Origin of the sequence: Burkholderia puraquae, assembly GCF_002099195.1 — a bacterium.
In the GTDB taxonomy this organism is placed as follows: Bacteria; Pseudomonadota; Gammaproteobacteria; order Burkholderiales; family Burkholderiaceae; genus Burkholderia; species Burkholderia puraquae.
This window is the reverse complement of the sequence record NZ_NBYX01000017.1, coordinates 1-112,593: the sequence shown is the minus strand read 5'-3', so window position 1 is coordinate 112,593 and position 112,593 is coordinate 1. Positions and strand designations below refer to the sequence as shown.

Sequence of the window (112,593 nt, the reverse complement as noted above, 5' to 3'; positions counted from 1 at the left end):
CAGTCGTACGGAATTTGCAGAGTGATGGTGGCGATAACGCCGCCGTTCGGCAAATTGGGCGGGATGACGATTTTCCCTCCCGGGTTGAATCCATAGAACGTGCTGAAGAGGTCACGGCTGTTGAACCGGCAGGACTGTGCGTGAGCAACGCCGAAACCGAATGCCGTCGGCATCATCCAGACGATGAGCAATCCGAGAAGATGTTTGGCCAATCTGCGTGGGATGAAGGTCATGAAAATCTCACCGTTGAATTGAGTGTGCTAAGGAGGCGGCTTATGGCCGGGCCTTGATCAACGAGTAGTCGCATTTCGCGTCCACCCGTTCGTACGCGGCATGCTTGCTGCGCTCGGTCGGCAAACGGTAGGAGAGCGAACAGGATTGATTGGCGCGGCGGCCCCATTTCGCCGTCAACACGCCCGAGTCGTTCAGGCCGCGCGTGAATACCGTGCCGCCCTGGCCCGCCATGCCGACCGAGTTACCTGCTTCGTCCACCACGGTGCTGCCGAACGGCACCGGCGTGCCGTCCGGTTGATGGATCCCGAGCAGTACCGCCCGCCCGCTGGCGGTGCCGAACTTCAGCCTCACGACCGAATTCGCACGCGGCGCGACCTGCTGGCTCGTCGTCAACATCTCCACGTCCAGCGGGATGCCCTTCGGATCGAGTTCGACGGTATTCATCTTGTACGGCGTCAGATACGGCAGCACTGCATAGCCGCGCCGGCCGATCCTGACGTCCGTACCGTTGGTGACGCGTGCGCCGATGGCATCCTTGGCCTCGATGATCGCGACCGTGTCCCCGAGGTCGTTGGCCAGCGTGACGCCGCCCGCATGACCGACGATGCCGCCCGATACGCCGACCGATACGCTCGAGTAGCCGCTGCCGCCGGTCGCGCTGCCCGAGAAGGTCGCGAACGGGCTGCGATACTGCGCATTGCCGCCGCCCGATGTCGAGCCGCCGCCGGTGTTGGTGTTCAGCCCGTAGGTGAATGCATTGGATTCGCCGAGCGAACCCGTCAGCGACGTCTGACTGGTGGTGCCGCCCTGATTGTCGCGCGCGACACTCGCATTCAGCGTCGGCGCATGCGAGCGCCGGCCGAGCGGGATGGTCACGTTCGCGTAGACCTGATTGTTCAGGTTGCCCGAATAGCCGTCGCGCTGCCGCGACACTGACAGGTTGTAGCTCAGGTTGAGGCCGGCGATCCGCAGGCTGTTGTTGTAGCCGACCTGGAATTGCGTGGTCGTGCCTTGACGATTCCAGTAGCTGGCCGACGAGCCGATCGCGAACAGCGTGCCGCGCCCTTCGCCGAGCGTCTGGTTCAGCGTCAGCTGCACCTGGTTACGTTGCCGATAGAGGTCGTTCGGATCGCGGCCCGCCGCCGCCTGCTCGCGGGCAGACATCGCATCGCGCATGCCCCAGTACCCGCGCGACGAGTAGCGATACGCGGCGACCGCGATGTTCGTGCCGGTCGCTTCGACGGACTTGCTGTAGCTGACGCGCACGCTCTGGCCGCTCGTGGCCGTTACGCCCGGGATGCGGGCGCTCGCCTGTGTGACATCGACCGCGAGTGCGCCGACTGGCGTGTTGAACGCGGCGCCGACCAGCCCGGCGAGATAGTTTTCCGCGACAATTGCGCCGACGTAGCCGGTCAGCAGGTTGCTGATGCCGCGCTGATACGTAGCCTGTGCGAAATACGGGTGACGCTCGAGCTGCGATTCGCGCAACTGGCCGACCGCGATTCCCAATCGCGAGATACCGGGGCGCAGCGCCTGCACGACGGCCGCATACGGCACCGTGAAGCTGTGCTTCCGGCCGTCTGCCTCGGTGACCGTGACGAGCAGGTTGCCGCCGTAACCGGTCGCGTACAGGTCGTTGATTTCGAAGGGACCCGGCGCGACGTTGGTTTCGTACAGCAGCGAGCCGTTCTGTGACACCTCGACGTGCGCGTTGCTCGTGGCTACGCCGCGAATCATCGGTGCATAGCCGCGCATCGAATCGGGGAGCATCCGGTCGTCCGTTTCGAGCGTCGCGCCGCGCATGCCGACACTGTCGAACAGCGTACCGTCGGTATAGGTCTCGCCGACCTTCAACTGGCTGCGCCATGCCGGCAGGTCGCGCTGCACGTAGGTGTTGAGGCTCCGGTAGCGGTTCGGCCCGCGGGATTGCGCGCTATAGGATCCGTTGTGCCGGAAATGCCAGTTGCCGACGTTGGCGCCTGCGTTCAACCCGACATAGGCCTGCGTGCTGTCATAGCCCGACGACATGTTCCGGAACACGTTCGCGTCGTACTTGAGCGTCGCGCTCGGCACGCCGCCGTCCCACAGTTCCGGGCTCACATAGCCGCGCGGATTGCGCAGTAGCGACGCCTGCGGAATGCTGACATTCAGGCGCAATTCCGACATGTCGAATTCGACCGCTGCGTCGGCCACCAGCTTGTCGATGTCCGTGCACTCGCCGGCCTGCACGCGGAGCAGCTCGGCGCGCGCCGAGTCGGTCAGCGCCTGGTCGTCGAGGCCGAGCCGGCTCACGAGGGCGCGATCGAAGCACGGCGCCGCGTTGACCGCGCCTGCCGCTGCGTTGAAGCGCACCGTCGAGCGGCCGGTCCAGGTTTCGTTCACGTAGAGGTCGACAAGATAATCGCCGGCCGGGACCGGATTGCCTTTCGCGAAGCGATCGAGGTCGAGCCGCTGGCCGCGCGGCTTCATCATCAGCGTGTCGTTGAACTGAACCTGCGCGACCTGGAAGCCTCCCGCCGATGCAGCCAGCGTTTCGTCGGCGCACGCGCCGGCAGCCCAGCTGCCCAGCGCCGCCATGACGAACAGATAGCCCGGTTTAAGCGCGAAACGCGCGGGGGCCTCCGGGGTGTGAATAAGATGATTCGCTCGCATTAATTCAATGTATTGATGCCGCATCGTCATATTGCGAGCGACGGTCTGCCAGCGCCGGTACGATTGCCGTACCGTCGATCAGAGACGGGTTAAGTCGGGAACGGTCGAGGCGTCAGTGCGATTTCTTCGGTGCGTAGCGGCCTTCGATGCCCGCCCCGTAGTCGTTGAGGAATGTGTAATCGACCTCGATGGGCGCGCCGGGCGCCGACTGCACGTTGCCTACGTCGAATTGTTCGGTGGCCCCCGGCTTGACCATGCCACCCTTGTCGTTGGTCCATGTGGCGCCGCCTGACTTGACGGTCAGCTTGGTGAACGTCACGTGATAGGGCGTCGGGTTTTTCGCTTGCAGCGCATAACCGCCGCCGGCCTTCGGTGCGAAGTTCCAGGTGACTTTTTCCGCGGATTCGTCGGCGTCACCCTGTAGCGCGGCTGGCCGGAAGAACAGCTTGATGCGCGAGCGGAACGCGAGCTGCAGCAGGTTCGGCGAGTTTGAATCGTCGGCTGCCTGAGGCGGGACGTCGAGCACGTTGAGCCAGTACAGCGTTTCCTTGTCCTGGGCGAGCGGTTCCTGCGTATAGATCAGGCGCAGGCTCTGGCCTTTCTTCGGATCGAGGCGGAACAGCGGCGGCGTCAGCATGAACGGTACCTTCGACTCGTCGGGCAGCGCGTTTGCATGACCGTCGTCGATCCATGCCTGCACCAGCGACGGCCTGTCGCCCTCGTTGGTCAGCTTGACCGTTACCTCGCGTTCCTTTTCCGGATAGACCACGCGCGTTCCGCCGATCACGACGCTTGCGTCCGCGGTACCCATGCCGGAAAGCGAGGCGACCAGCGCTGCGGCGCCCACGCTCGAGCGCCAGTTCATTGGCATCCTCATCGCCGATTTCTCCCTGTAGATGATCAACTCGCTGTCGGTCGGCCCGCGCGCCGCTCATGCTTTGCGCGCGCGGGCCGCCGGTCGGAAAACCCGGTTATTGGTACGAGACCGAGTACATGACCGACGTACCGACCTTGCCTGCCGTGGCCGCACCGCCGGTTGCAACGTATTGCGCGTAGTAGTTGAGCTCTGCCGAGCCGCCTGCGATCGCCACGGTCTGCGAGTTCTGCTGCGCTTGCGCTGCGCCGAGCTTGATGTTCGAACCGTCCTTGTTCAGCAGGCCGACCTCGACGTTCTTCGCGTCACCCGTCGTGTTGAACAACTGGCCCGTCTGCGCGTTGACCGTCGTGCCCGGCTCGAAGTACACCGATGCGTTGCCCGAATTCGGCGAACAGTTCGACAGGTTGATGCGGAACGGCTTGCGGCCGGCGGTCGAACCCGCCGCAGCGAGGGCCGACGTCGACACATTGGGCAGCGTGACGGTGAAATCCTTGCCGCCGCCGTCACCGGAGATGTTGCAGGTCTGGGCGGTGATTTCACCGGTGATCGTGATCGTGCCGTCGGCTGCCTGTGCCGACGAGGCCGCGGCGAGGAGACCTGCCGTCGCCATCAGAATGGGAAGTGCTTTTTTGGACATTTAAGTACCTGTTAGTAAGGGCCTCGCGTCGAAAGACGACGCACGGACGTTTCCATCGCGCTGTCGCGCGTCGCTGCCACGGAGCGGCAGCAGTGGCAGGAAACAGGTGACATTCTTCCAAAGTAAGGCGAGCGAAAGAATGGGACGAGTTCTAAGTCGCGACCGTATATGCCGAGTCGCGTACTAAATTTCTTTTAAGAATTGTCATGGTCCCCGGCAATCGCATGAAACGTCACGAGGGGGGGGCGTTCGCGGATCGAGCGATTGGCGACGATCCGACGAGCTTCGCCGGATAGCAGTCGTTGGTACATGCCAACATGCGCCGGTTTTTCAATCCGGCTTTTGTCGTGCGGTCCTGGCGTAGCAGGTTCAGCGCGATTTTTCGCAGGACAGCGAAGTTCCGTGCAGCGTGGTTCACCCGCACGCGGCACGGGTCTTCACCGAATGTCATATCAAGCGTCCAATGCATGCCGTTCTCGATGGCCCAGTGCAAGCGCACGGCATCTGCGATACGTGCAGCGTCTGGCGGCAAGCTGGAGACGTAATAACGCCGCCCGGTGGCAACCGCATTGCCAATTTCCCGATTCGACTCGACCATCGCGACTGTTTTCAGGCCTGGCGGCGGTTCATTCAGGCGATTGTATATTCAGGATGGCGAATTAATATGGGCCGTGCATCGGATGCGACGCACGGCCCCGAGTCAGGCTGTCAATATAGCTGGCTGCGGGGCAGGCAAGGTTGCGCCGGGCGTCCCGACGACCATGGAATGGGCGCTTGCACGTCGGTGATGCCATGACGCGGTTCCGCTGGATGAAAGCGCACCCGAGGCGCTTCCGTCGTCGCCTCGCGCTTTATCGCAGGATTAATTGCAAATGCGCATCGGCCTGCTCGGCGGGCGGCTTCTGGAACCCGCCCTTCGCGAAGCGGTGCCACCGGCCGATCACGTAGCTGACGAGCAGGCTCGCGCGCGCGGCGGGATCGTAGTCGGGCGGCAGTTCGAACGGCGCCGCGCCGTCGGGCGCATCCGCCTCCGTGCGCGCCACCCGCAGGCATTGCTTGACGGTCGCCTCGATCCGGTCGAGCAGCTGGTTCACGCGTTCGGTGAGGCGCTCGTCCTCGCCGACCAGCGCCTCGCCGGTCAGCACGCGCGTCATGCCCGGATTCTTCGCGGCGAAATTGAGCATCGTCAGCGCGATCGTGCGCGCCTGCAGTACGCCGTTCGGCTCCTTCGCGACGATCTGGTTGACGAGGCCGAACAGCGCCTGCTCGATGAATTCGATCAGCCCTTCGTACATCTTCGCCTTGCTGGCGAAATGCCGGTAGAGCGCCGCTTCCGACACGTCGAGCCGGGCCGCGAGCGCGGCGGTCGTGATTTTTTCGGCTTTGGGTGCCTCGAGCATCGCGGCGAGCGTCTGCAGGATCATCACGCGCCGCTCGCCCGGCTTCGGGCGCGGGCGGGACGGTGTGGCCTGGTCTTTCGTTACGGCTTGGTCCTGCGGGTAAGTCGGCTGCATTTCTGTCGCCCCGATCGTGTGCCCAGTCGGAGCGATTTTAACGAACGAATGCGTTGGTCGACATAATGCGGACGGCCGATGTTCGGCAGATGGCCCGGCAGGTGGCCGGTGATCCATACGGTGCCGATGCCGAGGCGCTTGTAGCGCTTCAGGTGGCTGCGGGTGTCTTCGACGAGGATTGCGTCGGCCATGCGCGCGTTCGCGGCACGCAGCGTCCTGCGCAGCATCGTGTGATCGGGCTTCGCGCGCCACGTGCGGCGGTCGCGCATGTGCTCGATCGCGATCACGCGCTCGAACAACCGCTCGATGCGCAGTTCGCGCAGCACCGCGCGTGCGTAGTTCTCCGGCGCGTTGGTCAGCACGAACTTGCGGCCTGGCAGCGAGGCAATGATGCGCGCGAGCCCGCGCTCGGTACGCACCATTGCGGGCAGGTCGGTGAAAGTGTGAACCGCGCGCAGGAAGTCGTGCGGATCGATCGGATGATGGCGCGTGAGGCCGAGAAGCGCCGCGCCGTAGCGTTCCGTATAACCGTTGCGCAGGCGATCGGCTTCAGCACGCTCGACGTGGAGCGTGTCGATGATGTACTGCGTCATCGCGCGGTTGATCTCCGGAAAGATCGCGTGCGATGCGTGGTGCAGCGTGTTGTCGAGATCGAACAGCCAGACGGGTGTGCCGGCGCGCGGCCGGCTGCGGGAGATGCGCCGGCGTCGCAGCGACGCCGGCAGGTCGGGGCTGGAGGGCGGGCGGCGCGCGCTCAATGCGAGCGGATCATCGTGCCGAACGGTTGCTCGGTCAGGATTTCCAGCAGCACCGAGTGCTCGATCCGGCCGTCGACGATGTGCACCGACTTTACGCCGCTCTTCGCGGCGTCGAGTGCCGACGAGATCTTCGGCAGCATGCCGCCCGAGATCGTGCCGTCCTCGAACAGCGCATCGATCTCGCGCGCGGAGAGATCAGTCAGCAGGTTGCCGTCCTTGTCCATCACGCCGGGGATGTTGGTCATCATCAGCAGCTTCTCGGCGTTCAGCACGGTGGCGAGCTTGCCCGCGACGAGGTCGGCGTTGATGTTGTACGACAGGCCATCCTCGCCGAAACCGATCGGCGAGATCACCGGGATGAACGCGTCGTCCTGCAGCGCCTTCACGACTGCCGGGTTGATCGCCTCGACTTCGCCGACCTGGCCGATGTCGATGTACTGGCCCGGGTTGTCGCGATCCGGCATCAGCAGCTTGCGTGCGTGGATCAGGCCGCCGTCCTTGCCGGTCAGGCCTACCGCATGGCCGCCGAAGTGGTTGATCAGCGTCACGATGTCCTGCTGCACTTCGCCGCCCAGCACCCATTCGACGACTTCCATCGTCTCTTCGTCGGTGACGCGCATGCCCTGGATGAAGGTGCCGGCCTTGCCGATCTTCTTCAGTGCCTGATCGATCTGCGGACCGCCGCCGTGGACGATCACCGGATTGATGCCGACCAGTTTCAGCAGGATCACGTCGCGCGCGAAGCCCTGCTTGAGCCGCTCTTCCGTCATCGCGTTGCCGCCGTATTTGATCACCACGGTCTTGCCGTGGTAGCGGCGGATGTACGGCAGCGCCTCGGCGAGAATTTCTGCCTTCAGCGTGGGGGCGATCTGCGAGAGGTCGATGGGCTCGGACATGGCGGCGGCTCTGGCTGGGAACGGTTGAAACAGGGCGAATTGTACAGGAGTGGCGCAGCGCAGCATCGGGTTTTTGGGCTGCCCGGAACACCGGCGGCGGCGCCCGGGCACCACACGCGGGGGCCCGCCGGCTATGGCGCGGCGCGATGCTGGCAGCGGCGTGGGCAGCGGTGCGCGGGCGGTGGAGGCGGGGCGGTTCGCGGGCGTTCGCGACGGCGATCGGCCGAATGGCCGGCGTGCAAAATCCGTTCGCCGCGCTATGCTTGTCGCGTAGGGCGGCTTCCCGCCCGCTTTCGCGCCTCCGCCATGACCGATTTCGCCGCCGACGCCCGTTCCGCCCCGCGCCGCGCGCGCTGCCCGCACTGCGGGCGCAGTTTCGACTGCGGCGCTCGCACCCAGCCGTTCGAATGCTGGTGCGTGTCGATGCCGGTATTGCCCGGCGGCACGCCGCCCGCCGCCGGTGCACGCTGCCGGTGCCCCGAGTGCCTGGCCGACGAGATCGCGCAGCGGATGGCCGGCGCGGCAGGCTGACGGCGCCGGCCGCGTACGCCGGGCGTCCCGTTCACGGCACGCCGATCCGGCCCCGCTAGAGGCGCCGCCCGCTAAACGGGTAAACTGCTCGGATGCAACGAATCACCACCACCGGGCGCGTCAACCTCAGTCACCTGTTCTGGCTTCGCAATCTCGCGATCATCGGCCAGCTCGTGACGATCGGCGTCGTGCAGACCTATTTCGGCGTGCATCTGCCGTTGCCTGCGATGCTGATGGTCATCGCGCTCGAAATCGTTTTCAATGCGCTGACCTGGGTGCGCGTGCTGCGCGCGCGGCCCGAGACCAATTTCGAGCTGCTCGGCCAGCTGTGGGTCGATCTCGGCGCGTTGTCCGCGTTGCTGTTCCTGTCGGGCGGCACGACCAATCCGTTCGTGTCGCTGTACCTGCCTTCGCTCGCGATTGCAGCGGCCGTGCTGCCTTGGCACCTGATGATCTGGCTCGCGGCGTTCGCGGTCGCGTGCTACGCGGCGCTCGGCTTCGATTCGGTGCCGCTCAACATGGACAATCCCGCGAACCTGTTCGACTACTACCGTACCGGGATGTGGGCGAACTTCATGGTCAGCGTCGGGCTGATCGCGTGGTTCGTCGCGCGCATGTCGAATGCGCTGCGCCAGCGCGACGCGGCGCTCGGCGAAGCGCAGCAGCACCTGCTGCGCGACGAGCGGGCGGTTGCGCTCGGCGTGCAGGCTGCTACCGTCGCGCACGAGATGGGCACGCCGCTGTCGACGATCGCGATGCTCGCCGAAGAGCTGCGCGACGCGGCGCGCGCCGATCCGGGGCTGGCCCGCTACGAGGCCGACCTGAAGGTGCTGGAAGAACAGATGTCGCTCTGCACGTCGGCGCTCGCGCGCCTGCGCAGCCGCGCGAGCGCGCCGGCGAGCCGCCAGCCGGTGGACGACTGGCTCGATACCTTTGTCGAGCACTGGCGCCTGCGGCATCCGCACGTGCAGTTCGAGCTGCTCGGCGCGCGCCCGGCGGGCGTCGCGCTCGACGATACCGTCGCGGCCGGCCAGATCCTGACGATCCTGCTCGACAATGCCGCGCGTGCGAGCCCGCGGCGCGTGACGCTGGCCGCAAAGGTCGCGCACGCCCGCGCGGCCGACGAGATCGAATTCGAGGTATGCGACGACGGGCCCGGCATCCCGGCCGCGCTGCGCGAATCGCTCGGCGCGATGCCGGTCGACAGCACGCAGGGCGGGCACGGGGTCGGCCTGTATCTCGCGTTCAGTGCGGCCGCGCGGCTCGGCGGCGAGATTGAACTGTCCGATGTCGTGCCGCGCGCGGCGGGCGGCAACGGGCGGGCCGGCGGTGCGGCGAATGGCCACGCCGCCGCCGCATCGGGCCAACGCGCGGGTCAGCGCGCGACCGAAACCGCGGCCGAACGGCCGGCCGGTACGCCGGACAGCCGCCCGGCCGGCGCAACCGCCGCCGCGCGCGGCACGCGGGCCGTGCTGCGCCTGCCGGCCGTGCGCATCGCGGCGTCGGCCGCCTCAACCAACACGTAGACGGAGAAACCACATGAGCGAGAACAATTTCCTGGTGATCGACGACAACGAGGTGTTCGCGGGCACGCTCGCGCGTGGCCTCGAGCGCCGCGGTTACGCAGTCCAGCAGGCGCACGACAAGGAGGCGGCGCTGCGGCTCGCCGCGGGCGGCAAGTTCCAGTTCATCACCGTCGACCTGCATCTCGGCGAGGATTCGGGCCTGAGCCTGATCGCGCCGCTGTGCGACCTGCAGCCCGATGCGCGGATTCTGGTGCTGACCGGCTATGCGAGCATCGCGACCGCCGTGCAGGCGGTGAAGGAAGGCGCCGACAACTATCTCGCGAAGCCCGCGAACGTCGAGTCGATCCTGGCTGCGCTGCAGACCAACGCGACCGAAGTGCAGGCCGACGAGGCGCTCGAGAATCCGGTCGTGCTGTCGGTCGACCGGCTCGAATGGGAGCACATCCAGCGCGTGCTGGCCGAGAACAACAACAACATCTCGGCGACCGCGCGCGCGCTGAACATGCACCGCCGCACGCTGCAGCGCAAGCTCGCGAAGAAGCCGGTGCGGCAGTAAGCGTGGCGTCGCACGCCGTGGTCGTCACGGCGGGGGCGATTCCGCCCGACGCGTGCCGCGGAATACGGTGCGCGATCGCGCAGGCGGACAGGCGGCGCATGGCTGGCGGTCGCCCGACGCACCAACGAAAACGGGCGGCCCACCGGGCCGCCCGTCTCGCATCCCGCGCCGCGCGCGTTACAGCACGTAGCGCGACAGGTCTTCGTCCTGCGACACTTCGCCGAGCGCGCGATCGACATACTTCGCGTCGATCGTCACGCGCTCGCCCGCATGGTTGCCGGCCGAGAACGACACTTCCTCGAGCAGCTTCTCGATCACCGTGTACAGCCGGCGCGCACCGATGTTCTCGGTCTTCTCGTTGACCGCATAGGCAATTTCCGCGAGGCGGCGGATGCCGTCCTCGGCGAATTCGAGCTGCACGTCTTCGGTCGCGAGCAGCGCCTGGTACTGCTTGACGAGGCTTGCATCGGTCGCGACGAGGATCGCTTCGAAATCGTTCACCGACAGCGAGTCGAGCTCGACGCGGATCGGGAAGCGGCCTTGCAGCTCGGGAATCAGGTCGCTCGGCTTCGCGAGGTGGAACGCGCCGCTCGCGATGAACAGGATGTGATCGGTCTTCACCATCCCGTACTTCGTGTTGACCGTCGTGCCTTCGACGAGCGGCAGCAGATCGCGCTGCACGCCCTGGCGCGACACTTCGCCGCCGCTGCCTTCGTTGTTGCGCGACGTGATCTTGTCGATCTCGTCGAGGAACACGATGCCGTTCTGCTCGACGTTCTGCACGGCCTTCGTCTTCACTTCCTCTTCGTTGAGCATCTTCGCCGCTTCCTCGTCGGTCAGCAGCTTCAGCGCTTCCTTGATCTTCACCTTGCGGCGCTGCTTCTTGCCGCTGCCGAGGTTCGAGAACATCGAGCGGATCTGCTCGGTCATCTCTTCCATCCCCGGCGGTGCCATGATGTCCATGCCGGCCGACGGCTGCTCGAGGTCGAGCTCGACTTCCTTGTCGTCGAGCTGGCCTTCGCGCAGGCGCTTGCGGAACGTCTGGCGCGTCGCGTTGTTGTCGTCGTTCGCGTGGTCGGCATTGCCGCCGAAGCCCACCGCGCGCGGCTGCGGCAGCAGGATGTCGAGGATGCGGTCTTCCGCCTGGTCGGTTGCCTTGCTGCGCACCTTGCGCATCTCGGTTTCGCGGGTCTGCTTGACCGAGATTTCGATCAGGTCGCGCACGATGCTGTCGACGTCGCGGCCGACGTAGCCGACCTCGGTGAACTTGGTCGCCTCGATCTTGATGAACGGCGCATCGGCGAGCTTCGCGAGGCGGCGCGCGATTTCGGTCTTGCCGACGCCCGTCGGCCCGATCATCAGGATGTTCTTCGGCGTGATTTCCTGGCGCAGCGGGTCGGTGACCTGCTGGCGGCGCCAGCGGTTGCGCAGCGCGACCGCGACGGCCTTTTTCGCCTTCGCCTGGCCGATGATGTGCTTGTCGAGTTCCGAGACGATCTCGGCAGGGGTCATGGTGCTCATGGTGCTGTCCTTACTCGATCGTTTCGATGATGCGGTTGTGGTTCGTGTAGATGCACATGTCACCGGCGATCCCGAGCGACTTCTCGACGATCTCGCGCGGCGACAGCTCGGTGTTCTCCGCGAGCGCGCGGGCCGCAGCCTGCGCATATGCACCGCCCGAGCCGATCGCGCAGATGCCGCCTTCGGGGTCGAGCACGTCGCCGTTGCCGGTGATCACGAGCGTGGTGGTGGCGTCGGCCGTGATCAGCATCGCCTCGAGGCGGCGCAGCATCCGGTCGGTGCGCCAGTCCTTCGCGAGCTCGACGGCCGCGCGGGTCAGGTTGCCCTGGTGCTTCTCGAGCTTCGCCTCGAAGCGGTCGAGCAGCGAGAACGCATCGGCGGTGCCGCCCGCGAACCCGACCAGCACCTGGTTGTTGTAGATCCGCCGCACTTTCCGCGCGCCACCCTTCATGACGATGTTGCCGAGGGTTACCTGGCCGTCGCCGCCGAGCGCGACCTTGTCGCCGCGCCGGACCGAAACGATGGTCGTGCCGTGAAATTGCTCCATCTGCGTTCCTTGAGAAAAACGGGGGAAGGCGGGGGCGTGGGGCGCCGCCGCGTAAATCGCAGTGCGCCGGGAAGCGGCCCGGCGCGCGTCCGATTCATTTTAGGGCGGGCGGCGGGATATCAAGAGGCGGGGAGGCAAATCGGCGGCCGGGCGCCGATGCGGGAAGCGACGCCGGAAAAACAAAAAGCGCGCGGCAGGCCGCGCGCTTTCGGGAAGCAGCGTGTCTGAGCGGAACGCCGCTCGATCAGTCGCCGAACAGCTTCTGGCGCAACTCGCGGCGCTCCTGCGCTTCGAGCGACAGCGTGGCGGTCGGACGCGCGAGCAGGCGCGGAATGCCGATCGGCTCGCCGGTTTCCTCACACCAGCCGTAATCGCCGGAATCGATGCGGGCGAGCGACTGCTGAACCTTCTTGAGGAGCTTGCGTTCGCGATCGCGCGTGCGCAGCTCGAGCGCGTGCTCTTCCTCGATCGTCGCGCGATCGGCGGGATCGGGCACGATCACCGTCTCGCGCAGGTTCTCGGTCGTCTGGCCTGCATTCTTGAGGATGTCCGCCTGCAACTGTTCGAGCCGATTTTTGAAGAAGGCGAGCTGATCCTCATTCATGTAATCCTTGTCGCTCATCTTCAGGATTTCGGCTTCGGTCAAGAGTTTCTTCGTCATCTGCTTGCTTCTTCAATGTGCGGCAAATCGACAGATATTGCCTGCACTTTGGGATTACCCGCAACCGCGTTTGCATTCATTTGCGATTTGCCGCCGCGGGGCCGAAAGCCTCTGGAAAACCGGTTCTCAAATACCAGGATAGGCCTGGCGCGGAGTTGCGCGCGCTGCGAACCGGTGTGCTGCGCGGCACATCGCATCGGCCGCGGCCGGGAGGCGGATTGGCGATCCGGCGCGGTTGCGATGCCCGGAAAACTGGTTCAGCAAGAACCGGGCCTGTTTGTTGCCGTACTCCAGCGGGCACGTATTGTAACTGAATCGCAAGCGGGCGCCGTATCGGGTCGATCCCCGTCGGCTGCGCCAATATCTAGAAAATATAACGCGCAAATCGCGAAAAAGCGATGACGGCGAAACCCTGCCCGAAAAGGGCGCTCCGCGGCCGCCGCAGCCGCCTGCGCGGCGGGCGCGCGGCGGCATGTGCGGCGGTTGCCCGCGGGCGTCAGGCGAGGCAGGCGTCGAGGCCGTCGGTGATCAGGTCCTGCGGCAGATCGACGCCGATGAACACCATCTTGTTCGTCTTCTTCTCGACCGGCAGCCACTTCGAGGCGAGGTCGCTGCCCATCATCTGGTGCACACCCTGGAACACGACCTTGCGGTCGACGCCCTTCATGTACAGCACGCCCTTGTAGCGCAGCATCCGTTCGCCGTAGATCTGCAGGATGCCGCCGAGGAAGTCTTCCAGCTTGTTCGGATCGAACGGGCGGTCGTTGCGGTACACGAACGACTTGATCTTGTCGTCGTGGTGCGCGTGGTGGTGGTGGCCATGGTCGTGATCGTGCGCGCATTGACCGTGATCGTGGTCGCAACTGGCGTGATCGTGATCATGGTCGTGATCGTGGTGATGGTGCGCGTGATCGTCTTCGGCGAGGAAGTCGGGGTCGATCTCGAGCTTCGCGTTCAGATTGAAGCCACGCAGGTCGAAGATTTCCTTGATGTCGGCTTCACCGAAGTTCACGACCTTGATCGCGGCCTTCGGGTTCATGTGCATCAGGCGGTGCTTGAGGCCGGCGACGGTCTGGTCGTCCACGAGGTCCGACTTCGTGATGAACAGGCGGTCGGCGAAACCGACCTGGCGCTGCACGACTTCGTGTTCGTCGAGCTGTGCGTTCGCGTGCTTCGCGTCGACGAGCGTGATGACCGCGTCGAGCAGGAAGTCGTCGGCGATTTCGCTGTCGATGAAGAAGGTTTGCGCGACCGGGCCCGGGTTCGCGAGGCCGGTGGTTTCGATCACGATGCGGTCGAAGTCGAGCTTGCCTTCGCGCTTCTTCGCGGCCAGATCGCCGAGCGTGCGTGCGAGGTCGCCGCGGATCGTGCAGCAGATGCAGCCGTTGCTCATCTGGATGATCTGCTCGTTCGAATCCTGGATGAGGATTTCGTTGTCGATGTTCTCTTCGCCGAACTCGTTCTCGATCACGGCGATCTTCATGCCGTGCTGTTCGTTCAGGATGCGCTTGAGCAGCGTCGTCTTGCCGCTGCCGAGAAAGCCGGTAAGGATGGTGACGGGAGTGGCCATGTCGGTCGCCTGTGGTTCGTGAATCGGGGTCAAAACCAGGATGTGCGTCGCGCCCGGGGCTTTGCCAGCCGGGGCGCACAACCATCCATTGAAACATACCTGTCAAGCCCTCGCCCGTCGTCCGAACGACAGGCGAAAGCGCTGATCCGCCGGGCGCCAAGCCGCGGCCGACGGACGGTTACGCGCGTAGATCGGGGCGATCAGACGATTTGCAACAGCAGGCCCTTCAGATATTCGCCTTCCGGGAACGCGGCGAGCAGCGGGTGATCGACGCCCGCGCCGAGCCGCTTCAGGATGCGCGCGTCGACCTTCGCGTCGGCGGCCGCGCCTGCGACGATCTTCTGGAACAGGTCCATGTCGATCGCGCCCGAGCACGAGTACGTGAACAGCAGGCCGCCCGGGCGCAGCAGCTTGAAGCCGCTCAGGTTGATGTCCTTGTACGCGCGCGCCGCGCGGTCGACGCTGTCGCGGGTCGGCGCGAACTTCGGCGGATCGAGCACGATCAGGTCGAAACGCTCGCCTTCGTCGACGAGGCGGCGCAGCGTCTTGAACGCATCCGCGTCGAGCCAGGTCGCGCGTTCGGCGTCGAAACCGTTGGCGACGACGTTCTGCTGCGCGAGCGCGAGCGCATCGCCCGACGAGTCGATCGACACGACACGCTTCGCGCCGCCCTTGAGCGCCGCGAGCGAGAAGCCGCCCGTGTAGCAGAAACAGTTCAGCACGTCGCGGTCGGCCGCGTACTGCGCGACCAGCGCGCGGTTGTCGCGCTGGTCGACGTAGAAGCCCGTCTTGTGGCCGTTCGGCACGTCGACGTGATAGCGCACGCCGTTTTCGTTGGAAATCAGCGTGGCGGGCGGCGCATCGCCGGCCAGCACGCCGGTGGTCTGTTCGAGCCCTTCCTTGTCGCGGATCGACACGTCCGAGCGCTCGTACACGTTCGGGCAGTCCGTGGCGCCGACGAGTGCCTTTACGATCGCGTCCTTCCATGCCTCGACACCGGCGGCCATGAACTGGCAGACGAGCTGGCCGCGCGGCGCCGCGCCGGCTTCGGCGGTGTCCGCGACGTAGTAGTCGACGATCAGCCCCGGCAGCCCGTCGGCTTCGCCGAACACGAGCCGCACGGCGCCCGTGCCCGACACCATCGTCGTGCGGTGCGCGACCGCGCGCTGCACGCGGCGCTTGAAGAACGCGTGATCGATCGGCTCGTTCTCGTCGAAGCTCCACACGCGCACGCGGATCTGCGATTGCGGGCTGTACGCGCCGCGCGCGAGGAAGCGGCCGTCGTGCGCACGCACGATCACGGTCGCGCCGGGCGCGGGCTTGCCGTCGACGCGGTCGATCGCATTGGCGTAGATCCACGGATGGCGGCGCAGCAGCGATTTTTCCTTGGACGGCTTGAGGGTGACGGTTTGCATGATGAGATCGAAATGGGCCGTGCGCGAAGCCGACCGTGGCCGGTCGCCGCGCGCGGCGGGTAACACGGGACGCGCGTCAGTCGCGCTTCTTCGCGCGCGGATGCGCGCTGTCGTAAATTTTCGCGAGATGCTGGAAGTCGAGCGACGTATAGACCTGCGTCGCGGAGACGCTCGCGTGGCCGAGCAGTTCCTGCACGGCGCGCAGGTCGCCGCTCGACTGCAGCACGTGCGTCGCGAACGAGTGGCGCAGCACGTGCGGATGGACGTTGGCGGGAATGCCCGCGGTGAGCGCCGCGCGCTTCACGCGCTCGCGCACGACGCCCGGCGACATCCGGTTGCCGCGCACGGACACGAACAGCGGATGCGGATCGTGCTTCACGAATTCGCCGCGCACCGCGAGCCATGCGTTCAGTGCATCGATCGCCTTGCGGCCGACCGGCACCTTGCGCTCCTTGTTACCCTTGCCGCGTACGGTGACTTCGGCTTCGGCGAGGTCGAGCCAGCCGGCCGAGCGGTAACCGTCGGCCTGCGTGTACATCACGTCGAGCCCGATCAGCTCGGCGAGGCGCAGCCCCGACGAATAGAACAGCTCGAGGATCGCGTGATCGCGGATGCCTTCGGTCGTGCCGGCGAGCGGCGCGTCCATCAGCGCCGATGCATCGTCGACCGACAGCGCCTTCGGCAAGGTCTTCGCGCGTTTCGGCGCGCGCACCGCGGCGACCGGGTTCGCGGGCATCTCGATGCGCTGCGCGAGCCAGCGGTAGAACGCGCGCCACGCGGACAGCCGGTGCGAGATCGACCGGGCGGACAGCCCGCCCGAATGCGCGCGCGCGACCGCGCCGCGCATGTCGGCGGCCGTCAGCGCTTCGAGCGGCCGGCCGTTCGCGAGCTTCTTCAACTCGTCGAGTTCGTGCGTGTACGCGCGCAGCGTGTGTTCCGACAACTGCCTGACGTGCTTCAGGTTCGACAGGTAGGCGGCAATCGGATCGTCTGTCATCGCGTGCGGAAGGATCAGTGCGGCAGCAGGCGCGTGAGCGCGGCGCTCGCGAGCGTCGCGATCTGCGCGAGGAAGTCGGTGGCCATCCCGTCGTGGAAGCGGCGCGGGTCGGGTGAGCCGAGCACGAGCAGGCCGAACGCGGGCGCATCGGTGCCCGCGAGCGGCGCACGCAGCGCAAGCAGCGCGACCGATGCGGCCGAACCGTCGCCGGCAGGCGGCGCGGCTTCCGCGCCTTCCGCCGCATTCGCGGCCTGGGCGGCGAGCGCGGGCGCGAGCCACTGCGCGGCTTCGAAGCCCGTGTTCGCGCCGCAGTACGGCGTCGACAGCCCATTCGTGAACAGGCGCACTTCCTCGCCGACCTGGCGCGCGAAATCGGCCTGCGAGTAGGTGTCGGCGACGTCCCACACGCGCAGCGCCGTTTGTGGCACGTCGAATACTTCGGCGATGCCGTCGGCGATCGTGCGCGGCAGCGCGTACGGATCGCGTTCCGCGATCACGCGCGCGGTCCAGCGGCTGAACTTCGCGGACAGGCTGTCGTTCTCGTGGCCGTAGCGCACGAGTTCGGCGAGCCGGCGCTCGAGATGCTTGTTCTTGTCGCGCAGCATCTCCATCTGCCGCTCCTGCAGCGAGATCGCGGCCTTGCCGTGCGGGTTCGCGAGACGGATCGTCGCGAGCAGTTCGGCGTGCTGCGCGAAGAATTCGGGATTGGCGAGCAGGTAGTCGGCGACTTCGCGATCGTTCATGTGGCTGGCGCGTTCAGTTATCAAGGACGTTGCAGGGTCAGGCGGGCAGGTCGATCTCGCCTTCGAACACGGTCGTGGCGGGGCCGGCCATCATCAGCGCGGCGGCTTCGTCGCGCGCGCCGTCCCAGCTGATCGTCAGCATGCCGCCGTGCGTGTGCACGGTCACGGGCGAATCGAGCAGGCCGCGCCGGATGCCGGCCGCGACCGCGGCGCACGCGCCGGTGCCGCACGCGAGCGTCTCGCCCGCCGCGCGTTCGTACACGCGCAGCTTCACTTCGCTGCGCGACACGATCTGCATGAAGCCGGCGTTCACGCGCTCCGGGAAGCGCGCGTGGTGCTCGATCAGCGGGCCTTCTTCGAGCACCGGATAGGCCTCGGTGTCGTCGACGACCTGCACCGCGTGCGGGTTGCCCATCGTCACCGTCGAAATCCAGCGCGTTGCGCCGCCGACGTCGAGCGGCCACAGCGTGTCGCGACCCTCGGTGCGGCCGTCGAGGCCCGCTGCATCGAACGGCACCTGCGCCGGCGTGAACACGGGCGCGCCCATGTCGACGACGACTTCGCCGTTGTCCTGCATCGTCAGCGTGATCAGGCCCTTCATCACCTGCACGCGCACGCTGCGCTTGTCGGTCAGGCCGCGGTCGCTGACGAACTTCACGAAGCAGCGCGCGCCGTTGCCGCAGTGTTCGACCTCGCCGCCGTCGCAATTGAAGATCCGGTACTTGAAATCCACGCCGTCGACGGTCGGTTTTTCGACGAGCAGAAGCTGGTCGGCGCCGACGCCGAAGTGGCGGTTGGCGAGCGCGCGCACCTGCGCTTCGGTGAGCGGCGGCAATGCGCGCGAATAGCCGTCGAGCACGACGAAGTCGTTGCCCGCGCCGTGCATCTTGGTGAACGAGAGTTTCACTGGGTCCGGATTTCCATGGCGAACAAGGCGATCAGCGCGGCTCGCGCGACGCCGCGCCATGCCGGGCGGCCTCGTTCGTCGTGCTGATCTCAACCGCAAATGATACATGCAGCCGACAGGGGTGTCCTGCGCGGGCAGGGGCGGGCGGCGGTGTAGCGGTCAACGACCGGTCAACGGGTGGTGCAGGGGGCGGCAGTGCGGATCCGTGGCTCGTACGCCAGGAGGTCGACAGTCTTCGGCGGTCGCGTCGAAGGGGGAGCGTGCAGGCGCACACACGAAGGCGCGCCCGCGGGTTTTGCTCGAGAGGCTCAGTACAGGCTCGGCTCGCCAGCCGGGCGCGTCTTGAAGCGCTTGTGCACCCAGTAGTACTGCTCGGGCATCAGCGGGATCTGTTCCTCGAGGAATTCGTTCATCCGCCGCGCGTCGAGATCGTCGTCACCGGTCGGGTAGTGATCCCACGGCTTGAATACCTTCAGCCGGTAACCCTTGTAGTTCGGCAGCACCTCGCCGATGAACGGCACGACCTGCGCGTGGCCCGCCTTCGCGAGCCGGCCGACGGCCGTCAGCGTGCAGGCCGGCACGCCGAAGAAGGGCACGAACGTCGAGTTGCGCAGCCCGTAGTCCATGTCGGCGCCGAGCATCACCGGCTTGCGGTCGCGCAGCCAGCGCAGCACGACGCGCGCGCTGTCCGCGCGGCCGACCATCTCGGCGTCGAAACGCCCGCGCGCCTTCTTCGCCTCTTCCTCGAGCACCGCGTTCGAGAACGGCTGGTAGAGCGACCCGCAGCGGCGGTGCAGCGAACGATTCAGCCAGATCGAGCCGGCCTCGATGCCGACGAAATGCAGGCCGAGGAACAGCGTCGGCGGCAGGTCCGGATCGTCGAGGTCGACCGCGCTGTCGACCTGGATCAGCTTCGCGAGCTTTTTCTCCGAGCCGAACCACTGCACGCTGCGTTCGACGTAGCTGCGGATCGCGTGGCGGAAATGCTGCCCTGCGACTTCCTCGCGCCGCGCTTCGCTCCAATCCGGGAAGCAGAGTTTCAGGTTGGTGTGTACGATGCGTTTTCGCCGGCTGGGGATCTTGTAGAGCAGCCAGCCGAGACCATCGCCGAACCGTGCGGTCAGGCCGTACGGCAGCAGGGCGAGCAGTTTCAGCAAGCCAATGGCGAGGTGCGTGGCTAGACGACCTAGCATGCGAAACCTCCGTGGGACCGGCTGGCCGGCGCGTTGCGAACAGGTAGGTGAGACAGCGGAAGATGCAGCACGGGCGGCGCTCTGTGACAATTCAGGAAAGCCGCTATAATACGGGCTTCGCCGAGTTAACTGACAACTTGCGGGGCGAAGCCGGTTAGCGTCATACGCGCTGCCCGGTCCTGGTAATCCGCTAAAGCGTCGCCGCTTCAGGCCCAACGAAGCTGGCTACGTGAAACCAACCGTAACCACACAGGAGCCTGAAAAAGTGGCAAACGATTATCTCTTTACGTCCGAATCCGTCTCCGAAGGCCATCCGGACAAGGTCGCGGACCAAATCTCGGACGCGATCCTCGACGCCATCCTCGAGCAAGACAAGTATTCCCGCGTCGCGGCGGAAACGCTGTGCAACACGGGTCTCGTCGTGCTGGCCGGTGAAATCACCACGACGGCCAACATCGACTACATCCAGATCGCGCGCGACACGATCAAGCGCATCGGCTACGACAACACCGACTACGGCATCGACTACAAGGGTTGCGCGGTGCTCGTCGCGTACGACAAGCAGTCGCCGGACATCGCGCAGGGCGTCGATCGTGCGCACGACGACAACCTCGATCAAGGCGCGGGCGACCAGGGTCTGATGTTCGGTTACGCGTGCGATGAAACGCCGGAACTGATGCCGCTGCCGATCTACCTGTCGCACCGTCTCGTCGAGCGCCAGGCCAGCCTGCGCCGCGACGGCCGCCTGCAATGGCTGCGCCCGGACGCGAAGTCGCAGGTGACGGTCCGCTACGTCGACGGCAAGCCGCATTCGATCGACACCGTCGTGCTGTCGACGCAGCACGCACCGGACATCGAGCTTCCCGCGCTGCGCGAAGCCGTGATCGAGGAAATCATCAAGCCGACGCTGCCGGCCGACCTGATCAAGGGCGACATCAAGTTCCTGGTGAACCCGACCGGCCGGTTCGTCATCGGCGGCCCGCAGGGCGACTGTGGCCTGACCGGCCGCAAGATCATCGTCGATACCTACGGCGGTGCCGCACCGCACGGCGGCGGCGCGTTCTCGGGCAAGGATCCGTCGAAGGTCGACCGTTCGGCTGCGTACGCAGGCCGTTACGTCGCGAAGAACATCGTCGCCGCCGGCCTCGCGTCGCGCGCGCTGATCCAGGTGTCGTACGCGATCGGCGTCGCCGAGCCGACTTCGGTGATGGTCAACACGTTCGGCACGGGCCGCGTGTCGGATGCAGTGATCACGAAGCTCGTGCGCGAGCATTTCGACCTGCGTCCGAAGGGCATCATCAAGATGCTCGACCTGCTGCGCCCGATCTACGAGAAGACGGCTGCTTACGGCCACTTCGGCCGCGAAGAGCCGGAATTCTCGTGGGAAGCGACCGACAAGGCGCTCGCACTGGCTGAAGCGGCTGGCGTCGAGCCGACGGCACGCGTCGCGTAAGCGCCGTTCGCCCGAAATGAAAAACCCCGGCAAAGCCGGGGTTTTTTTATGGGTTCCGATCGCCGGGGCGATCGGATAACAGCACGGGCAATCGCGCGACGGAGATCGTCGCGTGCGGTGCCCGCCGGCGTGGGCTCAGCGCGCGCCGAACCCGAACCAGCCGTTGCTGGCCGCGAGGCGGCGCGGGCGGTTGATGCGGCGCTGCGGGCCGAGCGTGCGGCGCAGCGCGAGCGCGCGCAGCGACGACGGTTTCTGCAGCAGCGAGCGCAGGCCGGCACGGCGCGAGAACGCCTGTGCGCTCATCATCGAGAAAAATGCGTGGAACCACGCACGGATGCCGTCCAGCCGGCTATGTGCGGGCGTGCGCTCGGCCAGCGCCTGCGTGCGGGCGCGGTGATGGCGCAGCGAGCGGGCAGGAGCGGGCGGCACGACGCGCTTCGCAGCGCGGCTGAGACGGGAAGTCAGACGGAATGGCATGTGAACGATGCTTCGCTTATATGGATGGCGCCCTTGGGAGCGCACTGGTATGAACGGCCTCGGATGGCGCAACGGATCTTACCGAAACTCGCTGCGCGCCGCGCCCGCCAGAATTGACAGGCCGCGACAGGCTACAGGGGATTCATGACGGGCAAAAGTCGCGATAAACCCTTGTGCCACAAGGTGTGTGCCGCATACCGCCTGTCGGTGAGGCCAGTGCCGCGCCGCACAGTTCCCTTGAGCCGGATCAAATCTTCGATTGGCATGCCCCTGCGCATGACAATGGTGCTGTTCGGGGCATCCGGCGCCGATTTACAATCGTCACATTCACACAATAAGCGTCTGGCATCCCATGTCGTCTCCATTGCAGTCGGAATCGATCCGCGCGCAAGTCGCGGAATTGCGCGAGCGCGGCTTCGTCGTCGCGCGTGGCCTCGTCGGCGACGAGCAGTGTGCGGCGCTCAGGCAGGTGGCGGAGCGCCAGTTGCGGGAGGCGGCCGAGCCGATCGAGTTCGAGGCGGACCTGCGTTACCCGGGCGCGCCCGAATCCAAGCATGCGCCGGGCGGGCATACGGTGCGGCGGCTGCTCGATGCGTACTCGCGCGATCCGGCCTTCGCCGAGCGCGCGATCGCACCCGAAATCGGCGCGTGGATGCGCGCGTATTTTGGTGAAGAACCCGTGCTGTCGCGCGCGCATCACAACTGCATGATGACGAAGCATCCCGCGTACGGGAGCCTGACCGGCTGGCATCGCGATTTCCGCTACTGGTCGTTCGAGCGCCCGGACATGGTGTCGGTGTGGCTCGCGCTCGGGCCGGAAACGAACGAGAACGGCGCACTGTGGCTCGTGCCTGGGTCGCATACGGCCGAATTCGGGCCCGAAGCGTTCGACGATGCGAAGTTCTTCCGCAGCGACCTTCCGGAGAACCGGAAGATGATCGATGCGGCCACGTGCCCGTCGCTGCAGACGGGCGACGTCGTGTTCTTCCACAGCAACACGCTGCATTCGGCCGGGCAGAACCGCTCCGACCAGGTGAAGTTCTCGCTCGTGTACACGTACCACGGCGCGAGCAACCGGCCGGTGCCCGGTACGCGCTCGGCGTCGAAGCCGGAAGTGCAGTTCTAGGTTCGGATTGGCCGGGCGGCGACACCGCCGCGGACCTGCGATGCGGCGCATCGCGGGCGAATGAAGCAACGGGCGGCCTGGCCGCCCGTTTCGTCTGGCGCGGCCCGATCGTCTGATGCGGGCCGTTCGTGCATCGCGCGGCTGCGCGCTCAGCGCTTGCCGCCCGGCATCGCGAGGCCGATCAGGCCGATGAACGATGCGACGGCGCCGCCCACGATCAGCAGGATCGTCTTCGTTGCGGGCGAGCCGGTGAAGAAGCGCGACACGTTGTCGTTGATCGAATGGAACGACTGTCCGCCGAAATACAGCAGCACGACGCCGCCGACGAGCAGTGCAACCGAGATGACCCGGGACATACCAACCTCGCTGAAACGGTGATTCGAGACGCCGCAGTGTAGGCGACGGCCGCGGCGGCGTCCATCGCCTCGCCCGCCGTGCGCGCACCGGCCGCTTTCGTTACCATAGTCGTCGTATGACTCCTTCGCCGTCGCCGCGCCGTGTGCGCGGCCGGCGCGCGTCCCTTTCCCCGATGTCCTGACGGAACCGACTCATGGCCTACGAAGCAGCTTCCGAACGTTATGCCGACATGCAATACCGCACCTGCGGCAAATCCGGGCTCAAACTGCCCGCGCTGTCGCTTGGCCTGTGGCACAACTTCGGCGACTCGACGCCGATCTCGACGCAGCGCGATATCCTGCGCACCGCGTTCGACCTCGGCATCAACCACTTCGATCTCGCGAACAACTACGGGCCGCCGTACGGCAGCGCCGAAACCAACTTCGGCCGGCTGCTGAAGGAGGATTTCCGGCCGTATCGCGACGAGTTGCTGATCTCGACGAAGGCCGGCTGGGACATGTGGCCGGGGCCGTACGGCAGCGGCGGCGGCTCGCGCAAGTACGTGCTCGCGAGCCTCGACCAGAGCCTGCAGCGGATGGGGCTCGACTACGTCGACATCTTCTATTCGCACCGCTTCGATGCGCACACGCCGCTCGAGGAAACGGCGGGCGCGCTCGCGTCGGCCGTACAGCAGGGCAAGGCGCTCTACATCGGCATTTCGTCGTATTCGGCGGCGAAGACGCGCGAGATGGCCGAGCTGCTCGCGCAGTACAAGGTGCCGCTGCTGATCCACCAGCCGTCGTACAACCTGCTGAACCGCTGGGTCGAAACGGAACTGCTCGACACGCTCGACGAGATCGGCACGGGCAGCATTGCATTTACGCCGCTCGCGCAGGGGCTGCTCACGTCGAAGTACCTGAACGGCGTGCCGGCCGACGCGCGCGTGAACAAGCCGGGCGGCGGTTCGCTGAAGCAGGATCACCTGAGCGCGGACAACCTCGAGCATGTGCGCAAGCTCAACGCGATCGCCGAACGGCGCGGGCAGAGCCTCGCGCAGATGGCGCTCGCATGGGTATTGCGCAACGGCCGCGTGACGTCCGCGCTGATCGGCGCGAGCCGTGCGGAGCAGGTGCGTGAAAACGTCGGCGCGCTGAAGAATCTCGAATTCTCGGCGGAGGAGCTCGCGGAGATCGATCGTCACGCGACGGAAGGCGGCATCAATCTGTGGGAAAAGCCGTCCACCGATCAGGCGATCTGACCGGCAGTCGATACGGCATGCGAAACATCGCGTGCCGTATCAATGGCCTGCGCGCAGCACATCGCATCGCTGCAATTCAATGCAGCGATGCACGTCACGCACGGGTGGTGCGCCGCTAGATCAGCGCAGGCAGGCCTTCGACGAGCAATACCGCAACGCCGACGCCAAGGATGACGCCCAGCACGCGCAGCAGGTTGTGGCGGAATTCGGTTGCGCACGGCACCGCGCCGAGAAATAGCGCTCCGGCCAGCGCCATCGGAATCAACAGGATGAAGTCGCCGATCGTGAAGTAGGTCGTCATGCGTGTCTCCAGTGTCGGCCGGAGCGGGCGCTTCAGCGCTTGCTTCGGCCCCATGCCGGGTGTTTCTAGTATTGGTCCGACCCGATTGCGAGCGGGGCGGTCAATTCGAGTATAGGCAACCGGCAGCGCTTTTCGCTATCCGAACCATTAAAAATCAGCGGAAAGCCCGACGAATCGCACATTTTTGCCGCAAGTCGGACGAACACCTTGCACGTATCTTTCTCGCGCCTTTCGATTTTTGCGGAATCGTCGTATGTGTCCGATGCGTGCCGCCGCACCCGCGGGCGCGGCGGCACGCCCGCTCATGCGCGGTCGGGTTGCACGTGGGCGGCCGGCGCGCGGAACACGAGCGCGAGCCCCGCGATGATCGCCCCCATGCCGGCGAGCGCGAGCGGCTCGGGCCGGTTGCCGAGCCACACGGCATCCATCAGCATGGTGACGACGGGCACGAGATAGAACAGGCTCGTCACGTTGACGAGATCGCCGCGCTGCATCAACCGGTAGAACAGCAGCTGCGCGATCACCGAAATCACGATGCCGAGCCACAGCAGCGGGACCACGAACGCCCAGCTCATGTCGAACGACACCGGCCGGAACGGCACGATCGCCACGCACAGCGCAAGGCCGATCGTATTCTGTAGCGGCAGCACGTCGGCGGGTGCCGCGCGTACGCGCTTTTGCAGCAGCGAGCCGGCGGTCAGCGCGACGAGCGCGGTGAGCGCGCACGCGATGCCCGCGAGCGACAGGCCGCCGTCCCCTACGCCGCGGAACACGACGAGCGCGAGGCCGGCCAGCGACAGCGCGAGCCCTGCGAGGCGAACGGGCTGCCAGCGCCGCTCAAGGATCGCGAGCGTGAGGATCGGCTGCACGCCGAGGATCGTCGCGAGTACGCCCGGCGCGATCCCGCGTTCGAGCGCGAGCAGGTAGAAGATCGAATAGCCGCCCATCATCAGCAAGCCGGTCAGCGCAGCCATGCGCCGCTCGCCGCGCGGCGGCAGCCAGCGTTTGCGCATGAAGGCGAGCCCGAGCAGCACGAGCGATGCCAGTGCGAAACGTGCGGTGAGAAAGACGAACGCGGACGCGTGACGCAGACCGAGTTCAGCGAAGATCGCGCCGCTGCTCCACAGCAGCACGAAGAGCGACGTCGCTCCATGCGCGGCGAGCGCGCGTTTGAACGAAACCATGTGAATCCACCTGTCGAACGGATCGGAACGTTCCATCCGCGCGCGCAGCAACACGCGGTGCGTCACGACGCACGAATGCAAGCCTGCGGGCGAATGGAGGACGAAACGGAAGCCGGCTGGTCAGCCGGCGCGTGCCGCCGGAGGGGGCGGCGCGGCGCCGACGAGCGGCGGTGCGACAGGAGGAGGAAGAACCGACGGATGCGCGCATGCCTGCGGCCGCGAGTCGAACTGCGGCCGGGATTTGGCAAGGGCGGGCGTGAGCGGATGCATCGTGTCGGAATGCGCTTGAACGCGAATGAGCATCAAAGGTACCGCAAGGCCGGCAACGGACGCAACACCTGTCGGTGGCATCGCATGACGAAGGACGGGGCGGTGGTGCGGGCGCGACCGTCGTTGCACGGGGCGCGTTCAGCGCAGGGGGAAGGCGATGGCGACGCAGCATGGTTCGGCAACCGCAGCGGCGCGAAATTTCCCGGCGACCCGGCACCGGACTCGCGATGCGCGCGTGGTGTGCATCACGTGCGCGCCGCGGTGCCGGGACGGATTCGGCGGGCAGTCACATTCGACAGGGTATGATGGGGGTAACCGGGCGGGCAAGTGCCTGCGCGGCGCAGTGGTTGATTGGAGACATTCGACGAATTCGCGGCGCTTCGCCTGCTTCTTCTTCTTTTCGCGCTTCGATAAACCGTGAACAATGGGATTACGCGCAACGCTCCGACGAGAGCGCGCGGATCGTGCATTTGCCGGCTCGACTGCGAGCCGGGTTTCAAGATTCAAGAGTGGGGAACCATCATGCATGTCGGGTCGATTGTCTGCACTACCCATATCGCGGTGCCGAAGGGCGCACGCGGCATCGTCCAGCGCATCCTGGGCGACATGGCCATGGTGACCTGGTACGCGGGCGTACCGGGCGAGTCGAAGGAACTCAACACCGAGCCGTTCTTTCTCGAGGATCTGATCGACACCGGCGAATCCGTGCTGCCGGCCGGCGCGGCGCTTCACTAACCGCACCGGGCGCTCGTCTTTCGGCCCGTCTGGCGGCACAATGCGGGGCATGAAAGACGTCACTTCCGCTCCCGCTTCTCCCGCCGGCCCGCCGTTCGCCGGGCTCACGCCCGAGTGCGTGCTCGACGCGCTCGACAGCGTGCTGATACCGGCCGGCCTGCGCACCGACGGGCGCCTGCTCGCGCTCAACAGCTACGAAAACCGCGTGTATCAGGTCGGCATCGAAGACGGCCCGCCGGTCGTCGCGAAGTTCTACCGTCCGGCACGCTGGTCGGACGAAGCGATCCTCGAAGAGCACGCGTTCGTCGCCGAACTCGCCGCGCGCGAGATTCCGGCGGTGCCTGCGCGCACATTCGACGGCCGCACGCTGCACGCGTTCGACGGTTTCCGCTTCTCGATCTTCGAGCGCCGCGGCGGCCGCGCGCCCGATCTCGATCGCAGCGACACGCTCGAATGGCTCGGCCGCTTCATCGGCCGGATCCATGCGGTCGGCGCGACGCAGCCGTATGTCGCGCGTCCCGTGCTCGACATCAATACGTTCGGCTACGAGCCGCGCGACTACCTGCTCGCGCACGATTTCATTCCGGACGATGTGCGGCCCGCGTATGAGACGGCCGTCATGCTCGCGCTCGAAGGCGTCGAGGCCGCGTTCGAGCGGGCGGGCGAGATCCGCCTGCTGCGCACGCACGGCGACTGTCATCCGAGCAACGTGCTGTGGACCGATGGCGGCCCGCACTTCGTCGACTTCGACGACAGCCGGATGGCGCCCGCGGTCCAGGATCTGTGGCTGCTGCTGCCGGGCGATCGCGAAGGCGCGTCGCGTGCGCTGGCGGACCTGCTGGCCGGCTACGAGGATTTCTGCGAATTCGAGCCGCGCGAGCTGCATCTCGTCGAAGCGCTGCGCACGTTGCGGCTGATCCATTACGCGGCATGGCTCGCGCGGCGCTGGGACGATCCCGCGTTTCCGGCTGCGTTCCCGTGGTTCAACACGCATCGTTACTGGGAAGCGCGCGTGCTCGAGTTGCGCGAGCAGATCGGCGCGATGCAGGAAGGGCCGCTCTGGCCCGTGTGACGGCGCACGCGGCACCCGCGCCGCGCGGCAGGCTTGAGCGGGCCGCGGCGCGATGCCCGCGGCCTGTTTCGCTCAGAACTTCAGCATCAGCTTGATCAGCGCGGCGAAGCGCTTGCCGTACGGCGGCGCGAGCAGGTTGCGTGCGTTCAGGCGCGCCTGCGTGAGCACCGGCTTCATCTTCGAGAACGTCACGAAGCCGTCGTAGCCGTGATACGCGCCCATGCCGCTGGCCCCGACACCGCCGAACGGCAAACTGCCGCACGCGATGTGCATCAGCGTTTCGTTGACCGACACGCCGCCCGAGATCGTTTCGCGCATCACGCGGTCGATCGTGCCGCCGTCCTCGTCGAACAGGTAGAGCGCAAGCGGACGCGGGCGCGCATTCACGTACGCGATCGCTTCGTCGAGTCGTTCATATGGCACGAGCGGCAGCAGCGGCCCGAAGATTTCCTCCTGCATCAGTTGCGACGCGGCCGGCACCTGCGTGACCGCGCACGGCACGAAGCGGCGCGATGCGGGATCGGACTGCGCGTCGGACAGCGGATGCAGCTGCGCGCCGGCCGCCTGCGCGTCGCTCGCGAGTTGCTGCAGCCGCGCATAGTGGCGCGGCGACACGATCGTCGTGTAGTCGCCGTTGGCCGACAGGTCGGGGTACATCCTCGCGAACCGTGCGCGCGCGCGCTCGATGAACGCCGCTTCCATCCCGCGCGGCAGCAGCACGTAGTCGGGCGCGATGCAGGTCTGGCCCGCGTTCAGCGTCTTGCCCGCGACGATCGCGTCGACGGCCGCATCGAAGCGCGCGTTCGGGCCGACGATCGCCGGCGACTTGCCGCCGAGTTCGAGCGTGACGGGCGTGAGGTTGTCGGCGGCCGCGCGCATCACGTGGCGGCCGACGTGTGTCGAGCCGGTGAACAGCAGATGATCGAACGGCAGCCTGCTGAACGCGGCGCCCACTTCCGCATCGCCGTTCACGACCGCGACGTGGTCGCGCGTGAAGGTCTTGGCAATCAGCTGCTCGAACAGCGCCGACGTGCGTGGCGTCAGTTCGGACATCTTGATGATCGCGCGGTTGCCGGCGGCGAGCGCGCAGATCAGCGGGCCGGCCGCGAGCAGCACCGGGTAGTTCCACGGCGCGACGATGCCGACCACGCCGAGCGGCTGCGGAATCACCTTCGCGCGCGCCGGGCGCAGCCACTTGTTCATCGGCTTGCGGATCGGTTTCATCCAGCGCTTGCCGTGCTTGAGCGCGTCGTCGATCTCTTCCTTCGCCATCCAGATTTCCGACAGCAGCACTTCCTGCTTCGCGCGATGACCGAAATCGGCACTGATCGCTTCGGCGAGCGCATCCGTATGGTCGATCAGCATCGTGCGCAGCGCGCGCAGGTGCTGCACGCGCGTTTCCCATGCCGGGTACGGCGCGCGCAGGTAGGCCGCGCGCTGGTCGCGCAGCAGCGCGGTCAGTGCATCGACCGACGGCAGTGCTTGCGGGGCCAGTTCGGGCAGCTCGTTCTTCATGTCGTCTCCTCCAGTTGGGCCTGGCTGGTCGGCCGGCCGTCACGCCGCACGCGCACGCTCGGCGAGCGCAGCGACGCGGATCGGGGTGGTGCGTGTCGCGCGGCGCGGGGCCGGATGCGACGTGTGCTCGAAAACCGGTTGAAGCGTGCAGCGGGCGTCGCATCCACGCGACGGTGTGCGCATCCGGGAACTGCTCTGCGGCGCATGCGCGTGCAGCGCGATGTGGCCGCCGACAGGCACGCGTCGCTGTACCGCGAGCGCTTGCGGGCGCACCGAAGCAGAGCGGCGCGACGTGTACGCCAGATCGTGCCGCGGCGCATCCTGCCGTTGCAGCGACAAACCGTCCAAACGGTCGGCGACGACACGCGCCGTTCGATTTCGATCGACTGTGCGCATGACGCCAAGCATCTCCTCGCGGGCAGCCGTTTGAAATGAAATGCGGGCTGCGCGCATCGCATCCGGACAACCTGGTCGACACGCGGCCTGCAGAACCTGGCGCTGCATCGTCGTTTCTCCCGTTTCGCGACGGATCGGCTTCTCGTGGCCGGCGCGTCGCGCAAAGCGAATCGGTACATCTTAAATTTAGTTCACGCGGGCGTTTAGAGGAATCGCTCTTGAATCCGCGCGCCGCGCGCGCGACGGCCATTCCTACAATGCCCGAACACGAGGGGACGCGGTCGCGCGGCGGTGCCGGGCGCCTTCCATGACACGACGGAGACGCGACATGCAATACGACTACATCATCGTCGGCGGCGGTTCAGGCGGGTCGAGCCTGGCAGGCCGGCTCGCCGATGCCTGCCCCGATGCAACGATCGCGCTGATCGAGGCCGGCTCCCACACGGAGCGCAACCTGCTCGTCAACATGCCGGTCGGCATCGCGGCGCTGGTGCCGTTCAAGCTCGGCACGAACTACGGTTACGAAACGGTGCCGCAGCCGGGCCTCGGCGGGCGGCGCGGCTACCAGCCGCGCGGGCGCGGGATGGGCGGCTCGAGCGCGATCAACGCGATGATCTACACGCGCGGCCATCCGGGCGACTACGACGAATGGGCGCAGCTCGGCGCGACCGGCTGGGGCTGGCAGGACGTGCTGCCGTATTTCCGCCGCGCGGAGGGCAATGCGCGCGGCGCGGATGCGTGGCACGGCGCGGATGGCCCGCTCACCGTGTCGGATCTGCGCTTTCGCAATCCGTTCTCCGAACGATTCATCCAGGCCGCGCATGCGGCCGGCTATCCGCTGAACGACGACTTCAACGGCGCGACGCAGGAAGGTGTCGGCTTCTATCAGGTCACGCACCGCGACGGCTCGCGCTGCAGCGTCGCACGTGCGTATATCTACGGCCGCAACCGGCCGAACCTGCACGTGATCACCGATGCGACGGTGCTGCGCGTCACGTTCGACGGCAAGCGTGCGGCCGGCGTCGCGGTCGCGCGCAACGGGCGCGTCGAGACGCTCGACGCGCGCGCGGAAGTGATCCTGTCGGCCGGCGCGTTCAATTCGCCGCAACTGCTGATGTGTTCGGGGATCGGCCCGGCGGAGCAGCTTCGCCGGCACGGGATCGCCGTCGTGCAGGATGCGCCGGACGTCGGCACGAACCTGATCGACCATATCGATTTCATCATCAATACGCGCGTGAATTCGTCGGAACTGGTCGGCGTGTGCCTGCGCGGAATCGCGAAGATGACGCCCGCGCTCGCGCGCTATTTCTCGAGCCGCACCGGGATGATGACGAGCAACGTCGCGGAGGCCGGCGGCTTCATCAAGAGCGATCCGTCGCTCGAACGCCCCGACCTGCAACTGCATTTTTGCACGGCGCTCGTGGACGACCACAACCGCAAGATGCACTGGGGCTTCGGCTATTCGCTGCACGTGTGCGCGCTACGGCCGTTCAGCCGCGGCACGGTGGCGCTCGCGAGCGGCGACGCGCGCGACGCACCGCTGATCGATCCGCGCTTCTTCAGCGATTCGCGCGATCTCGACCTGCTCGTGCGCGGCACGCAGGCGATGCGCAAGATCCTGTCGCAGGCGCCGCTCGCGTCGCAGGGCGGACGCGAGCTGTACACGCGGGCGGACCAGAGCGAAACGGAGCTGCGCAAGACGATCGTCGAGCATGCCGACACGATCTATCACCCGGTCGGCACCTGCCGGATGGGTTCGGATGCGCGCGCGGTCGTCGATCCGCAGCTGCGCGTGCGCGGCGTCGAAGGGTTGCGCGTGGTGGATGCGTCGGTGATGCCGACGCTGGTCGGCGGAAACACGAATGCGCCGTCGGTGATGATCGGCGAACGCGCGGCGGACTTCATCGTCGCCACGCGCAAGGGCACGGCGCCGCGCGGCGAGGCAGCCGCTGCGGTGCACGGCCGCTGAGCGGCGTGCACCGGGTCATGCTCAGGCAAACGTATCGACGAGGCCGGCGCGGCTCACGCTCGCGGCGGCCGGTGCGGATTGCGCAGCGTCGACCGGTGCATCGACGGCTGACGATCCGCCGCTCCCGCGCCGCGCCGACTGGCCGTGGGCGAAGGTCTGTTGCGGGTTCTGCTGCTGCGAAGCGAAGCCGCCGTCGCTGACGGTCGCGCTGCCGAGCCCGAGCCCGCCCGTTTCCATCGCCTCGCGCAACTTCGGCAGCGCGGCTTCGACCGCGTCGCGCACCTGCGCGTGCTGCGACACGAACAGCGCGTGCGCGTGGTTGTCCGCGACACGCAGCACGACCTGCAGCGGCCCGAGATCGGGCGGGTTGAGCGTGAGCTCGGCGCTCTGCTGGTGCGCATTCGACAGGAACACGACCTTCTGGCTCAGCGCGTCCGTCCAGTCCGGGGTGCCGACGTGCGGCGCGAGCACGTGCGCGTTCGCCGCGGCGATCGCCCCCGCCGCCGGCGACAACTGCAGGTTCGCCTGTGCCGCGGCCGCAGCCGATGCACCGGCCGCGAGCGTCGCGCTGGCGGCCGGATCCGTCGCGTCGCTGGCTGCCGCAAGCGCGTGCTGCTCGCCCGACTGCGCGTTCGCGTTGGCCTGCAGCGCCTGCGCGGTGGCTTGCGCCGGCGTTTGCTGGGTGGCGAGCGCGCCCTTCGCGTCGGCGAGCGTGCGGTCGAAGGTCGGCACCTTCGGTGTCAGTGGTGCGGCGGCGCCGGTCGATGCGGTCGATGCCGGTGCGGACGCCGTCGTGCCGGTCGCGGGCATTGCGATCGCTCCCGCGCCGCCCGTCAGCCGGTCGAGCGCGGTTTGCAGCGCATCGCGGCCCGACGCCGGCGTGGCCGGCTGGGTGGCCGCGGCCGCGTCCTTGGTCGCGTGATCCGCCAGCGTGGCCGTGGCATCGGGCTGGCCGGACACGGCCGTCTTTTGCGCATCGGCCGGCGTCGCGTTGTCCGTGCGCGCCTGCAGCTGCGCCTGCACGGCCGCGGCGGCCGCGAGCGCGGCGGCGTCGGGATTGGTGGCGGCGTTCGTGGTCGTATCGTCGGTCGCGTCGTCGTCATCCGTGGCAGACGGCTTCGTGCCGGCGGCCGGCTTCGACGAAGCCTGTTTCGTCGACGCATCCGGCACGCCGGAATTCGACGCATCGCGACGCGTGATGACGCTTTGCTTCAGCGTCTGCGCGAACGGCACGGCGCTCGTCGCGGTCGCCGCATCGTTGCTGGCGGCGCTGGACGAACCCGGGCCGCGGGCGGCCTTGAGTGCGGTGCCGGCGGTGTCGAGCAGCGCGCCGAGCAGGGGCAGGGGAGGCATGACGTTCTCTCGTTCGAATGCGGTGGTCGGTTACGACGAACGGGCCGCGTCGGCCCGCATGCGCAGGATCTTCGCGGCGTGTTCGTCGGCGTCGCGCTGTTCGCGCCGGGCGTCGCGCTTCGCTTCCTGCGCCACGCCGCGCGCCTGCAGGATTTCAAACGAACCGACGGTGCGTTTCTTCTGTTGCCAGTTCGGGCGTGCTTCGTCGATGCGGACTTCGGCTGCGGCCAGCACGCTGCGCTGCTGCGCGATCGCGGCGTCGAGCGTGTCGATGAATGCCTGGAAATTGCGCCAGTTGCCGGCCGGCATCCCGTGCTGCGCGGATTGCGAGAAGCGCGCGTGGTATTCGTCGCGGTAGCGCAGCAGCGCGTCGAGCTGTTCGACGGCCGCGGTGCGGTCGCGCTGCGCAGTGCCGAGCTGCTTCGCGGCCGAGTCGAGATCGTCCTGTGCACGATCGAGCAGCAACTGAAGGGGAAAGCCGTGGGCCATCGGGATCAGCCTCCGTAAGCGTCGAACAGTGCATCGAGCCCGGCAAGGCTCGACGCGAACGGCGCGCATTCGCGAAAGCCCTGCTGCAGGAACGCCTCGATGCGCGGATAGAGTGCGATCGCGCGGTCGAGCTGCGCGTCGCGGCCGGGCGCGTATGCGCCGACCGCGATCAGGTCGCGATTGCGCTGGTAGCGCGACAGCATCTGCTTGAACTGCCGGACATGATCGAGATGCGTTTCGTCGATCAGCGCGGTCATCGCGCGGCTGATCGACGCCTCGATGTCGATCGCCGGATAGTGGCCGGCCTCGGCGAGCGTGCGCGACAGCACGATGTGGCCGTCGAGGATCGCGCGTGCGGAATCGGCGATCGGGTCCTGCTGGTCGTCGCCTTCGGTCAGCACCGTGTAGAACGCGGTGATCGAGCCGCCGCCTTCCGGTCCGTTGCCGGTGCGCTCGACGAGCGCGGGCAGCTTCGCGAACACCGACGGCGGGTAGCCCTTGGTCGCGGGCGGCTCGCCGATCGCCAGCGCGATCTCGCGCTGGGCCATCGCGTAGCGGGTCAGCGAATCCATCAGCAGCAGCACGTGCTTGCCCTGGTCGCGGAAATACTCGGCGAGCGACGTCGCGTAGGCCGCACCCTGCATCCGCAGCAGCGGCGACACGTCGGCCGGCGCCGCGACGACGACCGAGCGCGCGAGCCCGTCCTCGCCGAGGATCTGTTCGATGAATTCCTTCACTTCGCGGCCGCGTTCGCCGATCAGCCCGATCACGATGACTTCCGCGCTCGTGTAGCGCGCCATCGTGCCGAGCAGCACCGACTTGCCGACGCCGGAGCCCGCGAACAGGCCCATCCGCTGCCCGCGGCCGACGGTGAGCAGCGCGTTGATCGCGCGCACGCCGACGTCGAGCACGTGATGGATCGGTTCGCGCTCGAGCGGGTTGATCGACGGCGCCGACAGCGGCGCGTCGACCTTCGACGCGAGCGGGCCGAGGCCGTCGAGCGGGCGGCCCGACGCGTCGACGACACGCCCGAGCATCTCCCAGCCGACCGGCAGCCGCTTCGCGCCCGCGAGGGGATCGGCGACGGGGGCGCTTTCGCGCGGCCACACGCGCGCGCCGGGCAACACGCCGGCGACATCGGTGGTCGGCATCAGGAACAGGCGGTCACCGGCGAAGCCGACGACTTCGGCTTCCGCGTGCGGCAGCGTGCTGCCGGGCGGGAGTTCGATCGTGCATTCGGCGCCGACCGACAGCCGCAGCCCGATCGCCTCGAGCACGAGGCCGGCCGCGCGCGTCAGTCGCCCGCACGGCCGCAGCGGCAGCGCGCGCTGGCTGCGCGCGGCGAGCTCGTTCAGGTGGGTGCGCCAGTGCGCGAGATGCGGGTTGTGCGGTGCGCGCAGTGTGGCGCCGGAGGCGTTGGCCGCTGCAGCGGCGCCATGCGGGTTTACGTCTTGTGCGGGGTCGTGCGCGGCGTCGGGGCCGAACGATGCGAGCGCGAGTTCGCGCTCGAGCGGCGTCATGCCGTCGTACAGGATCGATTCGGGTGTGGGCGTCACCACGCGCTCACCTTGCCGATCGCAGCGGCGACGCGCTGCCAGCGCGTGGGCAGCGTCGCGTCGACCTCGCCGGTCGCGGCGTGCGCGCGGCAGCCGCCGCGCTCGATCGACGCGTCGGTGTGCACGTTCCAGCCGAGCGTGTCGAGATCGTCCTGGAGATAGGCTTCGACGACGGGCAGGTCGGCCGGATTCACCGCAAGATGCGGCGCACCGGACAGCGCGGGTTCGGCCGCGAGCACGTCGCGCACGGCGGCAACCAGCGCGGCCGGGTCGTGCTTCACGTGCTGGCGCACGACCTGCTGCGCGATGTCGAGCGCGAGCTGCGCGAGGTCGGATGCAAGATCGTGCTCGACGGTCGACACGGCCTCGCGGAACGACGCGGCCAGCGCCGCGAGCTGCGCGGCCTGTTCGCGCGCGTCGGCCTGGCCGGCCTCGAAACCCTGTTCGCGGCCCTGCTCGAAACCGGCCTGGTAGCCAAGCGCCTGGCCTTCGACGTGGCCGGCCGCATGGCCTTCGGCGTGCGCGGCGTCGCGCACGCGCTGCAGTTCCGCGGCGAGCGCGGCGGCCGCCGCTGCCGCGTCGTCGGGCGGCGGCGGGGGCGGCGGCGGGTCGAACGACGCCATCTCCCACCGCTGGTAGGCGGTGAGGGTGCCCGCGCGATCGCTCGCCGAATCAGACATACGCGTCTTCCGCCTTGCCGCCGATCGCGATCGCGCCGCTCTCGGCCAGGTTGCGCACGATCTGCAGGATGCGGCGCTGCTGCGTCTCGACTTCGGACACGCGCACCGGGCCGCGCGCGTCGAGATCCTCGGCGAGCAGTTCGGCCGCGCGCTGCGACATGTTCGCGAGGAACTTCTGGCGCAGCGCGGGCGGCGCGCCCTTCAGCGCGATGATCAGCGTTTCCGACTCGACTTCCTTGAGCACCATCTGGATCGCGCGATCCTCGAGGTCGAGCAGGTTCTCGAACACGAACATCTGGTCGACGATCTTCTGCGCGAGTTCGGCGTCGTACTGGCGCACGCTTTCGAGCACGCCTTCCTCATGCACGCTGGTCATGAAGTTCAGGATCTCGGCCGCGGTGCGGATGCCGCCCATCGGGCTGCGCTTCAGGTTGTCGCTGCCGGACAGCAGGCCCGTCAGCACGTCGTCGAGTTCACGCAGTGCGGCCGGCTGGATGCCGTCGAGCGTCGCGATCCGCAGTATCACGTCGTTGCGCAGCCGCTCGGTGAAGCACGACGCGATCTCGGACGCCTGGTCGCGGTCGAGGTGCACGAGGATCGTCGCGATGATCTGCGGATGCTCGTTCTTGATCAGTTCGGCCACCGCGCCCGAGTCCATCCACTTCAGGCCCTCGATGCCGCTCGTGTCGCTGCCCTGAAGGATCCGGTCGATCAGCACGCCGGCCTTGTCCTCGCCGAGTGCCTTGGTCAGCACCGAGCGGATGTATTCGCTCGAATCGAGCGACAGCGCGGTGTGCTGCTCCGCTTCCTTCGTGAATTCCTGCAGCACGTCCTCGACCTGCTCGCGCGTGACGTTCTTCAGCGCGGCCATCGCGGCGCCGATCTTCTGGACCTCGCGCGGCGCGAGGAACTTGAATACCTGCGCGGCCTCTTCCTCGCCGATCGACATCAGCAGGAGCGCGCTCTTGGTCAAGCCTTCAGCGTTCATCGGACACCCAGTTCTTCACGACGGTGGCGACGATCTTCGGATCCTGGCGGGCGATCGTGCGCGCGTAGTCGAGGTTGCGTTCGTAACGGTTCTTTTCGCTCTCGAAGCCGAGCAGCAGCGAGTCGGGTTCCTCGGCCTTCTCCGGCGCCGGCAGGCCGTCGAGCGCGACCGGATCTTCCGGTGCCGCGAGCGCCGGCGCGACCGGCTCGGGCGGCGGGAACGCGCGGCGCATCGCCGGGCGCACGAACATGAAGTAGAGCGCCGCCGCGGCCGCCGCGATACCGAGCCACTTCGCGGCTTCCTTCGCCATCGCGATCATGTCGGGCTGGCGCCACCACGGCAGGTCGGCGTACGGGTCGCTCGCGGTCGAGAACGCGCTGTTCACGACGTTCACCGAATCGCCGCGCTTCTCGTCGTAGCCCATCGCGTCCTTCACGAGCTGTTCGACCTGCGCGAGTTTCGCGGGCGGCAGCGGCTGCATCGTCACGTGGCCCTTCGCGTCGGCGACCGGCTGGTAGTTGACGACGACCGCGACCGACAGCCGCTTCACGCTGCCCATCGGCTGTTCGAGGTGGCGGATCGTCTTGTCGACTTCGTAGTTGGTCGTCTGGTCCTTGCGGTCGCTCACCGGCGTCGTCTGCGGCCCGTTCTGGCCGTTGCCGGCGACGATCGGCGCGGAGGCCGGCTGCGGCGGCGTGTTCGACAGCGCGCCCGGCACGCCCGACGCGCCGCCCTGCGCGAGCTCGGTCGCGCTGCTGGTTTGCTGGCTGCGGATCGCGGCCTGCTGCGGCGTGCCGTTCGGGGCGTAGCTTTCCGACGTCTGCTCGAGCTTCGAGAAATCGAGGTCCGCGCTGACCTGCGAGCGCGCGTTGCCCGCGCCGAAGATCGGCGCGAGGATCGCATCGATGCGCTTCTGCGTGTTGTGCTCGACCTGCTGCACGTACTTGAGCTGGCTGGCGTCGAGGCCGGATGCCGATGCGGTCTGGGTCAGCAGGTTGCCGTCCTGGTCGACGATCGTCACGTTCTTCGCGGGCATGTCGGGCACGCCCGACGACACCATCCGCGTGATCGCCTGCACCTGGCCCTCGTCGAGCACGCGGCCCGGGTAGAGGTCGACGAACACCGACGCGCTCGGCGCTTCCTTGTCGCGCACGAACACCGACGGCTTCGGGATCGCGAGATGCACGCGCGCGCCGCGCACGGCGTTGATCGATTCGATGGTGCGCTGCAGCTCGCCTTCGAGCGCGCGCTGGTAATTGATCTGTTCGGCGAACTGGCTGATGCCGAATTTCTGGTTGTCCATCAGCTCGAAGCCGACCGAGCCGCCCTTCGGCAGGCCCATCGCGGCGAGCTTCAGGCGCGTTTCATGCACCTGGTTCGACGGCACCAGGATCGCGCCGCCGGCATCGGCGAACTTGTAGGGAACGTTTGCCTGCTGGAGCGCGGCAATGATCGCGCCGCCGTCGCGATCCGACAGGTTGCTGTACAGCACGCGGTAGTCGGGCGTGCGGCTCCACAGCACGAGCGCGGTGATCACGGCGACCGCGAACGCGACGGCGATCAGGAACGGCAGCTTCGGGTTGCCCTTCATCCGCGAGATGCCGGGAATGCGTTCCGCGAAGCCGCCAAGCCCGAAGTCCGCGCCTGCGCCACCCGCGCCCGGCAACGCGGCGGCCGCGGCGGCGCCGGGCGCCGGGCTGGCGAGGCCCGCGCGGGCGTCTGGGTTGATCAGCGAGTTGGCCTGCGAATCCATGCGTCGAGTTTCTCCGGAGCGGGACGACTGAGCTCGCTCGGACGAGCGGGCGGACAATGACACGATGCGATTATCGTGATCCGGGCCGTACTCCGATCGACCGAAAAGAGCGGGGTTTCCCCCGTACTTTCTCGGCTTTGACGCGCGCCGCGCTGCTATCCTTTTTCGCGATCCGGCATGGTGCGCGTGGTGCGGCGCCGGCGGAAACCCCGGTGCGTCCGGGTCTCTTCTCTCAGTTTTGGGGACAGCATGACTGCGAACGTCAGCGGAATCGGGTCGGTGTTGCAACAGATGCAGTCGATGGCCGCGCAGGCGTCCGGCGGCGTCGCGAGCCCGACGGCGGCGCTGGCCGGCTCGGGTGCGGCGACAGCCGGCACCTTCGCGAGCGCGATGAAGGCGTCGCTCGACAAGATCAGCGGCGACCAGCAGCACGCGCTCGGCGAGGCGCAGGCGTTCGAGGTCGGTGCGCCGAACGTGTCGCTGAACGACGTGATGGTCGACATGCAGAAAGCCAACATCGGCTTCCAGTTCGGGCTCCAGGTCCGCAACAAGCTAGTGAGCGCTTACAACGACATCATGCAGATGTCGGTGTGACAGGACGGCTATCCGGGGACGGCTATCCGGGGAAGGTTGCCGGGGACGGCCTCCGGGCTGGCCGGCGGGCCGGCCCTTCAGCGCCTGGCGGTAGGTTCGGCTTGCCTAAAGCTTTCCAAATCCCTTCCGATAACTCCGGTGAAGGCCGCGCCGCGCGATGCACGGCGGCGGCTCCCGTATAGCCAAGGCATAACAAGGAGAAGCGCATGTTTTCCCCAGGACACGCTGGAGCCAGTGCATACGCGCGTGTCGGCGTCGAGACGGGGGTGATGGGCGCCTCCCCGCACCGGTTGATCGCGATGCTGTACCAGGGCGCGCGACAGGCGGTTGCGCTGGCGCGCATGCATTTGCAGCAGGGCAATGTGTCCGCGCGCGGCGACGCGATCGGCAAGGCGATCCGGATCGTCGACAGCGGGCTGAAGGCGTCGCTGAATCGCGACGCGGGCGGCGAGATCGCGGAGCGGCTGGACGCGCTGTATGCGTATATCAGCCGGCGTCTGCTCGAAGCGAATGCGCAGGCGAGCGACGCGATGCTGGTCGAGGTCGACGGGCTGCTCGCGACGCTCGAGGAAGCATGGACGGGGATCGCCCCGGAAGTCGCGCGGATGGCCGCGCAACAGGCAGTGGAAGCATCAAGATGAATCGCAAGGCCGAATACTTCGAACGTTACGAGGCGCTCGCCACCGTGTCGGGCCGGATGCTGTGCGCTGCGCGCAGCGCCGACTGGAGCGCGTTGCCGGGGTTGCAGGCCGAATTCATGCAGCTTGTCGACGGGCTGAAGGAGGCCGATCCGGGCGTCGTGCTCGACGAATCGGATCTCGGCCGCAAGCTCGACCTGATCCGCCGCATCCTGGCCGACGACGCCGCGATCCGCGATCTCGCGAGCCCGGACGTCGCGCGGCTGTCCGCGCTGTTCGAAGCGCGGCGCTCGACCAAGGTATTGACCGATCTCTACCGCGCGCGCGGGTAGGGCCCGTTTCCGGGGAAACGGGCGCGGGGCGCACGAGCCCGTTGCGGCAGGCGCGCGGTTCCCGCGGGCGGCACCGGCGTGCCGTTCCCGGATTCGCAACGAGGTGGCTGAGGTGAGCAGGCTCCGATCATGACCGGTATCGACTCCGTTGCGGCCGCGCTGCTGGCGAGCCGCCTCGACAGCCTGCTGTCCGGCACCGTATCGGCGCCCGCCGGCGGTGCCGCGACCTCGCAGGTCGGCACGCCGGGCACCGGCGCGTCGTCCACGCCTTCGGCAGGCAGCCCGCCCGCCGCACCGCCAGCCTCCACCCAGACCGCACTGTCCGATGTCGGGCGCGTGCTCGACGCGATCTCGCGCGCCGGCGGCGACTCGACGCCGGCCATTGCCGGGCGCGCGCCGTTGCTGGCCGATCCCACCGTGCTGCTGACCGGCACGGCCGTGCCGGCCCGCGCGCCGGCCGCCTCCGATCCGGCGGCCCCTTCCACGCCTGCTTCCGCCGCGGCGTCGTCCGCTGCGGCGGCGCGCGAAGCGGCCGCGGCCCTGCCGGTCGCGGCGTTGCGCGCTGCGCTCGCGCAGGCCGTGAGCGAAAGCGGCCTGTTCTACGAATCCCATCTCGCGCAGTGGCTGGCCGGCCAGCGTCCGCTCGCGGCGCTGATGCGCGAGCCGCAGGCGCGCCTCGCGGCCACGCTCGCGCCAGCCGACCCGGATGCCGCGCAGCACGGCTCGACCGACGTGCTCGACGAGTTGCTCGCGCAGCGGCCGCCGTTGCCTGCGACTGCGCGGGCAACGGTGCCGCCGGGCATGCCGGCGCAGGGCAGCGCGCCGGCTCGCGATCCCGCGCAGGCGTTGCCGGCAGGTGCGCGGCATGGCGCGTCGCTGCCGCCCGATACGGCCGATCTGCTCGGCGAGCGTCCCGATGCGCGCTGGACGCCCGCGCGGGCCGATCTGGCTACCGCATCGTCCGATGCGCAGGCGCAGACACTTGCGCCCGTGCATCCGGCCGCCGTGCCGCTCGTCAGGCAGCAGCTCGACGCGCTCGCGACCGACCAGTTTCGCTGGACGGGCGAGGCGTGGCCGGGTGCGCGACTTGACTGGACGATCGAGCCCGACGATCCGGGCAGCCGCACGCCGCGCAGCGACGACGGCACGGGTGACGGCATCGCCTGGCGCACGCGCCTGACGCTGACGTTGCCGTCGCTCGGCACGGTCGACGCGGAGCTGGTGCTGAACGGCACGCAGCTCGTCGCGCGGCTGCGTGCGAACCAGACGGGTGCTGACCGTCTCACGCGGCACGAGGCTGCACTGCGGCAGCGGCTCGAAGTGTCGGGGCTGCGGGTGGGCGGGCTGTCGATCCGTGCGGTCGACGACGGCCCGGACGGCTTCGACCTGTTTGCGGCCCAGGCGGCAGCCGCCGCGTATGCACGCGGTTCGGCCGGCGGCTCGGCGACGCGTGCGCCGGATACCGACGACGAGGCGCTGCAATGAGCATGGGGGCCCGCAAGCGCGCGGCCGCGCTCGTCTACGATCCGAAGGGCGGCGATGCGGCGCCGCGCGTGGTCGCGAAGGGCTATGGCGTGCTCGCCGAGATGATCGTTGCGCGCGCGCACGATGCGGGGTTGTACGTGCATACGGCACCGGAGATGGTGTCGCTGCTGATGCAGGTCGACCTCGACGACCGGATTCCGCCGCAGCTCTACCAGGCGGTTGCGGATCTGCTCGCGTGGCTGTATTCGCTCGACCGCACCGAGCCCGCGCCGGACGAGGCTGCACCGCGCTTTCCGCTGCCGCCGCTGCGCTGAACGGCCCGAAATCGCGCGATTTCTTACGGAATGCTGTCCGGGCCTTGCAAGATCAATCTGTCGGCATTTTTTGTCGATTGACCGGCATTGTGGCGTAACGTGCGCGCTTCATCCGTATTCCGCGCTCATCGGGCCTGCTGCTACGTACCCGGGCGGATTGAGCCGGCAATCGATTTGTGTAATGATATCCATTCTCATTTTCATGCTGCCTGGGCGGCGCGCACTTTCTGCGCGCCGCCCGTTGTTTTGAACGAATGGAAACTTTCGCGTGAACGCGCCCGAAACGATCAATCCGCCCAAGACGGGTACTTCCCGCGCGGGTGTCACCGTGCTGCACCCGGCGGCCCGCCCGCTGAGCGACGACGAACTGGCCGCGCGCCGCCAGCGTTCGCGCCGCGCGACCTTCATCAAGTGGCTGCGCAAGGTGCACGGCTGGGTCGGATTGTGGGGCGCGGTGCTCGGGCTGCTGTTCGGCGTGACGGGCGTGCTGCTCAACCACCGCGCGCCGCCGCTGAAGATTTCGACCGGCGAGCCGCAGGTCGAGGAGATGCAGATCGCGCTGCCGGATCCGGCGCCGAAGACGCCCGCCGCGATGACGAAGTGGCTGCAGCACGAACTGCATTTCGACGGCAAGCCGGGCCGCATGCGCAAGGAGCCGGCGCAGCCCGTGGCGTGGGGCGACAAACGCGTGATGCAGCCGGAGCACTGGCAGATGGGCCTGTTCGGCCCGCACCAGAACCTGCAGGCCGAATACTGGGTCGGCAACGGCTACGTCGCGGTGAAGCGCACGGGCAACACGTTCCTGACGACGCTGAACAACCTGCATCGCGGCGTCGGGATGAATCTCGGCTGGGTGCTGCTGATGGACACGATCGCGGGCTCGCTGATCCTGCTGTCGCTGACCGGTGTGCTGCTGTGGACCGAGTTGAACAAGCGCCGCACGGTCGGCGTCGTGCTGGTGGTCGGTTCGGTCGCCGCAGCGCTCGCCGCCGGCCTGACCTGATCGGCGATCGCGCGCCGGCCTGCCGCCGGCGCGTGCCCTTTCGTCGGATTTGTCCGCTTCGCGCGTCGCGGCCGCGTACCCGGCGCGTCAGCGCACCGACACCGATCAGAGGCCGCAGGCCGCGCCGCTGTTCGCCGCGATCTCGCGCGCGGCCTTCGCGCCCTCGACCTGCAGGATCGTCGGCAGCGACACGTTGTTCTTCGCGGCGGTGATCTCGGCGAGGATCGAGATCGCGATTTCCGGCGGCGTCCGGCTGCCGATGTAGATGCCGGCCGGCCCGTGCAGCCGGCCCAGTTCCGCTTCGCTCAGGTCGAATTCGCGCAACCGCTCGCGCCGTGCCGCGTTATTGCGCCTCGAGCCGAGCGCGCCCACGTAGAACGCGGGCGTCTTCAGCGCTTCCATTAGCGCGAGATCGTCGAGCTTCGGATCGTGCGTGAGCGCGATCACGGCCGAACGCGCATCGAGGTTCATGTCGAGCACCGTATCGTCGGGCATCGTATGCACGACGCGCGTGCCCGGCACGTCCCACGCATCCGTGTATTCCTCGCGCGGATCGCACACCGTCACCTGGTAGTCGAGCCCGACCGCGATCTGGCACAGGTACCGCGACAACTGGCCGGCGCCGATCACGAGCATCCGGTAGCGCGGCCCGTGGATCGTCACGAGCCGCTCGCCGTCGAACGCGAGCCCGTCGGCCGCCTGCGCCGGCGACAGCGATGCGCGGCCCGTCGCGAGCGTCATCGTGCGCGTGACGAGGCGGCCGGCCTCGACTTCCGCGCACAGCGCGGCAATTCCGCTGTCGCGCGTGAGCGGCTCGAGCACGAGCTGGATCGTGCCGCCGCACGGCAGCCCGAAGCGGTGCGCTTCCTCGGCCGTCACGCCGTACTTGAGCGCTTCCGGGCGCGCGTCGGCCGCGATCCCGCTTGCGTGCACGCGGGCGATCAGGTCGTCCTCGATACACCCGCCGGACACGGAGCCGACCACGAGCCCGTCCTCGCGCACCGCGAGCATCGCGCCTTCGGGGCGGGGCGACGAGCCCCACGTCTTCACGACCGTCACGAGCAGCACGCGGCGCCCTTCTTCGAGCCAGCGCGCGCTGGATTTCAATACATCGAGATCGACGCTTTCCATCATCTTCTTCCTGTTGCCGGGCGACACCGCCGTTGCGGGCCGCCGTTCGATGGCGCGATTATGAACCGGCCACGGCAAGCGTGCAGGCGGCAGGGAACACGCAAATGGGGAAGGGAGCGGCGGGGCAGGCGAACAGGGCGGCCCGTGCCGGGCCGGATGGCAGGTTGCCGGGCGGATGCATCCGCCCGGCGAGGCGCTATGTCAGAGCGAGCCCAGGTACTGCGTCAGATTGCGGATGTTGTTGTCGTACGCGTTCGGCGAGCCAAGCTCGACGCCGCCGCTGCGCACGTAGTACTCGAACGGCACGGAGCGGGTGCCGAAGAACGGCAGGAAATTGTCCGGCTGCAGCGTCGTGCCGTTCAGGCCGATCGCCCAGTTCCTCGACTTGTAGAGCTCGAGCTCGCGGATCGTTGCCTGGACCTGGTTCGTCTCCGACGCGCGAATCGCAGCGATGCGCTGCGTCAGCGTCTCGATGTTTGCCTGGTATGCGCTCGGCTCACCGACCGAGACGCCGCGCGCGCGGACGTAGTAGCTGAACGGCAGGTTGCGCTCGGTGAAGAACGTCAGGAAACCGTCCGGCGCCAGCGTATCCCCGTTCAGCCCGATCGCCCAGTTCTTGCTTTGATAATCCCTGAGCCCCGCGATCGTCTGGTTGGCCGCGCTGATTTCGACCTTCGCCGTGACGTTGACCAATGTATTGCTCATGACAGACCTCTCTGGTTCTTGTTGAACTTCGGACAGGTGCAGCGACATGCCTCCGGATGGAGGCAATACAATACCGGCGACCGGATTATCCGGTTTTAATTATTTTTAATTAAAAAGATGCTGAAAATTGGTTTGTGAATGTGCGATGAATTTATATTTAATGGAAAAGCACTTCGAAGAAATCGATTGCATCGCGCCGTGCTCCTGCTGCGGCGCAAGAACCGTCTGCTCTGGGCTGGGCGGGTGCGTGCGGTCAGCCGACCTGAATACTAGTTTGACGGATGCAAGAGTTCAATGCCGGCCGCGAGATTATTTTATGCTATTCATATTCAATTCAATCGCATTGCATTTTTAATGGATTGATGTGCTGATCCGAATCGAATATGCCGGTATTCGAAAAATGGCCAATAAGAACGGGAATTGACGCGCGGATCGTTGCAGGAAAAGCAACGTGGCGGCGTGACGAGCGAAGGAAGGGCGGGGAGGGGGCGGGGCCGGCATCCGGCCCCGCGGGTGCGCACCGTGCCGCGTGCGGCACGGCGGCGCTCAGTGCGCGTCGTGGTGACCGTGCGCGAGCTTCGAGTGGTGACGCGAGTACAGGAAGTAGATCACGAGGCCGATCACGAGCCAGATACCGAACGCGGCCCACGTGATGGGCTGCAGGTTCAGCATCAGGAACAGGCACGATGCGACCGCGAGGATCGGCACCACGGGCACGCCGGGGCAGCGGAACGCGCGCGGCAGGTCGGGGTGCGTGCGGCGCAGCACGAGCACCGCGATCGATACCATCGAGAACGCCGCAAGCGTGCCGATGTTGATCAGCTCGGCGAGCACGTTGAGCGGCACGAGCGCGGCGATCAGCCCGAAGAACAGGCCGACGAGCCAGGTCGTCAGGAACGGCGTCGCGTAGCGCGGGTGCACGCGCGACAGCATCGCCGGCAGCAGCCCGTCGCGCGACATCGCGAAGATCACGCGCGTCTGGCCGTAGCTCATCACGAGGATCACGGTCAGCATGCCGAGCACGGCGCCGAGATCGATGAAGCCCGCGACCCACGTCTCGCCGGCAACCTGCAGCGCGTACGAGATCGGGTGCGAGATGTTCGCGTACTGGGCTGCCGGCACGATGCCGGTCGCGACCGCGGCGACCGTCACGTACAGCACCGCGCACACCGCGAGCGACGCGATGATGCCGATGGGCAGGTCGCGTTTCGGGTTCTTCACTTCCTCGGCCGCCGACGACACCGCGTCGAAGCCGATGAACGCGAAGAACATCACCGCCGCCGCGCCGAACACGCCGTTCCAGCCGTGCGGCATGAACGGTTTCCAGTTCGCGGGCGTCACGTGGAACAGGCCGACCGCGATCACGAGCAGCACGACCGACACCTTGATGAATACCATGATGTTGTTGATGCGGGTCGACTCGCGGATGCCGATCGACAGCAGCGTCGTGATCACGATCATCACGAGGAACGCGGGCAGGTTGAACCACGTGACGACGCCCGGCACCGCACCGGGCGCGGCCGTCAGCACGGTGGGCAGCGTCAGCCCGAAGCCTTGCAGCAGCGACTGCAGGTAGCCCGACCAGCCGACCGACACGGCCGACGACGCGAGGCCGTATTCGAGCATCAGGTCCCAGCCGATGATCCACGCGACGAGTTCGCCGAGCGTCGCATACGAATACGTGTAGATCGAGCCGGCGACGGGGATCGTCGACGCGAATTCCGCGTACGACAGCGCGGCGAGGCCGCACGCGATCGCGGCGATCACGAACGACAGCATCAGCGCGGGGCCGGCCTGCACGGCGCCGGTACCGGTCAGCACGAAGATGCCGGTGCCGATGATCGCGCCGATGCCGAGGAAGGTGAGGTCGATCGCGCCGAGCGCTTTCTTGAGCCCGGCGGCATGTGCGCCGGCGATCATGCGATCGACGTTTTTCTTGCGGAAGAGAGACATTGCGGATGAATCGCCAGCGCGCGCGGGCGCGGTAGCGCTGACTGAGTGAAAACCCGCAATTTTAGCCGATTTGGCGCGCAAGACCCGCTGCGGCGCAGCGGTGCGTCGAGAAATCGTCCGATAAAACAAGCGCTTGCGCACCAAATGGGCAGCAGCGGCCGGCGGCGCGGCATGTGCCGCGTCGCTGGGTCGGACGAATCGGGTGGGGCGGGGCAGTCAGGCGCCGGCCGTGGGCGCCATGTCGACGAGCCGGTTGCTCATCACGTAGAACGTCAGTTCCGCGTTGTTCGACAGCCGCATCTTCTCGAGCAGCCGCGACCGGTACACGCTCACCGTCTTCACGGACAGCGACAGCGTATTCGCGATGTCGGTGAGCCGCTTGCCTGACGCGAGCATGCAGAGCGTCTGGTACTCGCGGTCGGACAGCTTTTCGTGCGGCAGCGCCTCGTTCTCGAACGACACGTATTCGGCAAGCGCCTCGGCCATCGCCGGGCTCACGTACTTGCGGCCGGCCGCGACCTGCTGGATCGCGCCGATCATCTGCGCGGCGTTGACCGTCTTCGACAGGTAGCCGGCGGCGCCGGCCTTCAGCGCACGGACCGCGTACTGATCCTCGCGGTACATCGAGAACATCAGCACCGGCGTGCGCGGCAGCTTGCGCTTGAGGCGCTTGAGCACCTCGATGCCGTTCGTGTCCGGCAGCGAGATGTCGAGCAGGATCACGTCGAATTCCCGTTTGTCGACGGCGGCCATGGCGTCTCCGCCGTTCTCGGCCTCGGTGACGTCGCGCGCGACGCCGCGGTCGATCAGCAGCTGGCGGATCCCTTGCCGGACGATCGCGTGATCGTCCACGAGCAGGATGTTCAGGCTCATGACGACCTCACGAAAGCGACGCGCGGCGGGCCGCGACGGGCACCGCGAGCAGCGAATCCCAAGCGAAGCGCGCGGTGACGCGCGTGCCGTGGCCGGTTGCCGGCGTGGCCGTCTCGAAGCTGCCGCCGAACGCCTCGCAACGGGCGCGCATGCCGGCGAGACCGTAGCCGGTGCGGCGGCTTCGCGAGAAACCGGTCCCATCGTCGGAGACAATCAGTGACAGATGCGTGCCGTCGGTGGCGATCCGCACGTCGACCGACGTCGCGCGTGCGTGCTTCGCGACGTTCGACAACGCTTCCTGCGCGACGCGGAACACCGCGAGCGCGCTGGCGCCGGCGATCTGCGTCAGGCGCGCGTCGGCCGCGCACACGAAGCTGGTGCGCAGGCCCGTGCGTGCCGCATGGGTGTCGGCCCACGAAGACAGCGCGCCGACCACGCCTGCGTCGAGTGCCGGCGTGTCGCGCTCGTCGATCAGCCGGCGATTCGCGTCGGCCGCGGCGTCGAGCGCCTGCTGCGCAAGCGCCAGCGCGCGCAGGCAACCGTCCGGCGCGTCGGCCGGCAGCCACGTTTGAACGTTTGCGAGCGCGAAACGCGCAGCGGTGAGTTCGGCGCCGAGCCCGTCGTGCAACTCGCCAGCCAGGTGGCGGCGGGCGGCTTCGTCGGCGGCGAGCAGTTGAGCAGACAGCGCTGCGATCCGCGCGGCGGAGGCGCCGCGTTTCGGCGCGGCGTCGGCAATGGGCGGAGTCGCGGCGCAGCCCGGCACGAGCTGTTGCGACGGGAACGGGGCGTGGGCGCTCAAAGGCGCGTTAAGCGACGTATCCATGACTCTCCCTGCTGTCAGAAAGCGGTTCAGACACCGGCTGGCTGCGTGGATCGGCTGCCGTTTCGATGACGGTTGCCGCCAGAGAATCGCCCCCTGCCGAGGTAACAAAAGTTACGTTTTGTAACACTTGCATCCGACCCTTCCACTCCCATCCGAACGGCAACCACGCGCGGCGAATAATATCTCAAAATTTCCGAAAAGGTCATGTCGGGCGGACATTTAAGGGTAAATGTGAATAATCGGAATGAACGTGTTGTAGGAAAAACACTGACATCCGAGCACCGGGCGATGACGTATCCAAATGTAACTATTTGAGATGGGATGATCCCAATTTGTTACGAATTCGCCAAGTAGGGACGAAAAAAAACCGGAGCTTTCGCTCCGGTTCTTGATGATGCGCAAATTTGGGGATCGATCAATCCACGAAGGCGCGCTCGATCACGTAGTGGCCCGGCGCGCTGTTCTTGCCTTCGACGAGGCCGGCCTGCTTCAGCAGGTCGGTCGTGTCCTTCAGCATCGCGGTGCTGCCGCACAGCATCACGCGGTCGTTTTCCGGCGAGAACGGCGGGACGTCGAGATCCGTGAACAGCTTGCCCGTTGCGATCAGGTCGGTGATCCGGCCTTCGTTGTCGAACGCTTCGCGCGTGACCGTCGGGTAGTAGACGAGCTTTTCCTTGATGATGTCGCCCAGGTACTCGTGGCCCGGCAGGTCGTGCTTGATGAAGTCCATGTACGCGAGCTCGCCCTTCAGGCGACACGTGTGCGTCAGGATCACCTTGTCGAAACGGTCGTAGATGTCCGGATCGCGGATGATCGACATGAACGGCGCGAGGCCCGTGCCCGTCGACAGCATCCACAGCGTCTTGCCCGGCAGCAGGTTGTCGGCGACCAGCGTGCCCGTCGGCTTCTTGCCGATCAGCACCGTGTCGCCCACCTTCAGGTGCTGCAGGCGCGACGTCAGTGGGCCGTTCTGCACCTTGATGCTGAAGAATTCGAGATGCTCTTCGTAGTTCGGGCTGACGATCGAGTAGGCGCGCGCGAGCGGCTTGCCGTCGACCTCGAGGCCGACCATCGTGAATTCGCCGTTGTTGAAGCGCAGGCTCGCCTCACGGGTGCAGGTGAAGCTGAACAGCGTGTCGGTCCAGTGATGGACGGATTGGACGGTGGCGGTGTCGTATTTGCTCATGGCTTTGAAAACGGACGCGCGTAGCGAACGCGAGTAACGGGCCCAAAAACGGGCAAAAAAACCGAGTGCGACGGCCCGATCGCGGATCGGCCGGCCGGCGCGTCGGACACGCGCCTTCTCGATGACAGACGATTGAGGAACTCGTTATTTTACCCTGTTGACGCGGATCGCGGGCTTGACCCCCGCGGCTGCGCGGATTTGGCGCAACGAATTATTTCAATCCGCTTTCAGTTTTCGACGCTCGGCCGCGAGTTTCGCGCCGAGGCCGACGAGCGCCACGCCGCACAGCGCGTCGAGGGGGCGCCGCACGCGCCGGTAGCCGCGCTGCGCACGCGGGCTCGCGAACAGGTACGCGACGCACGAGTACCCGCCGGCCGACAGCACGCCGATCGTCACCAGCACCGCGCCGTTGAACCACAGCGGCACGTGTGCGGGCAGCATTGCCGCGAACAAGCTGGTCCAGAACGCGCACGATTTCGGGTTCGTCAGGCAGGTGAACAGGCCGCTGCGATACGCACACAGGTAGTCACGCGCCTTCGGCTGCGCGCAATCCGGCTGATATCGGAAACGTTATTGCGGATCGAGGCGCAGGCGCGCGATGTACGGCAGGTGATCCGACAGCCACGCGGCCTCGCCGGACGGTGCGCGCCATTCGAGCGGCGTCAGCCCGCGCACGAACATCTTGTCGAGCGCGAGCGCCGGCGAGAACGCGGGGAACGTGCGGCCCGATTCGCCGAGCAGCGTCGCGACCTCGGACAGCCCGATCTCGCCGAACAGCGCGACCGAATCGTTGCGCCAGTCGTTAAAGTCGCCGGCGAGCATCAGCGGGCCGTCGCCTGCGTTGCGCACGATCCAGTGCGCGATCCAGTGCATCTGGCGCAGCCGCGCGGCGCGCGTGAGCGCGAGGTGCGCGCACAGCAGCGTGACCGGGCGCGCGCCCGCGAGCGTCGCGCGCGCGACCAGCAGCCCGCGCCGCTCGAAGCGATGCGCCGAGATGTCCCAGCGGCCGCCGAGGTCGAGCGGATGCGGCGACAGGATCGCATTGCCGTGCCGCCACGACGGCTTGAACACGTTCGGCCCGAGCGCGATCTGCCAGTCGAGGGCATGCGCGATCTCGGTGGCCTGGCAGTGCCATATGTCGTCGACCGCGTCGTCCATCGGCGCGCCGAAGCCGGGCGCGAGCACGGGGCGCGGCATGCGGCGCGCCATCGCTTCCTGCAGGAAATACACGTCGGCGTGCGTCGACTGCATCCAGTTGCGCATCGCGTTCCACGCGGTGAAGCCGAGCGGCGAGCGGCCCTTGTGCAGGTTCCAGCTCACCGCGGTGATTTCGTCGGGCGCGGCGTGCGGTTCGGCGAACGGCAGGGACAGGGCGTCGGCGGACATGACGCTCAATCCTTCGCGACGTGCGCGCGCACGCGGTACACGAGGTGCGGATGTTGCTCGACGAGCGTCCAGTCGGTCCACGCATCGCCGCCGACCGTCAGGCCGGGGTGGCTCGCGACGATTTGCCGCGGCGACGCGGGCACGCACGGATCGCTGCGCGTCGCGTTTTCATCGTCGAGCGTTTCCTGCACGTCGAGCGCAAGCGACACCGTGTTCGCGCCGGTGTCGACGGTAAGCGGCGCGACCGTCACCGAGCGCGAGCGCTCGGTCGGCACGACGCGTGCGGCATTGCCGCAGCCGACCGGAACGGAGGACGGATAGCGATGGGTATCGGTACGGGTCTGACCCACCGTGGTGCGCTGCTGGAACGTGTCGATGGTCTGACCGTCGCGCACCACCTGGATCTCCCACGCGACGGAGGCCGGCGCGGGGCTCTGCGCATGGGCGGCGAGCGTGACGCTCGCGAGCAGGACGGCCAGGCCGTGTTTCAGCATGAAACGTCTCCGGAAACGCGGAATAGCGGGGAACGGACGCACATCTTACGCCCGATCGATTTCGATCGCGATGTGGCAGGACGCGCCGCGGCAGGTTCGCCGCACGATGCGGTCCTGTTCGAAAGGTAGGGCCGCGCCATGCGTTTTCAAGCGAAAAAACGCGTGAACTCGGCGACGGGCGCGCGCTCGGTGACGAGGCGGTTCTCGATCGCGCCGGGGTCTGCATGGCCGAGCGACATGCCGCAGACCAGCTGTTCGTTGGCGGGAATACCGAGGTGTTCGGAGATGATCCGGTGAAACGGCACGAACGCGGCCTGCGGACAGGTGTCGAGCCCGCGTGCGCGTGCAGCCGTCATCACGCCCTGCAGGAACATCCCGCAGTCGAGCCATGCACCGTAGGTCATCACGCGGTCGAGCGTGAAGAACAGTGCGACGGGTGCATCGAAGAAGCGGAAGTTGCGGGCGTGCTGCGCATGCATGCGCGCCTTCTCGTCGCGGCCGATGTTCAACAGGCCGTACAGGTCCCAGCCGACCTTGCGGCGCCGGTCGATGTACGGCGACACCCATTCGCGCGGGTAGTAGTCGTACTCGGCGACGTATTTCTCGTCGCGCGCGGGATCGTCGTGGGCCGCGGTGAGCGCGGCGGCGAGCGCATCGCGCGTGGCGCCCGTCGCGACGTACACGCGCCATGGCTGGATGTTGGTGCCTGACGGCGCGCGGCTCGCGGCTTCGAGGATCGCCTCGAGCGTGTCGCGCGGCACGGGCGTCGGCAGGAACGCGCGGATCGCGCGGCGCGACGTGAGTGCCGCGTCGACGGCACCGGTCGCATCGGCATCGACGCGCGGGAAAGCAGTGGGGACGGACATCGGCATACCTTCGGGACGGGCCGACGCGCCGCGCGGGCGCTGTCGGCAAGGCCGGTGCGGCGGGTGGCTGAACCGACGATCATACGCCGCGGCGCGCCGGCGTGCAGCGCGCGCGGGTGTTAGCAGCAGACGCGCGCGGCTGCTTGCTTGCGCGGGGATGCGGGATCGCTACACTGAAATCGTAAGGGTCTGATGGTCATGTGACAGCAAGCGGCAGCGAGGTTGGTATGACGACGGCGATGGTGAAACAGGAACTGGCGGTGGCGTCCTTCAGCACGGTGTACGACCTCGAGCAGGTCGAGACGGCGCTGAGTGACCTGAACGAGAGCGCGAGCGACGCACTGCGCGCCACCTACGAGAGGATGCTCAAGACGGGCAACCTGCGCTTCTGCGTGAAGCCGAACCGGATGCCGTCGTTCGACGCGCTCGGCGAGACATTGCCCAATTTCGCCGAGCCGCTCGCCGACGTGCGCAAGCAGGTCGCGCTGTGCCTTGAAACGGACGACCGGCTCGAACTGATGCCGATCCTGCTGCTCGGGTCCCCGGGCATCGGCAAGACGCACTTTGCGAAGGCGCTCGCGCAACTGCTCGGCACCGCGTACCACTACGTGCCGATGAGTTCGCTGACGGCCGGCTGGATCCTGTCGGGCGCGTCGTCGCAATGGAAGAACGCGAAGCCCGGCAAGGTGTTCGATGCGCTCGTGAACGGCAGCTACGCGAACCCGGTGATCGCGGTCGACGAGATCGACAAGGCCGGCAGCGACGCGCAATACGATCCGCTCGGCGCGCTGTACGCGTTGCTCGAGCACGACACTGCACGCGCGTTCATCGACGAATTCGCGGAAGTGCCGATCGATGCGGGCAACGTGATCTGGATCGCAACCGCGAACGATGCACACGCGATTCCGGAGCCGCTGCTCAACCGGATGAACGTGTACGAGATCGAGCCGCCCGATGCGGCCGGCGCGCGCCGGATCGCGCAGACGATTTACGACGAGATCCGCACGTCGCACGCGTGGGGGCGGCGCTTCCCGGATACCCTCGGCGACGACGCGCTCGACGTGCTGGCCGCGACATCGCCGCGCACGATGCGCCGCGCGCTGCTGCACGCATTCGGCGCCGCGCGGCTCGACGGCCGCGATGCGATCGGGCCGCGCGACATCCGGGCCGACGAGGGTGCCGCGAAGCGCCGGCCGATCGGCTTCTGAAGCGGCGGCGCGCGTACGGCGGCGGCATGCGCGCGCCGTGCCGCGCTGCGTCGAGCAGTGCGCCGTGCGTCATGCGCGGCGTCGCAGCGATGCGCTGCGCGACCTTCGGCAAGCAGGTGAACCGGGACGTACAATTCTCTTCTCTCCCCTCGACGCGCTAGCGGCGCGAAACGTCATGGAGCAGATGGATTGTGTCGTGATCGGCGCAGGTGTCGTCGGTCTTGCGATTGCGCGCGAACTGGCCGCGCGCGGGCGTGAAACGCTCGTGCTCGAGGCCGCCGATGCGATCGGCACGGGCACGAGTTCGCGCAACAGCGAAGTGATCCATGCGGGGCTCTACTATCCGCGCGGGTCGCTGAAGGCGATGTCGTGCGTGCACGGGCGCGACCTGTTGTATGAATTCTGCGAGACGCATCGCGTGCCGCACCGGCGCGCCGGCAAGCTGCTCGTTGCCACGAGCGCCGCGCAGGTGAAGCAGCTGAAGGCGATCGCCGCGCGCGCGACCGAAAACGGCGTGCTCGACCTGATGCCGCTCACGCGCGCCGAGGCGCAGACGCTCGAGCCCGCGCTCGAATGCGTCGAGGCGCTGTTCTCGCCGTCCACCGGCATCGTCGACAGCCACCAGCTGATGCTCGCCCTGCTCGGCGACGCGGAGCGCGACGGCGCCGTGTGCGCGCTGAAATCCCCGGTCGAATCGATCGACGTGCTGCGCGGCAGGCGCTTCGTCGTGCGCACGGGCGGCGACGCGCCGACCGAGATCGAGGCCGCCTGCGTGATCAACAGTGCGGGCCTCGGCGCCCAGGCGCTGGCGCGCCGCACGCGCGGCCTCGACCCGCGCTGGGTGCCGCCGCTCTATCTCGCGCGCGGCAACTACTTCAGCCTGTCGGGCCGTGCGCCGTTCTCGCACCTGATCTACCCGTTGCCCGACCGCGCGGGGCTCGGCGTGCACCTGACGCTCGATCTCGGCGGCCAGGCGCGCTTCGGCCCGGACGTCGAATGGATCGATGCGCTGCGCTACGAAGTCGATCCCGCGCGCGCAACCGCGTTCTACGCGTCGATCCGCGCATTCTGGCCGGGCTTGCCCGACGGCGCACTGCAGCCGGCGTACGCGGGCATCCGGCCGAAGGTCGCGGGGCCCGGCGAGCCGCCGGCCGATTTCGTCGTACAGGGCGCCGCGCAGCATGGCGTGCGCGGGCTCGTGAACCTGTTCGGGATCGAATCGCCGGGGCTCACCGCGTCGCTCGCGCTCGCGCAGCGCGTGGGCGACATGGCGGCTTACCGCTGACGCGGCGCGTGCCCGCCCGGTGTGTCGAATTTCTTATCTATGACATTTCGACGCGCACAACTATTTGCTTGAGCGTTATTCTGTCGAACGGCTGTCGCCAGAACAGCTTTCAAACCGATAACGTTGGAGCGAGTCCCCCATGAAAACATCCCGTCGGAGTTTCCTGATTACGAGCATTGGTGCCGTGTCCGCGCTGGCGCTGTCGCGCGAAGCGCTGGCTGATGCGCCGATGCTGTCGGAAACCGATCCGACCGCAGTGGCGCTCGGCTACAAGGCCGACGCCACCAAGGTCGACAAGACGAAGTACCCGAAATACGCAGCGGGCCAGGATTGTGCGGCCTGCATGCTGTACCAGGGCAAGAAGGGCTCGGCTTCGGGCCCGTGCGGCGCCTTCCCCGGCAAGCAGGTGTCGGCGAAGGGCTGGTGCAGCGCCTTCTCGAAGATGGGTTGAGGCCCGTGCGGCATCGTGCGATGCCGCATTGTGGCGAAAACCCCGAAACGCCCGCCATCGAACGATGGCGGGCGTTTTTTATTGCTTGAAATCGGTTCCGTCGCTTTCTACACTCGCTGCAAACCAGCGAGCCGCGGGCCCCCCGCGCGCCGCGCCGCCCGACACGGCGAACTGACGAGGACGAGGCACGCATGGCGACGATTGCGAATTCAACGAAAACGATCCGGCCCGAGCGTGCACTGAACCGGCGCGCGGTCGCGGCCGCCGTGATCGGCAACGCGCTCGAGTGGTACGACTTCACGGTGTTCGGCTTCATGACGGTCGTGATCGCCGAGCTGTTCTTCCCGACCTCCAGCGAATATTCGTCGCTGCTGCTGACCACCGCGACGTTCGGCGTCGCGTTCTTCATGCGCCCGATCGGCGGCATCGTGTTCGGGTTGTACGCGGATCGCGCCGGCCGTAAGGCCGCGCTGTCGCTCGTGATCCTGCTGATGACGGCCGGCATCTTCCTGCTCGCGGTCGCGCCGCCCTATGCGGCGATCGGCATCGGCGGCCCGCTCCTGATCGTGCTCGGCCGGCTGCTGCAGGGCTTCTCCGCGGGCGGCGAATTCGGCAGCGCGACGGCGCTGCTGATCGAGGCCGCGCCGTTCTCGAAACGCGGCTTCTACGGCAGCTGGCAGATGGCGAGCCAGGCAGCCGCGCTGCTGATCGGCGCGCTCGTCGGCGCGGCCGTCACGCGCGGGCTGTCGCACGATGCGCTGCGCAGCTGGGGCTGGCGCGTGCCGTTCATCCTCGGGCTCGTGATCGGCCCGATCGGCTTCTACATCCGCCGCCATCTCGCCGATTCCGAAGCGTTCCTGCATGCGCAGCAGAACGCGCGCCGCGCGACGCTTCGCGACGTGTTCACGCGCCACCCGCGCGAAGTGGTGTGCGGGCTCGGCTCGGTAATCGCGCTGACGGTGACGATCTACGTGCTGATCAGCTATCTGCCGACCTTCGCGGTGAAGCAGCTGAAGCTGCCGTACGCGGAATCGTTCTACGCGGTGATCGTCGGCAACCTGCTGCTGATGGTGCTGTCGCCGGTCGCGGGCGCGTGGTCGGATCGCATCGGCCGCAAGGGGCTGTCGCTGTGGTCGCTGGCACTGACGCTCGTGCTGATGTATCCGCTGTTCGCATGGCTCGACGCGGCGCCGAGCATCGCGCGGCTGATTGCGGTGCAGGCCGTGCTGTCGGTCACGCTCGCGGGCTACTACGGGCCGTTCGGCGCGATGATCGCCGAGCTGTTCCCGGCCAACGTGCGCTCGACCGGGCTGTCGATCGCGTACAACGTCGCGGTGATGCTGTTCGGCGGCTTCGGGCAGTTCATCGTCACGTGGCTGATCAAGGTCACGGGCACGCCGCTCGCGCCGACCTACTACGTGATGGCCGGGATCGCGCTGTCGATCGTCGCGGTCGCGTTCGTGCCCGCGCGCAGCGCCGACCTCGACGCGCCGGCGTGACGACATGGCCACGTGACCACATGACGATTTGAAGGCGGTCATCGGATCGTTTCGTAAAACGCAACGATGTGCTGCAGAACACGGTGAAACGGTGCGTCGAGGTTTCGTGTTCGCGCCCGAATTGTTTAGTTGTCGAACGAAACTCGCGCGAGATGAACGGAATTGCCGCTCGCGCGCGTTTTCGCATTTTTTACCCACACTAAACATCGGCAAAAACCCGGCGGGGCATCTAGAAGAGTTTTTTCTCCAGCTTGTTGCCACATCGTTAGCTCAAGTAATATCCGCGTACGCCGGCCCCTGGCGGGCCGGTTCCGATCTGGAGACCTGGAGGAAACATGGAATACAACCGTCTGTTGCACACCCTGCGTGTTACCGCCATTGCAGGCGTGGCAGCGGCATCGCTCGGCGTCGCGGGCTCTGCATTCGCACAGATTCCGAACAAAACGCTCGTCTACTGCTCAGAAGGCAGCCCGGCGGGTTTCGATTCCGCGCAATTTACGACCGGCGTCGATTTCACCGCCGCCACGTTCACCGTCTACAACCGCCTCGTCGAATTCGAGCGCGGCGGCACGAAGGTCGAGCCGGGCCTCGCCGAGAAGTGGGACGTGTCGTCCGACGGCAAGGTGTACACGTTCCACCTGCGCCACGGCGTGAAGTTCCACACGACCGACTTCTTCAAGCCGACGCGTGAATTCAACGCGGACGACGTGCTGTTCTCGTTCCAGCGCATGCTCGACCCGAACCAGGCGTTCCGCAAGGCGTACCCGGTGTCGTTCCCGTACTTCACCGACATGGGCCTCGACAAGCTGATCACGAAGGTCGAGAAGGTCGATCCGTACACCGTGAAGTTCACGCTCGCCGAGCCGAATGCGCCGTTCATCCAGAACATGGCAATGGAATTCGCGTCGATCCTGTCGGCCGAATACGGCGACCAGCTGATGAAGGCCGGCAAGGCCGCCGACATCAACCAGAAGCCGGTCGGCACGGGCCCGTTCATCTTCCGCAGCTACACGAAGGACGCGACGATCCGTTTCGACGGGAATCCTGATTACTGGAAGAAGGGCGAAGTGAAGCTGTCGAAGCTGATCTTCTCGATCACGCCCGACCCGGGCGTGCGCGTGCAGAAGATCAAGCGCAACGAATGCCAGGTGATGAGCTATCCGCGTCCGGCCGACATCGCGACGCTGAAGGCCGATGCGGGCGTCGACATGCCGTCTCAGGCCGGCTTCAACCTCGGCTATCTCGCGTACAACGTCGAGCACAAGCCGGTCGACAAGCTCGAAGTGCGTCAGGCACTCGACATGGCGATCAACAAGAAGGCGATCCTCGAGTCCGTCTACCAGGGTGCCGGCCAGGCTGCTACCGCGCCGATGCCGCCGACCCAATGGTCGTACGACAAGAACCTGAAGATGGCCGCGTACGACACCGCGAAGGCGAAGGCGCTGCTCGCGAAGGCAGGCTTCCCGAACGGTTTCGAGATCACGCTGTGGGCGATGCCCGTGCAGCGCGCGTACAACCCGAACGCCCGCCTGATGGCCGAGATGATCCAGGCCGACTGGGCGAAGATCGGCGTGAAGGCGAAGATCGTCACGTACGAGTGGGGCGAGTACATCAAGCGCGCGCACAGCGGCGAGCAGGACACGATGCTGATCGGCTGGACGGGCGACAACGGCGACCCGGACAACTGGCTCGGCACGCTGCTCGGCTGCGAAGCGATCAAGGGCAACAACTTCTCGCACTGGTGCTACAAGCCGTTCGACGAGCTGGTCCAGAAGGGCCGCACGACGACGGGCCAGGACGCGCGCACGAAGCTCTACACGCAGGCTCAGCAGATCTTCGCGCAACAGCTGCCGTTCTCGCCGATCGCGAACTCGACGGTCTACCAGCCGGTGCGCAAGACCGTGGTCGACATGCGTATCGAGCCGCTCGGCTATGCCCGCTTCGACGGTGTTAGCGTGAAGTAACGCGCCCGGCGTAAGCTGTCTACGAAGACCGAGACCGGCTAATTCATCCGGCGGCGGGAGGCCAAAAGCTTCCCGTCGCCGGTCGCACATTTCCCACAAGAAAATACGAGACGCATCATGTTCACATTCGTGTTGCGCCGCGTGGGCATGGTGATCCCGACTTTCATCGGCATCACCATCCTGGCGTTTGCGCTGATTCACCTGATACCGGGCGACCCCATCGAAGTGATGATGGGCGAGCGCGGCGTCGATCCCGCGATGCATGCAGAGGCGATGAAACGCCTCGGGCTCGACCAGCCGCTGCCCATGCAGTACCTCCACTACATCGGCCGGGCGCTGCATGGCGACCTCGGCATGTCGATCATCACCAACACGAGCGTGGCGGGCGAATTCTTCGCGCGCTTTCCGGCGACCGTCGAGCTGTCGCTGTGCGCGCTCGTGTTCGCGCTCGCGGTCGGGCTGCCGGCCGGCGTGATCGCCGCGCTGCGGCGCGGCTCGGTCGTCGACCATGGCGTGATGGGCACCGCGCTCACCGGCTACTCGATGCCGATCTTCTGGTGGGGGCTGATCCTCATCATGGTGTTTTCGTCGTATCTCGGCTGGACGCCCGTGTCGGGGCGCATCGCCGTCGAATACGACTTCCCGCACCCGACGGGCTTCATGCTGATCGACGCGCTGCTCGCGCCGGATGAAGGCTCGTTCAAGTCGGCGGTCAGCCACCTGATCCTGCCCGCGATCGTGCTCGGCACGATCCCGCTCGCGGTGATCGCGCGGATGACGCGCTCGTCGATGCTCGAAGTGCTGCGCGAGGACTACATCCGCACCGCCCGCGCGAAGGGGCTGTCGCCCGCGCGCGTGGTCGTCGTGCATGCGCTGCGCAATGCGCTGATCCCGGTCGTCACCGTGATCGGCCTGCAGATCGGCACGTTGCTCGCGGGCGCTGTGCTGACCGAGACGCTCTTTTCGTGGCCCGGTGTCGGCAAGTGGCTGATCGATGCGATCGGCCGTCGCGACTATCCGGTCGTCCAGGGCGGCATCCTGCTGATCGCGACGCTCGTGATCGTCGTGAACCTGGTCGTCGACCTGCTGTACGGCGTGCTGAATCCGCGCATCCGCCACACGAGGTAATCCCATGAGCAATCTGCAAAACACCTTGCCGACCGAATCCGCGCCGGCCGGCGGCCGTGCGCTCGCGCTGCGCGAATTCTGGGCCAACTTCTCGCGCAACCGCGGCGCCGTCGGCGCCGGCGTCGTCGTGATCGTGCTGATCCTGGTCGCGCTGTTCGCCCCGCTGCTCGCGCCGCACAGCCCGGTCGAGCAATACCGCGACTTCGTGAAGATCCCGCCCGCGTGGCTCGATGGCGGCAACTGGAAATTCATCCTCGGCACCGACGAAGCGGGCCGCGACATTCTTTCGCGCCTGATGTTCGGCGCGCGGATGTCGTTCTGGATCGGCTTCGTGTCGGTCGTGCTCGCACTGATTCCCGGCATCGTGCTCGGGCTCGTCGCCGCATTCTTCCAGAAGTGGGCCGACACGCCCGTGATGCGCATCATGGACGTGCTGCTCGCGCTGCCGTCGCTGCTGCTCGCGGTCGCGGTCGTCGCAATCATCGGCCCGGGCCTCACCAACACGATGTTCGCGATCGCGATCGTCGCGCTGCCGGCCTATGTGCGCCTGACGCGCGCCTCGGCGCTCGGCGAGCTGCAGAAGGAGTACGTGACGGCGTCGCGCGTGGCCGGTGCCGGCACGCTGCGCCTGATGTTCTCGCAGGTGCTGCCGAACTGCACGGCGCCGCTGATCGTGCAGGCGACGCTCGGCTTCTCGTCGGCGATCCTCGACGCGGCCGCGCTCGGCTTCCTCGGCCTCGGCGTGCAACCGCCGACCGCCGAGTGGGGCGCGATGCTGGCCTCCGCGCGCGACTACATCGACAACGCATGGTGGATCGTGACGATGCCTGGCCTGTCGATCCTGATTTCGGTGCTCGCGATCAACCTGCTCGGCGACGGGCTGCGCGACGCGCTCGATCCCAAACTGAAACGGATGGCGTGACCATGAGCCAAGATCTTCTGACCATCCGCAATCTCGCGGTGAACTTCAACGGCCTGCCCGCTGTCGACCGGATCAACCTGTCGATCGCGCCGGGCGAGGTGGTGGGCGTCGTCGGCGAATCGGGCTCGGGCAAGAGCGTGACGATGATGGCGCTGATGGGCCTGATCGATGCGCCGGGCAAGGTGACGGCAGATGAAGTCACGTTCAACGGTGTCGACCTGCTGAAGGCGTCGCCGAAGGCGCGCCGCAAGATCGTCGGCAAGGACATCGCGATGGTGTTCCAGGACGCATTGACGAGCCTGAACCCGAGCTACACGGTCGGCTACCAGATCAAGGAGGTGCTGAAGCTGCACGAGGGCTTGCGCGGCGACGCGCTGCACCGGCGCGCGCTCGAGCTGCTCGACCAGGTCGGTATTCCCGATGCGAAGAACCGCATCGCGTCGTTCCCGCACCAGATGTCGGGCGGGATGAACCAGCGCGTGATGATCGCGATGGCGGTGGCGTGCAACCCGAAGCTCCTGATCGCCGACGAGCCGACCACCGCGCTCGACGTGACGATCCAGGCGCAGATCATGGACCTGCTCGTGAAGCTGCAGAAGGAGCGCGGGATGGCGCTCGTGCTGATCTCGCACGACCTGGCCGTGGTGTCGGAAGTCGCGCAGCGCGTCGCGGTGATGTACGCGGGCGAGGTGATCGAGACCAACCGCGTGCCCGACATCTTCCGCGCGCCGCATCATCCGTACACCGAAGCGCTGCTCGCGGCGATTCCCGAGCACAATAAGGGGGCGCGTCGCCTTGCCGCATTGCCCGGCATGGTGCCGGGCCGCGATGATCGCCCGTCCGGGTGCCTGTTCGCGCCGCGCTGCAAGTACGTCGTCGACGACTGCCGCAAGGCGCGGCCGGCGCTCGACACGCTGGTGTCCGGCAACGATGCGATGCGCGCACGCTGCATCAAGCCGCTCAACGTTTCCAACCTCGACCTGACGGGAGGTGCACGATGAATGCAGTCAATCAAACGCGTGCCACGCCGCCCGACGACGAAGCCGTGCTGGTGGCCGACGGCCTCGCGAAGCACTATTCGGTGAAGCGCGGGATGTTCGGGCAGGGCACGGTGAAGGCGCTGAACGGCGTGTCGTTCACGCTGAAGCGCGGCAAGACGCTCGCCGTCGTCGGCGAATCGGGCTGCGGGAAGTCGACGCTCGCGCGTCAGCTCACGATGATCGAGACGCCGACGTCGGGCAGCCTGACGATCGACGGCAAGAACGTTGCCGGTGCAAGCCGCGACACGGTCGCCGACCTGCGCCGCCGCGTGCAGATGGTGTTCCAGAACCCGTTCGCATCGCTCAACCCGCGCAAGACCGTCGAGCAGACGCTATCCGAGCCGCTCGAGATCAACGCGAACCTGACGGCCGCCGAACGCGCGGCGCGCATCGCGCAGATCATGCGCACGGTCGGCCTGCGGCCCGAGCACGCGAAACGCTATCCGCACATGTTCTCGGGCGGCCAGCGCCAGCGTGTCGCGATCGCGCGCGCGATGATCCTCGATCCGCGGATCGTCGTCGCCGACGAGCCGGTGTCCGCGCTCGACGTGTCGATCCAGGCGCAGATCCTGAACCTGTTCATGGATCTGCAGGAGCAGTTCAAGACGAGCTACGTGTTCATCTCGCACAACCTGGCGGTGGTCGAGCACGTCGCGGACGACGTGATGGTGATGTACTTCGGCAGCGTCGCCGAGCTCGGCGACAAGGCGACGATCTACGCCCGGCCGCGCCATCCGTACACGCGCGCGCTGATGTCGGCGACGCCGGCGATCTTCGAGGAAGACCGCCGCGTGCAGATCAAGCTGCAGGGCGAACTGCCGTCGCCGCTCAATCCGCCGTCGGGCTGCGCGTTCCACCAGCGCTGCCCGTATGCGGTCGAGCGCTGCCGTGCCGAGGAGCCGCAGCTGCGCGAGGTCGACGGCCGGCGCGTGGCCTGCCATCGGGCCGAGGAGGTCGGGGAGGCGAATGCCTGAAGCGTTGGCGGCGCGCGCATCCGGCGTGCGCCGTGCGGGGGCAGGCGGCGCGCGCGTGATGCGCGCGTACCGCTACGCGCGGCGCTGGAGCGTGCGTACCGTCACGGGCGCGGCGCTGGCCGGCGCGTGCGTGGCGGCCAGCCTCGTGGTTCCCGTCGAATCCGCGCGCGCCGAAGGGCGCGCGCCGGCCACTTCACCGATCCATCCGTCGCAAGTCCCGCCGCCCGGCATGAGCCTGCCGGGCTTCCACGCGCCCGCCGTGTCGGACGGCACGGTGTCGCGCGGCACCGTGCGCGTGCAGCCCGCGCGCATGCCGTTCTACGTTGCAACCAAGGGCAAGGTCACGCTCTACGTGCTCGGCACGCTGCACACGGGCGACCCGTCCGATTACCCGAGCGCGCAGCCGTTCCGCCCGCGCATCCTCGCGGCGCTCGCCGCGTCGCCCACACTGGCGCTCGAGCTGTCGCCCGACGACCTGCTCGAATCGCAGGACGACGTGTCGAAGTACGGCGTATGCCGCTACCCGTGCCTGCAGCGCCTGCTGCCGGAGCCGCTGTGGCAGCGGCTCGCGGCGCGGTTGCGCGGCAACCCGGCCGCGCTCGCCGAGATCCGCAAGATGCGGCCGTGGCTCGCGGCACTCGTCGTCGAGACCTACGATTCGCTGTCGGCCGGCCTGCAGACCGAGTACGGCACCGAGGCGCAACTGCAGAACGTGTTCCTGAAGAAGAAGGGCGGCCGCGTGATCGGGCTCGAGACGCTCGCCGAGCAGATGCGCGCGTTCACCGGGCTGACGCTGGCCGAGCAGCGCGAGATGCTCGCGCAGGACATGGTGCAGACGCCCGCGCAGAACGCCGACGACATCAAGGCGCTGCACCGACTGTGGCGAATTGGCGACGCCGATGCGATCTCGGCATGGGCAGTCGCGAAGAGCGAACGGCTCGCGCGTTCGAAGGCGTTGTCGGCGTCGATCGACAACAAGATCGTGTACGAGCGCAACCGGCGCTTCGTTGCACGGATGACGGCAATCGCCGCACCGAACCGGCCGCTGTTCGTCGCGATCGGCGCGCTGCATCTGGGCGGCCCGCGCGGCGTGCTCGAATTGTTGCGCCAGCAAGGATACCGGGTCGACGCGAACTGATCGCGCCCGACGGCCCGCACCGATCTTCCCCTGTTTGATTGACCTCGGGCGCATGCGGCGAGACGCCTGCGCGTGGGCGGCAATCGATAAGGAAAACCCTTGAATCGTCGGAAAATAGCGTTTAAAACGATTGACATCCCGTTCTGCCAATATCTATTCTTCACCCCACAAGTTGAAAAAATGAAAAGAATAGATAAGTTCTACGGGGTAGCAGAAATAAGCGCGGGGTTAGCGTTGCCGGCACGTGAAGCACGTGCCGGCCGCGGAGTGTCTGCATGTACGGCGGGGCCAATCATCGTCGGACAACACATGCATGCAGGCCGACTTGCGGATAAGCAACGTTCCGTCGTCTGACCGGGGAATGCAGTGATCGGGCGGCGGCGGACGTTTTTTAATCCGGAATATTTTTCCGGTCACCGTCGCAGGACGGTTTCGGGGGGCGAATCGACAGACGGCGAAGCCGCAGCGATTGCGCCAACGGAAAAGCGCCACGAGGGCGCTTTTTTCTTTGGTGCGACGGATCGCGCTGCCGGCCGAGTCAGGCGCGTTCGTCGGCCTGCAGCATGCCGGGCGCGACCACGTCGACACCCACCGCCTCGAGCGCGGCGCGGATCCGTTTCGCGAACGCCAGCGCATGCGGCCCGTCGCCGTGCAGGCAGACGGTCTGCGCATTGAGCATCACCCATTCGCCGCCGATCGCGCGTACCTGCCGGCTGCGCACCATGTCCAGCGTGCGCGTGATCATCGTGTCCTCGTCATCGATCAGCGCGCCGGGCTGGTTGCGCGGCACGAGCGAGCCGTCCGCGCGGTAGCCGCGATCGGCGAACACTTCCTCCACCGCGGCAAGCCCCGCGTGCCGCGCCGCCGCGACGAACACGCTGTTCGCGAGCCCGAACACCGCGAGCGACGGATCGAAATCGCGAACTGCGGACACCACCGCATCGGCAATCATCGGGTCGCGCGCGGCCTGGTTGTACAGCGCGCCGTGCGGCTTCACGTGCGCGATGCGCCCGCCCTCGGCCTGCGCGATCGCCGACAGCGCGCCGAGCTGGTACAGCACGCCCGCATAGATGTCGCCGGCCGGCAGCTGCATTTCCTTGCGGCCGAAATTCTCCGGATCGTGAAAGCTCGGATGCGCGCCGATCGCCACGCCTTTCTGCACGGCCCAGCGCACGCAGTCGCGCATCGCATTCGCACCGCCCGCATGCCACCCGCATGCGATGTTCGCGGACGTCACGAGGTCGAGCAGCGCCTCGTCCGAACCGCATCCTTCGCCGAGATCGGCATTCAGATCGATTTCCATGATGTTCCTCGTCCACTGATTGCGTGGCCCGTCTCCGCTACTGCTCCTGCCTTCGGTACCGCTACCGCGATTGTCACGCCGCTTGCGACTGGGCGCGGCGGCGCGCTTCCTCGCGCATGTCGATCGCCACGTCGATCTGCCGCAGATAGGCACGTTCTGCGGTCAGGGCGGCGCGCGCGGCGTCGGGTGTCGTGCGCACGAAGCGGATCGGCAGGTTGAGCCGCGCCTGCGCGAGTTTCCACAGATCGGCGCGGATCACCGTGCCGATCTTCGGGTAGCCGCCGGTGGTCTGCGCGTCATGCATCAGCACGATCGGCTGGCCGTTCGGCGGCACCTGGATCGTGCCGGGCAGCACCGCGTGCGATAGCAGCTCGGCCGGCCGCTCGCGCACGAGTTCGACGCCGGCGAGCCGATAGCCCATGCGGTTGCTGTTCGCCGTGACGAGCCATTCTTCATCCCAGAACGCCTGCTGCGAATCGGCGGCGAACGACGCGTAGTCGGGGCCCGGCAGCACGCGCACGGGCATCGCCCACGGCGCATGCGTGGGGCGGTGGCGGCGCGGCGGCTCGTCGACGCGCGCGAACGCGCACCACGCCGGCGCCTTTACGCCGAATTCGGGCGCATCGGCCGCCAGGCATCCGATGCCGGCCGGCAGCACACCGACCGGGAGGCGATCGCCGTCGCGCAGCGCGCGGCCGCCCAGGCCGCCGAAGCGCGATGCGAGATCGGTGCTGCGCGAGCCGAGCATCGGCAGCACGTCGATGCCGCCGGCGATGCACAGGTAGCCGCGCATTCCGCGTTTGGCGGCCGGCAGCACGAGCGTCTGCCCGGCCTCGACCGGCAGGCTCCACCATGAATATACGCGCTGGCCGTCGAGCGTTGCACCGAACTCGGTGCCGGTGATCGCGATGCGGGTCGCGCGCGTGAAGCGGAAGGCGGCCGGGCCGATCGTGATCTCGACGCCTGCCGCGTCGGGGCGGTTGCCGACCAGCCGGTTGCCGACCTCGAGCGCGAGGCCGTCGAGCGCGCCGCCCTGCGCGACGCCGAGATGGCGCGTGCCGCGGCGCCCGAGATCCTGCACGGTGGTCAGCGGGCCGGCCCGCACCACCTCGATGGTGCCCGGTGCGTTGTTCTGGGTCATCGTGCGTCGACTCCCGCAATGGTGAAGCGCACGCGGTCGCCGGGCAGCAGCAGCGTCGGCTGCGGCCGCGCCGGATCGAACAGCACGAGCGACGTGCGGCCGATCAGTTGCCAGCCGCCTGGCGACATGGCCGGGTAGATGCCCGTCTGCGCACCGCCGATGCCGACCGAGCCGGCCGGCACTTCGAGGCGCGGCGCCGCACGGCGCGGCGTATGCAGCGCGGTGTCGAGCCCGCCAAGATAGGCGAAACCCGGCTGGAAGCCGACGAAGAACACGACGTATGCGCCGGCTGCGTGGCGCGCGACGACCTCGTCGACCGACAGGCCGGTATGCGCGGCGACGGCCGGCAGGTCGGGGCCGGCTGCGCCGCCGTACTCGACCGGGATCTCGACCTCGCGGCCGTCCGCATGCTCGACGTCGGCGGTTTCCCATGCGTCGCGCAGTGCCGGCGTGAGCGACTCGGCCGTCGTGGCGAGCGCGTCGAATACGATCGTCAGGTTGTTCATGCCGGGCACGACGTCGACCACGTCGGGCCACGCGCGCGCGGCCTCGGCAACGGCCCAGACGCGGCGCTGGCAATCGAGCGTGGCGGGCGGCGGCACCTCGCAGACGAGGGCGGCATCGCCGAGCGGATAAAAGCGGGGTTGCGTCATCGGACTGGCACGGTTCGGACGGCAATGTTAGCGCACATTGTCAATAAAATATCGACAACTTCCCAATAAGCGTTTTCGCCTAGCCCGTATGCCGGGGCTTCTGGCGTACACTCGGCACACCCTGTCATCCGGCTTGCGCCGCCTTTCCATGAAGCGTCCTGCGACCAAGATCGTGTCATCCGAACACCTCGTTTCCGATTCGAGTGCGGAGCTGTCGGAGCTCGAATACGGACTCATCATGGCGGGCAACGCGTTCAACCGGTGGATGGTGCGCTGCATGTCGGCGGCAGGCGCGAAGGACATGACGGCGGTCGAGGTGTCGCTGCTGCATCACGTCAGCCATCGCGAACGCAAGAAGAAGCTCGCCGACATCTGCTTCGTGCTCAATATCGAGGATACGCACGTCGCGACCTATGCGCTCAAAAAACTGATCGCCCGCGGCTATGTGAAGAGCGAGAAGAACGGCAAGGAAGTGTTCTTCTTCGCGACCGACGCGGGCCGCGACCTGTGCCTGAAGTACCGCGAGGTGCGCGAGCACTGCCTGATCGAGACGCTGAAGGACAGCGGGCTCACCAACGAGCAGATCGGCGACGCGGCGCAGTTGCTGCGCAACGCATCGGGCCTGTACGACACGGCCGCGCGCGCGGCGGCGTCGCTGTAAACGGTTGCGCTGACGGGCGTGCGACGTCGGATGCGGCGCCGCCCGCCGCATCACCCGGCGGCCGGGTACAGCGCGCCGTCGGTCACGACCCAGCGTAGCGCGAGATCGTGCGCTTCGGCCGGCAGCGCGTCGACGCGGCACGCTTCATAGGCGATGCCGACCGTCACGGGCGGCTGGCTGCCCGGCCATGCGGCGAGCGTGCGGTCGTAGTAGCCGCCGCCGTAGCCGAGCCGGTAGCGCTGCAGATCGAATCCCACGCAGGGAATCAGCAGCAGGTCGGGCACGACGACGATGCCCGACGCCGGTTCCGGGATCCGGTGATGACCCTCGCGCATCGGCGTGTGCGTGTCCCACGCATGGAACTCGAGCGGTGTGTGCCGCTCATCGATCACGGGCAGCGCGGCGCGCCGGCCGGCACCGGCCGCGCACCAGGCGAGCACTGCGTCGCGTGCATCGAATTCGCCCGGCAGCGGCCAGTAGAACCCGACCGTGCGCGGCGCGAGCCGTTCGAGCAGCGTGCGCAGCCGCGCGTCGAGCGCGGCGTTCGCGGCGGGTTGCGACGCGGCGTCGCGACGCGCGCCGGACAGCGCTTTGCGTAGCGCAACCTTCGGGTTCGGCACAGGGTTGCGTGCTATGCTTTCGCTCACTTCGTGCTCCATTCATAACGATGTCGAACAGCCTTTTCCGAGTATATCGCGCGGTCGCGCTGACGCTTTCGGCCGCCGCGCTCGTCGCGGGCACGGCCGCGTGCGCCGCACCGAACGACGATACGGTCTCCGGGGACGACCAGACCTTCGTGCAGCTTCGTGAAGCCGCGCGCCGCAACGACGCCGCGAAAGCCGCGCAGCTCGCGTCGATGATCCCGAACTATCCGGTACCGTCCTACGTCGAGTATTTCCAGATCAAGCCGCAGCTGTTCGATTCGACGGGCCGCGCGCGCGTGGACGCGCCGGACGCGCCCGTGCAGTCGTTCCTGCAGCGCTACGACGGCCAGGCGATCGCCGACCGCCTGCGCAACGACTACCTGCTCGTGCTCGGTGCGCGCCACGACTGGCGCAGCTTCGACGATCAATACAAGCGCTTCGTGCTCGACGACGACACGCAGGTCAGGTGCTATGCGCTCGAATCGCGCGCGGCGCGCGGTGAGAACGTCGCCGATGCGGCGCGTGCGCTGCTCGTCGAGCCGAAGAACTACGGCGATGCGTGCGTCGACCTGATCACCGCGCTGACGGTCAACCAGCAGTTCACGAGCGACGACGTGTGGCAGCAGGCGCGCCTCGCGTACGAGCAGAACTACACGACGCTCGGCGGCAAGATCGTCGATGCGCTCGGCCCGCGCCCGGTCAGCTTCGACCAGGCGACGAGCGCGCCGCCGCTGTACCTCGCGCGCGGCATCGGCCCCGACGCGACGTCGCACCAGCTCGCGCTGATCGCGCTCGGCCGCATGGCGCGCAACGATCCGGACGCGGCAGCCGGGATGCTGACGTCGGTCGCCGCCTCGCTGACCAAGCAGGAACAGGCGATCGCGTGGGGCGCGATCGGCTACCAGGGCGCGATCAAGCGCTCGCCGCTCGCGTCGGTCTGGTACGCGAAATCGACGAATGCGCCGCTGTCGAACCCGGGCTACGAATGGCGCACGCGCGCCGCGCTGCTCGCCGGCAACTGGCCGATGGTGCGCTGGTCGATCGAGCAGATGCCGCCATCGCTGCGCGACGATCCGGCCTGGATCTACTGGCATGCGCGCGCGCTCAAGCAGAGCGGCGACACGCTGCAGGCGAACCAGGAATTCGAGCAGGTCGCGGGCCAGTTCAACTTCTACGGGCAGCTCGCCGGTGAAGAGCTCGGCCAGCGCACGACGATCCCGCCGCGCACGAAGGTGAGCGACGCCGAGATCGACGCGATGGGCAAGATTCCGGGCTTTGCGCTTGCGCAGCGTTTCTACGCGCTGAACCTGCGCCTCGAAGGCAACCGCGAATGGAACTGGCCGCTGCGCGGGATGACCGATCGCCAGCTGCTGGCCGCGGCCGAGTACGGCAAGCGCGTCGACCTGCTCGACCGCACGGTCAACACGGCCGACCGCACGAAGGCCGAGCACGACTTCACGCTGCGCTACCCGTCGCCATACCGCAACATCGTCGAGCGCTACGCGCAGTCGACGGGCCTCGACACCGAATGGGCGTACGGGCTGATCCGCCAGGAGTCGCGCTTCATCACGAGCGCGCGTTCGTCGGTGGGCGCGGGCGGCCTGATGCAGCTGATGCCGGCCACCGCGCAGATGGTCGCGAAGAAGCTCGGCCTGGGCACGATCTCGCGCACGCAGATGCACGACATCGATACCAACATCCAGCTCGGCACCTGGTATCTGGCGGACATCTACAACAACTTCGACAGCTCGCCGGTGCTCGCCACGGCCGGTTACAACGCGGGCCCCGGCCGGCCGCGCCAGTGGCGCCAGGTGTTGACGCAGCCGGTCGAAGGCGCGATCTTCGCAGAAACGATTCCGTTCAACGAGACGCGCGACTACGTGAAGAACGTGCTGTCGAACACCGTCTATTACGCGGCGCTCTTCGAGGGCAAACCGCAGTCGTTGAAGAAACGTCTAGGCATGATCTCGCCCTGATCCGCAATCTTCACACTGCCGCGCGAGACGCGGCAGTGTTCTTTTGAGGCTTCGAACCATGGATCGCCAGACTGTCGCGCTGCTGGGCGGCACCGGCTTCATCGGCAGCCGGCTCGTCAATGCGCTGATCGACGCCGGCAAGCAGGTACGGATCGGCACGCGGCGGCGCGACCACGCGCGCCACCTGCAGATGCTGCCGGTCGAAATCGTCGAACTCGAAGCGCTCGACACGCGCACGCTCGCGCGCTTCGTCGCCGGTGCGCATGCGGCGATCAACCTCGTCGGCGTGCTGCACGGCGGCCGTGGCACGCCATACGGGCCCGGCTTCGAGCGTGCGCACGTCACGCTGCCGGCCGCGCTTGCCACCGCCTGCACCGAGGTGGGCGTGCAGCGCGTGCTGCACATGAGCGCGCTCGGCGCCGATTCGCACGGCGCGAGCATGTACCAGCGCTCGAAGGGCGACGGCGAGGCCGCGCTGCATGCGATCGCGGCAACCGATTCGCTCGCGCTGACGATCTTCCGCCCGTCGGTCGTGTTCGGCCCCGGCGATGCGTTCCTCAACACGTTCGCGAACCTGCAGCGCACGGTGCCCGTGCTGCCGCTGGCGATGCCCGACGCGCGCTTCCAGCCGGTGTTCGTCGGCGATGTCGTGCGCGCGTTCGTCAACACGCTCGATCTCGCGGCCGCAAACGGCAAGACCTACGAGCTCGGCGGCCCGACCGTCTACACGCTCGAGCAGCTGGTGCGCTATTGCGGCAAGCTGGTCGGCCGGCAGGCACGCATCGTGCGGCTGCCCGACGCGCTCGCGCGGCTGCAGGCGAGCGTGTTCGAATGCCTGCCCGGCGAGCCCGTGCTCACGCGCGACAATCTCGCGACGATGTCGGTGCCGAACGTGCTGTCGGGGCCGCTCGCGCCCGAGCTCGGGATCTCGCCCGCGAGTCTCGAAAGCATCGCGCCCGCGTATCTCGGCCATGCCGCGCAGCGCTCCCGGTTCGACTGGTTCCGCTCGCGCCGCTAGGCCGGCAGCGTCTTCCTTTTCACCTTCGCGTTTTCCGGAACACCGCCATGAAACTCGTCATTGGAGACAAGAACTACTCGTCGTGGTCGATGCGCCCGTGGCTGCTGCTCGCGCATTTCGGCATCCCGTTCGACGAGATCGCGATCGAGCTGCGCCGCGACGACACGGCCGCACGCATCCTCGAGTATTCGCCGTCCGGCAAGGTGCCGTGCCTGGTGGACGACCACGGCGTCGCGATCTGGGATTCGCTCGCGATCGCCGAGACGCTCGCCGAGCGCTACCCGCAGTTTCCGATGTGGCCGGCCGATCCGCTCGAGCGCGCACATGCACGCTGCGTCGCGGCCGAGATGCATTCGGGCTTCGCGGCGCTGCGCACGCAGATGGGCATGAACGTGCGTGCGTCGATGCCGGGGCGCGGCGCGACGCCCGAGGCGCTCGCCGATGTCGCACGCATCGATGCGCTGTGGAGCGCGTGTCTCGAGGCGTCGGGCGGGCCGTTCCTGTTCGGCGAATTCGGGATCGCCGATGCGATGTACGCGCCCGTCGTGATGCGCTTCAACACGTATGCGCCGGGCCTGTCGCCTGACGCGGACGGCTATGCGGCCCGTGTGACCGCGCTGCCGGCCGTCCAGCGGTGGATCGACGCCGCGCGCCGCGAAACGAACGTGATCGCCGAATACGAGCCCCGTCCATGAACATCTACGCAGTAGGCGGCGCCATCCGCGACGAATTGCTCGGCGTGCCCGTGCAGGACCGCGACTACGTGGTCGTCGGCGCGACGCCCGAGCAGATGGCCGCGCAGGGTTTCCGGCCGGTCGGCAAGGATTTCCCGGTCTTCCTGCATCCGCGGACCCAGGAGGAGTACGCGCTCGCGCGCACCGAGCGCAAGACGGCGGCCGGCTATCATGGCTTCCAGTTCCATTACGCGCCGGACGTGACGCTCGACGAGGATCTCGCGCGGCGCGACCTGACGATCAACGCGATGGCGCGCGAGGTGAGCCCGGAGGGCGAACTGGTCGGGCCGGTGATCGATCCGTTCGACGGGCAGGCCGACCTGCGTGCGCGCGTGTTCCGGCATGTGAGCGATGCGTTCGTCGAGGATCCGGTGCGGATCCTGCGCATCGCGCGCTTCGCCGCGCGGTTCGCGGATTTCACGGTCGCGGACGAAACGCTCGCGCTGATGCGGCGGATGGTCGACGCGGGCGAGGTCGACGCGCTCGTGCCCGAACGCGTGTGGCAGGAAATCGCGCGGGGGCTGATGGAAGTGAAGCCGTCGCGGATGTTCGCGGTGCTGCGCGAGTGCGGCGCGCTCGCGCGCATCCTGCCCGAAGTCGATGCGCTATGGGGCGTGCCGCAGCGCGCCGACTACCACCCGGAGGTCGACACGGGCGTGCACGTGATGATGGTGGTCGACTATGCGGCGAAGCAGGGCTATTCGCTGCCGGTGCGCTTCGCGGCGCTCACGCACGATCTCGGCAAGGCGACGACGCCGGCCGACGTGCTGCCGCGCCACGTCGGCCATGAGGGGCGCAGCGTCGACCTGCTCAAGCCGTTGTGCGAGCGGCTGCGCGTGCCGAACGAATGCCGCGATCTCGCGCTCGTGGTCGCGCGCGAGCACGGCAACCTGCACCGCGTGATGGAGATGGGGGCGGCCGCGCTGGTGCGGCTGTTCGAGCGCAGCGACGCGCTGCGCAAGCCGGCGCGTTTCGCCGAAATGCTGCAGGCGTGCGAATCGGATGCGCGCGGGCGGCTCGGGCTCGAAGCGCAGCCGTATCCGCAGGCCGAGCGGCTGCGCGTCGCGCTCGCGGCCGCGCGCAGCGTCGATGCCGGCGCAATCGCGCGCGGCATCGGCAACGACACGGAGAAGATCAGGGAAGCCGTGCATCGCGCACGGATCGAGGCCGTCGCGCAGGCGCTCGAGATCGGCGAATAGGGGCGCGAAGGGCGCGCGTCGCGCGCCTGCCAGCCGTTACGGCTTCTTCTTGCGCGCCGGCGTGGCCGCCGCCGGGCGTTTGCCGGCGGATGCGCGCGGCTTGGCCGCAACCTTCCTTGCTTTTTCTGCCGCGCCGGCAGGACGTACCGCGTCGGTGTCGCGATCGCGATCCGCCCGTTTGGGCGCCGGCCCGCGGCGGCCCGCGCGCGGCTCAGCCGCGCTCGCGCGCACGGCGGGCGCCGGTTTCCCGATGTCCATCGTCGCGGACACGAACCCGGTGCCACGATCGTCGAACAGCGGCAGCGTGCCGACTGCGATCACCTCGGCCGGCCCGTCGCCCACGTTGGCGACCCGATGCCGCTTGCTCGCGTCGAAGTGCAGCGAGTCGCCGGGAGACAGCGGGTAATTCTTCTTGCCGACCGTGTAGCAGATCCGGCCGGCCAGCACGTACACGAATTCATCGCCGCCGTGCGCCACCCATTCGGAGCGGTAGCCCGCCATCATCTGCACCTTGAGCGCGTTGATCTGGCTGCCGTCGAACGTGGTGGAGAGGCGCTCGTACCACTGCGACCTGGCGTCGAGCGCGTACGGCTTGCGGCGGCCTTCGTGCGAATCGGGCTGCGTCTGGCGCGGCTGGTCGATCAGCGCGCCGAGCGGCACGTTGAGCGCCTTCGCGACGTTGACGAGCGACGACAGCGAGATGCCCGTGAGATGGCGCTCGACCTGGGACAGGAACCCGACCGACAGTTTCGCTTCGGTCGCGACTTCCAGCAGCGTCTTCTTCGCTTCCCGGCGCAGGCGGCGGATGCGCTGGCCGATGCGCATGATGTCTGAATCCATGAATCTCTTTCGTGGCAACGAGTCGGGAGGCAAGCGGACGAGCGGTGCAGTCGCCGGACGGTGATTTCCGCGCATTGCACGAAGCACGGCCGTCGGGACGGCGATGCCGGCGCATTGTACCGCGCGGTGTCGCCGGACGAATTCACGTTGTGCCGGAATGCGCAAGCGCCGCGCCGATTTTAGCCCTACGAAAATCTTAGCTTGACCTCAATTTCGACGTGCTCTAGATTCTGTCGCGCGCATCAAAAAAAGTTAAGTGGGACGAAAATTTTTAAAGGCCTGCTGCCGGAGCGGCACTGCAGCCCGGCACTGCGCCGGGCCGGGCGCCCGCCGTGCAGCGGCGCCGTGCCGCGTCAGGCCTGCCTCGGGCCTGCCCCCCGCCGCGTCACCGCCGGCCGCCGACAACAATGCATAACGGGCTTCCGATGATCGATCGACTGAAATACAGCTTCTCCGGCCTTCCCCCGTACGACGCGTCCGTCGTCGACACGCAGGCGGGCCTGTCGCGCCTGCTCGATGCCGCGCGGCTCGACGCGGTGCTGGTCACGTCGCAGGACGAATACGTGACCGAGTACCTGCCGCTCGGCAACAACCCGCGCTACGCGCTGTCGGGCTTCGACGGCTCGGCCGGCTGCGGGATCTTCCTGAGCGCGGCGACCGCGCAGGCGCTCGACCTGCCGCCGTTCGTGCTGTTCGTCGACGGCCGTTATCACCTGCAGGCCGAGCAGCAGTGCGATCCGGCGCGCGTGCGCATCGAGAAGCTCGGGATGAACGTGACGATCTGGCAGGCGATGGCCGACTGGCTGGTCGCGCACGGCAGCCGCCTCGCACGGGTCGGCTACGACGCGCTGCGGATCAGCGTCGCGCAGCGCGATCGTCTGTTCGAACAGACCCAGGCCGCGTCGCTCGACTGGACGAGTTTCGCCGAGCGCGAGATCGATCGCGCGATCGCGTTGCCGGGCTGGGTCGTCGAGCGGCCGATCTTCGAGCTGCCGGAATCGATGACCGGCCTGAGCGTCGCGCAGAACCTCGACACGCTGAACCGCAAGCTCGCCGCACATACCGGCGCGCCGGACGGCAGGACCGCATTCTTCACCTGCGCGTCGGACGACCTCGCGTACCTGCTGAACAGCCGCGGCTATCACATCCCGAATGCGTCGTCGCACCTCGGCTTCCTGTTCGCGGTCGGCGAGCAGGTGGCGTTGTTCCTGCCGGAAGGCTGCGACCGCTGCGAGGTCATGCTCGAGTCGTATCCGGCGCTGCAGGTGATCCGGCGCGATGTCGCGGCGCTCGAGCGCTTTCTCGCGACGTTCGCGGTCGAGCACGTGTGCTACGGCTTCGAATCGGTGAACTGCGCGCTCGTCGACGCGGTGAAGCGGGTGTGGCCGCAGGCGCGGCATGCCGACTTCAACCCGGTCGAGGCGATGCGGGCCGGCAAGACGCCGGCAGTGCTCGAGCGGTTCCGCGACGCGTTCACGCGCAGTTCCGCGGCGATCGCCGAGACGATGCGCTGGGCGAAGGCCGGCGAGCCGGGTGTGCGCCACACCGAATACGACCTGGCGCGGGCGATCAACGACGCTTACGGCGCGCGCTCGGCGGTTGCGCTGACGTTTCCGTCGATCGCGGCAAACGGCGCGAACAGCGCGTTCGCGCATTACACGGCGGCGAGCGCCGATGTCGAGCTGACGGAGGGCGAACTCGTGCTGCTCGACAGCGGCGCCTATTACGAAGCGGGCTTCGCGACGGACTGCACGCGCGTGGTGCTGCGCCGGACCGACCCGGATACGGTCGCGCAGCCGTGGCAGCGCGAGATCTACACGGTCGCGCTGAAGGCCTGCATCAAGGGGCTCGTCACGCGTTTCCCGAGCACCGCAAAGGGCGGCGACGTCGATGCGGTCGTGCGGCAGGTGTGCCGCGACCACGGCCACGATTTCGGCCACGGCACCGGGCACGGCGTCGGGATTCACGTGCACGAGGGCGGCGTGCGGTTCGCGCCGGGCGCGCAGTACGGGCTCGTGCCGAATGCGGTGATTTCGGTCGAGCCGGGCATCTACGTGCCGGGCAAGGGCGGCGTGCGGATCGAGAACATCGTGATCATCCACCAGGACGACGCGCAGCCGGATACCGTCAGGTTCGAGAACATCGTGACGGTCGGCTACGACTGGGACCTGATCGATCTCGACCTGCTGGACGACGACGAGCGCGCGTACCTGCGCGACTACGAGCGGCTGTGCGTGGAGCGCGGCACGCAGGTCACCGCGTGCCCGCTGCTGTAAGCACCGCCGCCCGCGCCGGTCAGTTCAGCAGGCGCGCGCGCACGAACGGCGCGATCCGCTCGGCGAGCCACGCATGCGTGCGCGTCGTCGGGTGCAGCGTGTCCCAGAACACGAAGCGCGCCGGGTCGCGGCAGTCCGCGCGCGGCGTCTGCGCGCTCAGGTAGGTGAGCGACGACGGCTTCGGGATGTCGAGGCACGCACGCTTCGCGTCGTCGAAGCCGTATTGGGCCGGATGGCTCAGCAGGTCGTCGAACAGGGCGTACGCATCGAATACCTCGAGCCGCAGCGTCGCGCCGTAGCGGGCGCGCAGCGCGGCGGCCGCGTCGGCGAGGCGCTGGTTGTAGTCCTTGACCTGCGCGGCGACGCTCGCGGTGTCGGTGCGGGTCGCGAACACCGGCGCGCGCGACACGTCCGTCAGCGTGACGAGCATGATCCGCGTCGCGCCGGCCGCGGCGAGCCGCTCGAGGCTGTCGCGCACCGCATTCGCCGCCTGCTCGGGCGAGCGCCCGTAGTTCACGAGATCGTTGCCGCCTGCGAACACCGCGAACAGCGTGTTGGCCGGCCGGTAATCCGGCGCGCGATCCATGTATTCGCGCCACGAGTCGATCTGCTGCACGAGGCCCGGCACGACGAGGTATTGGTCGGTCGCCGCACCGCCGATCGCCCAGTTGTAGAACGGCAGCCGCAGCGCGTTCGCGAGATATTCGGCCCATACCGGGCCGTTGCTGAAGCGCCCCGCCTGCCAGCTCGTGCCGTTCGGCAGCTTCCACTGGCTGGCGTTGAACATGTTCTGCGTGTCGGACAGGCTGTCGCCGAACACGATCAGCTTGTTGACGCGCGCGTCCTGCTGCGCGGCGTCGATGGTCCACACCGTGTAGTTGAACGACAGCGCGTTGTTGGCCGCGACCGCCTGCACGAGGTCGGACTTGATGCCTTTCGCGGCCAGCGTCTTGCGGCACACGTCGGCGAGCGTGTCCTGCGTCGTCGTGCTGTAGAACGTGTTCTTCCACTGCGTGACGCCGTCCGCCCACCAGTAGCCGGACACGCGATACCAGTCGCCGCCGGCGGGGTCGCGCGCCCATTCGTAGGTCGCGGCCGGCTTCAGCGGATCCGCGTCGATCCGGTACCAGCAGCGCAGGTACGTGTAGGTGTCGGATCCGCGGCGCGAGGCGCGCAGTGTCGCGCCAGGCGGGCTCGATGCGGCCGGCGGCGCGACGTCGGGGCCGGACGGCGACAGCGTCATGTCGCCCGTCGGCGTGGGCAACGGCGCGGGGCCGGCGGCCTGTGCGGCGGTGAGCGTCAATGCGGCACCCAGCGCCGCGACGGCGGAAACGGCGGCGGTGCGGGATGAAAACGGAATGCGGAAATATGGCATGCGGCCCTCTTCTGATTGTTGTGACGGGACGGCGGCGCGGCTGCGCGGCCGTGTATCGGAAGGGACCGTGGGTGCCGGGTTCGGGCCCGGTCTGTCGAAACCTGAGATGCCGCGAACGGCGGCGAGAGGCGGAAAGTACGGTGGCGGCGGCGCCTGTCAGTCAGTGCTTCAGCGCGTGAGTGCCGACACGCGCCCGTCGGGGCCGTAGACGCCGGCCGGCGCGGGCGCCGAGCGCAGCACCGCGAGCGCGCGCTCGTTGTAGTCCATCCGGATCCGGATCAGCATCCCGTTGTTCGCGTTGGCCTGGCGTGCGCGTTCGGCGGCCTGTTGCAGCAGTTGCCAGCGGCCGGCGAGGCGCGCATCGCGCTCGGCGGCCTGGTCCATGCCTTTCTTGCCGGACGGAAAGCCAAGTGCGGAAAGCTGCGTGTCGCGCGTGCGTTCGAGCTGCGCGAGCCGGTCGATCAGCGCGCTTTTCTTTTCGACGATCCCGGGCAGCATCTCGAGCGGCTCGGCCGTCGTCAGCGCCTTTTCTTCGTAGGCGAGCAGCGACGCGAACGCCTCGACCGTCGCGTGTTCGTCGTTGACCGTGGCCAGCAGCTCTTCTCTCATCGCGTCATGCTCGTCGCGCCGGCGCGGGTAGGCGCGCCGGCAAACCGGGGGACCGGCCGCGAGGCCGGCTTCAGCTGCCCTGCGGACGCTGCTGCTGCAGCAGCTCGCGGGCGGTATTCAATACGCCGTCGGCGATCTTGTTCGCATCGATCGTCAGCGTGCCGTTGTTCAGCGCGTCCTTGATCGACTGGACCAGGCCCGTGTCGATATCGCCGTTGCCGGACGCGGATACCGAACGCAACTGCCCGGACAGGCCCGACAGGTTCACGGTCGTGTCGCCGCCGGTCGACCCTGCGTCGGCCGCCTGCGCGGACGAAGACGAGGCCGTGCCGGATGGCGCACGGGTCGCGCCGTTGCCGGTCGGCGCCAGGGGGCTCGGGTTCGGAGTGGAATCGATCTTCACGATGGGTTTCCTGTTCGGTTTGACCCAGATAACGGCCGGGTCGGCCCGAACTTTAGCATCGCGAGCCCGAAATGCTCCGAATAAACAATTCTTTACATTCTTGCCGCGCTATCCGTCCCTATAGCGGAATTTCCACGGTGCCGGCGTCCTTGACGATCGCCGTGACGATCTGGCCGGCCGCCATCCGCACCCGCACCGACTGGCCGGGCGCCGCATTCGCGAGCGCGCTGCCCTCGGCCGAAATCGTGAAACCGGGCCCGGCCGCGACGACCCGCACCGTCTGGCCGGCCGACACCGACGCCGCGCTCTTCAGCATGTCCTGCCGCAGCGGCAGCCCGGCCGAGATGCGCGCGAGCGCGGTCGCACCGATTGCCTGCGCCGGATCGGTGATCACCGCGAGCGGCAGCACCGTCAGGTCGCCGTCGCGGGCGACCAGGTCGGCCGCGGAGAGCGGCTCGCCGGGCGCGATCTGGCGCGCGGCGACGTAATAGGTGGCCTGCACGGTGACTTTCGCCTGCAGGTAGACGGTCCACGGCCGCTCGCCCGCGCAGCGCACGCCGACCGTCGTGCGGCCCCACAGGCGTGCGCCGGTCGGCAGGAACGGTTCGAGCGTCGTGCACGCGGCGAGCCCGCGCGGAAATGCGGTCGTGACCGTCGCGGTGGTCTTGCCGGGCAGGCCCGCGATCTGCTGCTGCAGGAACGCGAGGGCCGCGCGGCGGATCGACTCGGGATCCTGCTGGCCGGGCGGCGTTGCGGGCTGGGCCGCGCTGGCGGCATTGGCCGCCGGGGCCTGGCTGGCGGAAGACGGTGCAATGCGCGGTGCCGGCGCGGCCGACGCGGCGCGGGCGGCCGCCATGCGTGCGGCGATGGCCGGTTGCGGGGCCGGCCGTGCGGGATTCGCCGCGGGCTCGGCCGTGCCGGCGACGACCGTCGCGATCGCGTTCGGATCGGCGGCGCGCGGCGCGCCATAACCGGCGCCGGCGTTCGCTCGGGCGGCTGCATAGACGGGGCGGGGCGCCGGGGCCGGCGCGGGAGCCGGCGGCGGGACGGTCGTCACGACCATCGTGCCGGCCGGTTGCGATGCGTAGCCGGTGCCGGGCGCACCGGCGGCGGCGCTCGTGCTGCCCGCCGCGCGGCCCGCGTCCGGCGCCGGGCCCGAACCCGGCGCCATCGCCGCATTCCCGCCGAACGGCCCGCCGCTTGCCGCATTGGCGTGCGCGAGCGCCGTTTCGGCGGTCTCGCCGCGCCCCGGAATCACGATCATCGCGTCGTCCGCGTGCGCGGCCGGGGCGGCGATCCACAGCGCCGCGGCGAGCGCAAACGCACGCCGGACGTGCGTGCGCTGCCCGTTCCTGCCGCGAAGTGCGCTGCCAGTCATCGCCGTATCCCCGATCCGTTGCTCCGCTTCGCATTCTAGGGAGCGGGGCCGTCGCGCAAACGATGAATAGAGGGGGCCTTTGCCGCGTTATTCGCCCGATTGCCGGTTGCGTCCGGCGCCTACCATCGCTGTCATGGAAAAAAGCCTCTCGGGTCGCCATCCGGCGCGAGAGGCGTGCAGCGCTTCATACGGAGAGACGCACACATGCTGGACAAACTCGATGCGGAATTCGCGTTCGGCCGACAGGCGCTCGACGTGCGCGCCTACCGGCAGGAACTGCTGTCGTCGAACATCGCGAACTCCGACACGCCGGGCTACCAGGCTCGCGACGTCGATTTCGCGTCGACGCTCGCGCGCTCGCTGAAGCAGGCGGGCGGCGGCCTGGCGCCGAGCAACGCCGCGCAACTGCCGATGACGCAGCCGGCCGGCGTGACGAGCGGCATGTCGATGGTGTCGACCGCGGCGGGCCACATGGCCGGTACCGCGAAGCTGATCCCGACGGGCGGCCCGTCGGACGACTACGGCCGTGCGCAATACCGGATGCCGCTGCAGCCGTCGCTCGACGGCAACACGGTCGATCTCGACGTCGAGCGCGTGCAGTTCGCGAACAACGCGCTGCACTACCAGACCGGGATGACCGTGATGACCCAGCAGATCAAGGCGATGATCGCCGCGATCTCGACGAACCAGTGACGGCGCGCACCGCCTCCGAATCCGAGCAAAAGGAGCTTCCATGCCTTCGTTGATGAACATCTTCGGCGTCGCCGGCTCGGCGCTGTCCGCGCAGTCGCAGCGCCTGAACGTCACCGCGTCGAACCTCGCGAACGCCGACAGCGCGACCGGCCCCGACGGCAAGCCGTACAAGGCCAAGCAGGTCGTGTTCGCGACCGACCCGATCGGCGGCGCGCGCACCGCGTCCGGCCAGGGCGTGGGCGGCGTGCGCGTGACCAAGGTGATGGACGACCCGTCGCCGATGAAGTCGACCTACGACCCGTCGAACCCGGCCGCCGACGCGAACGGCTACGTGCAGATGCCGAACGTCGATCCGGTGCAGGAGATGGTGAACATGATCTCGGCGTCGCGCTCGTACCAGGCCAACGTCGAGACGCTGAACACCGCGAAGACGCTGATGCTCAAGACGCTGACGATCGGCTCGTAAGCCGCGCGCCGACCGACCTTACAGACCCGACAGAAGGCCACCCAGCATGACTTCCTCCAACACGACGATCGGCGGCAACGGCACCAGCGTGTCGAAGCTGCCGACCGACACGATGAACACCAACAACGTGTCGTCGACTAACGGCACGTCGGCGAGCGACCTGCAGGCGACGTTCCTGAAGCTGCTCGTCACGCAGCTGCAGAACCAGGATCCGACCAGCCCGGTCGACAGCTCGCAGATGACGTCGCAGCTCGCGCAGATCAACACGGTGAGCGGCATCGCGCAGCTGAACACGTCGCTCACGTCGCTGTCGACGCAGCTCACGGCCGGCCAGCAGACGCAGGCCGCGCTGCTGATCGGCACGAACGTGCTCGCGCCGGGCAACGCGGTCGCGGTGAAGAGCGGCGCGGCGTCGCCGTTCGGCGTGTCGCTGTCGAGCGCGGTGTCGAACCTGACGATTACCGTGAAGAACGCGGCGGGCACCGTGGTGAACACGATCAACGCGGGCGCGCAGTCGGCCGGCACCGTGCCGTTCAACTGGACGCCGACCGACGCGGCGGGCAACGCACTGCCGGACGGCAAGTACACGGTCAGCGCGTCGTACACCGACAGCAACGGCACGCCGCAGCCGGCCACGACGCTCGCGGCGTCGACGGTGCAGAGCGTGATCAAGCAGGCGGACGGCACGGCGGGGCTCGTGCTGTCGAACGGCACGACGGTGGGGCTGACCCAGGTTGCGTCGATTTTCCCGAACGCCACGTCGTCCTCGTCCGGCGGCACCACCTCCAACTGATACTGATCGAGCAATCTCGAAACGGAGACCGAAATGGGTTATCAACAGGGTCTGAGCGGCCTCTCGGGTGCATCGAACGCGCTCGACGTGATCGGCAACAACATCGCGAACGCGAACACGGTCGGCTTCAAGTCGAGCACCGCGCAGTTCGCCGACATGTATGCGAACTCGGTCGCGACGTCGACCAACACGCAGATCGGCATCGGCACGGCGCTGAACGCGGTGGAGCAGAATTTCGGCCAGGGCACGATCAACACGACGAACTCGTCGCTCGACGTCGCGATCAACGGCAACGGCTTCTTCCAGATGTCGAACAACGGCGTGACGACGTACTCGCGCGACGGCACGTTCCAGCGCGACAAGAACGGCTACATCGTCGACTCGCAAGGCCGCAACCTGATGGGCTACGCAGCGAACACGGGCGGCGTGATCAACACCGCGCAGACCGTGCCGCTGCAGGCGCCGACGACCAACATCGCGCCGACCGCGACGACCAAGATCTCGGCCCAGTTCAACCTGAACTCGCAGGACACGGTGCCGGCCAAGACGCCGTTCAGCGCGACCGACAACACGACCTACAACTACTCGACGTCGATCCAGGTGTACGACTCGCTCGGCGGCTCGCAGGCGGTCAACATGTACTTCGTGAAGTCGGCGGCCGGCACGTGGGAAGCGTACGCAGGCGTGCAGGGCGGCACCACGACCGATCTCGGCACGGTCAACTTCAATTCGTCGGGCGCGATCCAGAGCACGACGACGGGCACGCCGCCCACGCCGACCACGTCGGTCGGCCAGTTCCAGTTCACCGTGCCGAACACCGACGGCTCGGCGACGCCGCAGAGCCTCACGCTCGACCTGACCGGCACGACGCAGTACGGCGGCAAGGACGGCGTGAACAACCTCGCGCAGGACGGCTACGCGAGCGGCACGCTGACGACCTACACGATCGGCGCCGACGGCAAGCTGACCGGCAACTACTCGAACGGCCAGACCGCCGTGCTCGGCCAGATCGCGCTCGCGAACTTCAACAACCCGAACGGGCTGGTGAACCTCGGCGGCAACCAGTATGCGGAAAGCGCCGCATCGGGCGTGCCGCAGGTGTCGGCGCCGGGCAGCACGAACCACGGCACGCTGCAGGGCAGCGCGCTCGAGAACTCGAACGTCGACCTCACGTCGCAGCTCGTCAACCTGATCACCGCGCAGCGCAACTACCAGGCGAACGCGCAGACGATCAAGACGCAGCAGACCGTCGACCAGACGCTCATCAACCTGTAAGCGCGGATAACGAGCAGCCATGGACCGACTGATCTACACGGCGATGACGGGTGCGTCGCAGTCGCTCGACCAGCAGGCGATCGTCGCGAACAACCTCGCGAACGCGTCGACGACGGGCTTTCGCGCGCAGCTCGCGACGTATCGCGCGGTGCCGATGAATTTCGGCGACGGCAGCACGATCGACCCGACGACGACGCGCACCTACGTGCTCGCGTCGACGCCCGGCGCCGACTACGCGCCGGGTCCGATCACGCGCACCGGCAACCCGCTCGACGTCGCGGTGCAGGGCGCCGGCTGGCTGTCGGTACAGGCGGCCGACGGCAGCGAGGCGTACACGCGCGCCGGCAACCTGCACGTCGACGAGAACGGCCAGCTCGTCAACGCGAGCAACCTGCCGGTGGTCGGCAACGGCGGCCCGATCTCGGTGCCGCCGAACGCGGAAGTGACGATCGGCAAGGACGGCACGATTTCCGCGCTGATGCCGGGCGACCCGCCGACGGCGGTTGCGATCGTCGACCAGATGAAGCTCGTCAATCCCGATCCGGCCACGCTCACGCGCGGCAACGACGGGTTGTTCCGCACCGCCGACGGCAATCCGGCCGATGCCGACCCGAACGTGGTCGTCGCGCCGAATTCGCTCGAAGGCAGCAACGTCAACCCGGTGACCGCGATGGTCGCGATGATCGACAACGCGCGCGCGTTCCAGCTTCAGTCGAAGCTGATCCAGACGGCCGACCAGAACGAGCAGACGGCGAACCAGCTGCTCAATTTCAGCTGAGCGCCCGCGCCAGCCCACGCAGGAGACCTGACAAGTGAACCGTTCGCTCTACATCGCCGCCACCGGCATGAATGCGCAGCAAGCGCAGATGGACGTGATTTCGAACAACCTCGCGAACACCAGCACGAACGGCTTCAAGGCGTCGCGCGCGGTGTTCGAGGATCTGCTGTACCAGACCATCCGCCAGCCCGGCGCGAACTCGACGCAGCAGACCGAGCTGCCGTCGGGCCTGCAGCTCGGCACCGGCGTGCAGCAGGTCGCGACCGAGCGCCTGTACACGCAGGGCGGCCTCACGCAGACCGGCAACTCGAAGGACGTCGCGATCAACGGCGCGGGCTTCTTCCAGGTGCTGATGCCGGACGGCACGAACGCGTACACGCGCGACGGCTCGTTCCAGACCAACGCGCAGGGCCAGCTCGTCACGTCGAGCGGCTACCAGATCCTGCCGGCGATCACGATCCCGCAGAACGCGACGTCGCTGACGATCGGCAAGGACGGTGTCGTGACGATCACGCAGGCGGGCTCGACCAATGCGGTGCAGATCGGCTCGCTGCAGGTCGCCACCTTCATCAACCCGGCCGGCCTCGAGGCGCGCGGCGAGAACCTGTTCTCCGAGACCACGTCGTCGGGCGCGCCGAACGTGTCGCAGCCGGGCCTGAACGGCGCGGGCACGCTCAGCCAGAACTATGTCGAGGCGTCGAACGTGAACGTCGTGCAGGAGCTCGTCAACATGATCCAGACGCAGCGTGCCTACGAGATCAACAGCAAGGCCGTGACGACGTCCGACCAGATGCTGCAGACCGTCACGCAGATGAAGAGCTAACCGGAACACCCGTCGTCGCCATGAAGCAGGTTCGCCTCCTCCCGTCAGCCACCGTCCGCGCCGCATGCGCGGTCGCGGTGGCGGCGCTCGCCGCCGGCTGCGCGCAGATTCCGCGCGATCCGATCATCCAGCAGCCGATGACGGCGCAGCCGCCGATGCCGATGTCGATGCAGGCGCCCGGCTCGATCTACAACCCCGGCTACGCGGGGCGGCCGCTGTTCGAGGATCAGCGGCCGCGCAACGTCGGCGACATCCTGACGATCATGATCGCGGAGAACATCAACGCGACCAAGTCGTCGGGCGCGAACACCAACCGGCAGGGCAACACCGACTTCAACGTGCCGACGGCCGGCTTCCTCGGCGGGCTGTTCGCGAAGGCGAACCTGTCGGCCACCGGCGCCAACAAGTTCGCGGCGACCGGCGGCGCGAGCGCGGCGAACACGTTCAACGGCACGATCACGGTGACCGTCACCGGCGTGCTGCCGAACGGCAACCTCGTGGTCAGCGGCGAGAAGCAGATGCTGATCAACCAGGGCAACGAATTCGTGCGCTTCTCGGGCGTCGTCAACCCGAACACGATCTCGGGCGCGAACTCCGTCTACTCGACGCAGGTTGCCGACGCGAAGATCGAATACTCGTCGAAGGGCTACATCAACGAAGCCGAGACGATGGGCTGGCTGCAGCGCTTCTTCCTCAACATCGCGCCGTGGTGATGACGATGCAGAAGACCCTGTTCAACCGCCTGTCGGCCCGCGCGCATGCCGCCGCACGGCTCGCCGTCGCGTTCGCGGCCGTAGCCGCGGCCTGCGTGTTCGGCGCGGCGCCCGCGCACGCGGAACGCCTGAAGGATCTCGCGCAGATCCAGGGCGTGCGCGACAACCCGCTGATCGGCTATGGCCTCGTCGTCGGCCTCGACGGCACGGGCGACCAGACGATGCAGACGCCGTTCACGACGCAGACGCTCGCGAACATGCTCGCGAACCTCGGCATCTCGATCAACAACGGTTCGGCCAACGGCGGCGCGTCGCAGCTGAGCAACATGCAGCTGAAGAACGTCGCGGCCGTGATGGTGACCGCCACGCTGCCGCCGTTCGCGCGGCCGGGCGAGGCGCTCGACGTCACCGTGTCGTCGCTCGGCAATGCGAAGAGCCTGCGCGGCGGCACGCTGCTGCTGACGCCGCTGAAAGGCGCGGACGGCCAGGTCTATGCGCTCGCGCAGGGCAACATGGCGGTCGGCGGTGCCGGCGCCAGCGCGAACGGCAGCCGCGTGCAGGTGAACCAGCTCGCGGCCGGCCGGATCGTCGGCGGCGCGATCGTCGAGCGTTCGGTGCCGAACGCGATCGCGCAGATGAACGGCGTGCTGCAGCTGCAGCTGAACGACATGGACTACGGCACCGCGCAGCGGATCGTGTCCGCGGTCAATTCGAGTTTCGGCCCGGGCACCGCGACGGCACTCGACGGCCGTACGATCCAGCTCGCCGCGCCGGCCGATTCGGCGCAGCAGGTCGCGTTCATGGCGCGGCTGCAGAACCTCGACGTCAGCCCGGACAAGGCCGCGGCGAAGGTGATCCTGAACGCGCGCACCGGCTCGATCGTGATGAACCAGATGGTCACGCTGCAGAGCTGCGCGGTCGCGCACGGCAACCTGTCGGTCGTCGTCAACACGCAGCCGGTCGTGTCGCAGCCGGGGCCGTTCTCGAACGGGCAGACGGTGGTCGCGCAGCAGTCGCAGATCCAGCTCAAGCAGGACAACGGTGCACTGAAGATGGTGACGGCCGGCGCGAATCTCGCCGACGTCGTGAAGGCGCTGAACACGCTCGGCGCGACGCCCGCGGACCTGATGTCGATCCTGCAGGCGATGAAGGCCGCCGGCGCGCTGCGCGCCGACCTGGAGATCATCTAAATGGCAGCCACTCTCCCGAACGCGAACGACCTCACGCAGCGCTTTGCGCTCGACGTGCAGGGTTTCGACGCGCTGCGCGCGCAGGCGAAGCAGTCGCCGCAGGCCGGCGCGAAGGCGGTCGCCGGCCAGTTCGACGCGATGTTCACGCAAATGATGCTCAAGAGCATGCGCGACGCGTCGCCGGACGGCGGGCTGCTCGATTCGCACACGTCGAAGATGTACACGTCGATGCTCGACCAGCAGCTCGCGCAGCAGATGTCGACGCGCGGGATCGGCGTCGCCGACGCGCTGATGAAGCAGCTGCTGCGCAACGCGGGGCAGGGCGCGGGCAGCGACACGGCGGCCGACGTCGGCGCGGGCGGGATGGGCGCGGGCGGCCTCGGCACGTCCGGTAACGAAGGCGGCCTCGCCGCGATGAACGCGATGGCGAAGGCCTATGCGAACGCGGCGAACAACGGCGGGCTCGCCGGCACGCGCGGCTACTCGGCCGGCAGCGCGCTGACGCCGCCGCTGAAGGGCGCGAGCGGCGTGCAGGACGCCGACGCGTTCGTCGACCGGCTCGCGGCCCCCGCGCAGGCGGCCAGCGCGTCGACCGGCATCCCGGCACGCTTCATCGTCGGCCAGGCCGCGCTCGAATCGGGCTGGGGCAAGCGCGAGATCCGCGCGACCGACGGCTCGACGAGCTACAACGTGTTCGGCATCAAGGCGACCAAGGGCTGGACCGGCCGCACGGTGTCGGCGCTGACGACGGAATACGTGAACGGCACGCCGCGCCGCGTGGTCGCGAAATTCCGCGCGTACGATTCGTACGAGCACGCGATGACCGATTACGCGAACCTGCTGAAGAACAATCCGCGCTACTCGGGCGTGCTGAGCGCGAGCCGCAGCGTCGAAGGCTTCGCGCACGGGATGCAGAAGGCCGGCTACGCGACCGACCCGAACTACGCGAAGAAGCTGATCTCGATCATGCAGCAGATCGGCTGACGGGCCCGTCGGCTACCGCTGTTGCTCCCCTCTGGACCGCGCCCGGCAGCCCGCCGCGCGCGGTTTCAACGTTTGCGCGAAAAAAATCCCCAATTCGATCTAAACTTTCGGTCAGCACTGCCGCTAAGTGTGAGAGACCTGCGACCGGGCCCCCGTTCTGGCCCGGTTTTATTGCGCACCGGTTGCCCGGGCGCCCATGACAAGAAAGACCGGCTAGCCATGAATATCGAAACGTCGACGGACCCCAGCCTGGATGCAGGCCACTCCGGGCCCGACTATGCCCGCCGCAATCCGCTGGAAATCGGCGTGCAGCTGCGCAACCTCGTCAACCGGGGCGATTTCCTGACCGTCCAGTATCCGGGCGGCCAGCTCGTCACGCGCCTGCTCGAGGTGGATGTCGGCGCGCGGACGTTTACGTTCGACTGGGGTGCGCTGTCCGAGCAGAACGCCGGCATCCTGGGCGCGTCGCGCTGCACGTTCGCGGCCGCGCCGGAGGGCGTGCGCGTCGAATTCTCCACGGGCACGCCGCGCGAGACGCGCTACGAAGGGCTGCCTGCGTTCGTCGCCGATTTCCCCGACGTGCTGATGTGCATCCAGCGCCGCGAATATTTCCGCGTCGACGCGCCGATCGTCGATCCGTTCCTGTGCCGCGGCAAGCTGCCGGACGGCGAGAGCTTCCTGTTCGAGGTGCACAACCTGTCGCTCGGCGGCGTGGGGCTGCGCACGGCCGACGAACGCGTCGAGGCGCTCGAAGTCGGCACGCTGCTGCCCGACGTCGAGCTCGAGCTGACCGGCCACGGCAAGCTGTCGCTCGACCTGCAGCTCGTGTCGCAGCGTTCGACGCAGATGCCGAACGGGTCGCGGCGCTACCAGCTCGGCTTCCGCTACATGTCGCTGCCGGGCAGCGCGGAGAACACGCTGCAGCGGCTGATCACGCAGCTCGAAATGAAGCGCCGCTCGCTCGCGCGGGCCTGACGCGCAAGCGGCGGCCGGCCCCGCCCGGGCCGCCTGCACAGCGTGTGCGGCACCGCTGGCCGCACGCTTTGACCGGCGACGCGCGAGTGCGCGTCGCGCGTGCATTTTTTCCTCAATTTTTTCGATCCGCGGCCGTTATACCGGGAGTCACGCAACCCGGCGGCCGCAGCGCGGCCGGCTCATCAGGATCGCGCATGTCCAACACACTCATGAACCTCGGCGTCAGCGGCCTGAATGCCGCACTCTGGGGCCTCACGACGACCGGCCAGAACATCAGCAACGCGGCGACGCCGGGTTATTCGGTCGAACGCCCCGTCTATGCCGAGGCGAGCGGCCAGTACACGAGCAGCGGCTACATGCCGCAGGGCGTGAACACCGTCACCGTGCAGCGGCAGTACAGCCAGTACCTGAGCGACCAGCTGAACGGCGCGCAGACGCAGGGCGGTGCGCTGTCGACGTGGTACTCGCTCGTCACGCAGCTGAACAACTACATCGGCAGCCCGACGTCCGGCATCTCGACCGCGATCACGAACTACTTCACCGGGATGCAGAACGTCGCGAACAGCGCGTCCGACTCGTCGGTGCGGCAGACCGCGATGAGCAATGCGCAGACGCTCGCGAACCAGATCACGGCGGCCGGCCAGCAGTACGACGCGCTGCGCCAGAGCGTGAACACGCAGCTGACGAACACCGTCACGCAGATCAACGCGTACACCGCGCAGATCGCGCAACTGAACCAGCAGATCGCGGCCGCGAGCAGCCAGGGCCAGCCGCCGAACCAGCTGATGGACCAGCGCGATCTCGCGGTGTCGAACCTGTCGAACCTCGCGGGCGTGCAGGTCGCGCGCAACAGCGACGGCTACAGCGTGTTTCTCGCGGGCGGCACGCCGCTCGTCGTCGCGGACAAGAGCTACCAGCTCGCAACCGTCACGTCGCCGTCCGATCCGAGCGAGCTGACCGTCGTGTCGCAGGGCATCGCCGGCGCGAACCCGCAGGGGCCGAACCAGTACCTGTCCGACGCGTCGCTGTCGGGCGGCACGCTCGGCGGCCTGCTCGCGTTCCGCAGCCAGACGCTCGACCCGGCCCAAGCGCAACTCGGCGCGATCGCGACCAGCTTCGCCGCGCAGGTCAACGCGCAGAACGCGCTCGGCATCGACCTGTCGGGCAATGTCGGCGGCAACCTGTTCACGACCGGCACGCCGATCACGTACGCGAACCAGGGCAATACGGGCAACGCGGCGCTGTCCGTGTCGTTCGCGAACGCGTCGCAGCCGACCGCGAGCGACTACACGCTGTCGTACGACGGCACGAAGTACACGCTGACCGACCGCGCGAGCGGCACGGTGGTCGGCCAGTCGAACTCGATGCCGGCGTCGATCGGCGGGCTGAACTTCTCGTTCTCGTCCGGCTCGATGAGCGCCGGCGACAAGTTCACCGTGCAGCCGACGCGCGGCGCGCTGAACGGCTTCGGCCTCGCGACGTCGAACGGCTCCGCGATCGCGGCGGCGTCGCCGTACGTGCCGTCGGCGACCAAGACGAACACGGGCACCGGCACGATCGGCGGGCTGACGGTCACCAGCACGACGGCCGCGGCCAACCCGCACAACTACACGATCACGATGGGCGGCACGACCGCCAGCCCGACCTACACGGTCACCGACAACACGGCCGTGCCTCCGACGACCACCGCCGCGCAGCCGTACCAGGCCGGTTCTCCGATCACGCTGACGGCCGGGGTCACGGTCACGGTGTCGGGCGCGCCCACGGCCGGCGATACGTTCACGGTCGCGCCGAACACGGGCGGCACGAACGACGGCAGCAACGCGCTCGCGCTGTCGAAGCTCGTCAACTCGAAATCGTTCGGCAACGGCTCGACCACGCTGACGGGCGCGTACGCGAACTACGTGAACGGCATCGGCAACACGACGAGCCAGCTGAAGTCGTCGAGCGCCGCGCAGACCGCGCTGGTCGGCCAGATCACGCAAGCGCAGCAGTCGGTGTCGGGCGTGAACCAGAACGAGGAAGCGGCCAACCTGATGCAGTACCAGCAGCTTTACCAGGCGAACGCGAAGGTGATCCAGACCGCGTCGACGCTGTTCCAGACCGTGCTCGGCCTGTTCAACTGATTTCGGGGATCGAAGCGATGCGGATTTCCACCACCCAGTTCTACCAGATGAACGTCGCTCAGATGAGCGACCAGCAGGCGCAGCTGTCGCAGCTGTACCAGCAGATCTCGAGCGGCGTGAGCCTGTCGACGCCGGGCGACAACCCGCTCGGCGCCGCGCAGGCGGTGCAGCTGTCGATGACGTCGGCGACGCTGTCGCAGTATTCGTCGAACCAGAACGCCGCGCTGTCGTCGCTGCAGAAGGAAGACCAGACGCTCATCAGCGTCAACAACCTGCTGAACAACATCCATACGGTCGTGATCCAGGCCGGCGACGGCTCGATGTCCGACAGCGACCGCGCGGCGCTGTCGACGCAGCTGCAGGGCTATCGCGACCAGTTGCTGACGCTCGCGAACTCGACGGACGGCTCGGGCAACTACCTGTTCTCGGGCTTCCAGTCGACCACGGCGCCGTTCTCGAACGCGCCGGGCGGCGGCGTGACCTACAGCGGCGACTCGGGCACGCGGCAGGTGCAGATCGCCGATACGCGCGCGATCTCGCAAGGCGACAACGGCGCGAGCGTGTTCATGTCGGTACCGATGCTCGGCAGCCAGCCGGTGCCGCTCGCGGGTGCGAGCAACACGGGCACGGGCACGATCGGCGCGGTATCGATCACGAGCCCGTCGGCCGCGACCAATACGCACCAGTTCACGATCGCGTTCGGCGGCACGGCCGCCGCGCCGACCTATACGGTCACCGACAACTCCGTCGTGCCGCCGACCACGACCGCTGCGCAGCCGTATTCGGCCGGCGCCGGGATCGCGCTCGGCAATGGCCTGTCGGTGCCCGTGTCGGGCAACCCGGCGCCCGGCGATTCGTTCACGGTCACGCCTGCGCCGAAGGCCGGCACCGACGTGTTCGCGGCGCTCGACACGATGATCGCCGCGCTGAAGGTGCCGATCAGCAGCAACACGACTGCCGCGGCCGCGCTCGCGAACGCGATGACCACCGGCACGACGAAGCTGAACAACATGATGACGAACGTCCTCACCGTGCAGGCGTCGGTCGGCGGCCGCGAGCAGGAAATCAAGGCGATGCAGACGGTGAACCAGACCAACACGCTGCAGGTCAGCAGCAACCTGGCCGACCTGACGAGCACCAACATGGTGTCGACGATCAGCCAGTTCCTGCAGATGCAGAACGCGCTGACGGGCTCGCAGAAGGCTTACGCCCAGTTGCAGAACCTGTCGCTGTTCCAGTACATCAATCCCTGAGGCACGCTGCGCCAGCCGCGATGTGAGCACACGCTTGCGTCGCGGCCGGCGCCAACGGCCGCCCGCGTATTGCCGCGCGCAGACGGCCGCCTTACCGGGCAGCGCGATCGTGCCCCGGTTCCCCCCGCCGCAAGCCGCGCTTCGCGCTCGCCGGCCCGCGTGTCAGTCCGCTTGCCAGCCCCATTTCCGCTCCGTAAACTCGCGCCAGATTCCAGACCGGCGCATCCTCCGCAGCCGGCGACCGACAGGAGCCCTTTTCCCCATGTCCGATTCCTACTTCCCGCGCTGGCGGGTGCAATCGACCGGCGCGGCATCGCGCGTGGTCGGCCCCGACGAGCGCCTGGCGTGGCCGCAGATGGTCGCGATGGGCGTGCAGCACGTCGTCGCGATGTTCGGCTCGACCGTGCTCGCGCCGCTGCTGATGGGCTTCGACCCGAACCTGTGCATCTTCATGTCGGGCATCGGCACGCTGCTGTTCTTCGTGCTGGTCGGCGGCCGCGTGCCGAGCTACCTCGGCTCGAGCTTCGCGTTCATCGGCCTCGTGATCGCGGTGACCGGCTACGGCGGCAGCGGCCCGAACCCGAACATCCCGGTCGCGCTCGGCGGGATCGTCGCGTGCGGCGTCGTGTACGTCGCGCTCGGTGCGCTCGTGCAGGCGATCGGCACGCGCTGGATCGAGACACTGATGCCGCCCGTCGTGACCGGCGCGGTGGTCGCGGTGATCGGGCTGAACCTGGCGCCGATCGCGGTCAAGGGCGTGTCCGCGTCGACCTTCGAATCGGTGATGGCGCTCGTCACGGTGCTGTGCGTCGGCGGCGTCGCGGTGTTCTCGCGCGGCATGGTGCAGCGCCTGCTGATCCTCGTCGGGCTGGTGATCGCCTACGCGATCTACGCGGTCGCGACCAACGGGATGGGGCTCGGCAAGCCGATCGATTTCTCGATCGTCGGGCATGCGGCCTGGTTCGGCGTGCCGAGCTTCCGCGCGCCGGTGTTCGATCCGCACGCGATGCTGATGCTCGCGCCGATCGCGGTGATCCTGGTTGCCGAGAACCTCGGCCACATCAAGGCCGTCAGCGCGATGACGGGCACCAGCCTCGATCGCTACGTCGGTCGTGCGTTCATCGGCGACGGGCTCGCCACGATCGTGTCGGGCAGCGTCGGCGGCACGGGCGTGACGACCTACGCGGAGAACATCGGCGTGATGGCCGTCACGCGGATCTACTCGACGCTCGTGTTCGCGGTCGCCGCGCTGATCGCGATCGTGCTCGGCTTCTCGCCGAAGTTCGGTGCGGTGATCCAGACGATTCCGGGCCCCGTGCTCGGCGGCGTGTCGATCGTCGTGTTCGGGCTGATCGCGGTGACGGGCGCGCGGATCTGGGTCGTCAACAAGGTCGACTTCTCCGACAACCGCAACCTGATCGTCGCGGCCGTCACGCTCGTGCTCGGCGCCGGCGACTTCTCGCTGAAGATCGGCGGCTTCGGCCTCGGCGGGATCGGCACCGCGACGTTCGGCGCGATCATCCTGTATGCGATCCTGCGCAAGGAAAAGGAACCGGGCCCGGTGGTCTGAGCCGCGGCGGGATCGGGGCCGCCGGCGCCGGCGTGCCGGGCGTCACGGGTTCGGATGGACCGAAAACGTGAGCGGCCAGGCCACGGATCCGTCCTTCGCTTTCGGCGCGAACACGAACCGGTAGGTCAGCGTAAACGTCGTGTTCAGCGCCGTATAGGGCACGGCGATCGTACCGCCCGTCCCCGGCAGCACGACCTTGCCGCCCAAGCCGCTGATCTCGATCGAACTGAACTGCGACTGGTTGGCGGCGGCAACCTGCACGAGCACCGTGTACCCGGCCCGGTCGTTGGTCTGGATCGCGAGCGTCGTCCCGGACGGGTTGCTGGCGTTCGGCACGGCCAGGTAGCCGGTGCTCGTGTCCTTGTTCGCGATCACGAGCTTCGCCGGATTGGTCGCGTTCAGCCGCGCATACGCCTGGACCGTCGTGCCGACCTGCACCGACCGGCTGGCCTGCTTCGCATCGGTATGGCCGGGCGCGGCGCCGAGCAGCGCGATCGATAGCGCTGCCGTCGCGGCAAGCAGCGTGCGTGTGCGGCCGTCGGCCCGTCGAGGCGCAACCGGCCGCGCGCGGGTCCATGCGCGCCGGGCGCACCGCGATGCGGCGGCGCTCGCTGTCTCGGTTCGATTCATGTCTGCCCCCGTTGTCCGAGTCCGTGATGGCGATCGATGGCGGCATGCGCAACGCATGCGCCGCCAGCGCGCCTAGTAGTTGAACAGGATCGTGATGTTGTGATCCGCGTAGCTGCCCGGCACGACGTTCTGGCCGCCGCGGATCAGCCCGTACACGGTGGCGTTGAAGGTACCGGCGCCCGAAATCTTGCCCCACGAAATCGCCGACGTGCCGCTCGTGCCGTCGCCCCAGATCGACGTGTGCGCGCTGTCGAGATACAGGTTGTAGCCGAGCGTCTGCGTGTTGCCGGTTCGCGTCATCAGGCGGTTCGCGAAGGTGCCGCCGCCCGCGCTCGCGGTGACCGTCGGCGTGGCGTTGCCGCTGCCGCTGCAGGTGACCGAGATCGTGACGGCGGAAGTGGCGGCATTGATCGTGTCGTACGTGCCGAATGCCATCGACGACGGCGCATTCATCGTGCAGGTCATTGCCGCGCGCGCGGGCAGTGCAACCAGCACGGCAGCGCCGGCCGCGAGCGCGGCGATTGCCGCGCGAAGGCGTGCGAGCCGGGCCGGCCGCCCGGCATGCTTGCGATGTCTCATGGTGTGACTCCCTTGCAAAGATGGGTGCCCAGGTCCGGCAGCGGTTCGTCGCCGGCGGGAAAGCGCACGGTCACGTCGCACTGCCGGTCGCGCCACGCCGCATGCAGGTGGTTCTGCTCGGACAATCCGGTGACGTAGACGACGCCGTCGCGACCGACCGGAAATGCGTCCTTCTGTCCGTCGATCGTGACGGTCGCACCGGGCGGCAGGTGTGCGCCGTTTTCCAGATCGAGCGTCAGCACCGCGCCGCGCGAGCGCGTAATCGGGAACACGAGTGCCATGCCGCTGCGGAAGTAGGGCACCGCGTCGAGCTTCAGCGTGCCGATCGTCGCGTCGAACGGCAGGTCGGCCTGCTCGATCGAGATCGGGTTGCTTTCGTACGCGCGCAGCCGCGGCAGCAGCGCGACGCCGCCGGCGTCGGTGTGCGCGACGAGCTGGTTGTCCGCGAGGATGCCGACGTTGGCGAAGCCCGGCACCTTGACCAGTGCGAAGCTGTCCGTGATCTGTCGCGACAGGCGTGCGGTGCCGTCGACGAACGCGATGCCGCCCGCGGCGTTGGCGCGCACGCCGGCGCGGCCGCGATACGAAGCCGCTTCGACGCTGTAGGTGCCGGTGCGCGTCTGCAGCGTCGCGCTGGCATCCTGCGTGTCGTTGCCCGCCTGCAGCGAGTAGCCGAATCCTTCGCCGACCGGCAGGCTGCGCTGCAGTTGCGCGAGCATTTCGGTGGCGCCCTGCTGGTGCGTCAGCGTGACGGATGCGCTCGTCCGGTTGTCGACGGGGATCGTCCATGCGACGCCGACGATCGTCGCGCCCGAGCCGCCCAGCGGCTTGCTGACGCTGACGTTCGCGAAGCCGAAGCGCCCCAGCTGCGCGCTGTAGCTGAGCGACAGCAACTGGGTCTTGTAGCCGTTGCGATTGTCGAGGAACACGTGTGCGAGCCCGAGCGAGCCAAAGCGGCCCAACCCGACGCCGACGTTGACGCTCGTGAGCAGCTTCGGCGCCAGCGTGCCCGGCTCGAGCCCGATCTGCGTGAAATGCGGCGTCGCCCATTGCGCGTGTGCGCCGATCTCGACGAGGCCGGCCTGGCTTTCGGCGCCGATCGTTGCCAGCGCGCCCGGGCCATCGGCGCTGCGGCTCGCCGCCGCCGACGCGTTGACGACGCCAAGCGGCCCGGCCAGCACCACGCCGCCGACGCCGAGGTTCTGCCGGGATCCCTCGGCTTCCGCGTGGATCTCGCCGGTGAACCGGTCGGTCAAGCCGATCCGGTGGGTCGCACTGGCGAACCAGCGCCCGTAGTCGTTGCTCGCCAGGCCGAAGTCCCGCCGTTCCTTGCCGATCTCGTACGAGTAATCCTGCATGCCCTGCTTGAGCAGATTCGCGCTCGCATAGAACGATTGGGTGATCACCTGCTCGCGGCCCATGACGTCGCGCACCACCACCCGCACGTCGCCCTGGCCGGTTACCACCGGCACGTTGTTGATCGCGAACGGACCGGGCGCGACTTCGCGCGTCGACGTCAGCGCGTTGTTGACGTAGACGTCGACGGTCGAAGGCAGCACGGCCTGCCCGCTCACACCCTGCAGCGGAATCGTGACGAGTCCGGGCTGCGTCGCGAAATTGGTCGCGTACTGGATGCCGCCGAAGCGGATCGCGCGGCCCGACATGCCGGGACGGCTGATCGCGTCGCCGATGCGCAGGCTGGCGAGGTGGCCGGGCCGATCGGTCGTCCACGTGGTTTCGAGGCGGGTCAGGCGCCGGGTCGGGCCCGATTCGTCGGCGAGGAACGTGCCGACGCCGACGCCGAAGCGGTTGAAGAAGCCGAGCTCGAACAGCCCGGAGCCGTGCGTCTGACCCGCAGCCTGCTCGGCGAGCAGATCGTAGTTGAAGAAGCCGCCGATGCCCGGCTCGGCCGCGGGCGCGCGGTGCCTGTCGGTCTCGTCGAAGGTCGCGCCGACGAAGGCCTGCGCGGGGACGCTGATCGCCATCGTCAGGCTCCGCTCGTCGACGGTGTACGTGAGCCCCGCGATCGCCTTCAGCGGATAGAACGGCGTGTCGTTGCCGGCCAGCGGCGCGGCGTCCGGGCGCCTGAGTCGCCAGCGCGTCAGGTCGTCGGCCGACACGTAGAACTCGCCGTCGGCCGCCTTGATCAGCAACGCGGTTTCGTCGAGCCCCTGGCGGTTGATGTCGACCTGATACAGCAGCTCGGCCGGGCCGCCCGCTGCGCCATGCGACGCTTGCGCGGCCGGTGCCGCGACAAGTCGCTCTTCCGCGAAAGTGGTCTGCGCGCTCATGACAATCGCGATCAGCAGCGCCGCGTTAGCGCGCGTTCGGCGCGACCGTCGAATCGATATCGCCCGCATCGGAGTAGCCGACCAGGTGCATTCCGGAAGCAGCGGCCGGCGCGGCTCCGGCGCCGGGCTTGAACATCAGTTCGCGGGACTGGCCCGGCAAGACGTACGCGAATTCCGCATGCGTGGCGACGGGGCGATCGCTGCCCGGCGCGAGCAGCGCGAGGTTCGCCACCTGCGCATGCGCGGTGCCGTCGTTGGTCACGCGCAGCGCGAGCATGCCGGTGCCGCCCGATCGCGGCTCCGCGCTCCAGCGCAGCCGCGGGGCGGTGTCGGCGGCCGGCTTCACGAAGATCGGCAGGCTCATTTCCAGTGCGATCTGCACGCCGGCGAAGCCCGGTTTCGGCGCGGGCGGAATCTCCTGCAGATAGAGCCGGTAGCTGGTTTCCCGGTCCGCGCCCGGCGCGTGCCGCAGGCCGATGCGCACGACCTGCGAACTGCCGGGCGCGATCGTGAAAATGGGCGGAGCGGCAATCAGGTCGCCGGTCGATGCATAGACGTCGTCGCCCGCGTTCTGCGACCACGCTGCAGTGCGCAGCTGGACGACGACGGGCTGGTCGGGCGACTCGTTCCTCACCGTGAGCGCGACGCTCCGTTGCGCGGCGGAGAGCTCGACGCGAACGGGAGACACGGTGAAGTCGGTGGCTTGACTGTCGACGCATGCGGCGGCGAGTGTCACGGCCGCGATCCAGGTCGCGAGTTTGCACACGTTTGGTTTCATCACAGATCCACCTCCAGGGGATTCGCTTCGGCGCGCTTGACGTGTTCCGCTCGGGAGGGGCGCGCGCATCCGCGATGCGGCGCACCCTCCGCGCGGCACTAAAACGTCACGGTGACCGTGACCGTATCGGCGTAGCTGCCGGGCACCGCGTTGGGCTGGTCGGGCACCTTGCCGTAGACGGTCCGGGTGAGCGCCTGGGCCATTGCCATTCCCTGGCCGGTGCCGTTGACGGTATCGGTCGGCGGCGTGTTGCCCCAGACGACCGTGCGGTTCGAATCCTGGTACAGCGAGTAGTTGAGCTGATTCGAGCCGCTCGTCATGATGCGGTTGGTCACCGTGGCGCCGGACGTCGTGCCCGCATTCAGGCCGATGTTGAAGTTCGTGCCGTTCGTGCAGCGGACCGTGATCGCCGACTGCGCGGATTGATCGCCGGTGCCCGGCGTGTAGGCGGGGAAGGTCAACGCGCCGGCCGAGTCGATCAGGCAGGTTGCGTTGACGGTGGCGGACACGCCGAACGTCGAACTGGTTTGTCCGGCCGATACCGCGACGGCCACGCAAGCGAGCGATGCGGCAAGTGCCGCCTTGGTCAGTAAGGATTGCTTCATGATGCATTTCTCCCTTGAGAGCTGGAATGTGCGACCGGTGCGACGAGCGTGTCGTTCGGGACGGAATCTCGATCGTCCGGATGCGCGATGAGTCTTCTGGTTGCTTCGCAATCGGATCACTTGCTGGGCGGGCACCTCCTTTGTGTCGTGATGCGGAGTCGGGCCGGCGCGGTGCCCGGGCACACTGGCGGGACGGCGGCGCATACGACGTCAGTCGCGCTGTCACCGCCCGCATGCGTGGCGGTATGCGGGCGAGTGCGGGCAGTCATGCCCGCGCGAACGGCACGGCTCGTCGTGGCGCGCATGCGCCCGGCAGTGAGTTCCCGGGTTTCGCCTATCGGATCGAGGCGCCGTGAGGCCGGATGACGGCGGGGGCCGTGTTCGTGCATCGGACGGCGACGGCGCGAAGTCGCGCCGCCGGCATCGGCGGATGCGTAACAGGGGTGGTAATGAGGGACAGCAGCCGTGTGACGGCCGATAGGAGTCTGGACATGATTTCCCCGAACTGCTCGATGATTGTTTGTCGCCTGCATCGAGCCGTTGGCCCGTGCAGTGTCGTTGTCTGCAAGGCTGCATCAGCAAGCAGCGGGCCAGCACGTGGACTACCGCGCAAACAGGGGCTGAGCGGTTCCGGCGTGCCGTCGGTGCACGTGGTGGATGCCGAAGTGTTTCAGCCGTGAAACGTGAGGCGGCGGGCTGGTCGGCCGCTCGACAAGGCGGGTGCGCGGTGGCTGGAGCGAAGGGGGAAAGGCAGGGGCCGCGCGACGGCAATTCCGCAGGAGAATCGCATGCGTTGCGGGCGGATCGGTTTCATTCCCGCAACGTGCGCGGAGACGGAGGGCGGCGCATCGCGGCCGTTTCGAGCGGGTGTCGAGCGCGCGACGTGTCAGGCGTCCACGTTCGACTGCGCCTGCAGCCACGCGCAGAACTGCGCGACGAGCGGATCGTCCGCCGGCGGGCGCGGCGCGATCCACCAGTAGCTGCGCGTCGCGATGCGCGGCCCCTCCAGCGGCATCACCAGCCGGCCGCTCGCGAGCTCGTCGTCGATCAGCGGCAACGGGCCGAGCGCGACGCCCAGCCCGTCGACGGCCGCCTGCAGCGCCAGGTAGAAATGGTCGAACGACTGCCGCTTGCGCCCCTTCATCGCCACGCCGGCCGCCGCGAACCAGTCGCGCCAGCCTTCCGGCCGCGTATCCGAATGCAGCAGCACGTGGCGCGCGAGATCGTCCGCGCGCACGATCGGCGCGCGCTTGAGCAGCGCCGGGCTGCAGACGGGAATCACGCTTTCGTCGAGGAAGTGGCCGCTCGTGCAGTTCGGCCAGTGGCCGGGGCCGCGGCGGATCGCGACATCGAAGCCGTCGAGCGCGTCGAGCGGTGCGTTCGACGTCGACAGCTTCAGCTCGACGTTCGGCACGTCGCGCTGGAACCGCGACAGGCGCGGCAGCAGCCATTTCATCGCGAAGGTCGGCAGCGCATTGATGCGCAGCACGCGCGCCGCCCCCGTGTTGCGCAGCTGCTCGGTCGCGAGCGCGATGCTGTCGAACGCCGCGCGCACGGTGTCGAGGTAGCGGCGGCCTTCGTCGGTGAGCTTCACGCGCTTGCCGTAGCGGTGGAACACCGGCTTGCCGAGCCAGGCCTCGAACCCGGCGATCTGCCGGCTGATGGCACCGTGAGTCACATGCAGCTCGTCGCCGGCAGCGCTGAAGCTTTCATGTCGTGCCGCAGCTTCAAAGGCCCGAAGCGCGGAAAAGGGCGGGAGGTCGCGTGCCATGCTTGTGATTCTAGATCACAAGGGCACGCCGATAAAATCGTTTTGTCGGCACACCGAACGGCGGTAACCTCGGTTCACCGTTTCGTGAGGAGCCCCATGCAATCCGCTTTCCCGCCTGCCGCCACGCCGCCAGCCGCGCCGCCTCGCCGTGTCGGCCTCGCCGAGCTGTTCACCGGCTTCCTGTCGCTTGGCCTCATGTCGTTCGGCGGCGCGCTGCCGTTCGCGCGGCGCACCATCGTCGACGAGCGCAAGTGGCTCTCCGCCGACGAATTCACCGACCTGCTCGGGCTGTGCCAGTTCCTGCCGGGCGGCAACGTGATCAACCTGTCGGTGGCAGTCGGCATGCGCTTTCGCGGCGTCGCCGGCGCGTGCGCCGGCATTCTCGGGCTGATTGCGGGCCCGACGCTCGTCGTCGTCGCGCTCGGCGTGCTGTACGCGAAGACGCAGAACGATCCGCGCGTGCAGCACCTGTTCGCAGGGCTCGCCGCGGCGGCGGCCGGGCTGCTCGTCGCGATGGCCGTGAAGGTCGCGAAGCCGCTGCGGCACGCGCGCGCGGCGGCCGGCATCGCGGCGCTCGCGTTCGTCGCGATCGCGGTGCTGCGCATTCCGCTGCTGACCGCGATGCTCGTGCTGACGCCCGTCAGCATCTGGCTCGCGTCGCGACGCCGCGACGCGGCCGTGCCGCAGCCGGCACCGGCCGCGGCGCGCGACACGCAGCAACGGGGCCGGCCATGAACGACACGCTGATCGCGATCGCGACGATTTTCAGCCAGCTGTCGCTGCTCGCGTTCGGCGGCGGCAACACGATCCTGCCGGAGATGCAGCGGCAGGTCGTCGATGTCCATCACTGGATGAGCGCGCACGAGTTCACCGCGCTGTTCGCGCTGGCCCAGGCGGCGCCCGGGCCGAACATGATGATCGTGTCGCTGGTCGGCTGGCACGTGGCGGGATGGAGCGGGCTGCTGGTCGCATCGCTCGCGAAGTTCGGGCCGTCGTCGATCGTCACCGTGCTCGCGCTGCATGCGTGGGAGCGCTTTCGCGACCGGCCGTGGCGCCGCTACGTGCAGCAGGGGATGATGCCCGTCACGGCCGGGCTCGTCGCGGCGAGCGCGGTGCTGATCTCCGAGGCGTCGAACCGTACGGCGATCCAGTGGGGCATCACGGCCGCGTGCGCGGTGCTCGCGTGGCGCACGCGCATCCATCCGCTGTGGCTGCTCGCGGGCGGCGCGCTGATCGGGCTCACGGGCATCGGGCAGTGACCGGCGCACATCGACTGCTCGTGCGCCATACTGGCGCGAATCTTCACGGGAGGCTCGATGGATCTTGACGGCGCCAGCCGCAATCTCACTGTCGCCGCGTTGCTGACGCTGTCCGGCGGCTACCTCGACGCGTACACGTATGTCGGCCACGGCCGCGTGTTCGCGAACACGATGACCGGCAACGTCGCGCTGCTCGGCATCAACCTGTCGGCCGGCGAATGGGCCGCCGCGCTGCATCACGTGCCGCCGCTCGCCGGCTTCGTGATCGCGGTGTTCGTCGCGCACCTGCTCGGCCTCGCCGCGCAGCGCGGCTGGATGCGGCATACCGCATTCACGAGCCTGCTCGTCGAGATCGCCTTTCTCGGCATCGCCGCGAGCGGCCTCGTCGGCACGTCGAGCGCATGGCTGATTCCGGGCATTTCGTTCGTCGCCACGCTGCAGACGCTGTCGTTCACCCACCTCGAGGAACTGTCGTACACGTCGGTGATGACCACCGGCAACCTGCGGCGCGCGGCGCAGAAGCTGTTCGTCGGGCTGATCCCGCGCTACGACGCGGGCGCGCTGCACGACTCGGCGCTGCTCGCGACGATCAGCTTCTGCTTCCTGGCCGGCGCGGTGGCCGGCGGCCTCGTCACGCGGCTCGTGCCGGAGGTCGCGCTGTGGGGCGCCGTGCTGCTGCTCGTCGGTGCGTTCGCGGAGATCGTGCGGCGTGCGTGGCGCCGGCGCACGGCCGACGGCGGGCCGGCGGCGGCGTGAGCCGCGCATCCCGCGGGCGCACCCGTGTGTGCGCCCGTGTGCGCGCCCGTGTGTGTGCGCGTTCCGCGGCACCTGCCGCGCGATCCTGACAGACCCGGCGTACCGTAAGCCGCGCGAGCGGCCGCTGCCGTGCGGCGCCCGCCGCCCGCTGCCCGCCGGGCAAGCCTCGCGCGGGCAGCGTTGTGCGCGGGCGACAGTTCCGCCGTTACCGCGTATTTCAATTTCTTTCAGCGATGGCACTCGTCATATGATTCAGGCCACATCGCGCGCGCCAAGAACGCGAGCGATTGCCACCCGGCTGCGCACGCGGCCGGTCATGAATGGAGACACCTACAAAAAGGAAAGCTCATGAAGCAGACCACCCGACTCGCAGCCATCGCAGGGGGCGCCGCGCTCGCATTTGCCAGCCAGTACGCGGCCGCACAAAGCTCGGTCACGCTCTGGGGCGTCGCCGACGCCAGCATTCGCTACCTGACCAACGCCAACGCCAAGAACGACGGCCTGCTGTCGATGACCAACGGCGCGATCACGAACAGCCGCTTCGGCATCTACGGCACGGAAGACCTCGGCGGCGGCCTGAAGGCCGTGTTCAACCTCGAAAGCGGCGTGAACCTGCAGAACGGCGCATTCGCCGACAGCGGCCGCCTGTTCAACCGCGCAGCGTATGTCGGCCTGCAGAGCCCGTACGGCACGGTGACCCTCGGCCGCCAGAAGACGCCGCTGTTCGACCTGCTGTCGGACACCTACGATCCGCTGACGGTCGGTAACTACCTCGAAAACGCATGGCTGCCGGTCGCACTCGGCGGCGGCCTGTATGCGGACAACCAGATCAAGTACACGGGCAAGTTCGACGGGCTGACCGCGAAGGCGATGTACTCGACCGGCACCAACTACGAATCGACCGGCGCCGGCGGCTTCTCGGGCCAGATCCCGGGTTCGCTCGGCAAGGGCAATGCGTGGGGTGTGTCGCTGTCGTACGTGATGGGCCCGCTCAGCATCGCGGCCGGCGCGCAGCAGAACAGCGACAACTCGGCGCGCAAGCAGACGATCTACCACGCGAACGTCGTGTATGCGTTCAGCAAGGCGAAGATCTACGCGGGCTACCTGCGCTCGAAGGACGATACGGGCTTCGTCGACAGCCTGCTCGCGCAGCAGTCGATCCCGGTCGCGAAGGGCACCGGCCGGATCGACGACGGTCCGTTCGCGGGCGTGAGCTGGCAGGTCAGCGCGCCGCTGACGCTGACGGGCGCGTTCTACTACGATCACATGCGCAATGCGATGACCACGAACGGCACGCTCGCGAGCGGCAACCGTTACGCGATCGTCGGCATCGCCGAGTACGCGCTCAGCAAGCGCACGGAAGTCTACGGCACCGTCGACTTCAACAAGACGAACGGCGCGGCGAACGTCGAGCTGCCGGGCCGCAGCAACCAGACCGGCATCGCAATCGGCCTGCGCAATATCTTCTGACGAACGTCGGAACGCATGAGCCGGCAGTCGTCCGGCATGCATCGAAGGGGCGCCGCAAGGCGCCTCTTTTTTTCGTCACGCCACCTTCATACGCGCGCACGACTATTCGGCGAATGCTTCATCACGAGGCTCCCGCGCCGTAAGCGTTTCGTCGGCAATCCAGAACATACTTTTACAGTGCGCGCGAAGGCTTTCCGCTACGCTGCGTGCATCGCCCGTTGCGTGCCGTCAGGCTCGCCTGTGCGTCGTTCCGGCCGCGCTCGGCGAGTGCAGCCGGCCTGGTGCGTAACTTGTGTATCCGGTGATGACAATTGCGGTCCGCCGGTTTTTTTCGTGGGACGATGCGCTCACGATTTTCTTGAAAGGGGATGACGATGGGTATCCTGAACACAGTGGGTGAAATCGCTGGCGCCGTGGCGGCCGTCGAGGCAGCGGAGAAGGTCGATCCGGATGCGGGCCTGCTGACCAAGGCGGCGGCGGCCGTCGCCGGCTTCAAGGGGGCGGAAGCGATCGAAGGTATGCTCGAAAAGAAGGAAGAGCAGCCGCAGCAGGCAGACGACACGCAGGCGACGGACGGTAGCGACACGTCGCAGGCATGAGCATGGCGGCTGGTCCGGCCGTGGGCGCGCCGTTCGCGCGCCCGGGCGGACCGGTGCCGCGCAGCCGGCAGGTCGGGCATGCGGTCGATCGGTGACGCATGGCACACCCGGCAGCTGGTTTGACCGGCGAGAGGCAACGTCTCTCGCCGTTTTTTATGGGGCGCGCGCGTGGCAGCACCGTGTGCCGCAAGAATGCCGGAATCTTGCTATCGTGCCTTCATCCGAACTGCGATGAGGGAATGCGATGGATTTCGACTACGACCTGTTCGTCATCGGGGCCGGCTCGGGCGGCGTGCGGCTCGCGCGCATGTCCGCGTCATACGGCGCGCGTGTCGGCATAGCGGAAGAAGAGCAGATCGGCGGCACCTGCGTGCTGCGCGGCTGCATTCCGAAGAAGCTGCTTGTCTATGCATCGCACTACCCGCACGAAGCTGAGGACGCGAAGGGCTTCGGCTGGACCTTCGGCGCCGGCACGCTCGACTGGCCCGCGCTGATCGCGGCGAAGGATCGCGAGATCAACCGGCTCAGCGACATCTACATCAACCTGCTGCGGCAATCGGGCGTCGAGATGCACGCAGGGCGCGCGACGCTCGTCGATGCGCACACGGTCGCAATCGGCGAACGCACGATCCGTGCGCGCCACATCGCGATTGCGACCGGCTCGCGCCCGTCGCTGCCGGCGCGGCCCGGCATCGAGCACGCGATCACGTCGCGCGAGGCGCTGTCGCTCGCCGCACTGCCAAGACGCATCGCAGTGGTCGGCGGCGGCTACATCGCGGTCGAGTTCGCGGGCATCTTCAACGGCTTCGGCAGCCACGTCGACCTGTTCTATCGCGGCGAGAAGATCCTGCGCGGCTTCGACGACGACGTGCGCCAGTTCCTGACCGACGAGATGACGAAGCAGGGCGTCGCGATCCACGCGCGTTCGGTGGTCGAGACGATCGAACGCGCGGACGACGGCACGCTGAGCGTGCGCGTCGGCGATGCGCGGCACGGGCCGTACGACGAAGTGCTTTATGCGACCGGCCGCGTACCGAACGTCGAGGGGCTCGGGCTCGAACAGGCGGGCGTGATGCTCGACGCGCGCGGTGCGATCGCCGTCGATGCGTATTCGGCGACGTCGGTGCCTTCGATCCATGCGATCGGCGACGTCACGTCGCGGCCGCAGCTCACGCCGGTCGCGACGCGCGACGGCGCGCTGCTCGCCCGTACGCTGTTCGGCGGGTCGCGCGTTGCGGCCGATCACGAATGGGTGCCGTCGGCGGTGTTCAGCCAGCCCGAGGTCGCGACGGTCGGCCTCACCGAGGCGACCGCGCGCGACCTGTACGACGGCGACGTCGACATCTACCGCACGTCGTTCAAGGCGCTGCGCCACACGCTGTCGGGCCGCGACGAGCGCACGCTGATGAAGCTCGTCGTCGCGCGCGACAGCCAGCGCGTGGTCGGCGCGCACATGGTCGGCCGCGATGCGGGCGAGATCATCCAGGGCATCGCGATCGCGATTCGCGCGGGCGCGACGAAGGCGCAGTTCGACGACACGATCGGCATCCATCCGACCGCGGCCGAGGAGTTCGTGACGATGCGGCAGAAGGTGGCCGACTAGCGGCAGCGGGCACGCGTGGGTGGCGCAGACACGGCCGCGCTTCGGCGCGGCCGTGCCTCGATGGCGCGCCGTCGCTCAATGCACGCCGAACGCGTCGAGCAGCCGGTACCAGCTCATCGCGAGCACCAGCGCCGGCGTGCGCAACGCCTCGCCGCCGGGGAAGTCGCGATGGCGGATCTTGTCGAACAGGTCGAAGCGGCTCGCCTGTCCGTTGATCGCCTCGGCGATCAGCTTCCCCGCGAGCGCGGTCGTGTTCACGCCGTGCCCAGAGAACCCTTGCGCGAAATACATCGTCGGCGCGATGCGGCCGAAGTGCGGCGCGCGGTTCATCGTGATGTCGACGAAGCCGCCCCATGCGTAGTCGACCTTCACGTCTGCGAGCTGCGGGAACGTCTTCAGCATGTCCGCGCGCATTGCCGCCGCGAGATCGCGCGGCTCCCGCGTCGAATAGCTGACCTTGCCGCCCCACACGAGCCGCGTGTCGGGTGCCGGCCGGAAATAGTCGAGCACGAAGCGGCTGTCGCAGATCGCTGCGCGCGCGGGCATCAGCGCGGCGGCGCGCGCGTCGCCGAGCGGCTCGGTCGCGATCACGTAGGTGCCGACCGGCATGATCTTCTTCGACAGCGCGGGCGCGAGCGTGCCGACGAAGGTATTGCATGCGAGCACGACGAAGCGTGCGCGCACGTTGCCGCCGCTCGTCTCGACGACATGGCCGCCCGCGACGTCGCGCACGCGCGTCACGCAGCTGTCCTCGTGGATACGTACGCCCGCATCGGTCGCCGCGCGGGCGAGGCCGAGCGTGTAGTTCAGCGGATGGAGGTGGCCGCTGTCCGGGTCGTACAGGCCGCCGCAATAGCGCTCGGACTGCACGTAGTCGCCGAGTTCGTCGGCTTCGACGAAGTGGAAGCGGTCGTAGCCGAAGCGCTTCGCGGCTTCGTCGCGCCAGCGTTTCAGCGCGTCGGCGTCGCGCTCGGTGTTCGCGGCGGTCAGGTAGCCGGGCACCAGCGCGCAGTCGATGTCGTGCTGCGCGATTCGCGACTTCACGAGCGACAGCGTTTCGAGCCCCATGTCCCAGATGCGCTTCACGTCGCCTTCGGGCATGAATTGCGCGAACGTGTCGATGTCGCACGCAAATCCGCCGATCAGCTGGCCGCCGTTGCGGCCGCTTGCCGCCCATCCGACCCGCGACGCTTCGAGCACGGTCACCGAATGGCCGCGCTCGGCGAGGTTGAGCGCGGCGGACAGGCCCGTGAGGCCCGCGCCGATCACGCACACGTCGGCATCGATCGGGCCGGCGAGCGGCGCGTGGCGGGTCGTATCGTTGGCGGTCGCCGCGTAGTAGGACGCGACGTGTGGCTGGTTGGCGAATGTCTGCATGATGAGGAGAGCGGAGTGAAGGGCTCAGAAGAGCTCGCGCACGCGGTGGTACAGCATCCCGAGTTCGAGCGCGGGTTGCCGCCATGCGTCGCCGCCGGGGAAGCGCCGGTGGCGCATGCGTGCGAACAGGTCGAACGCGCGCGTGTCGCCCGCGATCGCGCCGGCTACCGCGCGTCCGGCGATGCCGGTGAGCGCGACGCCGTGCCCGCTGAAGCCCTGGACGTAGAAGAAGTTCGGATCGAGTGCGCCGAAATCCGGCGCGCGGTTGCGCGTGACGTCGACGAAGCCGCCCCACGCGTGGTCGACGCGCACGTCGCCGAGCTGCGGGAACACGCCGACCATGCGGCGCCGGATCGTTTCGGCGAGCGTGGCGGGCGACGCGCCTGCCGAATTCGCGCGACCGCCGAACAGCATCCGGTGGTCGGCCGACAGCCGGAAGTAGTCGAGGAAGAAGTTGTTGTCGCACACGGCTTCGCGCTGCGCGATCAGCGCGTCGGCGCGCGCCTGGCCGAGCGGCTCGGTCGCGATGATGTACGACGCGATCGGCGCGATGCGGGCGGCCGTCGCGGCCGGCAGCACACCGCCGGGGCCCGCGTTGCAGCACGACACGACGAAGCGGCAGCGCACGTTGCCCGACGGTGTGCGCACGACGGGCCGCGCACCGCGCACGACGTCGAGCGCGGGCGTATGCGCGTATAGCGCGACGCCCTCGCGCCGTGCAGCATCGGCGAGGCCGAGGCAGTATTTGAGCGGATGCAGGTGGCCCGACAGCGGGTCGTGCACGCCGGCCAGGTAGCGGGTCGATGCGATGCGTGAGCGGATCTCGGCGGTATCGAGCCACGCGAGCGACGGATGGCCCCAGCGCCGGGTCGCGGCATCCATCCACGCGTGCAGGTCGTCGATGCGGCGCGGCTTCGTCGCGACCGTCAGGTAGCCGCGCGTGAAATCGCAGTCGATCCCGTAGCGCGCGATCCGCTCGGCGATCAGCGCGACGCCGTCGAGCGACAGCGACCACGCGGCGCGCGCACCGTCGGCGCCGAGCTGCCGCTCGATTTCCTCGTCTTTCGCGAAGCCGGTGATCGCCTGGCCACCGTTGCGGCCCGACGCGCCCCAGCCGGGCCGGTGGGCATCGATTACCGCGACGGACAGCCCGCGTGCGCGGCAGTCGAGCGCCGTCGACAGGCCGGCGAAGCCGGCGCCGATCACGCAGACATCGACGTCGATCGTCCCGTCGAGCACGGGGTCGTCCACGGCGGGGCGCACGGCCGTCGCTTCGTAGTACGAGTCGCGCGCGAGCGCATCGGCACGGCGAGTGAAAGACTGCGTCATGAATCCGGCTCCCTCGTTGCAGCCGGCCGCGGTGCATGGCGCACCGTCGTCCGGCCGGTGAAAACGGCGCGGGACGCCGTGCGTGCGGCACGGCGTCCCGCGCGCGCTGCGTCAGAACGAATAGATGAACTGCGTCGCGAGCAGGTCGTTGGACTTGCCGTACGACCCGTCGTTGCGCAGGAACACCTTGTTGTTCGCCCAGTCGTGCCGGTATTCGACCTTCACGGTGATCTGCTGGGTCGGATAGAACAGCAGGTCGAGCGCGACATCCTGGCGCACGGCCCCCTTGCACTCGAAGCCCAGGCCGCCGCCGGCCTTCGACATCGCGAGGCAGTCCGCGTCGACGCCGAAGCCGTTGTTCGGGTCCATCCCGTTGCCGTTCAGCGCGATGCCGCCGCCGCCGCCGCCGTTCTTCGAGTTGGCGAGCAGGTCGTAGCGCAGCGTCACGCCCATGCGGCCGACCACCGGCGCGTTGAACTTGCGGTGCGCGAGCAGCGACAGGCCGTACCACTGCGCGAGCCCGCCGTTGAACGCCGCGTGCTGCTGACGGCCGTAGTCGACTTCCGCGTTGTACTGGATATCGGCGAGCGTGTAGGTCGCGTCGAGTTCGCCGAAGAAGAACGAACCGTATGCGCTCGGTGCCGCGCCGCCCGGGCCGTAGTGGACGACGCCCTGATCGTCGATCGCGCTCGCGAGCGTCTGGCGGCCGATGTTGAACGAACCGCCGAGATCCAGCGCGCTCGACCACGTGTAGTCCGCGCGCGCGGTGAAGGTCGGCACCTTGTTGCTGGTCGAGATCGGATCGCCGAGCGCGTTGGTGCCCGTCTGCGTGACCGAGCCGTACGTGCGGTACTGCTCGTTGCCGAGGAAGAACTTCCACGCCCAGTTACCCTTCGTGTAGTTCGCGCCGATACCGACGTAGCTACCCGGATCCGAGAAATCGTACAGCAGGTTGTGCGTGAGCGTGAGCATCTGGTTCGACTGCTGCACCTCGTAGCCGCCGAAGCTCGGGATCAGGCCGGCGACCAGCGTGGTCGTCGCGGTGATCGGCACGTTGACGACCGCCGTGTTCAGCAGGTTGTCGGTGATCGAGCCGCGCGAGTTCTGCAGCAGCGTGATGCCGTTGCCGCGGTTCGGCATCAGCGTGATTTCGGCCGACGGCGCCATCGGGCCGACGCCGAACGTCTTCTTGATGTCGAGGTACAGATCGCCGAACGTGCTGTTGAAGTAGTTGTACGCGTTCTCGTGGTTCGCGAACAGGAATGACGACGTGCCGGCCGCGCGGTTGTAGATGTAAGTCGGGTCGATGTAACCCGTCACCGACAGGCCGGCGAGCGGGCCCGTGTTGGCCGCGTCCGTCAGCGAGTCGACCTTCAATTGCTGGTTCGCGATCTGCTGCTTCATTTCGCCGACCTCGTCGTTGGTCAGCGTGGCCTGCGCCTTGCCGTAGTCCGGCGAGCCCGGATCGACGGCCACGGCGACGGCCTTGCCGCCGCCGGCCGTACCGGCACTCGCGCCGGACGTCGCGACTGCCGCGCTGCCTGGCTTCGCGGCGAGCTGCGCCTGCATCGCCTTCATCTGTTTCTGCAGCGCCGCGACCTGCGCCTGCAGCGCCTTGATCTCGGCGGATGTGGAGCCGGCCAGCGCGATGCCCGGCAACGCGCCGGCCACCAGCAGGCAGATCAGTTTCTTCTTCATTGCGGATTCTCCTTGTCGTGTGCCTGTCAAATCGGGATCGAATCGCGCGCCCCCCCTGGGGCAGCGCGTATTGCTTGTCTGCAGTGCTTGTTATCCTTGGAAGCGGGAGGCGGGGCGTCACGCCACCGCGAACGCCGCCTTCATGTCGGCGATGCGGCGCCGCTCGCGCGCGATCATCATCCGGTTCACGACGATCACGCCGACCGTCACGGCCGTGATGAACAGCGTCGCCAGTGCGTTCATCTCCGGGTTCAGCCCCAGCCGCACGCGCGAGAACACCACCAGCGGCAGCGTCGTCGAGCCCGGCCCGGACAGGAACGCCGACAGCACCAGGTCGTCGATCGACAGCGTGAACGACAGCAGCCACCCCGACAGAAGCGCCTGCGAGATCAGCGGCAGCGTCACCACGAAGAACACCTTCAGCGGCGTCGCGCCCAGATCCAGCGCCGCCTCTTCCAGCGACTTGTTCATCTCCTTCACGCGCGACTGCACGATGATCGCCACGTACGACACGCACAGCATCACGTGACCGATCCAGATCGTCACCATGCCGCGCCCCTTCGGCCAGCCGAACATCTGCTCCAGCGCAACGAACAGCAACAGCAGCGAGATGCCCTGGATCACTTCCGGAATCACCAGCGGCGCGTTGATCATCCCCGTGTACAGCGTGAAGCCCTTGAAGCGGCCGAAACGCGCGAGCACGAAGCCTGCCCACGTGCCGATCACGACCGACGCCGTGGCCGTCAGCAGGCCGATCTTCAGCGACAGCCACGCGGCGGTCAGCAGCTCGTCGTCCTCCAGCAGCGCCGAGTACCACTTCAGCGAGAAGCCCGACCACACCGTCACCAGCTTCGACTCGTTGAACGAGTACACGACCAGGCTGATGATCGGGATGTACAGGAACAGGAAACCGAAGGCGAGAACGCCCGTCGACAGCGGTTTGCTCGGCTTGATCATTTCGCGTCCCCCAGTTCCTTGACCTGGTAGTACTGGAACAGCGCCATCGGCACCAGCAGCAGCATCACCATCGCGACCGTCACCGCGGACGCCATCGGCCAGTCCATGTTGTTGAAGAATTCATCCCACATCACGCGGCCGATCATCAGCGTGTCGGCGCCGCCGAGCAGTTCCGGAATCACGTACTCGCCCACCGCCGGGATGAACACCAGCAGGCTGCCGGCGATGATCCCGTTCTTCGACAGCGGCAGCGTGATCCGCGTGAACGCGACCCACGGCTTGGCACCGAGGTCGTACGCGGCCTCGAGCAGCGTGAGGTCCATCTTCACGAGGTGCGCATACAGCGGCATCACCATGAACGGCAGGTACGAATAGACCATCCCGATGTAGACACCCGCGTCGCTGTGATACAGCCGCAGCGGCGTGTGGATGATGCCGAGCGCGATCAGCGTGTGGTTTAGCAGGCCGTCGTCCTTCAGGATGCCGATCCATGCGTACACGCGGATCAGGAACGACGTCCAGAACGGCAGCATCACGGCCATCATCAGCACGTTGCGGCGGTTCGGTTCGGAGCGTGCGATGTAGTACGCCATCGGATAGCCGATCAGCAGGCACAGCACCGTCGACACGGCGGCCATCTTCAGCGAGCTGAGGTAGGTCGCGATGTACAGGTCGTCCTGCAGCAGGAACGCGTAGTGCGACAGCTGCAGCGCGAAGTGCACGACGCCGTCCTTGAACTCGACGAGCGACGTGTACGGCGGGATGCCCATCACCTGGTCGGCAAAGCTGATCTTCAGCACCAGCACGAACGGCAGCGCGAAGAACACCGCGAGCCACAGGAACGGCACGCCGATCGCGACGCTGCGGCCCGACGGCAAGAAGCGCGACAGCGCGGCGAAGCGGCCCGGGCGGGCGCGGCCCGCGCCGGCGCTCGCGGCGCCGGTCGACACCGGCGTGGAGGGCGTGGAAGCAGAGGTTCTCATCGCGTCGCCCTCATTGCGTCA

109 protein-coding genes and 1 pseudogene (1 of these 110 only partly in view) are annotated in these 112,593 nt (G+C 67.8%); 51 read left to right on the top strand and 59 right to left on the bottom strand.

All coding sequences use genetic code 11. The features are described from left to right. The 8 genes from B7G54_RS38785 to argB all read right to left on the bottom strand — a co-directional run. Positions 1-233 carry the start of a fimbrial protein gene (locus B7G54_RS38785; RefSeq protein ID WP_133059228.1) on the bottom strand. Its footprint begins 841 nt before the window's first position, so 233 of the gene's 1,074 nt are visible here — the first part of the coding sequence; the start codon lies at positions 231-233; its stop codon lies beyond the left edge, outside the window. A 40-nt stretch (positions 234-273) separates the two neighbouring features. After that, the gene (locus tag B7G54_RS27495; RefSeq protein ID WP_244289439.1) at positions 274-2,811 is read right to left on the bottom strand and encodes a fimbria/pilus outer membrane usher protein; all 2,538 of its coding nucleotides are present in this window, start codon (positions 2,809-2,811) and stop codon (positions 274-276) included. Between the two features lie 187 nt (positions 2,812-2,998). Further along, positions 2,999-3,757 (bottom strand): fimbrial biogenesis chaperone, encoded by a 759-nt coding sequence (locus B7G54_RS27490; RefSeq protein ID WP_341866396.1) that lies wholly within the window; start codon positions 3,755-3,757, stop codon positions 2,999-3,001. 100 nt (positions 3,758-3,857) lie between these two features. Continuing rightward, positions 3,858-4,400 (bottom strand): fimbrial protein, encoded by a 543-nt coding sequence (locus B7G54_RS27485; protein WP_085041923.1) that lies wholly within the window; start codon positions 4,398-4,400, stop codon positions 3,858-3,860. 232 nt (positions 4,401-4,632) lie between these two features. Next, positions 4,633-5,013, bottom strand: a complete 381-nt coding sequence (locus tag B7G54_RS27480) for an ISAs1 family transposase (RefSeq protein ID WP_279628090.1) — start codon at positions 5,011-5,013, stop codon at positions 4,633-4,635. 238 nt (positions 5,014-5,251) lie between these two features. After that, positions 5,252-5,914 carry a nucleoid occlusion factor SlmA gene (slmA, locus tag B7G54_RS27475; protein WP_085041921.1) on the bottom strand — a complete coding sequence of 221 codons (663 nt, stop codon included), beginning with the start codon at positions 5,912-5,914 and terminating at the stop codon, positions 5,252-5,254. Continuing rightward, positions 5,881-6,672, bottom strand: a complete 792-nt coding sequence (locus B7G54_RS27470) for a pyrimidine 5'-nucleotidase (protein ID WP_085041920.1) — start codon at positions 6,670-6,672, stop codon at positions 5,881-5,883. Before B7G54_RS27470 ends, slmA begins: the two co-directional genes overlap by 34 nt. Then, positions 6,669-7,568 carry an acetylglutamate kinase gene (gene argB / locus B7G54_RS27465; protein WP_006754950.1) on the bottom strand — a complete coding sequence of 300 codons (900 nt, stop codon included), beginning with the start codon at positions 7,566-7,568 and terminating at the stop codon, positions 6,669-6,671. Before argB ends, B7G54_RS27470 begins: the two co-directional genes overlap by 4 nt. A 306-nt stretch (positions 7,569-7,874) precedes the next feature. Between argB and B7G54_RS27455 the strand changes: the two genes are divergently transcribed. The 3 genes from B7G54_RS27455 to B7G54_RS27445 all read left to right on the top strand — a co-directional run bounded on the left by B7G54_RS27455 (position 7,875) and on the right by B7G54_RS27445 (position 10,181). Then, entirely contained in the window at positions 7,875-8,099 is a 225-nt protein-coding gene (locus tag B7G54_RS27455; protein ID WP_085041919.1) for a cysteine-rich CWC family protein, read from the top strand. 92 nt (positions 8,100-8,191) lie between these two features. After that, on the top strand, positions 8,192-9,625 hold the full coding sequence (locus B7G54_RS27450) for an ATP-binding protein (RefSeq protein ID WP_085041918.1): 1,434 nt from the start codon (positions 8,192-8,194) through the stop codon (positions 9,623-9,625). Positions 9,626-9,638: 13 nt separating this feature from the next. After that, the gene (locus B7G54_RS27445; protein ID WP_021156278.1) at positions 9,639-10,181 is read left to right on the top strand and encodes a response regulator transcription factor; all 543 of its coding nucleotides are present in this window, start codon (positions 9,639-9,641) and stop codon (positions 10,179-10,181) included. 177 nt (positions 10,182-10,358) lie between these two features. Here B7G54_RS27445 and hslU read toward each other — a convergent pair whose 3' ends face one another. The 9 genes from hslU to lpxL all read right to left on the bottom strand — a co-directional run bounded on the left by hslU (position 10,359) and on the right by lpxL (position 19,735). After that, positions 10,359-11,702 (bottom strand): ATP-dependent protease ATPase subunit HslU, encoded by a 1,344-nt coding sequence (hslU, locus tag B7G54_RS27440; RefSeq protein WP_085041917.1) that lies wholly within the window; start codon positions 11,700-11,702, stop codon positions 10,359-10,361. A 10-nt stretch (positions 11,703-11,712) separates the two neighbouring features. Further along, positions 11,713-12,249: an ATP-dependent protease subunit HslV gene (gene hslV, locus B7G54_RS27435; protein WP_006755256.1), complete on the bottom strand. Its 537-nt coding sequence runs from the start codon at positions 12,247-12,249 to the stop codon at positions 11,713-11,715. Positions 12,250-12,493: 244 nt separating this feature from the next. After that, complete coding sequence (gene dksA, locus B7G54_RS27430; protein ID WP_006477498.1) at positions 12,494-12,910, bottom strand: RNA polymerase-binding protein DksA; 417 nt, start codon at positions 12,908-12,910, stop codon at positions 12,494-12,496. Between the two features lie 496 nt (positions 12,911-13,406). Then, the gene (locus B7G54_RS27415) at positions 13,407-14,480 is read right to left on the bottom strand and encodes a CobW family GTP-binding protein (RefSeq protein ID WP_046544196.1); all 1,074 of its coding nucleotides are present in this window, start codon (positions 14,478-14,480) and stop codon (positions 13,407-13,409) included. A gap of 200 nt (positions 14,481-14,680) precedes the next feature. Continuing rightward, positions 14,681-15,895, bottom strand: coding sequence for a class I SAM-dependent rRNA methyltransferase (locus B7G54_RS27410; RefSeq protein WP_069249126.1), 1,215 nt, complete (start codon positions 15,893-15,895; stop codon positions 14,681-14,683). A gap of 76 nt (positions 15,896-15,971) precedes the next feature. Beyond that, positions 15,972-16,892, bottom strand: coding sequence for a tyrosine recombinase XerC (gene xerC / locus B7G54_RS27405; RefSeq protein WP_085041916.1), 921 nt, complete (start codon positions 16,890-16,892; stop codon positions 15,972-15,974). A gap of 14 nt (positions 16,893-16,906) precedes the next feature. Then, entirely contained in the window at positions 16,907-17,635 is a 729-nt protein-coding gene (locus B7G54_RS27400; RefSeq protein ID WP_085041915.1) for a DUF484 family protein, read from the bottom strand. Positions 17,636-17,672: 37 nt separating this feature from the next. After that, positions 17,673-18,542 (bottom strand): diaminopimelate epimerase, encoded by an 870-nt coding sequence (gene dapF / locus B7G54_RS27395; protein WP_085041914.1) that lies wholly within the window; start codon positions 18,540-18,542, stop codon positions 17,673-17,675. A 308-nt stretch (positions 18,543-18,850) separates the two neighbouring features. Beyond that, positions 18,851-19,735, bottom strand: a complete 885-nt coding sequence (lpxL, locus tag B7G54_RS27390) for a lauroyl acyltransferase LpxL (protein ID WP_085041913.1) — start codon at positions 19,733-19,735, stop codon at positions 18,851-18,853. 265 nt (positions 19,736-20,000) lie between these two features. Here lpxL and metK point away from each other — a divergent pair, with 265 nt between their 5' ends. Further along, positions 20,001-21,188, top strand: coding sequence for a methionine adenosyltransferase (gene metK, locus B7G54_RS27385; protein WP_011353531.1), 1,188 nt, complete (start codon positions 20,001-20,003; stop codon positions 21,186-21,188). Between the two features lie 135 nt (positions 21,189-21,323). Here the strand turns inward: metK and B7G54_RS27380 are convergent, their stop codons facing one another. Further along, on the bottom strand, positions 21,324-21,665 hold the full coding sequence (locus B7G54_RS27380; protein WP_085041912.1) for a hypothetical protein: 342 nt from the start codon (positions 21,663-21,665) through the stop codon (positions 21,324-21,326). Between the two features lie 352 nt (positions 21,666-22,017). On the opposite strand from B7G54_RS27380, the gene B7G54_RS27375 reads away from it, so the two are divergent. Beyond that, entirely contained in the window at positions 22,018-22,791 is a 774-nt protein-coding gene (locus B7G54_RS27375; protein ID WP_085041911.1) for a phytanoyl-CoA dioxygenase family protein, read from the top strand. Positions 22,792-22,940: 149 nt separating this feature from the next. On the opposite strand, the gene B7G54_RS27370 is transcribed toward B7G54_RS27375, so the two are convergent. Further along, positions 22,941-23,147 (bottom strand): DUF3185 family protein, encoded by a 207-nt coding sequence (locus B7G54_RS27370; protein WP_011353528.1) that lies wholly within the window; start codon positions 23,145-23,147, stop codon positions 22,941-22,943. 194 nt (positions 23,148-23,341) lie between these two features. On the opposite strand from B7G54_RS27370, the gene mgrA reads away from it, so the two are divergent. Further along, complete coding sequence (gene mgrA / locus B7G54_RS27365) at positions 23,342-24,385, top strand: L-glyceraldehyde 3-phosphate reductase (RefSeq protein ID WP_085041910.1); 1,044 nt, start codon at positions 23,342-23,344, stop codon at positions 24,383-24,385. A gap of 115 nt (positions 24,386-24,500) precedes the next feature. Here the strand turns inward: mgrA and B7G54_RS27360 are convergent, their stop codons facing one another. Together B7G54_RS27360 and B7G54_RS27355 are read right to left on the bottom strand one after the other, a co-directional pair. Then, positions 24,501-24,686, bottom strand: a complete 186-nt coding sequence (locus tag B7G54_RS27360; protein ID WP_011353526.1) for a hypothetical protein — start codon at positions 24,684-24,686, stop codon at positions 24,501-24,503. A 302-nt stretch (positions 24,687-24,988) separates the two neighbouring features. After that, positions 24,989-25,870, bottom strand: coding sequence for a DMT family transporter (locus tag B7G54_RS27355; RefSeq protein ID WP_085041962.1), 882 nt, complete (start codon positions 25,868-25,870; stop codon positions 24,989-24,991). 792 nt (positions 25,871-26,662) lie between these two features. Here B7G54_RS27355 and B7G54_RS27340 point away from each other — a divergent pair. Continuing rightward, on the top strand, positions 26,663-26,875 hold the full coding sequence (locus tag B7G54_RS27340; RefSeq protein ID WP_004198969.1) for a hypothetical protein: 213 nt from the start codon (positions 26,663-26,665) through the stop codon (positions 26,873-26,875). Positions 26,876-26,924: 49 nt separating this feature from the next. After that, positions 26,925-27,947, top strand: a complete 1,023-nt coding sequence (locus B7G54_RS27335; protein ID WP_425266524.1) for a serine/threonine protein kinase — start codon at positions 26,925-26,927, stop codon at positions 27,945-27,947. A gap of 72 nt (positions 27,948-28,019) precedes the next feature. Here the strand turns inward: B7G54_RS27335 and B7G54_RS27330 are convergent, their stop codons facing one another. Both B7G54_RS27330 and B7G54_RS39190 read right to left on the bottom strand, forming a co-directional pair. Next, a complete protein-coding gene (locus tag B7G54_RS27330) occupies positions 28,020-29,462 on the bottom strand; it encodes a coniferyl aldehyde dehydrogenase (protein WP_085041907.1) in 1,443 nt (480 codons plus the stop codon). Between the two features lie 39 nt (positions 29,463-29,501). Continuing rightward, positions 29,502-29,915 carry a hypothetical protein gene (locus B7G54_RS39190; RefSeq protein WP_165765629.1) on the bottom strand — a complete coding sequence of 138 codons (414 nt, stop codon included), beginning with the start codon at positions 29,913-29,915 and terminating at the stop codon, positions 29,502-29,504. 271 nt (positions 29,916-30,186) lie between these two features. Here B7G54_RS39190 and B7G54_RS27315 point away from each other — a divergent pair, with 271 nt between their 5' ends. Next, the gene (locus B7G54_RS27315) at positions 30,187-31,827 is read left to right on the top strand and encodes a GMC family oxidoreductase (RefSeq protein ID WP_085041905.1); all 1,641 of its coding nucleotides are present in this window, start codon (positions 30,187-30,189) and stop codon (positions 31,825-31,827) included. A gap of 21 nt (positions 31,828-31,848) precedes the next feature. On the opposite strand, the gene B7G54_RS27310 is transcribed toward B7G54_RS27315, so the two are convergent. From B7G54_RS27310 to fliF, 6 genes are read right to left on the bottom strand one after another with little or no spacing between them, the layout of a single operon-like run. Next, positions 31,849-33,180 (bottom strand): flagellar hook-length control protein FliK, encoded by a 1,332-nt coding sequence (locus B7G54_RS27310; protein WP_085041904.1) that lies wholly within the window; start codon positions 33,178-33,180, stop codon positions 31,849-31,851. 30 nt (positions 33,181-33,210) lie between these two features. Beyond that, complete coding sequence (fliJ, locus tag B7G54_RS27305) at positions 33,211-33,669, bottom strand: flagellar export protein FliJ (protein WP_085041903.1); 459 nt, start codon at positions 33,667-33,669, stop codon at positions 33,211-33,213. 5 nt (positions 33,670-33,674) lie between these two features. Next, a complete protein-coding gene (gene fliI / locus B7G54_RS27300) occupies positions 33,675-35,228 on the bottom strand; it encodes a flagellar protein export ATPase FliI (protein WP_085041902.1) in 1,554 nt (517 codons plus the stop codon). After that, positions 35,222-35,905 (bottom strand): flagellar assembly protein FliH, encoded by a 684-nt coding sequence (gene fliH / locus B7G54_RS27295; RefSeq protein WP_085041901.1) that lies wholly within the window; start codon positions 35,903-35,905, stop codon positions 35,222-35,224. The genes fliI and fliH overlap by 7 nt, the downstream gene beginning before the upstream one ends. Continuing rightward, positions 35,898-36,893, bottom strand: coding sequence for a flagellar motor switch protein FliG (fliG, locus tag B7G54_RS27290; RefSeq protein WP_085041900.1), 996 nt, complete (start codon positions 36,891-36,893; stop codon positions 35,898-35,900). The genes fliH and fliG overlap by 8 nt, the downstream gene beginning before the upstream one ends. Further along, entirely contained in the window at positions 36,883-38,646 is a 1,764-nt protein-coding gene (fliF, locus tag B7G54_RS27285) for a flagellar basal-body MS-ring/collar protein FliF (RefSeq protein ID WP_085041899.1), read from the bottom strand. Before fliF ends, fliG begins: the two co-directional genes overlap by 11 nt. A gap of 249 nt (positions 38,647-38,895) precedes the next feature. Here fliF and fliE point away from each other — a divergent pair, with 249 nt between their 5' ends. From fliE to B7G54_RS27250, 6 genes are all read left to right on the top strand, one after another. Continuing rightward, entirely contained in the window at positions 38,896-39,240 is a 345-nt protein-coding gene (fliE, locus tag B7G54_RS27275; RefSeq protein WP_021164033.1) for a flagellar hook-basal body complex protein FliE, read from the top strand. Positions 39,241-39,446: 206 nt separating this feature from the next. After that, on the top strand, positions 39,447-39,881 hold the full coding sequence (fliS, locus tag B7G54_RS27270) for a flagellar export chaperone FliS (RefSeq protein ID WP_085041898.1): 435 nt from the start codon (positions 39,447-39,449) through the stop codon (positions 39,879-39,881). Beyond that, positions 39,878-40,210, top strand: a complete 333-nt coding sequence (locus B7G54_RS27265; protein ID WP_085041897.1) for a flagellar protein FliT — start codon at positions 39,878-39,880, stop codon at positions 40,208-40,210. Before fliS ends, B7G54_RS27265 begins: the two co-directional genes overlap by 4 nt. Before the next feature lie 129 nt (positions 40,211-40,339). Next, a complete protein-coding gene (fliK, locus tag B7G54_RS27260; protein ID WP_085041896.1) occupies positions 40,340-41,695 on the top strand; it encodes a flagellar hook-length control protein FliK in 1,356 nt (451 codons plus the stop codon). After that, the gene (locus tag B7G54_RS27255) at positions 41,692-42,009 is read left to right on the top strand and encodes an EscU/YscU/HrcU family type III secretion system export apparatus switch protein (protein ID WP_085041895.1); all 318 of its coding nucleotides are present in this window, start codon (positions 41,692-41,694) and stop codon (positions 42,007-42,009) included. The genes fliK and B7G54_RS27255 overlap by 4 nt, the downstream gene beginning before the upstream one ends. 268 nt (positions 42,010-42,277) lie before the next feature. Further along, entirely contained in the window at positions 42,278-43,012 is a 735-nt protein-coding gene (locus B7G54_RS27250; RefSeq protein WP_085041894.1) for a PepSY-associated TM helix domain-containing protein, read from the top strand. A 105-nt stretch (positions 43,013-43,117) separates the two neighbouring features. Here B7G54_RS27250 and B7G54_RS27245 read toward each other — a convergent pair whose 3' ends face one another. The 10 genes and pseudogenes from B7G54_RS27245 to B7G54_RS27200 all read right to left on the bottom strand — a co-directional run bounded on the left by B7G54_RS27245 (position 43,118) and on the right by B7G54_RS27200 (position 52,429). Continuing rightward, positions 43,118-44,143 (bottom strand): XdhC family protein, encoded by a 1,026-nt coding sequence (locus B7G54_RS27245; RefSeq protein ID WP_085041961.1) that lies wholly within the window; start codon positions 44,141-44,143, stop codon positions 43,118-43,120. Positions 44,144-44,344: 201 nt separating this feature from the next. Continuing rightward, the gene (locus tag B7G54_RS27240; RefSeq protein WP_011353505.1) at positions 44,345-44,848 is read right to left on the bottom strand and encodes a hypothetical protein; all 504 of its coding nucleotides are present in this window, start codon (positions 44,846-44,848) and stop codon (positions 44,345-44,347) included. A gap of 546 nt (positions 44,849-45,394) precedes the next feature. After that, positions 45,395-46,801 (bottom strand): branched-chain amino acid transporter BcaP, encoded by a 1,407-nt coding sequence (gene bcaP / locus B7G54_RS27235; protein ID WP_085041893.1) that lies wholly within the window; start codon positions 46,799-46,801, stop codon positions 45,395-45,397. 216 nt (positions 46,802-47,017) lie between these two features. Then, positions 47,018-47,674 (bottom strand): response regulator transcription factor RqpR, encoded by a 657-nt coding sequence (gene rqpR, locus B7G54_RS27230; RefSeq protein ID WP_085041892.1) that lies wholly within the window; start codon positions 47,672-47,674, stop codon positions 47,018-47,020. Positions 47,675-47,681: 7 nt separating this feature from the next. Further along, positions 47,682-48,497 carry a quorum system sensor histidine kinase RqpS gene (rqpS, locus tag B7G54_RS27225; protein WP_085041891.1) on the bottom strand — a complete coding sequence of 272 codons (816 nt, stop codon included), beginning with the start codon at positions 48,495-48,497 and terminating at the stop codon, positions 47,682-47,684. A 415-nt stretch (positions 48,498-48,912) separates the two neighbouring features. Further along, entirely contained in the window at positions 48,913-49,683 is a 771-nt protein-coding gene (locus B7G54_RS27220) for a ferredoxin--NADP reductase (protein WP_085041890.1), read from the bottom strand. A gap of 216 nt (positions 49,684-49,899) precedes the next feature. After that, positions 49,900-50,223: pseudogene (locus B7G54_RS27215) on the bottom strand (LysE family translocator); the annotation flags it as partial. A gap of 30 nt (positions 50,224-50,253) precedes the next feature. Then, the gene (locus tag B7G54_RS27210) at positions 50,254-51,069 is read right to left on the bottom strand and encodes an endonuclease/exonuclease/phosphatase family protein (RefSeq protein ID WP_085041888.1); all 816 of its coding nucleotides are present in this window, start codon (positions 51,067-51,069) and stop codon (positions 50,254-50,256) included. 5 nt (positions 51,070-51,074) lie between these two features. Further along, positions 51,075-51,563, bottom strand: a complete 489-nt coding sequence (locus B7G54_RS27205) for a hypothetical protein (protein ID WP_085041887.1) — start codon at positions 51,561-51,563, stop codon at positions 51,075-51,077. 146 nt (positions 51,564-51,709) lie between these two features. Then, positions 51,710-52,429 (bottom strand): nitroreductase, encoded by a 720-nt coding sequence (locus B7G54_RS27200; protein ID WP_085041960.1) that lies wholly within the window; start codon positions 52,427-52,429, stop codon positions 51,710-51,712. A gap of 227 nt (positions 52,430-52,656) precedes the next feature. Between B7G54_RS27200 and B7G54_RS27195 the strand changes: the two genes are divergently transcribed. From B7G54_RS27195 to B7G54_RS38775, 11 genes are all read left to right on the top strand, one after another. Continuing rightward, positions 52,657-53,637 (top strand): AAA family ATPase, encoded by a 981-nt coding sequence (locus B7G54_RS27195; protein ID WP_085041886.1) that lies wholly within the window; start codon positions 52,657-52,659, stop codon positions 53,635-53,637. Between the two features lie 175 nt (positions 53,638-53,812). Continuing rightward, positions 53,813-54,922, top strand: a complete 1,110-nt coding sequence (locus tag B7G54_RS27190; protein WP_085041885.1) for an NAD(P)/FAD-dependent oxidoreductase — start codon at positions 53,813-53,815, stop codon at positions 54,920-54,922. A gap of 139 nt (positions 54,923-55,061) precedes the next feature. Then, entirely contained in the window at positions 55,062-55,373 is a 312-nt protein-coding gene (locus B7G54_RS27185) for a high-potential iron-sulfur protein (RefSeq protein WP_021163765.1), read from the top strand. 191 nt (positions 55,374-55,564) lie between these two features. Next, on the top strand, positions 55,565-56,872 hold the full coding sequence (locus B7G54_RS27180; RefSeq protein ID WP_085041884.1) for an MFS transporter: 1,308 nt from the start codon (positions 55,565-55,567) through the stop codon (positions 56,870-56,872). Positions 56,873-57,207: 335 nt separating this feature from the next. After that, positions 57,208-58,836: an ABC transporter substrate-binding protein gene (locus B7G54_RS27175; protein ID WP_085041883.1), complete on the top strand. Its 1,629-nt coding sequence runs from the start codon at positions 57,208-57,210 to the stop codon at positions 58,834-58,836. Between the two features lie 117 nt (positions 58,837-58,953). After that, positions 58,954-59,964 carry an ABC transporter permease subunit gene (locus tag B7G54_RS27170; protein ID WP_085041882.1) on the top strand — a complete coding sequence of 337 codons (1,011 nt, stop codon included), beginning with the start codon at positions 58,954-58,956 and terminating at the stop codon, positions 59,962-59,964. 4 nt (positions 59,965-59,968) lie between these two features. Continuing rightward, a complete protein-coding gene (locus B7G54_RS27165; protein ID WP_085041881.1) occupies positions 59,969-60,886 on the top strand; it encodes an ABC transporter permease subunit in 918 nt (305 codons plus the stop codon). Between the two features lie 2 nt (positions 60,887-60,888). Then, positions 60,889-61,887, top strand: coding sequence for an ABC transporter ATP-binding protein (locus tag B7G54_RS27160; RefSeq protein WP_085041880.1), 999 nt, complete (start codon positions 60,889-60,891; stop codon positions 61,885-61,887). Then, on the top strand, positions 61,884-62,900 hold the full coding sequence (locus tag B7G54_RS27155; RefSeq protein WP_085041879.1) for a peptide ABC transporter ATP-binding protein: 1,017 nt from the start codon (positions 61,884-61,886) through the stop codon (positions 62,898-62,900). The genes B7G54_RS27160 and B7G54_RS27155 overlap by 4 nt, the downstream gene beginning before the upstream one ends. Beyond that, positions 62,893-64,038, top strand: a complete 1,146-nt coding sequence (locus B7G54_RS27150) for a TraB/GumN family protein (RefSeq protein ID WP_085041878.1) — start codon at positions 62,893-62,895, stop codon at positions 64,036-64,038. Before B7G54_RS27155 ends, B7G54_RS27150 begins: the two co-directional genes overlap by 8 nt. Before the next feature lie 99 nt (positions 64,039-64,137). After that, positions 64,138-64,392 (top strand): hypothetical protein, encoded by a 255-nt coding sequence (locus tag B7G54_RS38775; RefSeq protein WP_133059225.1) that lies wholly within the window; start codon positions 64,138-64,140, stop codon positions 64,390-64,392. 184 nt (positions 64,393-64,576) lie between these two features. Here B7G54_RS38775 and pxpA read toward each other — a convergent pair whose 3' ends face one another. The 3 genes from pxpA to pxpB form a co-directional block, all read right to left on the bottom strand. After that, positions 64,577-65,341 carry a 5-oxoprolinase subunit PxpA gene (gene pxpA, locus B7G54_RS27145; RefSeq protein ID WP_085041877.1) on the bottom strand — a complete coding sequence of 255 codons (765 nt, stop codon included), beginning with the start codon at positions 65,339-65,341 and terminating at the stop codon, positions 64,577-64,579. A gap of 73 nt (positions 65,342-65,414) precedes the next feature. Further along, entirely contained in the window at positions 65,415-66,482 is a 1,068-nt protein-coding gene (locus tag B7G54_RS27140) for a 5-oxoprolinase subunit C family protein (protein WP_085041876.1), read from the bottom strand. Further along, positions 66,479-67,135 (bottom strand): 5-oxoprolinase subunit PxpB, encoded by a 657-nt coding sequence (gene pxpB, locus B7G54_RS27135; RefSeq protein WP_085041875.1) that lies wholly within the window; start codon positions 67,133-67,135, stop codon positions 66,479-66,481. Before pxpB ends, B7G54_RS27140 begins: the two co-directional genes overlap by 4 nt. A 148-nt stretch (positions 67,136-67,283) precedes the next feature. On the opposite strand from pxpB, the gene B7G54_RS27130 reads away from it, so the two are divergent. Continuing rightward, the gene (locus B7G54_RS27130; protein ID WP_027788908.1) at positions 67,284-67,796 is read left to right on the top strand and encodes a winged helix DNA-binding protein; all 513 of its coding nucleotides are present in this window, start codon (positions 67,284-67,286) and stop codon (positions 67,794-67,796) included. Between the two features lie 50 nt (positions 67,797-67,846). Here the strand turns inward: B7G54_RS27130 and B7G54_RS27125 are convergent, their stop codons facing one another. Beyond that, positions 67,847-68,455: a 5-formyltetrahydrofolate cyclo-ligase gene (locus B7G54_RS27125; protein WP_085041874.1), complete on the bottom strand. Its 609-nt coding sequence runs from the start codon at positions 68,453-68,455 to the stop codon at positions 67,847-67,849. Between the two features lie 8 nt (positions 68,456-68,463). On the opposite strand from B7G54_RS27125, the gene B7G54_RS27120 reads away from it, so the two are divergent. Genes B7G54_RS27120 through B7G54_RS27105 form a run of 4 tightly spaced genes read left to right on the top strand, consistent with a single transcriptional unit; the run spans position 68,464 to position 73,367 of the window. Next, positions 68,464-70,416 carry a lytic transglycosylase domain-containing protein gene (locus B7G54_RS27120; RefSeq protein ID WP_085041873.1) on the top strand — a complete coding sequence of 651 codons (1,953 nt, stop codon included), beginning with the start codon at positions 68,464-68,466 and terminating at the stop codon, positions 70,414-70,416. A 58-nt stretch (positions 70,417-70,474) separates the two neighbouring features. Then, positions 70,475-71,434, top strand: a complete 960-nt coding sequence (locus tag B7G54_RS27115; RefSeq protein ID WP_085041872.1) for a complex I NDUFA9 subunit family protein — start codon at positions 70,475-70,477, stop codon at positions 71,432-71,434. Positions 71,435-71,481: 47 nt separating this feature from the next. Continuing rightward, positions 71,482-72,129, top strand: a complete 648-nt coding sequence (locus B7G54_RS27110; RefSeq protein ID WP_085041871.1) for a glutathione S-transferase family protein — start codon at positions 71,482-71,484, stop codon at positions 72,127-72,129. Then, a complete protein-coding gene (locus tag B7G54_RS27105; RefSeq protein ID WP_085041870.1) occupies positions 72,126-73,367 on the top strand; it encodes a multifunctional CCA addition/repair protein in 1,242 nt (413 codons plus the stop codon). Before B7G54_RS27110 ends, B7G54_RS27105 begins: the two co-directional genes overlap by 4 nt. Positions 73,368-73,403: 36 nt before the next feature. Here the strand turns inward: B7G54_RS27105 and B7G54_RS27100 are convergent, their stop codons facing one another. Further along, complete coding sequence (locus B7G54_RS27100; RefSeq protein WP_085041869.1) at positions 73,404-74,207, bottom strand: helix-turn-helix domain-containing protein; 804 nt, start codon at positions 74,205-74,207, stop codon at positions 73,404-73,406. Positions 74,208-74,632: 425 nt separating this feature from the next. Between B7G54_RS27100 and B7G54_RS27095 the strand changes: the two genes are divergently transcribed. Further along, positions 74,633-76,483 (top strand): M24 family metallopeptidase, encoded by a 1,851-nt coding sequence (locus B7G54_RS27095; RefSeq protein WP_085041868.1) that lies wholly within the window; start codon positions 74,633-74,635, stop codon positions 76,481-76,483. 19 nt (positions 76,484-76,502) lie between these two features. Here the strand turns inward: B7G54_RS27095 and B7G54_RS27090 are convergent, their stop codons facing one another. The 4 genes from B7G54_RS27090 to flgA form a co-directional block, all read right to left on the bottom strand. After that, positions 76,503-77,858, bottom strand: coding sequence for an SGNH/GDSL hydrolase family protein (locus B7G54_RS27090; protein ID WP_085041867.1), 1,356 nt, complete (start codon positions 77,856-77,858; stop codon positions 76,503-76,505). Positions 77,859-78,026: 168 nt separating this feature from the next. Then, positions 78,027-78,467, bottom strand: coding sequence for a flagella synthesis protein FlgN (locus B7G54_RS27085; RefSeq protein ID WP_085041866.1), 441 nt, complete (start codon positions 78,465-78,467; stop codon positions 78,027-78,029). 70 nt (positions 78,468-78,537) lie between these two features. Continuing rightward, positions 78,538-78,870, bottom strand: a complete 333-nt coding sequence (gene flgM, locus B7G54_RS27080) for a flagellar biosynthesis anti-sigma factor FlgM (RefSeq protein WP_085041865.1) — start codon at positions 78,868-78,870, stop codon at positions 78,538-78,540. A gap of 118 nt (positions 78,871-78,988) precedes the next feature. Next, complete coding sequence (flgA, locus tag B7G54_RS27075; protein WP_085041864.1) at positions 78,989-80,248, bottom strand: flagellar basal body P-ring formation chaperone FlgA; 1,260 nt, start codon at positions 80,246-80,248, stop codon at positions 78,989-78,991. Positions 80,249-80,452: 204 nt separating this feature from the next. On the opposite strand from flgA, the gene B7G54_RS27070 reads away from it, so the two are divergent. From B7G54_RS27070 to B7G54_RS27010, 13 genes are all read left to right on the top strand, one after another. Further along, on the top strand, positions 80,453-80,941 hold the full coding sequence (locus B7G54_RS27070; RefSeq protein WP_085041863.1) for a flagellar basal body rod protein FlgB: 489 nt from the start codon (positions 80,453-80,455) through the stop codon (positions 80,939-80,941). A gap of 40 nt (positions 80,942-80,981) precedes the next feature. Beyond that, positions 80,982-81,407 (top strand): flagellar basal body rod protein FlgC, encoded by a 426-nt coding sequence (flgC, locus tag B7G54_RS27065; RefSeq protein ID WP_021164156.1) that lies wholly within the window; start codon positions 80,982-80,984, stop codon positions 81,405-81,407. 46 nt (positions 81,408-81,453) lie between these two features. Beyond that, entirely contained in the window at positions 81,454-82,200 is a 747-nt protein-coding gene (locus B7G54_RS27060) for a flagellar hook assembly protein FlgD (RefSeq protein WP_085041862.1), read from the top strand. A 33-nt stretch (positions 82,201-82,233) separates the two neighbouring features. Further along, a complete protein-coding gene (gene flgE, locus B7G54_RS27055) occupies positions 82,234-83,475 on the top strand; it encodes a flagellar hook protein FlgE (RefSeq protein WP_085041861.1) in 1,242 nt (413 codons plus the stop codon). 19 nt (positions 83,476-83,494) lie between these two features. Next, positions 83,495-84,253 (top strand): flagellar basal-body rod protein FlgF, encoded by a 759-nt coding sequence (gene flgF / locus B7G54_RS27050; protein WP_085041860.1) that lies wholly within the window; start codon positions 83,495-83,497, stop codon positions 84,251-84,253. 34 nt (positions 84,254-84,287) lie between these two features. After that, a complete protein-coding gene (flgG, locus tag B7G54_RS27045) occupies positions 84,288-85,076 on the top strand; it encodes a flagellar basal-body rod protein FlgG (RefSeq protein ID WP_085041859.1) in 789 nt (262 codons plus the stop codon). Between the two features lie 20 nt (positions 85,077-85,096). Further along, entirely contained in the window at positions 85,097-85,789 is a 693-nt protein-coding gene (flgH, locus tag B7G54_RS27040; protein WP_085041858.1) for a flagellar basal body L-ring protein FlgH, read from the top strand. A gap of 5 nt (positions 85,790-85,794) precedes the next feature. Next, entirely contained in the window at positions 85,795-86,979 is a 1,185-nt protein-coding gene (locus B7G54_RS27035) for a flagellar basal body P-ring protein FlgI (RefSeq protein WP_085041959.1), read from the top strand. Further along, complete coding sequence (gene flgJ, locus B7G54_RS27030) at positions 86,980-87,963, top strand: flagellar assembly peptidoglycan hydrolase FlgJ (RefSeq protein WP_085041857.1); 984 nt, start codon at positions 86,980-86,982, stop codon at positions 87,961-87,963. Between the two features lie 219 nt (positions 87,964-88,182). Next, complete coding sequence (locus tag B7G54_RS27025; protein WP_085041856.1) at positions 88,183-88,938, top strand: flagellar brake protein; 756 nt, start codon at positions 88,183-88,185, stop codon at positions 88,936-88,938. 194 nt (positions 88,939-89,132) lie between these two features. After that, positions 89,133-91,064: a flagellar hook-associated protein FlgK gene (gene flgK, locus B7G54_RS27020; RefSeq protein ID WP_085041855.1), complete on the top strand. Its 1,932-nt coding sequence runs from the start codon at positions 89,133-89,135 to the stop codon at positions 91,062-91,064. 17 nt (positions 91,065-91,081) lie between these two features. Further along, positions 91,082-92,317, top strand: coding sequence for a flagellar hook-associated protein FlgL (gene flgL, locus B7G54_RS27015; protein WP_085041854.1), 1,236 nt, complete (start codon positions 91,082-91,084; stop codon positions 92,315-92,317). Between the two features lie 262 nt (positions 92,318-92,579). Then, positions 92,580-93,887: a solute carrier family 23 protein gene (locus B7G54_RS27010; RefSeq protein ID WP_085041853.1), complete on the top strand. Its 1,308-nt coding sequence runs from the start codon at positions 92,580-92,582 to the stop codon at positions 93,885-93,887. A gap of 42 nt (positions 93,888-93,929) precedes the next feature. Here the strand turns inward: B7G54_RS27010 and B7G54_RS27005 are convergent, their stop codons facing one another. The 6 genes from B7G54_RS27005 to B7G54_RS26980 all read right to left on the bottom strand — a co-directional run bounded on the left by B7G54_RS27005 (position 93,930) and on the right by B7G54_RS26980 (position 100,541). Continuing rightward, entirely contained in the window at positions 93,930-94,517 is a 588-nt protein-coding gene (locus B7G54_RS27005; RefSeq protein ID WP_085041852.1) for a hypothetical protein, read from the bottom strand. A gap of 72 nt (positions 94,518-94,589) precedes the next feature. Then, positions 94,590-95,096 carry a Csu type fimbrial protein gene (locus tag B7G54_RS27000; RefSeq protein WP_165765628.1) on the bottom strand — a complete coding sequence of 169 codons (507 nt, stop codon included), beginning with the start codon at positions 95,094-95,096 and terminating at the stop codon, positions 94,590-94,592. Further along, the gene (locus B7G54_RS26995) at positions 95,093-97,387 is read right to left on the bottom strand and encodes a fimbria/pilus outer membrane usher protein (RefSeq protein ID WP_085041851.1); all 2,295 of its coding nucleotides are present in this window, start codon (positions 97,385-97,387) and stop codon (positions 95,093-95,095) included. Before B7G54_RS26995 ends, B7G54_RS27000 begins: the two co-directional genes overlap by 4 nt. A gap of 25 nt (positions 97,388-97,412) precedes the next feature. After that, positions 97,413-98,165 (bottom strand): fimbrial biogenesis chaperone, encoded by a 753-nt coding sequence (locus B7G54_RS26990; protein WP_085041850.1) that lies wholly within the window; start codon positions 98,163-98,165, stop codon positions 97,413-97,415. Positions 98,166-98,263: 98 nt separating this feature from the next. Then, positions 98,264-98,770: a Csu type fimbrial protein gene (locus B7G54_RS26985; RefSeq protein WP_085041849.1), complete on the bottom strand. Its 507-nt coding sequence runs from the start codon at positions 98,768-98,770 to the stop codon at positions 98,264-98,266. Between the two features lie 886 nt (positions 98,771-99,656). Further along, positions 99,657-100,541: a transcriptional regulator GcvA gene (locus B7G54_RS26980; RefSeq protein ID WP_085041848.1), complete on the bottom strand. Its 885-nt coding sequence runs from the start codon at positions 100,539-100,541 to the stop codon at positions 99,657-99,659. A gap of 96 nt (positions 100,542-100,637) precedes the next feature. On the opposite strand from B7G54_RS26980, the gene B7G54_RS26975 reads away from it, so the two are divergent. The 6 genes from B7G54_RS26975 (at position 100,638) to gor (ending at position 106,228) form a co-directional block, all read left to right on the top strand. Then, positions 100,638-101,276, top strand: a complete 639-nt coding sequence (locus tag B7G54_RS26975) for a chromate transporter (protein ID WP_085041847.1) — start codon at positions 100,638-100,640, stop codon at positions 101,274-101,276. Next, on the top strand, positions 101,273-101,800 hold the full coding sequence (locus B7G54_RS26970; RefSeq protein ID WP_043184629.1) for a chromate transporter: 528 nt from the start codon (positions 101,273-101,275) through the stop codon (positions 101,798-101,800). The genes B7G54_RS26975 and B7G54_RS26970 overlap by 4 nt, the downstream gene beginning before the upstream one ends. A gap of 57 nt (positions 101,801-101,857) precedes the next feature. Then, positions 101,858-102,556, top strand: a complete 699-nt coding sequence (locus B7G54_RS26965; RefSeq protein ID WP_085041846.1) for a YoaK family protein — start codon at positions 101,858-101,860, stop codon at positions 102,554-102,556. A gap of 348 nt (positions 102,557-102,904) precedes the next feature. Further along, positions 102,905-104,026: a porin gene (locus B7G54_RS26960; RefSeq protein WP_085041845.1), complete on the top strand. Its 1,122-nt coding sequence runs from the start codon at positions 102,905-102,907 to the stop codon at positions 104,024-104,026. A 374-nt stretch (positions 104,027-104,400) separates the two neighbouring features. After that, entirely contained in the window at positions 104,401-104,625 is a 225-nt protein-coding gene (locus B7G54_RS26955) for a hypothetical protein (RefSeq protein ID WP_014895816.1), read from the top strand. A gap of 244 nt (positions 104,626-104,869) precedes the next feature. Continuing rightward, on the top strand, positions 104,870-106,228 hold the full coding sequence (gene gor / locus B7G54_RS26950) for a glutathione-disulfide reductase (RefSeq protein WP_085041844.1): 1,359 nt from the start codon (positions 104,870-104,872) through the stop codon (positions 106,226-106,228). 75 nt (positions 106,229-106,303) lie between these two features. On the opposite strand, the gene B7G54_RS26945 is transcribed toward gor, so the two are convergent. The 5 genes from B7G54_RS26945 to B7G54_RS26925 form a co-directional block, all read right to left on the bottom strand. Further along, a complete protein-coding gene (locus B7G54_RS26945; protein WP_085041843.1) occupies positions 106,304-107,605 on the bottom strand; it encodes an NAD(P)/FAD-dependent oxidoreductase in 1,302 nt (433 codons plus the stop codon). A 24-nt stretch (positions 107,606-107,629) separates the two neighbouring features. Continuing rightward, positions 107,630-108,934, bottom strand: coding sequence for an NAD(P)/FAD-dependent oxidoreductase (locus tag B7G54_RS26940; protein ID WP_085041842.1), 1,305 nt, complete (start codon positions 108,932-108,934; stop codon positions 107,630-107,632). Between the two features lie 111 nt (positions 108,935-109,045). Continuing rightward, complete coding sequence (locus B7G54_RS26935) at positions 109,046-110,632, bottom strand: DUF3138 family protein (RefSeq protein WP_085041841.1); 1,587 nt, start codon at positions 110,630-110,632, stop codon at positions 109,046-109,048. Positions 110,633-110,749: 117 nt separating this feature from the next. Then, complete coding sequence (locus B7G54_RS26930) at positions 110,750-111,589, bottom strand: ABC transporter permease subunit (RefSeq protein ID WP_085041840.1); 840 nt, start codon at positions 111,587-111,589, stop codon at positions 110,750-110,752. Further along, entirely contained in the window at positions 111,586-112,572 is a 987-nt protein-coding gene (locus tag B7G54_RS26925; protein ID WP_085041839.1) for an ABC transporter permease subunit, read from the bottom strand. Before B7G54_RS26925 ends, B7G54_RS26930 begins: the two co-directional genes overlap by 4 nt. Positions 112,573-112,593 lie beyond the last annotated feature (21 nt).

Excerpts from the sequence above, each read along its gene's own strand:
- B7G54_RS27495 (WP_244289439.1), bottom strand. The coding sequence starts at position 2,811 with ATGGCGGCGCTGGGCAGCTGGGCTGCCGGCGCGTGCGCCGACGAAACG.
- B7G54_RS27490 (WP_341866396.1), bottom strand. The coding sequence starts at position 3,757 with ATGCCAATGAACTGGCGCTCGAGCGTGGGCGCCGCAGCGCTGGTCGCC.
- B7G54_RS27485 (WP_085041923.1), bottom strand. The coding sequence starts at position 4,400 with ATGTCCAAAAAAGCACTTCCCATTCTGATGGCGACGGCAGGTCTCCTC.
- slmA (WP_085041921.1), bottom strand. The coding sequence starts at position 5,914 with ATGCAGCCGACTTACCCGCAGGACCAAGCCGTAACGAAAGACCAGGCC.
- argB (WP_006754950.1), bottom strand. The coding sequence starts at position 7,568 with ATGTCCGAGCCCATCGACCTCTCGCAGATCGCCCCCACGCTGAAGGCA.
- B7G54_RS27455 (WP_085041919.1), top strand. The coding sequence starts at position 7,875 with ATGACCGATTTCGCCGCCGACGCCCGTTCCGCCCCGCGCCGCGCGCGC.
- B7G54_RS27450 (WP_085041918.1), top strand. The coding sequence starts at position 8,192 with ATGCAACGAATCACCACCACCGGGCGCGTCAACCTCAGTCACCTGTTC.
- B7G54_RS27445 (WP_021156278.1), top strand. The coding sequence starts at position 9,639 with ATGAGCGAGAACAATTTCCTGGTGATCGACGACAACGAGGTGTTCGCG.
- hslU (WP_085041917.1), bottom strand. The coding sequence starts at position 11,702 with ATGAGCACCATGACCCCTGCCGAGATCGTCTCGGAACTCGACAAGCAC.
- hslV (WP_006755256.1), bottom strand. The coding sequence starts at position 12,249 with ATGGAGCAATTTCACGGCACGACCATCGTTTCGGTCCGGCGCGGCGAC.
- dksA (WP_006477498.1), bottom strand. The coding sequence starts at position 12,910 with ATGACGAAGAAACTCTTGACCGAAGCCGAAATCCTGAAGATGAGCGAC.
- B7G54_RS27415 (WP_046544196.1), bottom strand. The coding sequence starts at position 14,480 with ATGGCCACTCCCGTCACCATCCTTACCGGCTTTCTCGGCAGCGGCAAG.
- B7G54_RS27410 (WP_069249126.1), bottom strand. The coding sequence starts at position 15,895 with ATGCAAACCGTCACCCTCAAGCCGTCCAAGGAAAAATCGCTGCTGCGC.
- xerC (WP_085041916.1), bottom strand. The coding sequence starts at position 16,892 with ATGACAGACGATCCGATTGCCGCCTACCTGTCGAACCTGAAGCACGTC.
- B7G54_RS27400 (WP_085041915.1), bottom strand. The coding sequence starts at position 17,635 with ATGAACGATCGCGAAGTCGCCGACTACCTGCTCGCCAATCCCGAATTC.
- lpxL (WP_085041913.1), bottom strand. The coding sequence starts at position 19,735 with ATGCTAGGTCGTCTAGCCACGCACCTCGCCATTGGCTTGCTGAAACTG.
- B7G54_RS27380 (WP_085041912.1), bottom strand. The coding sequence starts at position 21,665 with ATGCCATTCCGTCTGACTTCCCGTCTCAGCCGCGCTGCGAAGCGCGTC.
- B7G54_RS27375 (WP_085041911.1), top strand. The coding sequence starts at position 22,018 with ATGTCGTCTCCATTGCAGTCGGAATCGATCCGCGCGCAAGTCGCGGAA.
- B7G54_RS27370 (WP_011353528.1), bottom strand. The coding sequence starts at position 23,147 with ATGTCCCGGGTCATCTCGGTTGCACTGCTCGTCGGCGGCGTCGTGCTG.
- mgrA (WP_085041910.1), top strand. The coding sequence starts at position 23,342 with ATGGCCTACGAAGCAGCTTCCGAACGTTATGCCGACATGCAATACCGC.
- B7G54_RS27360 (WP_011353526.1), bottom strand. The coding sequence starts at position 24,686 with ATGACGACCTACTTCACGATCGGCGACTTCATCCTGTTGATTCCGATG.
- B7G54_RS27355 (WP_085041962.1), bottom strand. The coding sequence starts at position 25,870 with ATGGTTTCGTTCAAACGCGCGCTCGCCGCGCATGGAGCGACGTCGCTC.
- B7G54_RS27340 (WP_004198969.1), top strand. The coding sequence starts at position 26,663 with ATGCATGTCGGGTCGATTGTCTGCACTACCCATATCGCGGTGCCGAAG.
- B7G54_RS27335 (WP_425266524.1), top strand. The coding sequence starts at position 26,925 with ATGAAAGACGTCACTTCCGCTCCCGCTTCTCCCGCCGGCCCGCCGTTC.
- B7G54_RS27330 (WP_085041907.1), bottom strand. The coding sequence starts at position 29,462 with ATGAAGAACGAGCTGCCCGAACTGGCCCCGCAAGCACTGCCGTCGGTC.
- B7G54_RS39190 (WP_165765629.1), bottom strand. The coding sequence starts at position 29,915 with ATGCGCGCAGCCCGCATTTCATTTCAAACGGCTGCCCGCGAGGAGATG.
- B7G54_RS27315 (WP_085041905.1), top strand. The coding sequence starts at position 30,187 with ATGCAATACGACTACATCATCGTCGGCGGCGGTTCAGGCGGGTCGAGC.
- B7G54_RS27310 (WP_085041904.1), bottom strand. The coding sequence starts at position 33,180 with ATGCCTCCCCTGCCCCTGCTCGGCGCGCTGCTCGACACCGCCGGCACC.
- fliJ (WP_085041903.1), bottom strand. The coding sequence starts at position 33,669 with ATGGCCCACGGCTTTCCCCTTCAGTTGCTGCTCGATCGTGCACAGGAC.
- fliH (WP_085041901.1), bottom strand. The coding sequence starts at position 35,905 with ATGTCTGATTCGGCGAGCGATCGCGCGGGCACCCTCACCGCCTACCAG.
- fliG (WP_085041900.1), bottom strand. The coding sequence starts at position 36,893 with ATGAACGCTGAAGGCTTGACCAAGAGCGCGCTCCTGCTGATGTCGATC.
- fliF (WP_085041899.1), bottom strand. The coding sequence starts at position 38,646 with ATGGATTCGCAGGCCAACTCGCTGATCAACCCAGACGCCCGCGCGGGC.
- fliE (WP_021164033.1), top strand. The coding sequence starts at position 38,896 with ATGACTGCGAACGTCAGCGGAATCGGGTCGGTGTTGCAACAGATGCAG.
- fliS (WP_085041898.1), top strand. The coding sequence starts at position 39,447 with ATGTTTTCCCCAGGACACGCTGGAGCCAGTGCATACGCGCGTGTCGGC.
- B7G54_RS27265 (WP_085041897.1), top strand. The coding sequence starts at position 39,878 with ATGAATCGCAAGGCCGAATACTTCGAACGTTACGAGGCGCTCGCCACC.
- fliK (WP_085041896.1), top strand. The coding sequence starts at position 40,340 with ATGACCGGTATCGACTCCGTTGCGGCCGCGCTGCTGGCGAGCCGCCTC.
- B7G54_RS27255 (WP_085041895.1), top strand. The coding sequence starts at position 41,692 with ATGAGCATGGGGGCCCGCAAGCGCGCGGCCGCGCTCGTCTACGATCCG.
- B7G54_RS27245 (WP_085041961.1), bottom strand. The coding sequence starts at position 44,143 with ATGGAAAGCGTCGATCTCGATGTATTGAAATCCAGCGCGCGCTGGCTC.
- B7G54_RS27240 (WP_011353505.1), bottom strand. The coding sequence starts at position 44,848 with ATGAGCAATACATTGGTCAACGTCACGGCGAAGGTCGAAATCAGCGCG.
- bcaP (WP_085041893.1), bottom strand. The coding sequence starts at position 46,801 with ATGTCTCTCTTCCGCAAGAAAAACGTCGATCGCATGATCGCCGGCGCA.
- rqpR (WP_085041892.1), bottom strand. The coding sequence starts at position 47,674 with ATGAGCCTGAACATCCTGCTCGTGGACGATCACGCGATCGTCCGGCAA.
- rqpS (WP_085041891.1), bottom strand. The coding sequence starts at position 48,497 with ATGGATACGTCGCTTAACGCGCCTTTGAGCGCCCACGCCCCGTTCCCG.
- B7G54_RS27220 (WP_085041890.1), bottom strand. The coding sequence starts at position 49,683 with ATGAGCAAATACGACACCGCCACCGTCCAATCCGTCCATCACTGGACC.
- B7G54_RS27210 (WP_085041888.1), bottom strand. The coding sequence starts at position 51,069 with ATGTCCGCCGACGCCCTGTCCCTGCCGTTCGCCGAACCGCACGCCGCG.
- B7G54_RS27205 (WP_085041887.1), bottom strand. The coding sequence starts at position 51,563 with ATGCTGAAACACGGCCTGGCCGTCCTGCTCGCGAGCGTCACGCTCGCC.
- B7G54_RS27200 (WP_085041960.1), bottom strand. The coding sequence starts at position 52,429 with ATGTCCGTCCCCACTGCTTTCCCGCGCGTCGATGCCGATGCGACCGGT.
- B7G54_RS27195 (WP_085041886.1), top strand. The coding sequence starts at position 52,657 with ATGACGACGGCGATGGTGAAACAGGAACTGGCGGTGGCGTCCTTCAGC.
- B7G54_RS27190 (WP_085041885.1), top strand. The coding sequence starts at position 53,813 with ATGGAGCAGATGGATTGTGTCGTGATCGGCGCAGGTGTCGTCGGTCTT.
- B7G54_RS27185 (WP_021163765.1), top strand. The coding sequence starts at position 55,062 with ATGAAAACATCCCGTCGGAGTTTCCTGATTACGAGCATTGGTGCCGTG.
- B7G54_RS27180 (WP_085041884.1), top strand. The coding sequence starts at position 55,565 with ATGGCGACGATTGCGAATTCAACGAAAACGATCCGGCCCGAGCGTGCA.
- B7G54_RS27175 (WP_085041883.1), top strand. The coding sequence starts at position 57,208 with ATGGAATACAACCGTCTGTTGCACACCCTGCGTGTTACCGCCATTGCA.
- B7G54_RS27170 (WP_085041882.1), top strand. The coding sequence starts at position 58,954 with ATGTTCACATTCGTGTTGCGCCGCGTGGGCATGGTGATCCCGACTTTC.
- B7G54_RS27165 (WP_085041881.1), top strand. The coding sequence starts at position 59,969 with ATGAGCAATCTGCAAAACACCTTGCCGACCGAATCCGCGCCGGCCGGC.
- B7G54_RS27160 (WP_085041880.1), top strand. The coding sequence starts at position 60,889 with ATGAGCCAAGATCTTCTGACCATCCGCAATCTCGCGGTGAACTTCAAC.
- B7G54_RS27155 (WP_085041879.1), top strand. The coding sequence starts at position 61,884 with ATGAATGCAGTCAATCAAACGCGTGCCACGCCGCCCGACGACGAAGCC.
- B7G54_RS27150 (WP_085041878.1), top strand. The coding sequence starts at position 62,893 with ATGCCTGAAGCGTTGGCGGCGCGCGCATCCGGCGTGCGCCGTGCGGGG.
- pxpA (WP_085041877.1), bottom strand. The coding sequence starts at position 65,341 with ATGGAAATCGATCTGAATGCCGATCTCGGCGAAGGATGCGGTTCGGAC.
- B7G54_RS27140 (WP_085041876.1), bottom strand. The coding sequence starts at position 66,482 with ATGACCCAGAACAACGCACCGGGCACCATCGAGGTGGTGCGGGCCGGC.
- pxpB (WP_085041875.1), bottom strand. The coding sequence starts at position 67,135 with ATGACGCAACCCCGCTTTTATCCGCTCGGCGATGCCGCCCTCGTCTGC.
- B7G54_RS27130 (WP_027788908.1), top strand. The coding sequence starts at position 67,284 with ATGAAGCGTCCTGCGACCAAGATCGTGTCATCCGAACACCTCGTTTCC.
- B7G54_RS27125 (WP_085041874.1), bottom strand. The coding sequence starts at position 68,455 with ATGGAGCACGAAGTGAGCGAAAGCATAGCACGCAACCCTGTGCCGAAC.
- B7G54_RS27120 (WP_085041873.1), top strand. The coding sequence starts at position 68,464 with ATGTCGAACAGCCTTTTCCGAGTATATCGCGCGGTCGCGCTGACGCTT.
- B7G54_RS27115 (WP_085041872.1), top strand. The coding sequence starts at position 70,475 with ATGGATCGCCAGACTGTCGCGCTGCTGGGCGGCACCGGCTTCATCGGC.
- B7G54_RS27110 (WP_085041871.1), top strand. The coding sequence starts at position 71,482 with ATGAAACTCGTCATTGGAGACAAGAACTACTCGTCGTGGTCGATGCGC.
- B7G54_RS27105 (WP_085041870.1), top strand. The coding sequence starts at position 72,126 with ATGAACATCTACGCAGTAGGCGGCGCCATCCGCGACGAATTGCTCGGC.
- B7G54_RS27100 (WP_085041869.1), bottom strand. The coding sequence starts at position 74,207 with ATGGATTCAGACATCATGCGCATCGGCCAGCGCATCCGCCGCCTGCGC.
- B7G54_RS27095 (WP_085041868.1), top strand. The coding sequence starts at position 74,633 with ATGATCGATCGACTGAAATACAGCTTCTCCGGCCTTCCCCCGTACGAC.
- B7G54_RS27090 (WP_085041867.1), bottom strand. The coding sequence starts at position 77,858 with ATGCCATATTTCCGCATTCCGTTTTCATCCCGCACCGCCGCCGTTTCC.
- B7G54_RS27085 (WP_085041866.1), bottom strand. The coding sequence starts at position 78,467 with ATGAGAGAAGAGCTGCTGGCCACGGTCAACGACGAACACGCGACGGTC.
- flgA (WP_085041864.1), bottom strand. The coding sequence starts at position 80,248 with ATGACTGGCAGCGCACTTCGCGGCAGGAACGGGCAGCGCACGCACGTC.
- B7G54_RS27070 (WP_085041863.1), top strand. The coding sequence starts at position 80,453 with ATGCTGGACAAACTCGATGCGGAATTCGCGTTCGGCCGACAGGCGCTC.
- flgC (WP_021164156.1), top strand. The coding sequence starts at position 80,982 with ATGCCTTCGTTGATGAACATCTTCGGCGTCGCCGGCTCGGCGCTGTCC.
- B7G54_RS27060 (WP_085041862.1), top strand. The coding sequence starts at position 81,454 with ATGACTTCCTCCAACACGACGATCGGCGGCAACGGCACCAGCGTGTCG.
- flgE (WP_085041861.1), top strand. The coding sequence starts at position 82,234 with ATGGGTTATCAACAGGGTCTGAGCGGCCTCTCGGGTGCATCGAACGCG.
- flgF (WP_085041860.1), top strand. The coding sequence starts at position 83,495 with ATGGACCGACTGATCTACACGGCGATGACGGGTGCGTCGCAGTCGCTC.
- flgH (WP_085041858.1), top strand. The coding sequence starts at position 85,097 with ATGAAGCAGGTTCGCCTCCTCCCGTCAGCCACCGTCCGCGCCGCATGC.
- B7G54_RS27035 (WP_085041959.1), top strand. The coding sequence starts at position 85,795 with ATGCAGAAGACCCTGTTCAACCGCCTGTCGGCCCGCGCGCATGCCGCC.
- flgJ (WP_085041857.1), top strand. The coding sequence starts at position 86,980 with ATGGCAGCCACTCTCCCGAACGCGAACGACCTCACGCAGCGCTTTGCG.
- B7G54_RS27025 (WP_085041856.1), top strand. The coding sequence starts at position 88,183 with ATGAATATCGAAACGTCGACGGACCCCAGCCTGGATGCAGGCCACTCC.
- flgK (WP_085041855.1), top strand. The coding sequence starts at position 89,133 with ATGTCCAACACACTCATGAACCTCGGCGTCAGCGGCCTGAATGCCGCA.
- flgL (WP_085041854.1), top strand. The coding sequence starts at position 91,082 with ATGCGGATTTCCACCACCCAGTTCTACCAGATGAACGTCGCTCAGATG.
- B7G54_RS27010 (WP_085041853.1), top strand. The coding sequence starts at position 92,580 with ATGTCCGATTCCTACTTCCCGCGCTGGCGGGTGCAATCGACCGGCGCG.
- B7G54_RS27005 (WP_085041852.1), bottom strand. The coding sequence starts at position 94,517 with ATGAATCGAACCGAGACAGCGAGCGCCGCCGCATCGCGGTGCGCCCGG.
- B7G54_RS27000 (WP_165765628.1), bottom strand. The coding sequence starts at position 95,096 with ATGAGACATCGCAAGCATGCCGGGCGGCCGGCCCGGCTCGCACGCCTT.
- B7G54_RS26995 (WP_085041851.1), bottom strand. The coding sequence starts at position 97,387 with ATGAGCGCGCAGACCACTTTCGCGGAAGAGCGACTTGTCGCGGCACCG.
- B7G54_RS26990 (WP_085041850.1), bottom strand. The coding sequence starts at position 98,165 with ATGAAACCAAACGTGTGCAAACTCGCGACCTGGATCGCGGCCGTGACA.
- B7G54_RS26985 (WP_085041849.1), bottom strand. The coding sequence starts at position 98,770 with ATGAAGCAATCCTTACTGACCAAGGCGGCACTTGCCGCATCGCTCGCT.
- B7G54_RS26980 (WP_085041848.1), bottom strand. The coding sequence starts at position 100,541 with ATGGCACGCGACCTCCCGCCCTTTTCCGCGCTTCGGGCCTTTGAAGCT.
- B7G54_RS26975 (WP_085041847.1), top strand. The coding sequence starts at position 100,638 with ATGCAATCCGCTTTCCCGCCTGCCGCCACGCCGCCAGCCGCGCCGCCT.
- B7G54_RS26970 (WP_043184629.1), top strand. The coding sequence starts at position 101,273 with ATGAACGACACGCTGATCGCGATCGCGACGATTTTCAGCCAGCTGTCG.
- B7G54_RS26965 (WP_085041846.1), top strand. The coding sequence starts at position 101,858 with ATGGATCTTGACGGCGCCAGCCGCAATCTCACTGTCGCCGCGTTGCTG.
- B7G54_RS26960 (WP_085041845.1), top strand. The coding sequence starts at position 102,905 with ATGAAGCAGACCACCCGACTCGCAGCCATCGCAGGGGGCGCCGCGCTC.
- B7G54_RS26955 (WP_014895816.1), top strand. The coding sequence starts at position 104,401 with ATGGGTATCCTGAACACAGTGGGTGAAATCGCTGGCGCCGTGGCGGCC.
- gor (WP_085041844.1), top strand. The coding sequence starts at position 104,870 with ATGGATTTCGACTACGACCTGTTCGTCATCGGGGCCGGCTCGGGCGGC.
- B7G54_RS26945 (WP_085041843.1), bottom strand. The coding sequence starts at position 107,605 with ATGCAGACATTCGCCAACCAGCCACACGTCGCGTCCTACTACGCGGCG.
- B7G54_RS26940 (WP_085041842.1), bottom strand. The coding sequence starts at position 108,934 with ATGACGCAGTCTTTCACTCGCCGTGCCGATGCGCTCGCGCGCGACTCG.
- B7G54_RS26935 (WP_085041841.1), bottom strand. The coding sequence starts at position 110,632 with ATGAAGAAGAAACTGATCTGCCTGCTGGTGGCCGGCGCGTTGCCGGGC.
- B7G54_RS26930 (WP_085041840.1), bottom strand. The coding sequence starts at position 111,589 with ATGATCAAGCCGAGCAAACCGCTGTCGACGGGCGTTCTCGCCTTCGGT.
- B7G54_RS26925 (WP_085041839.1), bottom strand. The coding sequence starts at position 112,572 with ATGAGAACCTCTGCTTCCACGCCCTCCACGCCGGTGTCGACCGGCGCC.